This window comes from Micromonospora sp. IBSANI012, assembly GCF_052814045.1.
Map to the genome: position 1 here is coordinate 1753781 of NZ_CP199933.1, position 113476 is coordinate 1867256.

The 113476-nt window shown below is 74.3% G+C and carries 106 protein-coding genes (2 of these 106 cut by a window edge); 57 read left to right on the forward strand and 49 right to left on the reverse strand.

Going from position 1 to position 113476, the window contains the following annotated elements:
• Nucleotides 1-359 carry the 3' portion of a bifunctional acetate--CoA ligase family protein/GNAT family N-acetyltransferase gene (locus ACTWM8_RS08240; protein WP_446213281.1) on the forward strand. The gene continues 2197 nt to the left of window position 1, outside the view, so only the last 359 of its 2556 coding nucleotides appear in the window; its start codon lies off the left edge, out of view; it ends in the stop codon at nt 357-359.
• Nucleotides 360-367: 8 nt separating this feature from the next.
• Here ACTWM8_RS08240 and ACTWM8_RS08245 read toward each other — a convergent pair whose 3' ends face one another.
• Together ACTWM8_RS08245 and sigB are read right to left on the reverse strand one after the other, a co-directional pair.
• On the reverse strand, nt 368-775 hold the full coding sequence (locus ACTWM8_RS08245) for a VOC family protein (RefSeq protein ID WP_210779659.1): 408 nt from the start codon (nt 773-775) through the stop codon (nt 368-370).
• A 73-nt stretch (nt 776-848) separates the two neighbouring features.
• Entirely contained in the window at nt 849-1865 is a 1017-nt protein-coding gene (sigB, locus tag ACTWM8_RS08250; RefSeq protein WP_435820028.1) for an RNA polymerase sigma factor SigB, read from the reverse strand.
• A gap of 222 nt (nt 1866-2087) precedes the next feature.
• Here sigB and ACTWM8_RS08255 point away from each other — a divergent pair, with 222 nt between their 5' ends.
• The gene (locus tag ACTWM8_RS08255) at nt 2088-2876 is read left to right on the forward strand and encodes a sporulation protein (protein ID WP_446214499.1); all 789 of its coding nucleotides are present in this window, start codon (nt 2088-2090) and stop codon (nt 2874-2876) included.
• A 93-nt stretch (nt 2877-2969) separates the two neighbouring features.
• A complete protein-coding gene (locus ACTWM8_RS08260) occupies nt 2970-4073 on the forward strand; it encodes an IS30 family transposase (RefSeq protein ID WP_446210420.1) in 1104 nt (367 codons plus the stop codon).
• A 93-nt stretch (nt 4074-4166) separates the two neighbouring features.
• Here ACTWM8_RS08260 and dtd read toward each other — a convergent pair whose 3' ends face one another.
• Together dtd and ACTWM8_RS08270 are read right to left on the reverse strand one after the other, a co-directional pair.
• A complete protein-coding gene (gene dtd / locus ACTWM8_RS08265) occupies nt 4167-4589 on the reverse strand; it encodes a D-aminoacyl-tRNA deacylase (protein ID WP_238451226.1) in 423 nt (140 codons plus the stop codon).
• 49 nt (nt 4590-4638) lie between these two features.
• The gene (locus tag ACTWM8_RS08270) at nt 4639-6123 is read right to left on the reverse strand and encodes a DUF7782 domain-containing protein (protein ID WP_446213282.1); all 1485 of its coding nucleotides are present in this window, start codon (nt 6121-6123) and stop codon (nt 4639-4641) included.
• Between the two features lie 188 nt (nt 6124-6311).
• On the opposite strand from ACTWM8_RS08270, the gene ACTWM8_RS08275 reads away from it, so the two are divergent.
• Nucleotides 6312-7529: a S8 family peptidase gene (locus tag ACTWM8_RS08275; protein ID WP_446213283.1), complete on the forward strand. Its 1218-nt coding sequence runs from the start codon at nt 6312-6314 to the stop codon at nt 7527-7529.
• 32 nt (nt 7530-7561) lie between these two features.
• Here ACTWM8_RS08275 and ACTWM8_RS08280 read toward each other — a convergent pair whose 3' ends face one another.
• From ACTWM8_RS08280 to ACTWM8_RS08290, 3 genes are all read right to left on the reverse strand, one after another.
• Nucleotides 7562-8638: an ABC transporter ATP-binding protein gene (locus ACTWM8_RS08280; protein WP_446213284.1), complete on the reverse strand. Its 1077-nt coding sequence runs from the start codon at nt 8636-8638 to the stop codon at nt 7562-7564.
• Complete coding sequence (locus ACTWM8_RS08285) at nt 8635-10167, reverse strand: ABC transporter permease (RefSeq protein ID WP_446213285.1); 1533 nt, start codon at nt 10165-10167, stop codon at nt 8635-8637. The genes ACTWM8_RS08280 and ACTWM8_RS08285 overlap by 4 nt, the downstream gene beginning before the upstream one ends.
• Before the next feature lie 71 nt (nt 10168-10238).
• The gene (locus tag ACTWM8_RS08290) at nt 10239-11297 is read right to left on the reverse strand and encodes an iron ABC transporter substrate-binding protein (protein ID WP_446213286.1); all 1059 of its coding nucleotides are present in this window, start codon (nt 11295-11297) and stop codon (nt 10239-10241) included.
• 143 nt (nt 11298-11440) lie between these two features.
• Between ACTWM8_RS08290 and ACTWM8_RS08295 the strand changes: the two genes are divergently transcribed.
• Together ACTWM8_RS08295 and ACTWM8_RS08300 are read left to right on the forward strand one after the other, a co-directional pair.
• Nucleotides 11441-12016: an HhH-GPD-type base excision DNA repair protein gene (locus ACTWM8_RS08295; protein WP_446213287.1), complete on the forward strand. Its 576-nt coding sequence runs from the start codon at nt 11441-11443 to the stop codon at nt 12014-12016.
• A 58-nt stretch (nt 12017-12074) separates the two neighbouring features.
• Nucleotides 12075-13277, forward strand: coding sequence for a low temperature requirement protein A (locus ACTWM8_RS08300; protein ID WP_446213288.1), 1203 nt, complete (start codon nt 12075-12077; stop codon nt 13275-13277).
• Nucleotides 13278-13284: 7 nt separating this feature from the next.
• Here ACTWM8_RS08300 and ACTWM8_RS08305 read toward each other — a convergent pair whose 3' ends face one another.
• A complete protein-coding gene (locus ACTWM8_RS08305; RefSeq protein ID WP_154942855.1) occupies nt 13285-13596 on the reverse strand; it encodes a hypothetical protein in 312 nt (103 codons plus the stop codon).
• A complete protein-coding gene (locus ACTWM8_RS08310; RefSeq protein ID WP_246158594.1) occupies nt 13586-13897 on the reverse strand; it encodes a hypothetical protein in 312 nt (103 codons plus the stop codon). Before ACTWM8_RS08310 ends, ACTWM8_RS08305 begins: the two co-directional genes overlap by 11 nt.
• A gap of 106 nt (nt 13898-14003) precedes the next feature.
• Here ACTWM8_RS08310 and ACTWM8_RS08315 point away from each other — a divergent pair, with 106 nt between their 5' ends.
• Complete coding sequence (locus tag ACTWM8_RS08315; RefSeq protein ID WP_179803732.1) at nt 14004-14360, forward strand: DUF3099 domain-containing protein; 357 nt, start codon at nt 14004-14006, stop codon at nt 14358-14360.
• Between the two features lie 51 nt (nt 14361-14411).
• Here ACTWM8_RS08315 and ACTWM8_RS08320 read toward each other — a convergent pair whose 3' ends face one another.
• Both ACTWM8_RS08320 and ACTWM8_RS08325 read right to left on the reverse strand, forming a co-directional pair.
• The gene (locus tag ACTWM8_RS08320; protein WP_446213289.1) at nt 14412-15311 is read right to left on the reverse strand and encodes a carbohydrate kinase family protein; all 900 of its coding nucleotides are present in this window, start codon (nt 15309-15311) and stop codon (nt 14412-14414) included.
• The gene (locus tag ACTWM8_RS08325) at nt 15308-16243 is read right to left on the reverse strand and encodes a pseudouridine-5'-phosphate glycosidase (protein ID WP_446213290.1); all 936 of its coding nucleotides are present in this window, start codon (nt 16241-16243) and stop codon (nt 15308-15310) included. Before ACTWM8_RS08325 ends, ACTWM8_RS08320 begins: the two co-directional genes overlap by 4 nt.
• A gap of 89 nt (nt 16244-16332) precedes the next feature.
• Between ACTWM8_RS08325 and ACTWM8_RS08330 the strand changes: the two genes are divergently transcribed.
• The 3 genes from ACTWM8_RS08330 (at nt 16333) to ACTWM8_RS08340 (ending at nt 19519) form a co-directional block, all read left to right on the forward strand.
• Complete coding sequence (locus ACTWM8_RS08330; protein ID WP_088963331.1) at nt 16333-16551, forward strand: DUF3039 domain-containing protein; 219 nt, start codon at nt 16333-16335, stop codon at nt 16549-16551.
• A 42-nt stretch (nt 16552-16593) separates the two neighbouring features.
• Entirely contained in the window at nt 16594-17244 is a 651-nt protein-coding gene (locus ACTWM8_RS08335; protein ID WP_154942859.1) for a trimeric intracellular cation channel family protein, read from the forward strand.
• Between the two features lie 541 nt (nt 17245-17785).
• Complete coding sequence (locus ACTWM8_RS08340; protein WP_446213291.1) at nt 17786-19519, forward strand: DEAD/DEAH box helicase; 1734 nt, start codon at nt 17786-17788, stop codon at nt 19517-19519.
• Between the two features lie 230 nt (nt 19520-19749).
• Here the strand turns inward: ACTWM8_RS08340 and ACTWM8_RS08345 are convergent, their stop codons facing one another.
• Together ACTWM8_RS08345 and ACTWM8_RS08350 are read right to left on the reverse strand one after the other, a co-directional pair.
• A complete protein-coding gene (locus ACTWM8_RS08345) occupies nt 19750-19983 on the reverse strand; it encodes a DUF7455 domain-containing protein (protein WP_088646450.1) in 234 nt (77 codons plus the stop codon).
• 247 nt (nt 19984-20230) lie between these two features.
• The gene (locus tag ACTWM8_RS08350) at nt 20231-21844 is read right to left on the reverse strand and encodes an RNA polymerase sigma factor (RefSeq protein WP_446213292.1); all 1614 of its coding nucleotides are present in this window, start codon (nt 21842-21844) and stop codon (nt 20231-20233) included.
• A 286-nt stretch (nt 21845-22130) separates the two neighbouring features.
• Here ACTWM8_RS08350 and ACTWM8_RS08355 point away from each other — a divergent pair, with 286 nt between their 5' ends.
• Complete coding sequence (locus ACTWM8_RS08355) at nt 22131-22949, forward strand: inositol monophosphatase family protein (RefSeq protein WP_446213293.1); 819 nt, start codon at nt 22131-22133, stop codon at nt 22947-22949.
• 309 nt (nt 22950-23258) lie between these two features.
• Here the strand turns inward: ACTWM8_RS08355 and ACTWM8_RS08360 are convergent, their stop codons facing one another.
• Nucleotides 23259-23774 carry a LytR C-terminal domain-containing protein gene (locus tag ACTWM8_RS08360; protein ID WP_446214500.1) on the reverse strand — a complete coding sequence of 172 codons (516 nt, stop codon included), beginning with the start codon at nt 23772-23774 and terminating at the stop codon, nt 23259-23261.
• 434 nt (nt 23775-24208) lie between these two features.
• Between ACTWM8_RS08360 and ACTWM8_RS08365 the strand changes: the two genes are divergently transcribed.
• Both ACTWM8_RS08365 and ACTWM8_RS08370 read left to right on the forward strand, forming a co-directional pair.
• Nucleotides 24209-24505, forward strand: a complete 297-nt coding sequence (locus ACTWM8_RS08365; protein WP_046565779.1) for a DUF4193 domain-containing protein — start codon at nt 24209-24211, stop codon at nt 24503-24505.
• Between the two features lie 546 nt (nt 24506-25051).
• Nucleotides 25052-25993 carry a hypothetical protein gene (locus tag ACTWM8_RS08370; RefSeq protein WP_446214501.1) on the forward strand — a complete coding sequence of 314 codons (942 nt, stop codon included), beginning with the start codon at nt 25052-25054 and terminating at the stop codon, nt 25991-25993.
• A gap of 4 nt (nt 25994-25997) precedes the next feature.
• On the opposite strand, the gene ACTWM8_RS08375 is transcribed toward ACTWM8_RS08370, so the two are convergent.
• Nucleotides 25998-26492 (reverse strand): DUF3093 domain-containing protein, encoded by a 495-nt coding sequence (locus ACTWM8_RS08375; protein ID WP_446214502.1) that lies wholly within the window; start codon nt 26490-26492, stop codon nt 25998-26000.
• A gap of 92 nt (nt 26493-26584) precedes the next feature.
• Between ACTWM8_RS08375 and dut the strand changes: the two genes are divergently transcribed.
• From dut to ACTWM8_RS08395, 4 genes are all read left to right on the forward strand, one after another.
• Nucleotides 26585-27112: a dUTP diphosphatase gene (gene dut / locus ACTWM8_RS08380; RefSeq protein WP_154942865.1), complete on the forward strand. Its 528-nt coding sequence runs from the start codon at nt 26585-26587 to the stop codon at nt 27110-27112.
• Nucleotides 27113-27137: 25 nt separating this feature from the next.
• The gene (locus ACTWM8_RS08385; RefSeq protein WP_446213294.1) at nt 27138-27806 is read left to right on the forward strand and encodes a DUF3710 domain-containing protein; all 669 of its coding nucleotides are present in this window, start codon (nt 27138-27140) and stop codon (nt 27804-27806) included.
• Nucleotides 27807-28048: 242 nt separating this feature from the next.
• Nucleotides 28049-28429 carry an OB-fold nucleic acid binding domain-containing protein gene (locus ACTWM8_RS08390; RefSeq protein WP_446213295.1) on the forward strand — a complete coding sequence of 127 codons (381 nt, stop codon included), beginning with the start codon at nt 28049-28051 and terminating at the stop codon, nt 28427-28429.
• Nucleotides 28426-29109, forward strand: coding sequence for a DUF3159 domain-containing protein (locus ACTWM8_RS08395; protein ID WP_446213296.1), 684 nt, complete (start codon nt 28426-28428; stop codon nt 29107-29109). The genes ACTWM8_RS08390 and ACTWM8_RS08395 overlap by 4 nt, the downstream gene beginning before the upstream one ends.
• Nucleotides 29110-29283: 174 nt before the next feature.
• Here the strand turns inward: ACTWM8_RS08395 and ACTWM8_RS08400 are convergent, their stop codons facing one another.
• Together ACTWM8_RS08400 and ACTWM8_RS08405 are read right to left on the reverse strand one after the other, a co-directional pair.
• Nucleotides 29284-29973 carry a potassium channel family protein gene (locus tag ACTWM8_RS08400; protein WP_446213297.1) on the reverse strand — a complete coding sequence of 230 codons (690 nt, stop codon included), beginning with the start codon at nt 29971-29973 and terminating at the stop codon, nt 29284-29286.
• A 2-nt stretch (nt 29974-29975) separates the two neighbouring features.
• Nucleotides 29976-30641 (reverse strand): potassium channel family protein, encoded by a 666-nt coding sequence (locus ACTWM8_RS08405; RefSeq protein WP_238450518.1) that lies wholly within the window; start codon nt 30639-30641, stop codon nt 29976-29978.
• 165 nt (nt 30642-30806) lie between these two features.
• Here ACTWM8_RS08405 and ACTWM8_RS08410 point away from each other — a divergent pair, with 165 nt between their 5' ends.
• The 4 genes from ACTWM8_RS08410 to dxs all read left to right on the forward strand — a co-directional run bounded on the left by ACTWM8_RS08410 (nt 30807) and on the right by dxs (nt 37335).
• Nucleotides 30807-32879 (forward strand): APC family permease, encoded by a 2073-nt coding sequence (locus tag ACTWM8_RS08410; protein WP_446213298.1) that lies wholly within the window; start codon nt 30807-30809, stop codon nt 32877-32879.
• Nucleotides 32876-34141 carry a class I SAM-dependent RNA methyltransferase gene (locus tag ACTWM8_RS08415; RefSeq protein WP_446213299.1) on the forward strand — a complete coding sequence of 422 codons (1266 nt, stop codon included), beginning with the start codon at nt 32876-32878 and terminating at the stop codon, nt 34139-34141. Before ACTWM8_RS08410 ends, ACTWM8_RS08415 begins: the two co-directional genes overlap by 4 nt.
• A 13-nt stretch (nt 34142-34154) precedes the next feature.
• Nucleotides 34155-35315, forward strand: a complete 1161-nt coding sequence (locus tag ACTWM8_RS08420) for an anhydro-N-acetylmuramic acid kinase (protein ID WP_446213300.1) — start codon at nt 34155-34157, stop codon at nt 35313-35315.
• A gap of 70 nt (nt 35316-35385) precedes the next feature.
• On the forward strand, nt 35386-37335 hold the full coding sequence (gene dxs / locus ACTWM8_RS08425; protein ID WP_446213301.1) for a 1-deoxy-D-xylulose-5-phosphate synthase: 1950 nt from the start codon (nt 35386-35388) through the stop codon (nt 37333-37335).
• 254 nt (nt 37336-37589) lie between these two features.
• Here the strand turns inward: dxs and ACTWM8_RS08430 are convergent, their stop codons facing one another.
• Nucleotides 37590-38783, reverse strand: a complete 1194-nt coding sequence (locus ACTWM8_RS08430; protein WP_446213302.1) for a hypothetical protein — start codon at nt 38781-38783, stop codon at nt 37590-37592.
• 495 nt (nt 38784-39278) lie between these two features.
• Between ACTWM8_RS08430 and ACTWM8_RS08435 the strand changes: the two genes are divergently transcribed.
• Nucleotides 39279-41102 carry a hypothetical protein gene (locus tag ACTWM8_RS08435; protein ID WP_446214503.1) on the forward strand — a complete coding sequence of 608 codons (1824 nt, stop codon included), beginning with the start codon at nt 39279-39281 and terminating at the stop codon, nt 41100-41102.
• Between the two features lie 31 nt (nt 41103-41133).
• Here ACTWM8_RS08435 and ACTWM8_RS08440 read toward each other — a convergent pair whose 3' ends face one another.
• Complete coding sequence (locus ACTWM8_RS08440; RefSeq protein ID WP_446214504.1) at nt 41134-43005, reverse strand: hypothetical protein; 1872 nt, start codon at nt 43003-43005, stop codon at nt 41134-41136.
• Nucleotides 43006-43120: 115 nt separating this feature from the next.
• Here ACTWM8_RS08440 and ACTWM8_RS08445 point away from each other — a divergent pair, with 115 nt between their 5' ends.
• A complete protein-coding gene (locus ACTWM8_RS08445; protein ID WP_446213303.1) occupies nt 43121-44407 on the forward strand; it encodes an outer membrane protein assembly factor BamB family protein in 1287 nt (428 codons plus the stop codon).
• Nucleotides 44404-45675 (forward strand): outer membrane protein assembly factor BamB family protein, encoded by a 1272-nt coding sequence (locus ACTWM8_RS08450; RefSeq protein WP_446213304.1) that lies wholly within the window; start codon nt 44404-44406, stop codon nt 45673-45675. The genes ACTWM8_RS08445 and ACTWM8_RS08450 overlap by 4 nt, the downstream gene beginning before the upstream one ends.
• Here ACTWM8_RS08450 and ACTWM8_RS08455 read toward each other — a convergent pair whose 3' ends face one another.
• Nucleotides 45676-46947, reverse strand: a complete 1272-nt coding sequence (locus tag ACTWM8_RS08455) for a peptidase C39 family protein (RefSeq protein ID WP_446213305.1) — start codon at nt 46945-46947, stop codon at nt 45676-45678.
• A gap of 132 nt (nt 46948-47079) precedes the next feature.
• On the opposite strand from ACTWM8_RS08455, the gene ACTWM8_RS08460 reads away from it, so the two are divergent.
• The 4 genes from ACTWM8_RS08460 (at nt 47080) to ACTWM8_RS08475 (ending at nt 50794) form a co-directional block, all read left to right on the forward strand.
• Nucleotides 47080-47748, forward strand: a complete 669-nt coding sequence (locus tag ACTWM8_RS08460) for a response regulator transcription factor (protein ID WP_346535744.1) — start codon at nt 47080-47082, stop codon at nt 47746-47748.
• A gap of 144 nt (nt 47749-47892) precedes the next feature.
• Nucleotides 47893-49107 (forward strand): sensor histidine kinase, encoded by a 1215-nt coding sequence (locus ACTWM8_RS08465; protein WP_446214505.1) that lies wholly within the window; start codon nt 47893-47895, stop codon nt 49105-49107.
• A 34-nt stretch (nt 49108-49141) separates the two neighbouring features.
• Nucleotides 49142-50245 carry an AEC family transporter gene (locus ACTWM8_RS08470; RefSeq protein ID WP_446213306.1) on the forward strand — a complete coding sequence of 368 codons (1104 nt, stop codon included), beginning with the start codon at nt 49142-49144 and terminating at the stop codon, nt 50243-50245.
• A 162-nt stretch (nt 50246-50407) separates the two neighbouring features.
• Complete coding sequence (locus ACTWM8_RS08475) at nt 50408-50794, forward strand: VOC family protein (RefSeq protein ID WP_446213307.1); 387 nt, start codon at nt 50408-50410, stop codon at nt 50792-50794.
• Nucleotides 50795-50849: 55 nt separating this feature from the next.
• On the opposite strand, the gene ACTWM8_RS08480 is transcribed toward ACTWM8_RS08475, so the two are convergent.
• The 6 genes from ACTWM8_RS08480 to ACTWM8_RS08505 all read right to left on the reverse strand — a co-directional run bounded on the left by ACTWM8_RS08480 (nt 50850) and on the right by ACTWM8_RS08505 (nt 58971).
• The gene (locus ACTWM8_RS08480) at nt 50850-51662 is read right to left on the reverse strand and encodes a hypothetical protein (protein WP_446213308.1); all 813 of its coding nucleotides are present in this window, start codon (nt 51660-51662) and stop codon (nt 50850-50852) included.
• Between the two features lie 166 nt (nt 51663-51828).
• Entirely contained in the window at nt 51829-52803 is a 975-nt protein-coding gene (locus tag ACTWM8_RS08485) for a hypothetical protein (RefSeq protein WP_446213309.1), read from the reverse strand.
• Between the two features lie 198 nt (nt 52804-53001).
• On the reverse strand, nt 53002-55071 hold the full coding sequence (locus tag ACTWM8_RS08490) for a 3-hydroxyacyl-CoA dehydrogenase NAD-binding domain-containing protein (RefSeq protein WP_446213310.1): 2070 nt from the start codon (nt 55069-55071) through the stop codon (nt 53002-53004).
• The gene (locus tag ACTWM8_RS08495; RefSeq protein ID WP_377610082.1) at nt 55068-56261 is read right to left on the reverse strand and encodes a thiolase family protein; all 1194 of its coding nucleotides are present in this window, start codon (nt 56259-56261) and stop codon (nt 55068-55070) included. The genes ACTWM8_RS08490 and ACTWM8_RS08495 overlap by 4 nt, the downstream gene beginning before the upstream one ends.
• A 233-nt stretch (nt 56262-56494) precedes the next feature.
• Complete coding sequence (locus tag ACTWM8_RS08500) at nt 56495-57598, reverse strand: IS30 family transposase (protein WP_446210420.1); 1104 nt, start codon at nt 57596-57598, stop codon at nt 56495-56497.
• A 65-nt stretch (nt 57599-57663) separates the two neighbouring features.
• Nucleotides 57664-58971, reverse strand: a complete 1308-nt coding sequence (locus tag ACTWM8_RS08505; protein ID WP_446213311.1) for a ribonuclease D — start codon at nt 58969-58971, stop codon at nt 57664-57666.
• Nucleotides 58972-59172: 201 nt separating this feature from the next.
• Between ACTWM8_RS08505 and ACTWM8_RS08510 the strand changes: the two genes are divergently transcribed.
• Complete coding sequence (locus ACTWM8_RS08510; protein ID WP_446213312.1) at nt 59173-60402, forward strand: S1C family serine protease; 1230 nt, start codon at nt 59173-59175, stop codon at nt 60400-60402.
• 175 nt (nt 60403-60577) lie between these two features.
• Complete coding sequence (locus ACTWM8_RS08515) at nt 60578-61420, forward strand: hypothetical protein (RefSeq protein ID WP_446213313.1); 843 nt, start codon at nt 60578-60580, stop codon at nt 61418-61420.
• 16 nt (nt 61421-61436) lie between these two features.
• On the opposite strand, the gene ACTWM8_RS08520 is transcribed toward ACTWM8_RS08515, so the two are convergent.
• Nucleotides 61437-62009, reverse strand: a complete 573-nt coding sequence (locus tag ACTWM8_RS08520) for a DUF3000 domain-containing protein (RefSeq protein ID WP_446213314.1) — start codon at nt 62007-62009, stop codon at nt 61437-61439.
• 208 nt (nt 62010-62217) lie between these two features.
• On the opposite strand from ACTWM8_RS08520, the gene hemE reads away from it, so the two are divergent.
• The 6 genes from hemE (at nt 62218) to ACTWM8_RS08550 (ending at nt 69821) form a co-directional block, all read left to right on the forward strand.
• Nucleotides 62218-63315 carry a uroporphyrinogen decarboxylase gene (gene hemE, locus ACTWM8_RS08525; protein WP_446213315.1) on the forward strand — a complete coding sequence of 366 codons (1098 nt, stop codon included), beginning with the start codon at nt 62218-62220 and terminating at the stop codon, nt 63313-63315.
• Nucleotides 63316-63321: 6 nt separating this feature from the next.
• A complete protein-coding gene (gene hemG, locus ACTWM8_RS08530; protein ID WP_446213316.1) occupies nt 63322-64731 on the forward strand; it encodes a protoporphyrinogen oxidase in 1410 nt (469 codons plus the stop codon).
• Nucleotides 64728-65429 (forward strand): hydrogen peroxide-dependent heme synthase, encoded by a 702-nt coding sequence (hemQ, locus tag ACTWM8_RS08535; protein WP_446213317.1) that lies wholly within the window; start codon nt 64728-64730, stop codon nt 65427-65429. Before hemG ends, hemQ begins: the two co-directional genes overlap by 4 nt.
• An 87-nt stretch (nt 65430-65516) precedes the next feature.
• Nucleotides 65517-65843 carry a CU044_2847 family protein gene (locus ACTWM8_RS08540; RefSeq protein ID WP_446213318.1) on the forward strand — a complete coding sequence of 109 codons (327 nt, stop codon included), beginning with the start codon at nt 65517-65519 and terminating at the stop codon, nt 65841-65843.
• Nucleotides 65844-65868: 25 nt separating this feature from the next.
• Nucleotides 65869-68451, forward strand: coding sequence for a trypsin-like peptidase domain-containing protein (locus ACTWM8_RS08545; RefSeq protein WP_446213319.1), 2583 nt, complete (start codon nt 65869-65871; stop codon nt 68449-68451).
• Nucleotides 68448-69821, forward strand: coding sequence for an extracellular solute-binding protein (locus ACTWM8_RS08550; RefSeq protein WP_446213320.1), 1374 nt, complete (start codon nt 68448-68450; stop codon nt 69819-69821). The genes ACTWM8_RS08545 and ACTWM8_RS08550 overlap by 4 nt, the downstream gene beginning before the upstream one ends.
• A gap of 49 nt (nt 69822-69870) precedes the next feature.
• Here ACTWM8_RS08550 and ACTWM8_RS08555 read toward each other — a convergent pair whose 3' ends face one another.
• Both ACTWM8_RS08555 and ACTWM8_RS08560 read right to left on the reverse strand, forming a co-directional pair.
• A complete protein-coding gene (locus ACTWM8_RS08555) occupies nt 69871-70347 on the reverse strand; it encodes a GNAT family N-acetyltransferase (RefSeq protein WP_446213321.1) in 477 nt (158 codons plus the stop codon).
• A gap of 71 nt (nt 70348-70418) precedes the next feature.
• Nucleotides 70419-70676: a Prokaryotic metallothionein gene (locus tag ACTWM8_RS08560; RefSeq protein WP_446213322.1), complete on the reverse strand. Its 258-nt coding sequence runs from the start codon at nt 70674-70676 to the stop codon at nt 70419-70421.
• A gap of 156 nt (nt 70677-70832) precedes the next feature.
• On the opposite strand from ACTWM8_RS08560, the gene ACTWM8_RS08565 reads away from it, so the two are divergent.
• The 3 genes from ACTWM8_RS08565 to ACTWM8_RS08575 all read left to right on the forward strand — a co-directional run bounded on the left by ACTWM8_RS08565 (nt 70833) and on the right by ACTWM8_RS08575 (nt 72582).
• Nucleotides 70833-71108 carry an isoamylase early set domain-containing protein gene (locus tag ACTWM8_RS08565; RefSeq protein WP_446213323.1) on the forward strand — a complete coding sequence of 92 codons (276 nt, stop codon included), beginning with the start codon at nt 70833-70835 and terminating at the stop codon, nt 71106-71108.
• A 116-nt stretch (nt 71109-71224) separates the two neighbouring features.
• The gene (locus ACTWM8_RS08570; RefSeq protein WP_446213324.1) at nt 71225-71965 is read left to right on the forward strand and encodes a lytic polysaccharide monooxygenase; all 741 of its coding nucleotides are present in this window, start codon (nt 71225-71227) and stop codon (nt 71963-71965) included.
• Between the two features lie 23 nt (nt 71966-71988).
• Nucleotides 71989-72582 carry a DUF305 domain-containing protein gene (locus tag ACTWM8_RS08575; RefSeq protein WP_446213325.1) on the forward strand — a complete coding sequence of 198 codons (594 nt, stop codon included), beginning with the start codon at nt 71989-71991 and terminating at the stop codon, nt 72580-72582.
• Nucleotides 72583-72710: 128 nt separating this feature from the next.
• On the opposite strand, the gene msrB is transcribed toward ACTWM8_RS08575, so the two are convergent.
• Entirely contained in the window at nt 72711-73124 is a 414-nt protein-coding gene (gene msrB / locus ACTWM8_RS08580) for a peptide-methionine (R)-S-oxide reductase MsrB (protein ID WP_179803765.1), read from the reverse strand.
• 47 nt (nt 73125-73171) lie between these two features.
• On the opposite strand from msrB, the gene ligD reads away from it, so the two are divergent.
• On the forward strand, nt 73172-74200 hold the full coding sequence (gene ligD / locus ACTWM8_RS08585; RefSeq protein WP_446213326.1) for a non-homologous end-joining DNA ligase: 1029 nt from the start codon (nt 73172-73174) through the stop codon (nt 74198-74200).
• A gap of 19 nt (nt 74201-74219) precedes the next feature.
• On the opposite strand, the gene ACTWM8_RS08590 is transcribed toward ligD, so the two are convergent.
• From ACTWM8_RS08590 to ACTWM8_RS08600, 3 genes are read right to left on the reverse strand one after another with little or no spacing between them, the layout of a single operon-like run.
• Entirely contained in the window at nt 74220-75185 is a 966-nt protein-coding gene (locus ACTWM8_RS08590; protein ID WP_446213327.1) for a nucleotidyl transferase AbiEii/AbiGii toxin family protein, read from the reverse strand.
• Nucleotides 75182-75826, reverse strand: coding sequence for a hypothetical protein (locus ACTWM8_RS08595; protein ID WP_446213328.1), 645 nt, complete (start codon nt 75824-75826; stop codon nt 75182-75184). Before ACTWM8_RS08595 ends, ACTWM8_RS08590 begins: the two co-directional genes overlap by 4 nt.
• Nucleotides 75827-75836: 10 nt before the next feature.
• Nucleotides 75837-76190, reverse strand: a complete 354-nt coding sequence (locus tag ACTWM8_RS08600; protein WP_446213329.1) for a hypothetical protein — start codon at nt 76188-76190, stop codon at nt 75837-75839.
• A 67-nt stretch (nt 76191-76257) separates the two neighbouring features.
• Between ACTWM8_RS08600 and ACTWM8_RS08605 the strand changes: the two genes are divergently transcribed.
• Nucleotides 76258-76446 (forward strand): helix-turn-helix transcriptional regulator, encoded by a 189-nt coding sequence (locus ACTWM8_RS08605; protein ID WP_172894416.1) that lies wholly within the window; start codon nt 76258-76260, stop codon nt 76444-76446.
• 7 nt (nt 76447-76453) lie between these two features.
• On the opposite strand, the gene ACTWM8_RS08610 is transcribed toward ACTWM8_RS08605, so the two are convergent.
• Nucleotides 76454-76747, reverse strand: coding sequence for a hypothetical protein (locus ACTWM8_RS08610; RefSeq protein WP_446213330.1), 294 nt, complete (start codon nt 76745-76747; stop codon nt 76454-76456).
• On the opposite strand from ACTWM8_RS08610, the gene ACTWM8_RS08615 reads away from it, so the two are divergent.
• The 5 genes from ACTWM8_RS08615 to ACTWM8_RS08635 all read left to right on the forward strand — a co-directional run bounded on the left by ACTWM8_RS08615 (nt 76746) and on the right by ACTWM8_RS08635 (nt 84704).
• Nucleotides 76746-76949, forward strand: a complete 204-nt coding sequence (locus ACTWM8_RS08615; protein ID WP_446213331.1) for a hypothetical protein — start codon at nt 76746-76748, stop codon at nt 76947-76949. The two genes, ACTWM8_RS08610 and ACTWM8_RS08615, sit on opposite strands and share 2 nt — an antisense overlap.
• A gap of 88 nt (nt 76950-77037) precedes the next feature.
• Nucleotides 77038-80238 carry an FtsX-like permease family protein gene (locus ACTWM8_RS08620; RefSeq protein ID WP_446213332.1) on the forward strand — a complete coding sequence of 1067 codons (3201 nt, stop codon included), beginning with the start codon at nt 77038-77040 and terminating at the stop codon, nt 80236-80238.
• A complete protein-coding gene (locus ACTWM8_RS08625; protein WP_446213333.1) occupies nt 80235-82985 on the forward strand; it encodes an FtsX-like permease family protein in 2751 nt (916 codons plus the stop codon). Before ACTWM8_RS08620 ends, ACTWM8_RS08625 begins: the two co-directional genes overlap by 4 nt.
• A 1-nt stretch (nt 82986) precedes the next feature.
• Complete coding sequence (locus tag ACTWM8_RS08630) at nt 82987-83985, forward strand: ABC transporter ATP-binding protein (protein WP_446213334.1); 999 nt, start codon at nt 82987-82989, stop codon at nt 83983-83985.
• A complete protein-coding gene (locus ACTWM8_RS08635) occupies nt 83982-84704 on the forward strand; it encodes an ABC transporter ATP-binding protein (protein WP_238450015.1) in 723 nt (240 codons plus the stop codon). Before ACTWM8_RS08630 ends, ACTWM8_RS08635 begins: the two co-directional genes overlap by 4 nt.
• A gap of 326 nt (nt 84705-85030) precedes the next feature.
• Here the strand turns inward: ACTWM8_RS08635 and ACTWM8_RS08640 are convergent, their stop codons facing one another.
• Nucleotides 85031-85483 (reverse strand): GNAT family N-acetyltransferase, encoded by a 453-nt coding sequence (locus tag ACTWM8_RS08640; protein ID WP_377610034.1) that lies wholly within the window; start codon nt 85481-85483, stop codon nt 85031-85033.
• 73 nt (nt 85484-85556) lie between these two features.
• Between ACTWM8_RS08640 and ACTWM8_RS08645 the strand changes: the two genes are divergently transcribed.
• Nucleotides 85557-86069: a potassium channel family protein gene (locus ACTWM8_RS08645; RefSeq protein WP_446213335.1), complete on the forward strand. Its 513-nt coding sequence runs from the start codon at nt 85557-85559 to the stop codon at nt 86067-86069.
• Here the strand turns inward: ACTWM8_RS08645 and ACTWM8_RS08650 are convergent.
• Both ACTWM8_RS08650 and ACTWM8_RS08655 read right to left on the reverse strand, forming a co-directional pair.
• Nucleotides 85996-87579, reverse strand: a complete 1584-nt coding sequence (locus ACTWM8_RS08650; RefSeq protein WP_446213336.1) for an alpha/beta hydrolase — start codon at nt 87577-87579, stop codon at nt 85996-85998. The genes ACTWM8_RS08645 and ACTWM8_RS08650 overlap by 74 nt on opposite strands.
• Before the next feature lie 33 nt (nt 87580-87612).
• A complete protein-coding gene (locus tag ACTWM8_RS08655; RefSeq protein ID WP_446213337.1) occupies nt 87613-88728 on the reverse strand; it encodes an ATP-dependent DNA ligase in 1116 nt (371 codons plus the stop codon).
• A gap of 135 nt (nt 88729-88863) precedes the next feature.
• On the opposite strand from ACTWM8_RS08655, the gene ACTWM8_RS08660 reads away from it, so the two are divergent.
• The gene (locus ACTWM8_RS08660) at nt 88864-89073 is read left to right on the forward strand and encodes a hypothetical protein (RefSeq protein WP_088963283.1); all 210 of its coding nucleotides are present in this window, start codon (nt 88864-88866) and stop codon (nt 89071-89073) included.
• Between the two features lie 26 nt (nt 89074-89099).
• Complete coding sequence (locus ACTWM8_RS08665; RefSeq protein ID WP_446213338.1) at nt 89100-89603, forward strand: DUF1990 family protein; 504 nt, start codon at nt 89100-89102, stop codon at nt 89601-89603.
• Nucleotides 89604-89661: 58 nt separating this feature from the next.
• On the opposite strand, the gene ACTWM8_RS08670 is transcribed toward ACTWM8_RS08665, so the two are convergent.
• From ACTWM8_RS08670 to ACTWM8_RS08710, 9 genes are all read right to left on the reverse strand, one after another.
• On the reverse strand, nt 89662-90582 hold the full coding sequence (locus ACTWM8_RS08670; RefSeq protein ID WP_446213339.1) for a DNA-3-methyladenine glycosylase family protein: 921 nt from the start codon (nt 90580-90582) through the stop codon (nt 89662-89664).
• Nucleotides 90583-90932: 350 nt separating this feature from the next.
• The gene (locus ACTWM8_RS08675) at nt 90933-91589 is read right to left on the reverse strand and encodes a COG4315 family predicted lipoprotein (RefSeq protein WP_446213340.1); all 657 of its coding nucleotides are present in this window, start codon (nt 91587-91589) and stop codon (nt 90933-90935) included.
• Nucleotides 91590-91789: 200 nt separating this feature from the next.
• A complete protein-coding gene (locus ACTWM8_RS08680; protein ID WP_446213341.1) occupies nt 91790-92569 on the reverse strand; it encodes an anti-sigma factor family protein in 780 nt (259 codons plus the stop codon).
• Nucleotides 92566-93264, reverse strand: coding sequence for a sigma-70 family RNA polymerase sigma factor (locus ACTWM8_RS08685; RefSeq protein ID WP_088963279.1), 699 nt, complete (start codon nt 93262-93264; stop codon nt 92566-92568). The genes ACTWM8_RS08680 and ACTWM8_RS08685 overlap by 4 nt, the downstream gene beginning before the upstream one ends.
• An 80-nt stretch (nt 93265-93344) precedes the next feature.
• A complete protein-coding gene (locus ACTWM8_RS08690) occupies nt 93345-94202 on the reverse strand; it encodes a spermidine synthase (RefSeq protein WP_446213342.1) in 858 nt (285 codons plus the stop codon).
• Nucleotides 94202-95170, reverse strand: a complete 969-nt coding sequence (locus tag ACTWM8_RS08695; protein WP_446214506.1) for a hypothetical protein — start codon at nt 95168-95170, stop codon at nt 94202-94204. Before ACTWM8_RS08695 ends, ACTWM8_RS08690 begins: the two co-directional genes overlap by 1 nt.
• A gap of 2 nt (nt 95171-95172) precedes the next feature.
• The gene (locus tag ACTWM8_RS08700) at nt 95173-97647 is read right to left on the reverse strand and encodes an AAA family ATPase (protein ID WP_446213343.1); all 2475 of its coding nucleotides are present in this window, start codon (nt 97645-97647) and stop codon (nt 95173-95175) included.
• Nucleotides 97647-98795, reverse strand: a complete 1149-nt coding sequence (locus ACTWM8_RS08705; RefSeq protein WP_446213344.1) for an exonuclease SbcCD subunit D — start codon at nt 98793-98795, stop codon at nt 97647-97649. Before ACTWM8_RS08705 ends, ACTWM8_RS08700 begins: the two co-directional genes overlap by 1 nt.
• A 13-nt stretch (nt 98796-98808) precedes the next feature.
• Complete coding sequence (locus ACTWM8_RS08710) at nt 98809-100557, reverse strand: ATP-binding protein (RefSeq protein WP_377610011.1); 1749 nt, start codon at nt 100555-100557, stop codon at nt 98809-98811.
• 226 nt (nt 100558-100783) lie between these two features.
• Between ACTWM8_RS08710 and ACTWM8_RS08715 the strand changes: the two genes are divergently transcribed.
• The gene (locus tag ACTWM8_RS08715; protein WP_446213345.1) at nt 100784-102415 is read left to right on the forward strand and encodes an esterase/lipase family protein; all 1632 of its coding nucleotides are present in this window, start codon (nt 100784-100786) and stop codon (nt 102413-102415) included.
• On the opposite strand, the gene ACTWM8_RS08720 is transcribed toward ACTWM8_RS08715, so the two are convergent.
• Nucleotides 102345-102830: a DUF7144 family membrane protein gene (locus ACTWM8_RS08720; RefSeq protein WP_446213346.1), complete on the reverse strand. Its 486-nt coding sequence runs from the start codon at nt 102828-102830 to the stop codon at nt 102345-102347. The genes ACTWM8_RS08715 and ACTWM8_RS08720 overlap by 71 nt on opposite strands.
• 196 nt (nt 102831-103026) lie before the next feature.
• On the opposite strand from ACTWM8_RS08720, the gene ACTWM8_RS08725 reads away from it, so the two are divergent.
• Nucleotides 103027-104505, forward strand: coding sequence for a M4 family metallopeptidase (locus tag ACTWM8_RS08725; RefSeq protein ID WP_446213347.1), 1479 nt, complete (start codon nt 103027-103029; stop codon nt 104503-104505).
• A gap of 221 nt (nt 104506-104726) precedes the next feature.
• Here the strand turns inward: ACTWM8_RS08725 and ACTWM8_RS08730 are convergent, their stop codons facing one another.
• Nucleotides 104727-105512 (reverse strand): pyrimidine reductase family protein, encoded by a 786-nt coding sequence (locus ACTWM8_RS08730; protein WP_446213348.1) that lies wholly within the window; start codon nt 105510-105512, stop codon nt 104727-104729.
• Between the two features lie 150 nt (nt 105513-105662).
• Here ACTWM8_RS08730 and ACTWM8_RS08735 point away from each other — a divergent pair, with 150 nt between their 5' ends.
• The 6 genes from ACTWM8_RS08735 (at nt 105663) to ACTWM8_RS08760 (ending at nt 112237) form a co-directional block, all read left to right on the forward strand.
• Nucleotides 105663-106208: a plasmid pRiA4b ORF-3 family protein gene (locus tag ACTWM8_RS08735; RefSeq protein WP_446213349.1), complete on the forward strand. Its 546-nt coding sequence runs from the start codon at nt 105663-105665 to the stop codon at nt 106206-106208.
• 233 nt (nt 106209-106441) lie between these two features.
• The gene (locus ACTWM8_RS08740) at nt 106442-107737 is read left to right on the forward strand and encodes an ABC transporter substrate-binding protein (RefSeq protein WP_446213350.1); all 1296 of its coding nucleotides are present in this window, start codon (nt 106442-106444) and stop codon (nt 107735-107737) included.
• Between the two features lie 112 nt (nt 107738-107849).
• Complete coding sequence (locus ACTWM8_RS08745) at nt 107850-108818, forward strand: carbohydrate ABC transporter permease (protein WP_446213351.1); 969 nt, start codon at nt 107850-107852, stop codon at nt 108816-108818.
• 11 nt (nt 108819-108829) lie between these two features.
• Nucleotides 108830-109672: a carbohydrate ABC transporter permease gene (locus ACTWM8_RS08750; protein ID WP_446213352.1), complete on the forward strand. Its 843-nt coding sequence runs from the start codon at nt 108830-108832 to the stop codon at nt 109670-109672.
• A complete protein-coding gene (locus ACTWM8_RS08755; RefSeq protein WP_446213353.1) occupies nt 109669-111102 on the forward strand; it encodes a GH1 family beta-glucosidase in 1434 nt (477 codons plus the stop codon). The genes ACTWM8_RS08750 and ACTWM8_RS08755 overlap by 4 nt, the downstream gene beginning before the upstream one ends.
• 88 nt (nt 111103-111190) lie before the next feature.
• Nucleotides 111191-112237, forward strand: a complete 1047-nt coding sequence (locus ACTWM8_RS08760; protein WP_446213354.1) for a LacI family DNA-binding transcriptional regulator — start codon at nt 111191-111193, stop codon at nt 112235-112237.
• Nucleotides 112238-112510: 273 nt separating this feature from the next.
• Here the strand turns inward: ACTWM8_RS08760 and ACTWM8_RS08765 are convergent, their stop codons facing one another.
• Nucleotides 112511-113476, reverse strand: the 3' portion of a protein-coding gene (locus ACTWM8_RS08765; RefSeq protein ID WP_446213355.1) for a phosphotransferase family protein. 153 nt of this gene lie beyond the right edge of the window; only the last 966 of its 1119 coding nucleotides appear in the window; its start codon lies beyond the right edge, outside the window; the stop codon is at nt 112511-112513.

The window sequence follows — 113476 nt, forward strand, 5'->3', positions numbered from 1 at the left end:
TGGAGGACCCGGCCTTCGGGCCGGTGGTCGGCTTCGGTCTGGGCGGCGTCGCCACCGAACTGCTCGGCGACCGGGCCTGGCGGGCGGTGCCGCTGACCGACCGGGACGCCGCCGAGCTGGTCGACGAGCCACGGGCCGCGCCGCTGCTGCGCGGGCATCGGGGCGCGGCGCCGGTCGACCGGGCGGCCCTGGTCGACCTGCTGCTGCGGGTCGGCCGGCTCGCCGACGAGCAACCCCGGGTCCGGTCGCTGACGTTGAACCCGGTGCTGGCCCGGCCGGACGGCATGTCGGTGCTGCACGCCAGCGTCCGGATCGGCTCGGCGGGCGCCCGCCCGGACACCGGCCCCCGGCGCCTCTGAGTCGCGGCTCAGCCGCGGCTGGAGATCTGCTGCACGCCCCAGGCGTTGCCGTCCGGATCGGTGAAGAAGACGAAGCCCACATTGTCCAGCGGGTGCGGCACCGGCCGGGGATTCTCGCCCAACACCTGGATCTCGCTGACCTCCACGCCCCGCGCGACCAGCTCCGCGCGCGCCTTCTCCAGGTCGGGCACCACCAGTTGGAGACCCTTGAGCGAGCCCGGCGGCATGTCGGGCACCGCGCCGCGGCCGATCACGACCGAGCAGCCCGAACCTGGGGGAGTGAGCTGCACGATGCGCACGTCGTCGCCGATCCGGGTGTCGTGGTCGACGGCGAAGCCGAGCCGGTCGGCGTAGAACTCCTTGGCCCGGTCCACGTCGCTGACCGGTACCACCACCACTTCCAGTGTCCAGTTCATACGCCGACCCTGCCCCACCGGTACGACAACACCCAAGCGCCACACGCGCCGGGGCCTTCGGATCGTGGGTGGGTCAGCAGGCGTACGCCTCCAGCCGCTGCGCCCGCTCCGGCGCGCGCAGCTTGAGCAGCGTCACCTTCTCGATCTGCCGGATCCGCTCCCGGGACAGGCCGAACTCCTTGCCCACCTCGTCCAGGGTGCGCTGCCGGCCGTCGTCCAGGCCGAACCGCAGCCGGATCACCGCCTGCTCCCGCTGGGAGAGGGTGGCCAGCACGATGCTCACCTCGTTGCGCAGCTCACCGTTGGCGGCCGCGTCACCCGGCTCCTCGCGCGGGTCCACCGCGGCGACGAAGTCACCCAGCGCGCTCTCGCCGTCCTCGCCGACCGCCTGGTCCAGGCTGACCGGCTCCCGGTCGTAGGAGATCAGCTCGATCACCTGGTACTCCGGGATCTCCAGGGCGACGGCCACCTCGGCCACGGTGGGCTCCCGGCCCAGCGAGACCGACAGCTCGCGGCGGACCCGGACCATCCGGTTGACCTGCTCGACCATGTGCACCGGGATGCGGATGGTGCGGGCCTGGTCGGCCATCGCCCGGGTGATCGCCTGCCGGATCCACCAGGTGGCGTACGTGGAGAACTTGTAGCCCTTGGCGTAGTCGAACTTCTCCACCGCGCGGATCAGGCCGAGGTTGCCCTCCTGGATCAGGTCCAGGAACGCCATCCCGCGCCCCGTGTAGCGCTTGGCGATGCTCACCACCAGCCGGAGGTTGGCCTCCAGCAGGTGGTCCTTGGCGGCGCGGCCCTGCGCCACGATCAGCTCCAGGTCACTCTTCAGCTCGGCGGAGACCGGGGTGCAGGCGGAGAGCTTCTCCTCGGCGAACAGCCCCGCCTCGATCCGCTTCGCCAGCTCGACCTCCTGCGCGGCGGTCAGCAGCTTCGTCCGGCCGATCCCGTTGAGGTACGCCCGGACGAGGTCGGTGGAGATGCCGCGCTCGTCGGTCGCGTCCAGGTCGGTCAGGGTCTCCGTGCCGTGCTCGGCGTCGATGGTGGCGGCCGGGCGCGTCTGGTTCTCGATCATCTGCAGGGCCATCTCAGTCTCTCCCCGTGTCCGCTTCTGTGCCGCGTACCGGCCCCAGTGGTGCCGATGACAGACAGCTTTCCAACCGGGGCGTGAAACGGGAGTGAGGCGATCGGGGACCCGACAGCAATCCGGTCGGTTGCCGGGTGTCGTCGCCGGGTCCGCTTGCCGGCGACGGTTACCGTGCCAGCGGTCGGCCACCGGGGCCGGCCGGAACAGGCGACGGAGGACGTGGTGGTCTTCAAGCGGCTCATGCAGGCGATGGGTGTGGGTGGTCCCTCGGTGGAAACCGTGCTGGCCAACCCGAACTGCCGTCCGGGCGGTCAACTGGAGGGACGGATCCAGGTGGCCGGCGGGGACCACCAGGTGGACGTCTCCTATGTGGCCCTCGGCCTGGTCACCCGGGTCGAGGTGGAGAGCGCCGACTCCGAGTACGACACCACGCAGGAGTTCGGCCGGCGCCAGGTCACCGGCCCGTTCCGGCTGGAGCCCGGCCAGCGGTACGACATCCCGTTCCGCTTCGACGTGCCCTGGGAGACCCCGCTGACCGACCTGTACGGGCACCACCTGCACGGGATGACGATGGGTCTGCGTACCGAGCTGGAGGTGGCGCGGGCCGTCGACAAGGGCGACCTGGACCCGGTGGCGGTGCACCCGCTGCCGGCGCAGGAGCGGCTGCTGGAGGCGCTGCTGCGGCTGGGCTTCCGGTTCGCCCGGGCCGACGTCGAGCGGGGGCACATCTACGGCGTACGGCAGAGCCTGCCGTTCTACCAGGAGATCGAGTTCCACCCGGCGCCGCAGTACGCCCGCGCGATCAACCAGCTGGAGCTGACCTTCATCAGCGAACCGCAGCAGACCCAGGTGGTGCTGGAGATCGACAAGCGGGGCGGCATCCTCACCGAGGGGCGCGACGCGTTCGGCCGCTTCACCGTCGACCACGCCACCCTGGACCGCACCGACTGGGCCGCCCAGCTCGACGGCTGGCTCCGCCAGTCCATCCAACGCCGCGGCCTCTTCTTCTGACCCTCACCCCCCCACCCCACCCCCACCCCGGCCGCCTTTCGGCGGTGATCAAGAAGTTTGCGTCAGAAAACCAGGGGCGGTTTCTAGGCTTCAGTGCAACTGATCTTGGTTGGGCTGGAGGTGCTGGTGGCGAGGCCGGGTGTGTTGACGTTCGGGCATCGGCAGGTGTTGGAGCATTTGTGGGCCTCGGGTCGGACGATCTCGCAGATCGCTGGGCTTCTCGGGGTGCCGGTGTGCACGGTGTCGCGGGAGGTGGCGCGGAACAACAGTGCTCGGCATGGAACGAAGAATCCGCTCGGGCGGTCGTTGCCGCCCGGGCGGGCTCGTCGCCCGTATCGGTGGGGGTATCAGGCGCAGTGGGCGCAGCGGCGGACTGACGCGGCGCGACGCCGGGCGACAACGTCGAAGCTGGCGGTGGGTACGCGGCTGCGGCAGGTGGTGGCGGGGAAACTGGCTCGTAGGTGGTCTCCGAAGCAGATCGCCGCGTGGTTGCGGGCCACGTTCGCCGACCGGCCGGAGTTGCAGGTGTCCCACGAGACGATCTACCAGGCGATCTACGTGCAGTCACGGGGGAACCTTCGGGCCGAGTTGACCCGGCAGGTGGCCCTGCGGTCGGGGCGCACTGCGCGGCGCCCGCAGTCACGTACCGCGGGTGCCGCCCGTAGCCGGCGGCCCTGGATCGGCGACCTGCACATCAGCGCCCGCCCCGCCGAGGCCACCGACCGGGCGGTGCCCGGGCACTGGGAAGGTGATCTGGTCATCGGCAAGGCCGGCGCCTCAGCGATCGTGACCCTGGTGGAACGCAGCACCCGTTACGTGATGCTCGGCGCCCTACCCAACGGCCGCGACAGCGAAGCCGTCATCGGCGTACTCACCGACCTGACCACGAGGATGCCGACGCACCTGCGCCGCTCACTGGCCTGGGACCAGGGCGTGGAAATGGCCACCCACCCGCAGTTCACCGTCGTCACCGGCTGCCCGGTCTACTTCTGCGACCCCCACAGCCCCTGGCAACGCGGCACCAACGAGAACACCAACGGACTACTACGCCAGTACTTCCCCAAAAGCAGCTACGACTTCCGCACCATCGACCAGGCCGGCCTCGACGAGGTCGCCCACGAACTGAACACCCGCCCCCGCCAGACACTGAGCTGGGCAACCCCAACCCAGCGTCTCGCTCAACTCATCACGCCCTGACGATTGCACTCACCACTTGACATCGCCAGGCTCGGCTGACGCAAACTTCTTGATCAACGAGGCGGGGCGGGGGCCGGGGGCGGGGACGCGAGGTCAGAGGTCGAGGAGGAGGGTGCGGGGGCCGACGTTGACGCTCTCCACCAGCATGTGGGCGCGGAAGCGGCCGGTCTCGACCTTGGCGCCGCGGTCGCGGAGCGCCTCCACCACCGCCGTCACGAGGGGTTCGGCGACCTCCGCGGGGGCGGCGGCGGTCCAGCTCGGACGCCGGCCCTTGCGGGCGTCGCCGTAGAGGGTGAACTGACTGACCACCAGGATCGGGGCGCCGGTGTCGGCGGCGCTGCGGTCGTCGTCGAGGATGCGCAGCTCGTGGATCTTGCGGGCCATCGTCTGCGCCACCTGCGGGGTGTCGGCGTGCGTCACGCCGAGCAGCACCAGCAGCCCGTCGTCGATCTGGCCGACCACCGCGCCGTCGACCGTCACGCTCGCCCGGCCGACCGTCTGCACCACCGCCCGCATCAGCGGACCCCCCTTCGGCCGCCGTCCGGCTCCGCCGGCGCGACCCGCGTCACGCCATCACCGGCTCGATGACGCCGCGTTCGATCAGGTGCGCCACGATCGGGCCGGCCGCCTCGGCCAGCTCCTGCGGGGTCACGTCGTGCGCGGCGGCCAGCAGGGCGAGCTGGTCGCGCAGCGCCAGCCGGCCGTCGCAGCCGCCGACCAGCGCCAGCACGAGCGGGTCGACCTCCTCGCTCCAGCGCAGCCCGTGCGGCATCGTGAGGACCTGCCGGTCCACCGCCCACCCCTCGTCGCCCATGGTGGCCTCCTGCCGCAGCTGGAGCCCCTCGGCGGCCCGGTAGCGCTCGGCGAGCAGCGCATCGGTGTCGCGTACCCGGAGGAAGTCCTGGCGGTCGAACCAGGTGGCGACCCGGTCGCCCATCGGGGGTTCCACCCGCTGGCGCAGGTCCTCGATCCGGACGACCGGGTCGGCGTGCCCGGACCGGCGCAGCGAGACGATGCCGAAGCCGATCGCCTCCACCTTGTGCGCGTCGAACCAGTCCAGCCAGGCCGCCATCCGCTGCGGGTCGGTCGCCTCGCCGACGTCGGTGAGCCAGAGGTTGACGTACGCCATCGGGTCGGCCACCTCGCGCTGGATCACCCAGGCGTCCAGGCCGGTGCCCGCGAACCAGCCGGCCACCCGCTCGTGCCACTCCTCGCCGGCCACGTGCACCCAGTTCGCCAGGTACTGCATGGTGCCGCCCTCGGTGAGCAGGCCCGGCGCGGCGGCGGCCAGCTCGGCGCCGATCGCGTCGCCGACCCGCCCGGAGTCGCGGTAGACGTGGGTCGTGGTGCCCGGGCCCACCACGAACGGTGGATTGCTCACCACCAGATCGAAGCGGCGTCCGGCGACCGGGGCGACCAGGTCGCCGCGGAGCAGTTCCCAGTCCTGGCCGTTGAGCGCGGCGGTGGTGGCGGCGAAGCGCAGCGCCCGCTCGGAGACGTCGGTGGCGGTGACCCGGTCAGCGTGGGTGGCCAGGTGCAGCGCCTGGACGCCGGAGCCGGTGCCCAGGTCCAGCGCGGTCTGCACCGGCCGGCGGACGGTGGCGCCGATCAGCGTCTGGGTGGCGCCGCCGATGCCGAGCACGTGTTCGCTGTGCAGCGGCCGGCCGGGGCGGGCGCTGGCCGGCACGTCGGCGAGGACCCACCAGTCGTCCCCGTACGGTTCCAGGTCGACGCCGGCGCGCAGGCCGTCGCCGTGCCGTTCGACCAGCCCGCCGGCGAGCGCCTCGGCGAGGTCCAGCGGGGCGAGCGCGGCGGCGACCGCCGCCTCGGGCTCGGTCTGGTCGCAGATGAAGACCCGGATCAGCGTGGCGAGCGGGTCGCGGTCCTCGGTGGCGCGCAGGGCGGCGCGGAAGTCGTTGCGGGCCACCCCGCCGGTGGCCTGCGCGCCGAGCCGGCCGGCGATCCCGTTCGAGGTGAAGTCCGCCCGGCTCAGCGCGGTGCGCAGCGCCTCGACGCCGGCGGGGGAGAGCAGCATGTCGTGTCGTTCCACGTCGCCATCCTGCCCCCCGACGGCGGTCGATCGGCCGGCACCCGCGACATCCATACCGCGAGCTGTATTGATTGGCCGTTATCTCTTTTATGACCATCAATGTATGGCTAGCATCTGGCCCAACATCCGTCGATGGGCGTCCCGGCGGCCACCAGCCTGCCCGGGGCGTACCGGTAGGGAGTCAGACGATGTCCGCTCTGCCCGTGCCCCGGCGCCGCGCGATCCGCGCCCTCGCCGTCACGGCCGCCGCGGCGGCGCTCTCCGTCGCCGCGTCCACCCCCGCCCTCGCCGCCCCCACCGGAGAGGTCCGCGGCGCGTCCGCGCCCGGCGCGATCAGCGGCAGCTACCTGGTCGTGCTGCGGGCCGACGCGGTCGGCGCCGCGAACACCCTCGCCGCCCGCACCGCCGTGCCGGACCGCGCCGCCACCCTCGCCAAGCGGTACGGCGGCAGCGTCGCCGACGTCTACAGCGCCGCCCTCACCGGCTTCAGCGCGAAGCTGAGCGCCGGCCAGGCCCGCCGGCTCGCCGCCGACCCGGCCGTCGCCTACGTCGAGCAGGACCGGGTGGTCACCGTCCAGGGCACCCAGGCCAACCCGCCGTGGGGCCTGGACCGGATCGACCAGCGCAGCCTGCCGATCAACGCCAGCTACACGTACCCGAACACCGCCTCCAACGTCCGGGCGTACATCATCGACACCGGAATCCGGACCACCCACACCGACTTCGGTGGCCGGGCCAGCTGGGGCACCAACACCGTCGACAGCAACAACACCGACTGCAACGGCCACGGCACCCACGTCGCCGGCACCGTCGGCGGCAACCGGTACGGCGTGGCGAAGGCCGTCCGCCTGATCGCGGTGAAGGTGCTCAACTGCTCGGGCAGCGGCAGCACCACCGGCGTGGTGAGCGGCATCAACTGGGTGACCGCCAACGCGGTCAAGCCGGCGGTGGCCAACATGAGCCTCGGCGGCGGCGCCAGCTCGTCCATCGACAACGCGGTGACCAACTCGGTCAACTCGGGCGTCACGTACGCGGTGGCGGCCGGCAACTCCAGCGCCAACGCCTGCGGCTACTCGCCCGCCCGGGCCGCCGCCGCGATCACCGTCGCCACCACCAGCAGCGACGCCCGCGCGTCCTACTCCAACTACGGCTCCTGCGTGGACATCTTCGCGCCGGGGTCGAGCATCCTGTCCGCCTGGCGGACCAGCGACACCGCCTCCAACACGATCAGCGGCACGTCGATGGCCTCGCCGCACGTGGCCGGCGCCGCGGCGCTGGTGCTCTCAACCAACCCGTCGTACACCCCGGCGCAGGTGGCCAGCTACCTGACCACCAACGCCACCACCGGCAAGGTGACCAACCCGGGCACGGGCTCGCCGAACCGGCTGCTCTTCGTCGTCAACTGACGGCGCCGTCCGGCGCGACGGAGCCGGACGGGTCAGGCGACCGGCAGCGCCGACTCGTCGACCCGGGCGGGGCTGGGCTCCGCGGGCCAGGCCCGGGCGGGGCCTTCCACGTGGAGGGAGACCTCGGTGCCAACCGGGACGGGCTCGGAGTCGTCCCAGACCCGGGCGGTGACCCGGGTACCGTCGGCCAGCCGGAGGGCGACTAGCGCGTCGTGGCCGTGGAAGTCGTGCCGCAGCACGGTGGCGGTCACCGTGTCGGCGCCCGACGCGGGGGCCAGGCGCAGTTGCTCCGGACGGACCAGCACCGTGACCGGGCCGTCGGCCGTCGGGCCGGCGATCGGGAGGGTGCCCAGCGGCGTGCGGGCGGCCCCGGCGGAGGCGACCGCCGGCAGCAGCACCGCGTCGCCGACGAACCCGGCCACCCACGGGTCGGCCGGCTCCCGGTAGAGCGTGGTCGGCGTGGCGGACTGCACCACCCGCCCGGACCGCAGCACCACCACCCGGTCCGCCACCGACAGGGCCTCGCCCTGATCGTGGGTGACCAGCACGGCGGTCGCCCCGTCGACCCGCAGCGCCTCCCGGACGTCGTGCCGCAGCCCGGCTCGCAGCCCGGCGTCGAGCGCGCTGAACGGCTCGTCGAGCAGCACCAGCGACGGGCGCGGCGCCAGCGCCCGGGCCACCGCGACCCGCTGCTGCTGGCCGCCGGAGAGCTGGTGCGGCATCCGGTCGCCGTGCCCGGCGAGCCCGACCAGGGCCAGCACCTCGTCGACCCGGTCGCCCCGTCGGTCGGCGCGGTCCAGCCCGTAGGAGATGTTCGCCGCGACGGTGAGGTGCGGGAAGAGGGCGCCCTCCTGCGGCACCACGGCGATCCGGCGGCGGTGCGCCGGCAGGTGCCGACCGGGGCCGGCCACCTCGCGCCCGTCCACCCGGATCGCTCCGGCGTCGAGGCGTTCGAAGCCGGCCAGGCAGCGCAGCAGGGTGGTCTTGCCGCAGCCGGACGGGCCGAGGACGGCGGTCAGCGCGCCCGCCGGGACGGTCAGGTCCACGCCGTCCAGCGCGGTCACCGGGCCGTACCGCTTGACGACGCCGGTCAGCACCACCTCGCTCATCGGTCCTCCTTGTCGAGCAGGCCGCCCCGGGCGACCAGCCACCAGGTGGGCAGCGCCGAGATGACCACCAGCAGCGCCGCGTACGGAGCGGCGGCCGCGTACGCCCCGACGGAGGTCGCCGTCCACAGCTCGGTGGCCAGGGTGTCGGTGCCGGTGGGGCGCAGCAGCAGGGTGGCCGGAAGTTCCTTCATGCCGGTGAGGAAGACCAGCGCCGCCCCCGCCCCGATTCCGGGCAGGGTCAGCGGCAGGGTGACCGTGCGCAGCACGGCCAGCGGCCCGCGCCCCAGCGAGCGGGCCACCTCCTCCAGGCCGGGTGGGGCCTGGGCGGCGGCGCCGGCCACCGCGCCGACGGCCAGCGGCAGGAAGAGCGTCGCGTAGGCCAGCGCCAGCAGCCACGGGGTCTGGTACAGCGGATACGCGACGCTGATGCCGAAGAAGATCAGCGACAGCCCGATCACCACCCCGGGCAGGGCGTGGGCCAGATAGGCGAGCCGGTCCAGCGCGGTGGCCAGCGGGCCGGGGGCGCGTGCGGTGAGCAGCCCCAGCGGCAGGGCCAGCAGCATGGTCAGCGCGGCGCCGGCCAGCGACAGCCAGAGCGAGTTGCCGGCGGCCGTGGCGACCTCGCCGAGCGCGCCGGGCCGGGACACCCCGCTGACCAGCCGACGGGCCAGGCTGAGCGCCGGCACGCCGAGCGCCAGCGCGGCCACCGCGAGCAGCGCGGCGAGCGCGGGCCAGCGGGCCGGACCGAGGCGCAGCCGGGCGGCGGGGCGACGGGCGCCGCCGAGCCGGGCGTACCGGGCGCCGCGCCGGCGGGTGGCGGTCTCCCCGGCCAGCAGCAGCACGGTCAGCGCCACCAGCACGCTGGAGAGCACCAACGCGCCGGTGCGGTCGAAACCCAGGTCGAAGGCGACGAAAATGGCCCGGGTGAAGGTGTCGGCGCGCAGGATCGACACCGCGCCGAAGTCGGCCAGCACGTAGAGCGCGACGAGCAGCGCCCCGGCGGCGGTCGCCGGCCGGATCTGGCGCAGCGTGACGTCGGTGAAGGTGCGCCAGCCGCCCCGGCCCAGCGAGCGGGAGACCTCCTCCTGCGCCGGGTCCGCGCCGCGCAGCGCCGCCGCGACCGGCAGGAAGACGTACGGGTACGAGCAGAGGGTCAGCACCAGCGCGGCCGGCCAGAAGCCCTCCAGCCGGTCGAAGAGCGAGACCCAGGCGAAGGCGGCGATGTAGGTGGGCACGGCCAGCGGCAGCGCGGCGAGCACCGCGAAGGCGCGCCGACCGGGCAGGTCGGTCCGGGTCACCAGCCAGGCGGCGCCCACGCCGAGCAGCACGCAGGCGGTGGTGACCACGGCGGCCAGCGCGAGGCTGCGGACCGCCAGCAGCCCGACCCGCTCGGTCCACAACTCGGCGACGACCCGGTCGGCGCCCGCCTCGGCGGTGCGTACCGCGAGGTAGACCAGGGGGATCAGGGCCACGGCGACCGCGGCGGTCGAGGCCGCGAGCAGCGCCGGGCGCGGCGCCAGCCGGCGCACCGACCCCGGTACGCCGAAGCGGGCCGGCCCGGAACGGGCCGGCCCTGCCTTGGGCGCAGTGGTCGGGGCGGTCAGGGTACGAGCCCCGAGTCCTTGATCAGGCCGATCGTGGCGTCCAGCGTGTCCAGGTCGTTCAGGTCGATGTCCGGGGTGTCCAGCTCGGCCAGCGGCGGCACGCCGGCCGGGGTGCCGGCCCCGGTGACCACCGGGTACTCGAAGGTCTGCTCGGCGAAGTACTTCTGCGAGTCCGGGCCGAGCAGGAAGTCCACGAAGGCCTTGGTGTCCGGGTCCTCGGCGGAGCGCTTGAGCACGCCGACGCCGGCGACGTTGACCAGGGCGCCGGTGTCGCCGCCGGGGAAGAAGTGCAGCTTTGCCTTGAGCGCGTCCGGGGTGGTGCCCTTTTCCTTGGCCACCTCGCCCAGGTAGTAGTGGTTGACCAGGCCGACCTGGATGCTGCCCTTGTCGATATCCTCGACGATCTTGACGTTGTTGTCCCGGATCTGCGGCTCGTTGGCCTTGAGGCCGGCGAGGAAGTCCTTCGCCTTCTGGTCGCCGTGCTGCACCCGGATCGCGGTGACGAACGCCTGGAACGAGGCGTTGGTCGGGGCGACGCCGATCTTGCCCTTCCACTTCGGGTCGGTCAGCGCGAAGACCGACGTGGGCAGCTCGGCGGCGGGCACGCTGTCGGCGTTGTACGCGAGTACCCGGGCGCGGGCGCTGACGCCCACCCACTGGCCGGTGCGGGCCCGGTAGATCTGCGGCACCTTGTCGAGTGCGGCGGCGGGCAGCGGGGCGAACATGTCCCGCTTGGCGACCGCGCCGAGGGCGCCGGCGTCCTGGGCGAAGAAGGCGTCGGCCGGCGACTTGCCGCCCTCCTCCACCAGCTGGGCGGCGAGCTGGGCGGTGGTGGCGTAGCGGGTCTTGATGGTGATGCCGGTCTGCTGGCTGAACTTGTCGAGCAGCGGCTTGACCAGGGCCTCGTTGCGGCCGCTGTAGACGGTGATGGTCTTGTCGCCGGGCTTGCCGGGATCGGCGGCGTCGTCCTCGCCGGACCCGCACGCGACCAGGCCGAACGAGAGCAGGCCGGCGGCGACGGTGACCGCGAGGGACCTGCGGGCGGGAACGGGCACGGCGGCACTCCTTCGGTTCCGGCCGGCGGGCGCTCCACCGACGCGGAGAAGTTAGCACAGGCTAACCTTGGTGTTCCTGTGGGTCCGGGGCCCGCTCGGGGAGTCGGCAACGCGCCCGTTGCGCCGACCGGCAGGATGGGCGCATGACGCTCTCGCTGCCCATCGACCCCGAGGCCAACCGGCTGCTGGAGCGCAGCCCGCTGGCCCTGCTGACCGGCATGGTCCTCGACCAGCAGATCCCGCTCGAGAAGGCGTTCACCTCGCCGTACGTGCTGGCGCAGCGGCTGGGGCACGAGCCGGACGCCCGGGAGCTGGCCGGGTACGACCCCGAGGCGCTGGTCGAGATCTTCGCCCGGCCACCGGCGCTGCACCGCTTTCCGAAGGCGATGGCGGCCCGGGTCCAGCAGGTGTGTCAGGTGCTCGTCGACCGGTACGACGGCGACGCCGCCCGGCTCTGGTCGGACGCCGCGGACGGGCGGGAGCTGCTGCGCCGGATCGGCGAGCTGCCCGGCTTCGGCAAGCAGAAGGCGCAGATCTTCGTCGCACTGCTCGGCAAGCGGTACGACGTGCGCCCGGACGGCTGGCGGGAGGCCGCCGGCGGGTACGGCGAACCGGACGCGTACCGGTCGGTGGCCGACATCACCGACCCGGAGTCGCTGCGCCGGGTGCGCGAGTTCAAGCAGCAGATGAAGGCGGCGGCCAAGGCGACGAAAGCCTGACGCCACCGCTTCCCGTGCGCGATCGTGAGTTCGTCGGGCGACGACGGCGGGCGGGGGGATGGCGGAGCAACCGGGGGAGCGGTTCCTCCGCGGCGAGGAGACCTCGCCGCGGGCGACCTTCCTGGAACTTTTCTTCGACGTCGCCTTCGTCTTCGCGCTCACCCGGGTGTCGAACCGGCTGGTCAACGACTTCACGGTGGAGCGGCGGCTCGTCCTGCCCGAGGCGGGGCAGACGCTGCTGCTCCTGCTCGCCCTCTGGTTCGTCTGGTCGCTGACCACGTGGACGACGAGCCGCTACAACCCCGACCAGCCGGCGCTCCAGCTGGTCGTGGCCGGTTCGATGTTCGGCAGCATGGTGATGGCGGTGTCGCTGCCGGAGGCGTTCGAGTCCCGGGGTCTCTCCTTCGCGCTCGCCTACGTCGCCGTCCAGGTGGGCCGCCCGCTCGTCCTCACCGTGGTGATGCGGGGTCATCGGGAGCGGCACATCGCCGGCCGGATCCTCGCCTGGTCCGCGGTGGCGGGGGTGCCGTGGATCGCCGGAGGAATCCTGCAGGACGACGCCCGCGGGGTGCTCTGGACCCTTGCGGTGATCATCGACTACGGCGCGGGGCGGCTGGGCTGGCCGCTGCCGGGACGCGGCCGTACGCCCGCCTCCTCGTGGACGGTCACCGGTGAGCATCTGGCCGAGCGCTACCAGCAGTTCATCATCATCGCGTTGGGCGAGATGATCCTCATCAGCGGATTCACGCTGAGCGGGAGCGAGTTCACCCCAGCGCGGTGGGTCGCCTTCGCCATCACGTTCGCCACCACGGCCCTGCTCTGGCGCATCTACTTCTACCGGGCCGGTACAGTGCTGGCGGACGCGGTGGCCGGGTCGGCCCGGCCGGGGCGGCTCGCCGAGTCGGCGACGTACACCCACCTGGTCATGGTGGCCGGCATCGTCGCCTCCGCCGTCGGCTATGAGATCGTCATCGCCCACCCCGGCGGGCACACCGACCCGGCCTGGCTCACCGTGATCATCGGCGGCCCGGCGCTCTTCGTGCTCGGTCGGGCGCGCTTCGAGTACGAGGTGTTCGGACGGGTGTCCCGGACCCGGTTGCTGGGGCTGGTCGTGCTGGTGGTGATGGTGCCGCTGATGACGCGGCTGCCCCCGCTGGCGGTCGCCGCGGCCACCTCGACCGTGGTGGCCGGAATCGCGCTGGCAGACGCGCTGCGGGCGCACGGCCGTCCGCCCGAGCAGCCCTCGCCGCCACTGTTGTGACGGACGGTCAGGCGGCGGTCGGGCGGGACAGCGAGGCCAGTGCCCGCCGTACGTCGGCGAGGGAGACGGTGGCGGAGTCGTCCAGGTCGGCCAGCCCGGCCTCGATCCACTGCCGCATCAGCGTGGTGACCCCGATGCCCCGGGCCTCGGCGGCCGCCCGGACCCGCTCGTAGGTCTCCAGCGGCAGGCGTACCGAGCGGCTGACCATCGGCACGTCGCTGTCGGGGGTGGGCAGCTCCACCGGCTGGCTCTCGTCGATCAGCTCGGCGAACGCGTCGTCGCCACCGTGGAACCGCTTGGTCGCGTCGTCACGGTTCATCGTGACCGCCTCCTCGTCGGCGATCCCTCCGCACGGCCTCGTCGTAGCGCTTGGCCTCGACGTCGCTCAGGTCGCGGGCGGAGAGGATGTCCCAGTCGTTGTCGGTGCCGTCGGCCTCGGCGAGCAGCACGGCCAGCCGCCTGCCGCGGCGGTTCGCCGCGTAGACGACCATGACGTCGTCGCCCAGGTGCCGGATCACCCGGCGGGTGCTGTGCAGGGCTTCCCAGACTTCCCCGGGTGTGACGTCGTAGACCCGCAGGTTGGTCAACGCCTCGTCGGTGAAGCTGAAGCGGTTGCCCACGAGCGGAGCGTACCACGGGCGTAACACGCACTGGGATGGGTCAATTTTCGCTGATCACGGCCCGGGAGTGACAGGATGGGTCGTAATCCCCTCGAGGAGGTCCGTGGTGAAGCGTCAGGCGTACCAGCCGATTCTGATCACCGACGCCTCGCGCAGCCAGGACGACCAGCTCACCAGTCGGCAGAAGCGCTACGTGCTGATGATGGGCATCCGGGTGGCCTGCGTGATAGTCGGCGCGATCCTGGTCGGCGCGAAGGCCCCGCTGCTCTGGCTCTGGCTGCCGCTGTGCGCCGTCGGGATGGTGCTCATCCCGTGGCTGGCGGTGCTGCTGGCCAACGACCGCCCGCCGAAGGAGCAGCACCGGCTCGCGGGGAAGTTCCAGCCCAGGATGCGCGACGAGACGCCGCCGATGAGCCTGACCGCCGAGGAGCGGCCGCACAAGGTCATCGACGTCGAACCCTGACCGCCGGGCGCCGGACCCTGCAGATCCGGCGCCCCTGCCGGTGCGTTCGGGTCAGCCCGTCGGCCGGGCGCCCACCGTCGAGACGGCCAGGGCTCCGAGATCACCGGCCCGGCCCAGCGCCGCCCGCGGCTCCGCGCCGCCCAGCCAGGCGGTCAGCAGGCCCGCCGCGAAGGCGTCCCCGGCACCCGTGACGTCAACCACCGCGACCCGCCGGGCGGGCGCCACACTCACCGTCGCGCTCCGGTCGACCCAGACCGCCCCGGCCTCGCCCCGCTTCACCACCACCCGCCGGGCCGACACCGACAGCGCCCGCGCCTGCGCCCCCGGATCCAGCCCGCCGGCGAGCACCCCGGCCTCGTCCGCGTTGACCAGGAGCAGGTCGACGTCGCGTACCCAGGACAGGAAGGCCGCCGCGCCGACCCGCCGCAGCGGCGCCGCGGACGCCGCGTCGACGCTGGTGGTGAACCCGCGCGCGCGGGCGGCGGCCAACGCCGCCAGCCCGGCCGGCCGCGACGCGGCGTCCAGCAGGCAGTACCCGGACAGATGCAGGTGCGCGGCGTCCGGCGCCGCGGCCAGCGCCCGCTCGACGTGCTCGACGGTCAGCCGCAGGTTCGCGCCGCGTTCGGTGACCATCGTGCGTTCCCCTGCGGTGGCCAGCACGATCACGGTGCCGCTGGCGTGGCCCGGATGCACCTCGACGGCGCACTGGACGCCGACTCGCTCCAGTTCGGCCACCCGGTCCCGCCCGGCGCTGTCGTCGCCGACCGCGCCCACCAGCGTCACCGGCACGCCCTGCGCCGCGATCCACGCCGCGGTGTTGGCCGCCTGGCCACCCCCGCTGACCTGGATCGTCGCCGGGGTGTCCGAGCCGGTGGCCAGCGGCCCGGCCAGCACCGCCACCACATCGGTGATCAGGTCACCGACCACGACCACCCGGGACGGGCCGGTCATGCCGGCGTGTCGGTGCGCAGGGCGGCCGCGGCGACGGCGATCCGGGCGGCCAGGTCGGCGTTGCGCAGGATGATCCGCACGTTCACCGCCAGGCTGGCGCCCTCGGTGGCCGAGTGGAAGTGGGCCAGCAGGAACGGGGTCACCGCCTTGCCGGTCACCCCCTCGCGGCCCAGCCGGGCGAGGCCCTTGGCGAGGGTCCGGTCGTGCAGCGCCGGGTCGAGCTGCTCGTCGGTCGGGAGCGGGTTGGCCACGATCAGCCCGCCGCCGTGCACCCCCTGCTGCTCCCGGGCGGCCAGCACGTCCGCCACCTGCTCCGGGGAGTCCACCGACCAGTCCAGGTCGAAGCCGGCGTCGGTCAGGTAGAAGCCGGGGAACCGCCGGGTGCGGTAGCCGACCACGCCCACGCCGAGGGTCTCGAGCCGCTCCAGCGTCGCGCCCACGTCGAGGATCGACTTCACCCCGGCGCAGACCACCGCGATCGGCGTCCGGGCCAGGGTGACCAGGTCGGCGGACTCGTCGAAGGTCTGCGCCGCCTCCCGGTGCACGCCGCCCAACCCGCCGGTGGCGAAGACACCGATCCCGGCCGCTGCGGCGACCGCGCTGGTGGCGGCCACCGTGGTGGCGCCGTCCGCGCCGGTGGCGGCGGCCACCGCCAGATCGCGTACGGAGAGTTTGCTCACTCCGTCGACGGTGGCGAGGCGGGTGAGCTGGGCGTCGTCGAGGCCCACCACCAGCTCGCCGCCGACCATTCCGATGGTGGCCGGGACCGCGCCGGCCTCCCGTACGGCCCGCTCGATCTGGCGGGCCACTCGCAGGTTGTCCGGTCGGGGCAGACCGTGCGAGACGATGGTGCTCTCCAGGGCGACGATCGGTCGACCGTCACGCAGGGCGTCGGCGACCTCAGCGCCGAGACGGATGTGAAAGTTGGTCACCTCCGTTACCGTACGGGCCGCCGTCGGGGTGGGCTGCGGTGGACCGGCCCCCACCGACCTGCCAAACTGGAAAGTTGGAGGTGTCAACAGTGAGCACACAGATTCTCGAACGGCCGGAGCTGAAGGATGCGGACACCGGTCCGGAGATGTTCCACTACGTCCGCAAGGAGAAGATCGCCGAAAGCGCCGTCATGGGTACCTTCGTCGTGGCGCTCTGCGGCGAGACGTTCCCGGTGACCAAGGCGGCCAAGCCCGGCTCGCCGGTCTGCCCGAAGTGCAAGGAGATCTACGACTCGTACGGCGAGTGATCCCGGGCGGCCGGTCCGGCCGCCCCCGTACGCTTCGGCGGTGTGACCACCTCCACCGCCCTGCTCTTCGCCGACCTGACCGGGGTGGCCGTTTTCGCCGCCTCCGGGGCCTCCGCGGCGGTGGCCAAACGGCTCGACCTCTTCGGCGTCGTCTTCGTCGGCTTCGTGGCCGCCCTCGGCGGCGGCATCTTCCGTGACCTGGCCATCGACGAGGTGCCCCCGCTGGCCTTCGCCGACTGGCGGTACGCCACCACCGCCGCGGTGACCGCCGCCGCCGTCTTCTGGCTGCACCCGCAGCTGGCCCGGCTGCGCACCACGGTGCTGGTGCTGGACGCGGCGGGCCTGGCGCTGTTCACCGTCACCGGCACGCTCAAGGCGCTCGACGCCCACGTACCGCCGGTCGGCGCCTGCGTGATCGGCATGCTCACCGCCATCGGCGGCGGGCTGGGCCGGGATCTGCTCACCGCCGAGATCCCGGTGGTGCTGCGCCGGGAGATCTACGCGGTCGCCGCGCTGGCCGGCGCGGTCGCGGTGGCCCTGCTCGACGCCGCCGGACGCGCCGGCACGGCGCCGCTGACCGCCGCCGCCCTGCTGGTTTTCGCGCTGCGGCTGGTGGCGCTACGGCGGCGCTGGTCCGCCCCGGTGGCCACCCTGCGACCCCCGAAGACCGGGGTCCGCGGCCCCCAAACCTGACCACCCGCTCGCGTCCTTTCACCCCGCGCGCCGCGCCCGGCCGCGCGTTTTGCGGCGTGTCGCGGTATCGCCGGGGCCCGAACACCGCGGCACGCCGCAAAACGGGTCGGGCTGGCCCCGCTACCGGCGGCGGCTGGCGAGTTCGCATCCTGGCTGTGCGCCTTGCGGCGTGTCGCGGTGTCGCGGGGCCGGGATGCCGTAACACGCCGCAAGGCGGGTCGGGCCAGCCGTGCCGGCTGCCGGTCGGGCCGGCCTCGCCGCCGGTGCCGGCCGACGAGGTCGCACACACCGGCCGCTCGGTTTGCGGCGTGTTGGGGTGTCGCCTGTGCGGGACAGCCCGACACGCCGCAGAGCGGGTCGGGTGGGGCGCGGGCGGGGGTGGCGGATGTGACCAGCGTGGCGTCGAGTGGGGCGAGCGGCGTCTGCTGGTTATGCTGAGTCGGCCTTCGCGGCATCTTCTGCGCGGAGGCGTTTTCATGGGCGGCGGTACCCGTGGCCCTCGGCCGGGGTCCGCCATGGTGCGGTCGGAGAGGAGCCCCGCGTGGCAGCCCGGTTGCCGGCGCTAGAGACGTTCCCGCCCCTGCGTGCCTGGCAACGCAAGGCGATGGTGGAGTACCTGCGCCGCCGCACCGACGACTTCACCGCGGTCGCCACCCCCGGCGCCGGCAAGACCACCTTCGCCCTGCGGATCGCCGCCGAGCTGCTCGTGGACGGCACCGTCGAGGCGGTCACCGTGGTCGCCCCGACCGAGCACCTGAAGACCCAGTGGGCGAGCGCCGCCGCCCGGGTCGGCATCCAGCTCGACGCCGCGTTCCGCAACGCCGACGTGCACTCCTCCACCGACTTCCACGGCGCGGTCGTCACCTACGCGCAGGTCGGCATGGCCCCGCAGGTGCACCGACGGCGCACCATGACCCGGCGCACGCTGGTCATCCTCGACGAGATCCACCACGCCGGCGACTCCCGATCCTGGGGCGACGGGGTCAAGGCCGCCTTCGAGCCCGCCGTACGCCGGCTGATGCTCACCGGTACGCCATTCCGCTCCGACGACAACCCCATCCCGTTCGTCACCTATGAGCGCGGCGGCGACGGGCTGCTGCGCTCGCGCGCCGACTCGGTCTACGGCTACTCCGACGCGCTGCGCGAGGGCGTGGTCCGGCCGGTGCTCTTCCTGGCGTACTCGGGGGAGACCCGGTGGCGCACCAACGCCGGCGACGAGCTGGCGGCGCGGCTGGGCGAGCCGATGACGCAGGACCTGGTGGCGCAGGCCTGGCGTACCGCGCTGGACCCCGCCGGGGACTGGATGCCCCAGGTGCTCCGGGCCGCCGACGCCCGGCTGACCGTGCTGCGCAACGCCGGCATGCCGGACGCGGGTGGCCTCGTCATCGCCAGCGACCAGCAGAACGCCCGCTCGTACGCGAAGCTGATCGAGCAGGTGACCGGCGAGAAGGCCGCGGTGGTGCTCTCCGACGACGTGGGGGCGTCCGCGCGGATCGCGACGTTCGCGGCGTCCGAGCAGCGCTGGCTGGTGGCGGTCCGGATGGTGTCCGAGGGCGTCGACATTCCCCGGCTGGCGGTCGGCGTCTACGCCACCAGTGCCAGCACCCCGCTCTACTTCGCCCAGGCGATCGGGCGTTTCGTGCGGGCCAGGCGGCCGGGGGAGACCGCCTCGGTCTTCGTGCCCAGCGTGCCGCACCTGCTCGGGCTGGCCAGCGAGATGGAGGCCGAGCGGGACCACGTGCTCGGGAAGCCCAAGGAGTCCGACGGCTTCGACGACGACCTGCTGGAGCGCGCCCAACGCGACGACCAGGCCAGCGGTGAGCTGGAAAAGCGTTTCACCGCGCTCTCCGCGACCGCCGAGCTGGACCAGGTCATCTTCGACGGCGCGTCCTTCGGCACCGCGGCCCAGGCCGGCACCCCCGAGGAGGAGGAATACCTCGGCCTGCCCGGTCTGCTCACCGCCGACCAGGTCTCCATGCTGCTCACCAAGCGGCAGGCCGAACAGCTCGCCGCGCAGCGTCGGCGGGCGGCCACGCAGACCGCTGAGCCGGCCGCTGACGCCCCGGCGGCGCCCGCCGCACCGATGAGCGCCGCCCAGCGTCGGGTGGCCCTGCGCCGCCAGCTGAACGCCCTGGTGGCCGCCCGGCACCACCGCACCGGCCAGCCGCACGGCAAGATCCACGCCGAGCTGCGCCGCCTCTGCGGCGGCCCGCCCAGCGCCCAGGCGACGATCGAGCAGCTCGAAGAGCGCATCGCCACCGTCCAAACCCTCTGACCCCACCCGCCCCGGCCACCCCGGCCATCAAGATCCGCGCACTTTCACGGAAAGTGTGGCTATTCGGCGCGTCGAGGCCACTCATTCCGTGAAAGTGCGCGGATCTTGGGCGGGGCGCGGGGCGCGGGGCGCGGGGCGCGGGGCGCGGTGGGGGAGAGAGCGCAGACGAAGCCGGCCGGGAGCCCCTTGGGGCTCCCGGCCGGCTATGTCGTCGTTATGTGGTTGCGGATTCAGTTCGCCATCAGATCGGCGCCACGCCAGCTGAACTCCGGGTCCGTCGCGAACTTCACGGTGATCTTCACGAGATCCTCCGCGTACTTGTTCGCGTGGTGCCCACAGAACACCAACTCGCTCCCACCCGCCAGAGTGATCCGGAGCTTGCCGGCAGCATTGCAGCGGTCGCACCGTTCATCGGCGGCTGGGGGAGCCACCGTCTCGGGCGGCGGCGTGAGGGTCGGGGTCATCGCCTTCCTCCTCTGGTCGTCACCGATGAACACTCTCTTCGGTCGTTGCTCACCCATCGTGCAACACCCTCGTCGGGCCCTGCCTTCCCTGTGTGCCCGCGGGCGACCGAGGTCACACATGGCAGGGAGACAGTGTGCCGTGTGCCAAGGGTGCCACGTCAACGATCACAAACAGGCAACCGACCGATCACCTTTGAGTGTTCTACGGCTAGTGGTCAAACCGACACGGCTGGTTGACGTGAAGGGGTCAGTCCAGGTAGTCGCGGAGCACCTGGGAACGGGACGGGTGACGCAGCTTGGACATGGTCTTGGACTCGATCTGCCGGATCCGCTCCCGGGTCACCCCGTACACCTGGCCGATCTCGTCCAGGGTGCGCGGCTGACCGTCGGTCAGGCCGAAGCGCAGGCGTACCACGCCCGCCTCACGCTCGGAGAGCGTCTGCAGCACCTGCTGGAGCTGGTCCTGCAGCAGCGAGAAGGAGACGGCGTCGACCGCGACGACGGCCTCGGAGTCCTCGATGAAGTCACCGAGCTGGCTGTCGCCCTCGTCGCCGATGGTCTGGTCCAGCGAGATGGGCTCCCGGGCGTACTGCTGGATCTCCAGCACCTTCTCCGGTGTGATGTCCATCTCCTTGGCCAGCTCCTCCGGGGTGGGCTCGCGGCCCAGGTCCTGGAGCAGCTCGCGCTGGATCCGGCCGAGCTTGTTGATCACCTCGACCATGTGCACCGGGATGCGGATGGTGCGGGCCTGGTCGGCCATCGCCCGGGTGATCGCCTGCCGGATCCACCAGGTGGCGTACGTGGAGAACTTGTAGCCCTTGGTGTAGTCGAACTTCTCGACCGCGCGGATCAGACCGAGGTTGCCCTCCTGGATCAGGTCCAGGAAGGCCATGCCGCGGCCGGTGTAGCGCTTGGCCAGCGAGACGACCAGTCGGAGGTTGGCCTCCAGCAGGTGGTTCTTGGCGCGCTCGCCGTCGCGGGAGATCCAGCCCAGGTCCCGCTGCATGTCGCGGGTGAGCTTCTCCTCACCCTCGTCGGCCGCGCGCAGCCGCTCGGCGGCGTAGAGCCCGGCCTCGATCCGCTTGGCGAGCTCCACCTCCTGCTCCGCGTTGAGCAGCGGCACCTTGCCGATCTGCTTGAGGTACGCCCGGACGGAGTCGGCCGAGGCGGTGAGCTCGGCGTCGCGACGCGCCTGCTTGAGCGCCTCGGACTCCTCGTCGTCCCACTCGAAGTCGTTGTCCGTGGCGGAGCTGGCCGCGTCGGCCTCGGCGGCCTGGGTCAGCTCGGCCGGCTCCTCGACCACCACGTCCTCGATCACGGCCGCGAGCTCCTCGGGGTCGATCTCGCCCTCGGCGCCCTCGCCCTTGGCCTTGCCGGCGGTGGCCTTGGTGGCCTTGCCGGCCGCGGCCACCGTCGCCTTGGTGGCGCGGGTGGACTTCGTCGCCTTGGCGGCCGGCGCGGCGGCCTTGGCGGCCACGTCGGCGGTGGTGGCGGCGGCCTTGCGCGGCGCCGCCTTGCGCGGGGCGGGCGCCGGGGCCTCGTCGGCGGCGGGCGCCTGCTTGGGGGCGGGCGCCGCGGCCTTCTTGGTGGTCTTGGCGGTGGTGGCACGCGAGGCCGGGGTGGCGGACCGGGCCGCGGCGACCCGGCGACGGGTGCTGGCCGAGCCGTCCACGACCACGGTCACCCCCGCATCGGAGAGCGCCCGCAGAATCTTCTTGGCCTGGGCCGGGGTCACCTCAGCGGACTCGACGGTGCGCGCGAGCTGGGCCGACGTCAACTGGCCGCCGGCGCTCTGCGCGTGGGCGATCAGGGTGTCGGTGAGCGAGCGAACGTCGGCGCCGGTCTGGCGGGGTTCTGTCACGAATGACCTTCCGGAGGCGAAGAGCGAGCACGGCCGGGTCGTCCGGCGCAGCGTGGGGCACCGTGCCGGGCGATGTCGTTGAGGGACCCCCGTGTCCCGGGCCGGCCGTCCGGCGGCGGTCCGTGGCGCGTGGGCAGGGTGAATTGTAACGCCGTCTGCGGCGATCATCCTGCGGCGCACGGCGTACCGGCGGCGGGGACCGCCGATTCGGCGCAGATGTGGACTTTGTAAGGATGATACCTGCGCGCACGGCGGGGCGTCCCGATCGTGCGGGAAGGGACGAACCATGACTCGTTCGGCGCCGAAACCGGCCGAACTGCTCACGATCGCGATCGATGTCGCCCGGCAGGCCGCGGCCACCGCGCACCGGATGCGCGCCGAGGGGGTGTCGGTCGCCGCCACCAAGAGCACCGTCACGGACGTGGTCACCGCTGCGGACCGCGCCGTCGAGCGCCAGGTCCTCGACGCGCTGCACCGGGTACGCCCCGACGACGCCGTCCTCGGCGAGGAGTACGGCGCCGGGGCGGCCGACGGTGCGGCCAGCGGGGTGCGCTGGATCGTCGACCCGATCGACGGCACGGTGAACTACCTCTACGGACTGCCGTACTGCGCGGTGTCGCTGGCCGCCGAGGTCGACGGCGAGGTGGTCGCCGGGGTGGTGCGCAACGTGGCCACCGGCGAGGAGTGGACCGCCACCGCGGGCGGCGGGGCCTGGCGCGACGGGCAGCGGCTGCGCTGCTCGACCGAGGTCGACCTGGGCCAGGCGCTGGTCGCCACCGGATTCGGCTACGACCCGGCTCGCCGTTCGCATCAGGCCCGGGTGATCGCCGAGCTGATCCCGCACGTCCGCGACATCCGCCGGCTCGGCGCCGCCGCCCTGGACCTCTGCCTGGCCGCCGAGGGACGGGTGGACGCCTACTACGAGAAGGGGCTGGCCGCCTGGGACCAGGCGGCCGGTGGCCTGGTGGCCGCCGAGGCGGGACTGCGGGTCGCCGGGCTGGGTGGCCTGCCGGCCGGCCCGGACCTGGTGATCGCCGCGCCGCCGGCGCTCTTCGCGCCGCTCCACGACCGGCTCGCCGACCTCGACGCCTCCGGCGGCCCCTGACCGCCCCGGACAGGGCCGACCAGGCCGGGGGCTCCGGCGGCCCTTGACCGTCCGGGCCGGCCGACGCGGGCCGGCGCCTCCGGCGGCTCCTGCCCGCCCCGGACACGGCTGCCCCGGGCTGGGCCTCCCGCGGCCCTTGACCGTCCGGGCCGGCCGACGCGGGCAGAACCTGCTCCGCTGACCGGAGCCGGACGGCGGCGGCCGGCGCGACCGGCCGGATCTCCGACAGTGAAACGGCGGTGTCCCGGGGAACACCGCCGTTTCGGTCAGATCAGTCCGGTCGGTCCGCCGGCCCGGCCGGCGGAACGGTCACTTCTCGACGGGCATCGGGCAGGAGCCGGCCGGCGCCTCGGGCGCGCCCAGGTCGCCCAGGGACTGGTTCACCTCGGTGGTGGTGGCCAGCTGCTGAAAGCCGTTGCCCAGCACGACGTCGACGGTGTCGTCCTTGCGCTTGGCGTCGTACACGGGCTCGGCGTTGTTCAGGAAGTAGGCCCGCAGCAGGTGCGCGGAGCCGACGCCCTTGGGGCCGTAGCGCAGCACCGCCACCTCGTCGACGCCCTTCGGCGCGGTGGCCGTCTTCTTCACCTGGAACTTCCGGTTGCGGAAGTCGTCGGCGATGTTGCCGGCCAGACCGATCTGGTCGGTGGCGTTGAAGACGTTGATCTTCACGTCCTTCGGCTCGCGCAGGGTGATGTCGGCAAGCGGCCAGCCCTCGGGGCAGCCCCCGGCGGCGCCCGCCCTACCCTGGGTGTCCCGCACCATGGCGACGACGACGAAGACCAGGGCGACCACCGCCAGCAGACCGACGACAACGAGTGCTCGCACTCGCGCAAAACTCATCTGGGCGCTCCCCGGACAATGATGGGTGGCGGCGGCCAGCCGGTGGTCGGGCCGCCCCGCCGGCCGTCGAGTACGCCGCTGAGGTTAACGGTTGTCCGACCGTCGCGTGGAAACAGTCCGACATGCCGGCGCGCCATCCGGGAAGCGGGTACTACTACCCCTATCTTCGTGTCGCCTGAGTCACATTGGGAACAACTCGGGGTGCTGGGGCGTACATCTCAGCCACGAGGGCGGTATACATGCCTCGCCCGAGGGGGGTAAGGTTCCGCGCTCGCTGGGGGAGGCCCCTGTCGGCCCCCGGCCAGAGCGGCCGGCGGGTCGGGTGACCGACACAAAGGGTGGCCGGCCAGTGGGAACCGAAACAACGTCGTCCGGCGTTACAACCGGAAGCGACAATATCGATATGGGAGAGTGAACCGATGGCCACCGACTACGACGCCCCGCGTCGCGACGAGGTCGACCTCGGCGAGGACAGCCTGGAAGAGCTCAAGGCACGGCGGGTCGACTCACAGTCGGGCGCCGTGGACGTCGACGAGGCCGAGGTGGCCGAGAGCTTCGAGCTGCCCGGCGCCGACCTGGCCGACGAGGAGCTGACCGTCAAGGTCCTGCCGATGCAGCAGGACGAGTTCCGTTGCGGCCGCTGCTTCCTGGTCCACCACCGGAGCCAGCTGGCGGTCGAGCGCAACGGCGAGCTGATCTGCCGCGAGTGCGTCTGACCCCGAACCGCACATCGGCGGCGGCCGCCACGACGGGGCCGCCGCTGCCCGAGCTGCCGTGCGGGGGCGGCGGGGAGCTGCTTGACTCGTAACAGGCGGTGACCACGCCGACGGGAGCACGGGAGGTCGGGCGGCATGAGCGAACGCGACGAGCGGGCCGGTGGGCCGGCGGGGGGTACGCCGACCGGGCCGCGCCCCGGCGCCGGGGCGGACGCCTCGGCGCAACCCGGAGCCACGACGCGCCCGGAGACGGGTGCCACCCATCGCCCGGACGGCGCCGGCGGCCCGCGCACCGGGGCCACCGATGCCCGGGAGGCGGCACCGTCCGGCGCCGGCCCGACGTCCGGTGGCGCGGCCGGAGCGGCCGGCGGCACCCTCGACGCGCCGTCCGGCACGCCGGAATCGGCCGACCGCGCCGCTGAGGAGCTCGGTGCCACCGTCGCCGCGCTGACCGCCGACGACATCGAACCGGCCCGCCGCCGTCAACTGCTGGCGCGCGCCAGCGGGCTGGCCGACCGGTTCAAGCCGAAGGCCGCGCTGCGCTGGATGACCGACACGGTCTCCGACGTGGCGCCGCGCATCCCGGTCCGGGACCTGGCCACGCTGCGCCGGCACCTCCCGGGCGCCGGGGCCACCGGTGCCCGGGAGGCGGCACCGTCCGGCGCCGGCCCGACGTCCGGTGGCGCGGCCGGCGACACCCTCGGCGCGCCGTCCGGCAGGCCGGAATCGGCCGACCGGGCCGCTGAGGAACTCGGTGAGACCGTCGCCGCGCTGACCGCCGACGACATCGAGCCGGCCCGCCGCCGCCAACTGCTCACCCGGCTGGTCGGGCAGGCGCGCGCCCGCGGGCTGGCCGACCTGTTCAAGCCGAAGGCCGCCCTGCGCTGGATGACCGACACCGTCTCCGACGTGGCGCCGCACATCCCGGTCCGGGACCTGGCCACGCTTCGCCGGCACTTCCCCGGACTGGACGACGAGGCGCTCGCCGAGCGGCTGGTGCGCAACGCCGCCCGGGCCACCGCCGGGGTGGGCGCCGCCGGCGGCGGCGTCGCCGCCGTGGAGTGGGTGGCCACCCCGACCCTGCTCTCGGCGCCCGTGCTGCTGGCCGCCGAGACGGTCGCCGTGGTGTCGATCGAGCTGAAGCTCATCGGGGAGCTGCACGAGGTCTACCACGTGCCGCTGCCCACCGGGGGCAGCCAGCGGGCGATCGCCCTGATGCAGTCCTGGGCCAACCAACGCGGAATCAACCCGATGACGCCCGGGGTGGGCGTCGGCGCGGTGCTCGGCACCGCGGCCCGCAAGGAGCTGCGGGACACCCTGCTCAGGCGGTTCGGGCGCAACCTGACCACGCTGGCGCCGTTCCTCACCGGCGCGGCCGTGGCCAGCTACCTCAACCGGCGGGCCACCCTGACCCTCGCCGACGAGATCCGCCGGGACCTGCGCCGCAAGGGTGGGGCGCTGCCCGGCGGCCGGCGGGCCCTGCCCTGAGGAGTCAGGCCGCGTCGCGGGCGGCCATGACCGCGCGGGCCAGCTCGACCGGGTGACGGGTGCTGACCACCCAGAACGGGGTCGGGTCGGCGGGATCGTCCAGCACCACCTGCACCGCGCCGCCGATCCAGGGCCGCTGCACCACGAAGGCCAGCGGATCCGCGCCCACGCCGAGGACCTCGCGGCGCCCGGCGGCGTCCAACGGGACCACGTCCGCCACGTACCGCACCGGCAGGTGGGCGTCGTCCACGAACAGCTCGCCGTCGCGCACCGCCACCCGGACCCGGCCCAGCCACCACAGCGCGAGCGCCGTCGCCGGCGGGAGGACCACGAAGGGCAGCCAGGCCCGCACCCCGGGCGCGCCCATCCACAGCTCGGCGGCCAGCAGCCCGGACAGGGCCAGCCCGACCACCCAGAGCCACCAGGGCAGGCTCAGCCGTTCGGAGTGCTCCGCGGCCGCCGCGGTGCGCGGGGCCGGCGAGGACGGGGAAGGCGACACGCTCACACCTGCGAGGGTACGGCGCGCGGTGGCCGTCCGACCCGGCAGGATGGCAGGGCCACCCCCACGAACCCGACGGAAGAGGGAGCACCGTGACCCACGTCGTACCCGTGCCCGTGCGGCAGCTCGACCCGGAGCTGCCGCTGCCCGCGTACGCCCATCCCGGTGACGCCGGCGCCGACCTGGTGGCCGCCGCGGACGTCGAGCTGCCCCCCGGCGGCCGGGCCCTGGTCCCGACCGGGGTGGCGCTGGCGCTGCCGGAGGGGTACGTCGGCCTGGTGCATCCGCGCTCCGGCCTGGCCGCCAGGCTCGGCGTGACGGTGCTCAACGCGCCCGGTACGGTCGACGCCGGCTACCGGGGTGAGATCCTGGTCAACCTGATCAACCATGATCGGGACACGCCGGCGAAGATCTCCCGTGGCGATCGCATCGCGCAGCTCGTTGTGCAGCGGGTGGAGCGGGCGGATTTCCAGCCGGTGGCCGAGCTGCCCGGGTCGCGGCGCGGGGCCGGTGGACACGGCTCGACCGGCGGACACGCCGGTCTGGTGCCGCCGCCCGCGACCGGTCGACGGGAAGATCCCGACCGGGCGGGCGGACAGACGGAAGAGGTGGCAGGGTGAGTGCGAACAGCGGAGGGTGGGCGCAGTGATCTTCAGCCGGAAGCGGGCCGACGGCGGGCGGGGTGCCCGTGACGAGCGGGCCGCCGAGGTCCTCGACTCGTACGACGCCGAGCCGACGGGTCCGTCGCGTGGCCCGTACGACAGCTCGGAGGCGCCGGACGGCGTGGAGCGGCTCGACCTGGGCAGCCTGCACATCCCGGCGGTGCCCGGCGTCGAGGTGCGCGTGCAGGCCGACCCGCAGGGCGTGATTCAGCAGGTCGTGCTGGTGCACGGGGAGAACGCCCTCCAGCTCGGCGTCTTCGCCGCGCCCCGGTCCGAGGGCATCTGGGACGAGGTGCGCGAGGAGATCCGCCAGTCCCTCTTCGCCGACGGCGCCGCCGCCCAGGAGGTCGAGGGCGAGTACGGCACCGAGCTGCACGCCCGGGTACGCACCCCGGACGGCCTGACCGACCTGCGTTTCGTCGGCATCGACGGGCCGCGCTGGATGGTCCGCGGTGTCTACCAGGGCGCCGCCGCCACCGACCCGGCCGCGGCTGGGCCGCTGGCCGAGTGCCTGGACGGCCTGGTCGTCGACCGGGGGCACGAGGCGAAGCCGGTCCGCGAGCCGCTGCCGCTGCGGCTGCCCCGCGAGGTCGCCGAGCAGGCCGAGGGGGGCGAGGGCGGCGCTCCGGCGCCCGCCCCGCGCGAGGCCTGACCGGCACGGCAACGACCACTCACCGGGCCCGGCACCGTCCACCGACGGAGCCGGGCCCGGTGCCGTGTCCGGCCGGTCCCGGCCGCCTCCGCCCGCCCGGATGGGCCCGCCCGCCGTCGCGGGTACGCCGGACCGGCCCGGCGGGTGGGATCGGCGTACGCTGGCGGGACGGTTCCGGCATCGGCGGGGCCGGGCCAGTGCCGGCGCGGGCCGGTCAGCGTGGAGAGGGTGGCGCGGAGGTCATGACGACCGACGAGGGCCGGGTGTCGCTGCGGCGCATCCTGCAGCGGCTCACCGCGAGCGAGGCCGAGATCGAGGCCGAGGAGCTGCAACGGGAGAGCGCCGAGTGCGGCGGGGTGCCGGCCCGGCAGTGCATGCGCGGCCAGGTGGTCTCGGTCGCCGGCCGGCTCCGCACCGTGGTCTACACCCCGCGGACCAACCTGCCCACCCTGGAGGCGGACCTCTACGACGGCAGCGACGTGGTGACCCTGGTCTGGCTGGGCCGGCGGCACATCGCCGGCATCGAGCCGGGGCGGCACCTCACCGCCCGCGGCCGGGTGGCCGTCCGGGACGACCGCAAGGTCATCTACAACCCGTACTACGAGCTGGAGTCGCCGAAGTGACGACGGGACAGCAGCCGGCCACCGCGCCACAGATGCCCCCGGAGGACGACGGGCAGCTGCCCAGCCTCGCCGAGCAGATGGCCGACCAGCTCGGCGGCTGGCGGGGCCTGGTCGAGTCCAGCATCCCCGTGCTGGTCTTCGTGCTCGCCAACATCGTGGGCGACCTGCGGCCCGCCGTGATCGCCTCGGTCGGGGTGGCGGTGCTGATCGCCGTCGCGCGGCTGGCCCAGCGGCGTCCGGTCCGGCACGCGGTAAACGGGCTCGTCGGCATCGCCATCGGCGCGTTCATCGCCTGGCGCACCGGCGACGAGCGGGACTTCTACCTCCCCGGCATCCTCTACGGCATCGCCTACGGGGTGGCCCTGCTGATCTCGGCGGCGATCCGCCAGCCGCTGGTCGGCTGGATCTGGTCGGTGCTGGTCGCCAAGGGGCGCTCGGAGTGGCGCGACGATCCCCGGCTGGTGCGCACCTTCACCCAGCTCACCGTGCTCTGGGGCGTGGTCTGGCTGGCCAAGGTGGGCGTGCAGGCCGGGCTCTACCTGGCCCACCAGGACACCGCGCTGGGCGTGGCCCGGCTGGTGCTGGGCTACCCGCCGTACGCGCTGCTGCTGCTGATCACCGTCTGGACGGTCCGCCGGGTGACCCGGCAGGGCGCGCCGCGGCCGCTGCCCGGCGCCTGAGCCCGTCCGGCCACCCGCTGGGCGGCGCTCCCGGCCGTCTCTGCCACCGCTGGCCCCCGGCCGGACGCCTGAGCGGCCGTGCAGCCGGCCGAACACCGCCGGGCCGGCACCTGCCCCGCCGCGCAGTGGGCTGAACGCCCGCTGGGCCCGGCGCCGGGTGGTCCGCCGGCCGGCTCAGCCGCGGCCGCGGGTCCGCTCGACGCTGTCGGGGCCGAGGATCACCGCGCGGACCTCGTCCTCCACCTCGGCGGTGCAGACGAAGATCAGCTCGTCGCCGGCCTCGATCGGGTCGTCCGGACTGGGCACCAGCACCCGCTTGCCGCGCAGGATCGCCACCAGCGCGGCGTCCCGGGGGATCGGCACCGCGTGGATCGGCTGACCGACGTAGGGCGCGGTCGGCGGCAGGGTGATCTCGACCAGGTTCGCCTCGCCCTGCCGGAAGGTCATCAGCCGGACCAGGTCGCCGACGGTGACCGCCTCCTCGACCAGCGCGGCCATCACCCGCGGCTTGCTGACCGCCACGTCGACGCCCCACTGCTCGGTGAAGAGCCACTCGTTCTCGGCCCGGTTGACCCGGGCGACCACCCGGGGCACCGCGAACTCGGTCTTGGCCAGCAGCGACACCACCAGGTTGACCTTGTCGTCACCGGTCGCCGCGACCACCACGTCGCAGCCGGCGACGTTGGCCTCCTCCAGGCTGGTCAGCTCGCACGCGTCGGCCAGCACCCAGTCGGCGGCCGGCACCCGGTCCGGGCGCAGCATCCGGGGCTGGCGCTCGATCAGCATCACCTGGTGGCCGTTGTCGATCAGCTCCTGGGCGATCGACCGGCCGACGTTGCCGGCGCCGGCGATGGCGATCCGCATGCTCAGAGCCCTCCTTCGGGCGGCGTCGCGGCCACCGCGGTGACCGAGGCGGCGATGTCGTCGGTGACCAGCACGTAGAGCTGGTCACCCTCCTGCACGACGGTGGAGGCGGTGGGCAGCGTGCCGATGCCGAAGCGGATCAGGTACGCCACCCGCGCCCCGGCCGCCTCCTCCAGCTGGTGCAGCGGCCGCCCGACCCACTCCTTGTGCACCGGCACCTCGACGATCGAGACGGTGCTGGTGGGGTCGCGGAAGATCTCGATGTTGCCCTCGGGGACCAGGTGCCGCAGCATCCGGTCGGCCGTCCACCGGACGGTGGCCACGGTGGGGATGCCGAGCCGCTCGTAGACCTGCGCCCGGCGCTGGTCGTAGATGCGGGCGGCGACCCGGGAGACGCCGAACGTCTCGCGGGCCAGCCGGGCCGAGATGATGTTGGAGTTGTCGCCGCTGGAGACGGCGGCGAAGGCGTCCGCGCGCTCGATGCCGGCCTGGCGCAGCACCTCGCCGTCGAAGCCGGCGCCGGTGACGGTGATGCCGGCGAAGTCGGGCCCGAGGCGGCGGAACGCGTCGGCGTCCTGGTCGATCACCGCCACCGAGTGACCCCGGGACTCCAGGCTGTGGGCGAGGGTCGAGCCGACCCGGCCACAGCCCATGATCACGACATGCACTGGTGTCCCTCCCAAAGGTGCCGCCCGTTCGGCGGACGGCGGTGCTCTCTGCGAGCGTGCCACGTCCGCCGCGCCGACGGGGGACCGACCGTACCGCGCGGCTGCGCGCGGTGGTGATCAGGCACCCCCGACGGTCGGCGCGCGGTGGTCGTACCCTTAGCGCTTGTGGCCAGTCCCACCTCGCTGCTGAAGCGACTCCTCGTCGGTCGACCCTTCCGGTCCGACCGGCTCCAGCACACCCTTCTCCCCAAGCGCATCGCCCTGCCGGTCTTCGCCTCCGACGCGCTCTCCAGCGTCGCGTACGCGCCCGACGAGATCCTGCTGACGCTGTCGATCGCCGGGGCGTCGGCGTACTTCTTCTCACCGTGGATCGCCCTCGCGGTCGTCGTGGTGATGCTCACCGTGGTCGCCAGCTACCGGCAGAACGTGCACGCCTACCCGTCGGGCGGCGGCGACTACGAGGTGGCCACCGTCAACCTCGGGCCGCGGGCCGGCCTGGCCGTGGGCAGCGCGCTGATGGTCGACTACGTGCTCACCGTCGCGGTGTCGGTCTCCTCCGGGGTGGCGAACCTGGGCTCGGTGGTGCCCTTCGTGGCCACCCACAAGGTGCTCATCGCGGTCATCGCGGTGGCGCTGCTCACCGCGATGAACCTGCGCGGTCTTCGCGAGTCGGGCACCGCCTTCGCGATCCCCACCTACGGCTTCATCATCGTGATGGTCGGGATGATCCTCACCGGGCTGGTCCGGATCTTCGTGCTGGGCGACGACCTGCAGGCACCCAGCGCCGGGCTGGAGATCCAGGCCGAGCACAGCGTGTCCGGGTTCGCGCTGGTCTTCCTGCTGCTGCGGACCTTCTCCTCCGGCTGCGCCGCGCTCACCGGTGTGGAGGCGATCTCCAACGGGGTGCCGGCGTTCAAGGCGCCGAAGAGCCGCAACGCGGCGACCACCCTGCTGCTGCTCGGCACGATCGCGGTCAGCATGCTGGTCGGCATCATCTGGCTGTCCCGGCTGACCCGCCTGCAGTTCGTCGAGGACCCAACGACGCAGATCCTCTCCGGCCCCGAGGGGTACGTGCAGAAGACCGTCACCACCCAGCTCGGCGAGACGGTCTTCGGTTCCGGTTCGGCGCTGCTCTTCGTCGTGGCCGGGATGACCGCGCTGATCCTCTTCCTGGCCGCCAACACCGCGTTCAACGGCTTCCCGGTGCTCGGCTCGATCCTGGCCCAGGACCGCTACCTGCCCCGCCAGTTCCACACCCGGGGCGACCGGCTGGCCTTCTCCAACGGCATCGTCTTCCTGGCCGTCTTCGCGATCGTGCTGATCGTCGGCTTCCAGGCCGAGGTGACCCGCCTGATCCAGCTCTACATCGTCGGGGTGTTCGTCTCGTTCACGCTCTCCCAGGCCGGCATGATCCGGCACTGGAACCGGCACCTGCGCACCGAGCGTGACCCGGAGGCCCGGCATCGGATGGTCCGGTCCCGGGCGATCAACGCCTTCGGCATGGCGATGACCGGCACCGTGCTGATCATCGTGCTGCTCACCAAGTTCCTGCTCGGCGCCTGGATCGCGATCGCCGCGATGGCGGTGATCTACCTGGTGATGCTCGCCATCCGCCGGCACTACGACCGGGTCGCCGCCGAGCTGGAGCCGACCGAGGTCCGGGGCATGCTGCCCGCCCGCAACCACGCCATCGTGCTGGTCAGCAAGCTGCACCAGCCGACCCTGCGGGCCATCGCGTACGCCCGGGCCACCCGGCCGGACACGCTGACCGCCGTCACGGTGAACGTCGACGACAAGGACACCCGCCAGCTCCAGGCGGAGTGGGAGCAGCGCGAGGTGCCCGTCCCGCTCACCGTGGTCGACTCGCCGTACCGGGAGATCACCCGACCGATCCTGAACTTCGTCGCTTCCACCCGCCGGGCGTCGCCCCGCGACGTGGTCACCGTCTTCATCCCCGAGTACGTCGTCGGCCGCTGGTGGGAGAACCTGCTGCACAACCAGAGCGCGCTGCGGCTCAAGGGGCGGCTGCTCTTCGAGCCGGGCGTGATGGTGACCAGCGTGCCCTGGCAGCTCGCCTCGACCGCCAGCAAGAACCTGGACCGCCTCGACGCCACGCTGAGCCGGACCCCGGCCCGCGGGCCGCGGGTGGCCCCGCGCAGCACCCTGCCGCCGAACGTCCCGCCGGTCGTCTCCGCCCCGCCGGGCGAGAGCGGCCCGTCGAGCGGGGACCGGCCGTGACCGGCCCGACCAGCGGCGTGCCGGGCGCGGGGGAGCGGCGCGGGCTGGAGGAGGCCGAGCGGGTCGAGCTGACCGTCGGCGCGGTCGCCCCCGGCGGGCACTGCGTGGCCCGGGTCGACGGCCAGGTGGTCTTCGTCCGGCACGCGCTGCCCGGCGAGCGGGTGGTGGCCGAGATCACCGAGCTGCACAAGGGCTTCGCCCGCGCCGACGCGGTGGAGATCCTGACCGCCTCCCCGGACCGGGTCGAGCAGCCCTGCCCGTTCGCGAAGCCGGGCCGCTGCGGCGGCTGCGACCTGCAACACGTCACCCCCGCCGCCCAGCTCGACTGGAAGACCGCCGTGGTGCGCGAGCAGCTCACCCGCCTGGGCGGCCTCACCGAGGCCGAGGTGGACGCGCTCGGGGCGACCGTCGAGGCGCTGCCCGGCGGGCCGCTCGGTTGGCGCTCCCGGGTCCGGTACGCCGTCGACGCCGCCGGCCGGGCCGGGCTGCTCAAGCACCGCTCGCACGAGGTCGTGCCGATCGACCGCTGCCTGATCGCCCACCCGGCGATCCGGGAACTGCCGGTGCTCACCCCGTCCGGCGCGCGCTGGCCGGACGCCGAGGCGGTCGAGACCGTCGCCTCCACCGGCGGGGACGTCAGCGTCGCCGCCGTCACCGAGGGGGTGGCCACTCCAGTCAGCGGGCCGCAGACCGTCCGCGAGGTGGCCGCCGGCCGGGAGTGGACGCTGCCCGCCGCCGGTTTCTGGCAGGTGCACCCGGCCGCCGCCGACACCCTGGTCGGGGCGGTGCTCGACCTGCTCGACCCGCGCCCCGGCGAGTCCGCCTGGGACCTGTACGGCGGGGCCGGGCTCTTCGCCGCCGCCCTCGCCGGCCGGGTTGGCCCGCAGGCCCGGATCACCCTGGTCGAGTCCTCCGCGCAGGGGGTCGCCGCCGCCCGGGAGAACCTGGCCGACCTGCCCCGGGTGGAGGTGGTGGCCGCCCGGGTGGAGACCGCGCTGGCCCGCCGCCGGGTCACCGGCCCGGTCGACCTGGTGGTGCTCGACCCGCCGCGCTCCGGCGCGGGCGCGCCGGTGGTGCGGGACGTGGTCGCCGCCCGGCCGCGTGCCGTGGCGTACGTGGCCTGCGACCCGGCCGCCTTCGCCCGGGACGTGCGCACCTTCACCGGGCTCGGCTGGCGGCTCGCCGGGCTGCGCGGGTTCGACCTGTTCCCGATGACCCAGCACGTCGAGTGCGTGGGGTTGTTCCTGCCGCCCGGGCGGTGACTAGCCTGACCCGATGAAGATCGTCGGGTTGATGTCCGGCACCTCGTACGACGGGGTGGACGTGGTCGCCGCCGAGTTCACCGCCGACGGCGACACGCTGCGGATGCGTCCGCTGGGGCACCGGGGGCTGGACTACGACGACGCCCTGCGCGAGTCGATCGGCGCGCTGCTGCCCCCGGCGGCCACCACGATCGAGGCGGTCTGCCGGCTGGACAACGCCCTCGGCGAGGTCTTCGCCGCCGCCGCCGCGCTCGGCGTCGAGCTGGCCGGCGGGCGGGCCGACCTGGTGGTCTCGCCCGGCCAGACCGTCTTCCACTGGGTCGAGGACGGCACCACCCGGGGCACCCTCCAGCTCGGCGCGCCGGCGCGGGTGGCCGCCCGGGTCGGCGTACCCGTGCTGGCGGACCTGCGCTCGGCGGACGTCGCCGCCGGCGGTCAGGGCGCGCCGCTGGTCCCGGCCTTCGACGCGCTGCTGCTCGACGCGGCCGGCGGGCCCCGGGCCGCGCTCAACCTGGGCGGCATCGCCAACCTCACCGTCGTCGCCCCGGGCGCGCCCGTCCTCGGGTACGACGTGGGCCCGGCCAACGCCCTGCTGGACGCCGCGGCCCGGCGCTTCCTGGACCGCCCCTGCGACCTGGACGGGGCCCGGGCGGCCGCCGGCCGGGTGCACGCCGGCCTGCTGGACCTGCTGCTCACCGAGCCGTACTACGCCGCGCCGCCGCCCAAGTCCACCGGCAAGGAGCTCTTCCACGCCGGCTACCTGGACGATCGGTTGGCCGCGCTGGGCGAGCCGGTGGCCCCGGACGACGTGCTGGCCACCCTGACCGAGCTGACCGCCCGCACGGTGGCCGCCGCGTGTGACCGGCACCGGGTCACCGAGGTGGTCGCCGCCGGCGGGGGAGTGCGCAACCCCACACTGCTGGGCCGGCTGGCCGCCCTCGGCGCCGGACGCTGGCGGCTGCGCACCACCGACGAACTGGGCGTGCCGGCGCAGGCCAAGGAGGCGTACGCGTTCGCCCTGCTCGGCTGGCTCTCCTGGCACGGCCTGCCCGGGGCGATCCCCTCGGTCACCGGCGCCCGCCGGGCGGCCGTGCTGGGCGCCTGGACGCCGGCCGGGCCGCCGCACGGCGCCACCCCGCCCAACCCGCCCCGGCGGCTGGTCGTCGAGCCCTGAACCTGGGAACCAGCTGGGATGATCCACGGCCGAGCTGCGGTGCGGCGGGCGGCCGATAGACTCTTCGCTCATGAGTGTTGAAGAGGGCACGGCCAACCACGGTCGGCTGCTGGGCGCCGTCCGCGGTCCGCAGGACGTCAAGCGGATGACCGCCGAGCAGCTGGACATCCTCGCCGCCGAGATCCGTGACTTCCTGATCGCCAAGGTCTCCCGCACCGGCGGGCACGTCGGCCCCAACCTGGGCGTGGTGGAGCTCACCCTGGCGATGCACCGGGTCTTCGACTCTCCCCGCGACCGGCTCCTGTTCGACACCGGCCACCAGTCGTACGTGCACAAGATCCTCACCGGGCGGCAGGACGGCTTCGACAAGCTGCGCCAGCGCGGTGGGCTCTCCGGCTACCCCAGCCAGGCCGAGAGCGAGCACGACCTGATCGAGAACTCGCACGCCTCCACCGCCCTGTCGTACGCCGACGGGCTGGCCAAGGCGTACGCCCTGCGCGGCGAGCAGCGCAGCGTGGTCGCCGTGGTCGGCGACGGCGCGCTCACCGGCGGCATGTGCTGGGAGGCGCTGAACAACATCGCCACCGCCGGCAACCCGCTGGTGATCGTGGTCAACGACAACGGCCGGTCGTACTCGCCGACCATCGGCGGCCTCGCCGACCACCTCTCCTCGCTGCGGCTCAACCCCGGCTACGAGAAGGTCCTCGACACCGTCAAGGACGCCCTCGGCTCCACCCCGCTGGTCGGCAAGCCGATGTACGAGGTGCTGCACGCGGTCAAGAAGGGCATCAAGGACGCGGTCGCCCCGCAGGCGATGTTCGAGGACCTCGGCATCAAGTACGTCGGCCCGGTCGACGGCCACGACATCGCCGCCGTCGAGTCGTCGCTGCGCGCCGCCAAGAACTTCGGCGGCCCGGTGATCGTGCACGCGGTCACCCGCAAGGGCTACGGCTACCGCCCCGCCGAGGAGGACGAGGCGGACTGCCTGCACGGCCCGGGCGCCTTCGACGCCGAGACCGGCAAGCTGCTCGCCGCCCCGTCGGTGAAGTGGACCCAGGTCTTCGCCGACGAGCTGGTGGCCATCGCCGACGAGCGCCCAGACGTGGTCGGCATCACCGCCGCCATGGCCGAGCCCACCGGCATCGCCACCCTGGCCCGCAAGCACCCCGAGCGGGTGTACGACGTCGGCATCGCCGAGCAGCACGCCGCCACCTCGGCCGCCGGCCTGGCGATGGGCGGCCTGCACCCGGTGGTGGCGGTCTACGCGACCTTCCTCAACCGCGCCTTCGACCAGGTCCTGCTGGACGTGGCGATGCACAAGCTGCCGGTGACCTTCGTGCTCGACCGGGCCGGCATCACCGGGCCGGACGGGCCGAGCCACTACGGCATCTGGGACATGTCCGTCTTCGGCGTGGTGCCCGGCCTGCGCATCGCCGCGCCCCGCGACTCCGCCAGCCTCCGTGAGGAGCTGCGCGAGGCGGTCGCTGTCGACGACGGCCCGACCATCGTCCGCTTCCCGACCGGCACCGTCGCCGCCGACCTGCCGGCCGTACGCCGGATCGGCAGCGTCGACGTGCTGGCCGAGTCGGCGCGTACCGACGTGCTGCTGGTCGCGGTCGGCTCCTTCGGCCAGCTGGGCATGGAGGTCGCCGCCCGCCTGGCCGAGCAGGGCTACGGCGTGACCGTGGTCGACCCGCGCTGGGTCCGCCCGGTCCCGGACGAGCTGGTCGAGCTGGCCGCCGGGCACCGGCTCGTGGTCACCGTCGAGGACGGCGTCCGGGTCGGCGGCGTCGGCGACGCGCTCGCCCAGTCGATGCGGGACGCCGACGTCCGGGTGCCGCTGCGCGACCTCGGCGTGCCGGCCGGCTGGCACCCGCACGGCACCCGCGCGCAGATTCTCACCGACCTGGGGCTCACCGCGCAGGACGTGGCGCGCAACGTCATCGGCTGGATCTCCGGCCTGGACGCGGAGCCGGTGGAGCCGGTCCGGCTGCCGGCCAGCGAGGCCAGCCCCAACTGACCGGTCCGACCCGACGGGCGGCCCCGCACTCGCGGGGCCGCCCGCCGTCGTCTCCGGCCCGGTCTCCGGGTGCTGGTCGCCCGCGTGATCGACTCCGTGTCGGCGAGGTGGGGGTGTCCTGATCGCGTGATCGACTCCGTGTCGGCGACGTGGCGGTTTCCTGGTCGTGCTCATACCGCCGTTCCGGCGACACGGAGTCGATCGAGCCCACGCGGTGCGGAGCGGGACCGGCGGTGTGGGGCCTGCGCGGTGGGTCAGCGGCCGCCGACGGAGCGGTAGTAGGTCTTCTCCGCACCGGCCAGGCTGAAGGTCTGCCTCGCCGCCGGCATCGGCACCACCGCCAGGCCGGGGCGGTCCACCAGCCGGGGCGTGCCCGGTGGCACCGAGAGCGAGGTGTCCCGGGTGCCCCGCCAGGTCAGCACCACCAACGGCTGCCCGGGCACCGGCAGCACGTACGTCTGCAGGGGGTTGGACCGGTCCGCCGGGGAGACCACCGGGGTGCCGCCGCCGGCGGGCCGGTAGACCACCGCGGTCATCGTGCCGGCGTCCGTCTCCCAGGTGAGCTGCTCCAGGTCGCCCGGGTCGCCGCCGCCCAGCGCCATCTCGCCGATCGCCCGGACGCTCACCTTCTCCATCGGCCACGACTCGGGGGCCGAGCGGGGGGCGTCCCGGTCGCCGATGCGGCGCGGGACGCTGCCGAACGGACCCCGCTCGTCGGCGAGCACGCAGGTGTCCAGCCCGTCCAGGGCCCGGCGGCCGGAGCCGGTCTCGTCCCGGACCAGCGGGTAGCGCGGCTCGGCGGTGGCGGTGCCGAGGTCGAGCAGACGCTCGGCGGCGCGACCGCGCGGCAGCGACTCGGTGGCCCGCAGCGTCGCGGTGACCGGCACGGCCGCGCAGGCCGGCACGCGTACCGGGCGGCTCAGCCCGTCGGAGAGCACCAGCGCCCGGCCGTTCGGCCCGAGCAGGCGCTCCACCCGTCCGGAGGTGAGGTAGCGCCGGCCGTCGGCCAGGTGCACCGGCAGGACGTCGGCGTAGGCGAGGTAGCCGGGGTCGGAGTACTCGCTGGCCCGGGTCACCGTGTACCGGCCGCCGTCGCCGGTGAGCTGGAGCAGCCAGGACGCGCCCTCGCCGGGCACGTCGGCGGCGACCAGGGCCAGCCGGGTGCCGTTCACCTCGCCAGAGAAGAGGATGCCGGAGGAGGGCAGGTGGGCGCGGTCGTCGATCGGCGACCGCCAGGCGCGTACCGCCTCGGCGACCGCCCGCGTCGCGCCGGCGTCCCCGGCGAGCGAGCCGCGCGGCGGCCAGACCGGCAGCCTGCCGTCCAGGCTGTCGTAGCCGACCCGCAGCTCGCGGGCCCCCCGGTCGGCGACCGGGCCGCAGGCGGTCGCGGCCAGCACCATGGTGAGCAGTGCGGTGGCCGTCGTGCCGTGGCGGCGGACTGAAGCCACCTGTACGCCTCCCGATCGCTTCGCCGTCGTTGCCGGAAGCCCACATGGTACGCAACGGTCGGGGAGCGCCTCGCGGCCGTGTCCGACGGCCACAAGGGACAGCAGTGTGAATTCCGGGCTATTCTCCGGCTCCGGTAGACTCCGCCGACTGTGACGTCTGTCGAGCCCCGTGGCGCCTCCGCACCGGACCCCGACGCCTCTCCGGGCGCCGCCCGCGGCGCCACGGCGACCGCGACCGCGTTCCCGGCACGGGTCCTCGACACCCTGGCGGCGAAGGCACCCGCTGCCACCGCGCCGACCGTGGAAGCGCCGACCGGCCGAGCGCCGACCGTGGACACACCGGCCGGCCGAGCGCCGACCGTGAACACACCGGCCGGCCGAGCGCCGACCGTGGACGCGCCGACCGTGGACACCCCCGCCCCGACGGCGCCGGTCGTGGACGCGCCCGCCCCGACGGCACCGGTCGTGGACGCGCCCGCCCCGACGGCGCCGGCCGTGGACGCGCCGGCGCGGGGCGTACCCGGGAAGCGGCCGGCGACGGCGGACGGCGACGGTGCGACGGCGCCCGCGCGGCGCTGGCGCTGGACGGCCCGGCGCAAGGACCTCGCCGTCTACGGGATCTTCCTGCTCGTCGCGCTCTGGGTGACCAGCCAGCTCTGGGTCGACCCGGCCGGCCGGGTCGCCTCGCTCTACAGCAGCGACCCCGCTCAGGTGCAGTTCTTCCTCGCCCACTCGGTACGTGTGGCGCTGAACGGCGAGTTCCCGTTCTTCACCGACCAGTTCAACTACCCCGACGGCGTCAACCTGATGGCCAACACGGCCGTGCTGGCGCTGGGCATCCCGATGGTGCCGATCACCCTGCTCTTCGGACCGGCCGTGTCCTTCGTGGTGCTGGTCACCCTGGGCCTCGCCGGCACCGCCGCCGCCTGGTACCACGTGTTCTCCCGGCACCTGGTCCGCCGGCGGCTGGCCGCCGCGGTGGGCGCCTGGTTCTGCGGGTTCTCACCGGCGATGCTGTCGCACGCCAACTGGCACCCCAACATCATCTCCCAGTTCCTGCTGCCGTTCATCGTCTGGCGGGTGATGGTGCTGACCCGCTCCACCCGGCCGGTGCGCGACGGCGCGCTGCTGGCGCTGCTGGTCACCGCGCAGGCGTTCATCAACGAGGAGATCCTGCTCTTCACCGCGCTGGCCTGCGGCGTCTTCCTGACCGCGATGGTGGTGCAGCGCCCGGCGCTGTGGGCGGTGGCCTGGCGTCCGCTGGCCAAGGGGCTGCCGGTGTGCGCGGTGCTGGCCGGGGCGCTGCTGGCGTACCCGCTCCACATCCAGTTCGCCGGACCGATGGCGTACCACGGGCTCAGCGACGCGGTCCGCGACTACGGCAACGACATCGCCGCCTTCTTCGCCCCCGGCTCGCCGACCTTCGGCGGCAACGAGCGGGCGAACGTCAACCTGGCCCCGAACTACTCCGAGGAGAACGCCTTCTTCGGCTGGAGCCTGTCGCTGCTCGCCGTCGGCATCGTGGTCTGGCTGCGCCGCGAGGTGCTGGTCCGGGCGCTCGCCGCGACCGGGTTCTTCTTCGCCGTGCTCTCGCTCGGCGAGCGGGTGTCCTGGTGGGACCGGGACCTCATCACCGGACCGTGGGACCTGCTGGTCCGGCTGCCGCTGCTCGACGCGGTGGTGCCGACCCGGTTCGCCCTGATCACCAGCGTGGTGATCGGCATGCTGCTGGCGCTGGCCGTGCAGCGGGCGTGGACGCTGCGCGGCATCGAGTGGCGGCACGCGAAGACCGTCACCGTCGGCGCCCTGGTGCTCGCGCTGCTGCCGATCGTGCCGATGCCGTTGAAGGTGACCTCCCGCCCGCCGGTGCCGACCTTCATCACCGCCGACCGCTGGCGGCAGTACGTCGGCCCGGACCAGACGCTGGTGCCGGTGCCCGTGCCGAGCATGGGCAACACGAACGGGATGCGCTGGGCGGCCTCCACCAACCTCGACTTCAAGATCCCCGGCGGCTACTTCCTCGCCCCGCGCAACGGCAACACCGGCGACCCGGGTCGCTTCGGCGGCCGGCCCAGCGGCATCGGCGAGCTGCTCGACGAGGTCGCCACCACCGGGCGGACGCCCAAGCTCGACGACCGGCAGCGCCGCCGCTGCCTGGACGAGCTGCGCCACTGGAACGCGGCGGTCCTGGTGCTGCCGGTGGGCCAGCAGCACGCCGAGCCGCTGCGGCGCACCGTCGAGCAGCTGGTCGGCCCCGCGAAGCGGGAGCTGGACGTCTGGGTCTGGGACGTCCGGCCGCTGACCGCCCGCACCGCCTGACGCGCCCGCCCTCGGCGGGCCCGGTGGGCGGTCAGCCGACCAGCGGTCGCACGTCCCAGAGCCACACGTCGTCGACCCGCTGCGCCGGCCCGATCAGGCCGGTCATCAGCTCGCGCAGCACCGCCTCGCGCGGGTGTGCGCCGAGCACCACCACCGAGGCCTTCCAGTAGCGCAGGTCCTCGACCGCCTGGCGGCGGTTCTCCTCGGTCAGCGCCGGCACGGTGCCGGTGTCCATGCTGGAGTAGATCAGGGTGCTGGTGGGCCTGTTCGGCGCGCCGAAGACCCCCTCACCGTCGAGGTTGGGCCCGATGAAGTAGCCGCCCGGCACCGGGAACTCGTGCCCGGTCAGCGCGCTCCAGCGCAGCGTGGGCAGGCCGTGCACGTTGCTCGGGATCGGCACCGGCACCAGGGTCCGGCCCGCCGGGACGTACGGGCGCCAGCCGCCGGCGGTGATGAAGTGCGGCGGCGGGTCGACCGGCTGCGCCGGCAGCGGGCGCGGGAACAGCGGCAGCACGGCGAGCGTGATCGCCGCGTACCCGACCGGCCGGACCCAGCGCCGCCGGGCCGGCGTGGCTCTCGCCGCCGCCGTGCCGGCGTCGTCGGCCGCCGCGCGGGGCGCGGGGACCCGGGCGCGGCCGTAACCCGCCGCGGCGTCCCAGGCCAGCGCGAGCAGGACCCCGACCGCCGCGGCCACCACCAGGGCCAGCCGGGTCGGCATCATCATCTCCACCAGCGGCAGGTCGTCCGGGATGTACGCCCACGGGCCGTCGACCGTCGTCTCCACGCCGTCGAAGCGCACCTTCGGGCCGATCGCGGCGACGGTGAAGACCAGCACCAGCACGCCGGCGATCCGGGCCGGCAGCGAGCGACGCCAGAGCAGCACCAGGGCGACCAGCGCCACCAGCACCAGCGGCCAGCCGAACCAGGTGTTCTGCTCGGTCAGGCCGATGGTCGTCTCCACCGCCTCGTCACCGGCCACGGTGTCCCGGGCGAAGGTGACGAAGGCCATCAGGTCCTCGCCCCAGTTGTGGAAGATCCCACCCTGCAACCCGCGGTAGGACTGCGGGCCGTTGAACTGGTACCAGATCGGGTAGGCGGTCAGCAGCAGGGCCAGCCCGCCGCCGAGGCCGAGCGCGGCCACGAAACCGCCCGCCCTGGCCCGCGCCGCGCGGGGTCGCTGCACCACGTACGCCAGCACCGCCATCAGGCAGGCCAGCGCGGTGAGCAGCAGCATCTCCTCGTTGATGAAGATCTGGTACGCCACCAGCAGCCCCAGCACGACCCCGTCGCGCCGCCACCGGCCCGGCTCGCCCAGGCGCAGCACCCGGGCCACGATCACCGGCAGCAGGAAGTTGGAGACGAAGTTCGGCTGCCCGTTGGCGTGGTGCACGATGCCGGGCGCGAAGCCGAGGAAGGCGCCGCCGACGAAGGCCGCCGCCCGCGAGCGCACCAGGTGGCGCGAGAGCATCCAGTACGAGGTGCCCGCGGTCGCGGCCAGCGCGCCGCCCAGGTAGAGCGCGTACGTCACCTGCGGACCGAAGAGGAGGGTGACCGGCGCCAGCGGCAGGGTCATGCCCAGCAGCGAGGTGTTGGCCATCATGTTCACCCCGTCCGGGGCGTTCTGCCGGGCGCTGAACAGCGGGTTCTCCAGGTGGCGCACCGAGTACGCGCCGTGCGAGAAGAGCCACTCGAACCAGCTGTGGTCGGTCGGCAGGTGCGACGAGACCCGGTGCTGCACGTCCACCCAGTAGTTCAGGCACACGAAAACGCCGAGCAGCACATAGGCTCCGATGGCCAGCACGTCGGCCCGGCTCGGGCGCCGACGGGGCCGCCGTGCCGGATCGGCCGCGACGGGCTCGACCGCCTCGGGCGCGGACGTCTGGTTCAACGAGGGATCTACCACCGGCACAGCCACGACGGGCCATCGTACAGGCGGTGACGCGCCGCACCCGCCGGGCCGGTGGGGCGTCCCGCAGGGTGCGCTGCGGCCGGCAGCCGGCGGTCGGGGGAGGTCGGGCGTGGCGCTCATCGATCTGGGTGACGTCCGCGAGGAGTCGGCGCCGGAACCGCCTCGGCGTCCGCCGCTCACGGTCGGGCGGCCGGCGCGGGTGGCGGCGGCCCTCGTGCTCACCCTGGTCTCGCTGGCCGCAGCGGCCCCGGCGGCGGCACCCACCAGCTTCACCGTCCCGGCCCGGTCCACCACCACGGCCTTCCTCCAGGACGACCGGTTGTTCGTGGTGGAGCCGGCGGACCTGCCCGCCGGGCGGGGCGGGCAGTTGACCGCGTACGCCGTGCCGGCGGTGGGCGACGGTCCACTCGCGCCGCTGTGGCGTACGCCGCTGCCGGCCGCCGGCACCGAGGGTGCGGTCTTCGTCCACCGGGACGTGGTGCTGGTCACCGGCGGCTCGTTGGACGGGCCGCGCCGTGCCTTCGCGTTCGACCTGGGCACCGGGCGGCTCCGGTGGGAGCGGCCGGGCCACCTCGCTCCGGCCGGGGACGCGCTGCTGGCGCTGGAGACCGGGGGTGCGGAGCCGGGGCGGGTCAGCTCCGTCGACCCGGCCACGGGGCGGGTCGGCTGGTCGGTGGCGACGCCGGTGGAGGCCACCACCTACCGGGTCCGGCCCGACGGCGTCGACCGGATCGTGGCCAGCCCGTCGTCCGGGCAGGTCGAGGTCTGGGACGCCCGCACCGGGGCGCGGCTGCGCAGCGCCGACATCCGCCCCGGCGAACTCCCCGTCTACCAGCGGAGCCAGTCGGTCGACGAGCTGCTGCTGGTGGTCCGGGACACCGCCGCCCTGGTGACGGCGTACGGCCTGGACGAGCTGGACCGGCGCTGGCAGATCCGGTTGGGACTGGTCGCCTACTTCGCCGCCTGCGGGCCGCTGCTCTGCGCGTACGGGCAGACCGGCGGGATGTGGGCGCTGGACCGGGCCACCGGGGACGTCCGGTGGCGCGCCACCCGCTGGCACGAGACGCTTATCGAGCGGGAGGGCCGGATGCTGGTCCGGGGCCCGGGCAGCGGCGCGCAGGACTCCTTCGCGGTCCTCGACACGGCCACCGGGCGGGCCGTCGCCGACCTGGGCACCTGGGAGGTGTCCGGCCGGTATCCGGCCGAGGACCGGCCGATCGGGGTACGGCCCGCCGACGGCGACCGGCTGTTCGTCGCCGAACTGGACGTCGCCGGCGGCCGGACCCGTGTCCTCGACGTGCTCGCCGGGGTGACCGGCGACTGCCAGGCCGACGCGCGACTGCTGCTCTGTCGCCGCAGCGGCGGTGGCTTCGGGATCTGGCGGCTGAACCGATGACCGTCATCGACCTGGGCGAGGTGGGCCATGGCGTCGAACCGGTCCCGCCGCCCCGACCGCCTCGTCCGGTCGGCCGCCCGGTGCGGCTCGCGCTGGTCGCGCTCCTGGCCCTGCTGGGCCTGGCCGCAGCGGCACCCGGATCGCCGCCGCCTGTCGAGGTGGCGGTGCCGGCCGGGCCCGACCCCGGTCAGCTCGTCGGCCGCGACCTGCTCGTTCTCCCCGTGCCGACCGCCGCCCTGATGGGGCGGGAGCTCACCGCGGTGGGGCTCGCGGACGGGCGGATCCGATGGCGGTCGCCGGTGCCCGCCGGGCATCACCTGGTCGTGCTGACCGAGGTGGGCGGGGACGTGGCGGTCACCTCCGACCCGGGCGGTGAGCCGGTGTCGGCGGTGCTCGACCACACCGACGGCCGGGTGCGGTGGCGCCAGCCGGGCGTCGTGGTGCCGACCGGCGACGGCGGCCTGCTGCTGGAGGACGCGGAACCCGACCGGGTCGCCGTGCGGGGCGTGGACGTGGATTCCGGCTCGCCGCGCTGGTCGGCCGCCATCGGTGCGGGCGCGATCGGTTACCGCTACGACGACCGGCGGATCACCCAGATCGTCCTGGTCGCAAACAATGGCCGGGTCGAGGTGCGGGACCGGACCACGGGGCAGCTCCGCCGGGCCTTCCGGATCCTGCCGACCCGCGGCCCGATGCGGGAGACCGTTCAGGTCATGGGGGACGTGCTGTTCACCGACGCCGGCTCGGGGCAGGTGGCCGCCTACGACCTCGACACCGGGGGTCTCCGCTGGCGGGCGCCGCTCGGCCCGGCCGCCCCCTTCGCCCACGCCTGCGGCGACGCGGTCTGCCTGGGGCAGCGCAGCGGCGCCCGGGTGCTCGACCTCACCACCGGTCGGCTGCGGTGGGCCGACGACCGGTGGTCACCGGTCTGGCTGGTCGACGACCGCCTGCTGGCGGTCAGCTCCGCCGGGGGACCGGAGGCCTTCGCGCTGCTCGACCCCGCCACCGGTCGGGTGCGCAGCGAGCTGGGGCCGTGGCAGCTCGTCGGCGCGGACGTGTCGGGCGGCCGGCTGGTGGAGCGACCCCTGCTGGTGACCCGGGCGGTCTCCGGCGGTCGGCAGCTCCTCGGTGAGCTGGACGTCGGCACCGGCGAGGTGCGGCCGCGCGACGTGCTGCCCGGCGGCTGGGAGTTCTGCACGCACCGGGGTCGCGGCGTCGTCTGCTGGCGGGCGAACGGTGAACAGGGGGTATGGCGGCTCGGCGGCTGATCACCAGTTCGGCTGGGCGGGCGGCGGGGGCAGCGGCACCGACGCCGGGTGAACCACGTACGCCGCCCCGCCGCTGCCGTCCTGCCAGGCCGCCTCGAAGCGCGCCCGGTCCACGATCCGGCGCACCGACGCGTCGTCCGGCGCGTACGGGTCGTTGAGGACCGGGTCGCCGGCCTCGGTGAAGCCGACCAGCACCATCAGATGCCCACGGGTGTCGTAGTCCAGCCCGGGCACCTGGCCGGCGCGGAACGCCGCGGAGACCACCAGCGGTATCCCGGCGGCCACGAACGCCTCCGCCTCGGCCAGCGAACGCAGCCGGGTGACGAACGCCTCCACCCCGTGCAGGCCGGCGTACGCGGTGTTGAACGCCCAGTTGCCGGCCCCGGCGTACGCGTGGTCGTAGCAGTGCCGGGCGGCGTGCACCACCACCGGGCGGGGGCCGGGCGGCTCGACCCAGGCGTACCGCTCGGGCGGCGGCCCGGCGCCCCAGAAGGCCAGCACCATGGACAGGCAGGTGGGACTGCACCAGGAGTCCCCGCCGCCGCCCCAGCGGGACTCGCCCCCGATGGCGTGCCGGCGCTGGGAGTAGCGGGGCACGGCCAGCACCACGCCCCGCGCGCCGACCACACCCGCGCCCGCCGTCGGCCCGTGAGCCGCCGTGGCGCTCGACACGTCAGGTCCGTGCGTGGACTCGCCGGTCTGTCCGTTCGTCCCGTGCGGGGGCTGGTCGGCCGGGCCGGCGGCCGGGCGGGGCGCCGGTCCCGAGGCGACCGCGCCGACCGTGCGCAGCACCGGGCCGGTGGTCGCGCCCACCGGACGTAGCAGGGTCACCCGGACCTGCCAGCCGGTCACCGTGGCCTCGCCGACCACCAGCGTGTCGGTGTCCACCCGGGCGTCGGGGTCCCGCTGCCCCGGCACCGAGGTGCGGCGTACCGGGTCCTCGCCCTCCGCCCAGCGGGCCAGCGTGTGCCAGCCGGTGGTCGGCGCGTCCGCGTGCCAGCAGCGCAGCTCCACCTCGACCCAGCAGCCGGGCGGGGTCCGGGCCGTCCAGGAGGGCACCACCTCCGCGACGGCGAAGTTGGCCGGCACCGGGGGAGAGGTCCAGCTCCCCACCTCGTACGTCCCGCCGTCGTGCTTGCGCCGGTCGACCGGGTCGGTCAGCTCCAGCCCGCCGACGTGCGACCGGACGCCGACGCCGGTGCCGTGGCGCGCGTCGACGGCGAGGCGGAAGCCCCGGTAGGCGATGTCCCGCCCGGTCGGTGTCGCGGTCACGGCTCGTCCCCCTGTAGATCAGCGCCAGAAGCATCCCGTACCCCGGAGGTTTCTTGCAACGACCCGGGCGGGCGGTGACGCCGGTTTGGCGGCCGGCACTAGGTTGTCGGGCAGGTCGGCGAGGAGGTCGGGATGCGGGTGCTGGTGGTCGAGGACGAGCGGAATCTCGCCGACGCGATCGCGCGCGGGCTGCGCAAGCGCGGCATGGCGGTCGACGTGGCGTACGACGGCGACACCGGCCACGAGGCCGCCTTCGTCACCCGGTACGACGTGGTGGTCCTCGACCGGGACCTGCCCGGCGTGCACGGCGACCAGATCTGCGCCGACCTGGCCGCCTCCGGCACCCTGACCCGGGTGCTGATGCTGACCGCCAGCGACAGCGTCGCCGACCGGGTGGAGGGGCTCGGCCTGGGCGCCGACGACTACCTGCCCAAGCCGTTCGCCTTCGACGAACTGGTCGCCCGGGTGCAGGCGCTCGGCCGGCGGGCCACCCCGGCCGCCCCGCCGGTGCTGGAGGTCGGCGACGTGGTGATCGACCCGGCCCGCCGGGTGGTCACCCGGGGCGGGGCGCCGGTCGACCTGACCAACAAGGAGTTCGGCGTCCTCTGCGAGCTGGTCAAGGCGCGCGGCGCGGTGGTCTCCAGCGAGGAGCTGCTGGAACGGGTCTGGGACGCCAACACCGACCCGTTCACCACCATCGTCCGGGTCACCGTGATGACCCTGCGCAAGAAGCTCGGCGACCCACCACTGATCGAGACGGTCGTCGGCGCCGGCTACCGGACGGCCGAGGTGGCGGCGTGAGCGCGAGGCGTGAGCCGGGGTTGCGAGCCCCGCAGTCGCGAACTGAGGTGGCGGCGTGAGCGCGAGGAGTGAGCCGGGGTTGCGAGCCCCGCAGTCGCGAACTGAGGTGGCGGCGTGAGCGCGAGGAGTGAGCCGGGCACGCGGGTGAGCCGGCGGCTGCGTCCCACCCTGCGGCTGCGGTTGACCCTGCTCAACGGGGTGCTGCTGGTCGGCGCCGGGGCGGTCCTGGTGGTGCTGGCCTGGCTGCTGGTCCGCGACGCGCTGCGCCCGAGCGACGAGCTGCGGCCGGGCACCACCGTGCTGCTGGCCGACGGCCGGTCGCTGGACGCCGCCGACTGGCAGCGCCAGCTCGTCGATGCCGCCTCGCAGGAGTTGCTGCTGAAGGGGCTCGTCGCGCTGCTGGCGATCAGCGTGGTCGGGGTGGCCGGGGCGTACCTGGTGGCCGGCCGGGCGCTGCGCCCGTTGCACCAGGTCACCGCCACCGCGCAGCGGCTCGGTGAGGCCACCCTCGACCAGCGGATCGGCTGGTCCGGGGCGGACGACGAGGTGGCCGAGCTGGCGCGCACCTTCGACGCGATGCTCGACCGGATCGCCGCCGCGTTCGAGTCGCAGAAACGCTTCGTGGCCAACGCCTCGCACGAGCTGCGCACGCCACTGGCCGTGATGCGTACCGAGATCGACGTGACGCTCAGCGACGACGAGGCGGACACCGCCGAGTACCGCCGGATGGCCACCGTGGTGCGCGACGCCTCGGAGCGGGCCAACGGGCTGGTGGACGCGCTGCTGGTGCTGGCCCGCAGCGAGGCGCAGACCGGCCGCCGGCTGGCCCGGCGTACCGAGTGCGACCTCGCCACCGGCACCGCCAACGCGCTGTCCGCGATGGCCCGGGAGGTGGAGCGGATCGGGCTGCGCGTGCAGACCTCGCTGCGGCCCGCCCCGGTGGTCGGCGACCCGGGGCTGCTGGACCGGCTGGCCGGCAATTTGATCGAGAACGCGGTCCGCTACAACCACCTGCACGGGCGGCTCTGGGTGCGCACCGACACCGACGGGCGGATGTCCCGGCTGGTGGTGGGGAACACCGGGTTCGAGGTGGACCAGGCCGACGTGCCGGGGCTGTTCGAGCCGTTCCGGCGGGGTGGGCGGGAACGGACCGGGGCGCGCGGTTCCGGGCTGGGGCTCTCCATCGTCCGGGCGGTCTGCGACGCGCACGGCGGGACCGTGACGGTGCTCGCCCGCTCCGGTGGCGGTCTGGAGGTGACCGTCGCGCTGCCGGCCGCCGACGTCGAGTGCCCGGCGCCCCCGGCCCGCTCCGGCGGCGCCGCGCCGGCCGTCCGGTCGGAGCCGCACCGGAGGCGGTGACGCCGGCCCGTCCGGGCGTCCGTACGCTGCCCAGGTGCTCGCCGCCTTCGTACCCATCTGGGTGCTCACCGGGCTCGGCTGGGTGACCGGACGACGCCGGCTGCTGGGCGGTGAGGCCGAGCGGGTGCTCGGCGGCTTCGTCTTCCACCTGGCGATGCCCGCCGCGCTCTTCACCGCGCTGTCCCGCACCAGGCTGGACGTGCGCCTGCCCGCACTCGGCGCCTTCGCGGCGAGCACCGTCGCCACCATGGCGCTGGCGTTCGTCCTCTGCGCGGTGGTTCGTCGCCGTGGGCGGGGCGAGGCGACGATCGGGGCGATGGCGGCCGGCTACGTCAACTCGGCGAACCTGGGCATCCCGGTGGCGCTGCAGGTGCTGGGCGACGCCACCTTCCTCACCGGGGTGCTGCTCTTCCAGGTGCTGGTGGTCACCCCGGTGGTGCTGGTCCTGCTGGACCGGTCCGCCGGGCGGGCGTGGCGGCCCGGGCGGCTGCTGACCCTGCCGCTGCGCAATCCGGTGATCGCGGGGCCGGCCCTGGGCGCGCTCTGCGCGGCCCTGCACTGGCGGCTGCCGGACCTGATCGGCGCTCCGCTCGCCCTGCTCGGGGCCGCGGCCGTGCCGACCGCGCTGGTCACGCTCGGCCTCTCGCTCACCGCCGGCTCGCGCGCCGCCGAGCCGCCCACCGGCGACCGGCCGGTTCCCCCCGCCGGACCGCCCGTCGGCACCGGACCGCACCCGGCCGGTCCCCCGGCCTCCGGCGGTGTCGCCGCCACCAGCGCCGTCGTGGCAGTCCGTGCGGCGCCGGCGGTCGACGGCGCGGCAGGCGTCACTGACGGCGAGGGCGTCCCGGTGACCGGCGGTAGGTCGCGCGGGGGCGGTGGGAAGGTGGAGGTGGCCCTGCTGTCCGGCCTGAAGCTGCTGGTCCAACCGGTGATCGCCTGGTCGGTCGGGCGGCTGGTCGGGGTCACCGGCACGGACCTGCTGGCCCTGGTGGTCTGCGCCGCGCTGCCGACCGCCCAGAACACCTACATCTTCGCCCGCGAGTACGGGCGGGCCGAGGTGGTGGCCCGGGAGACGGTGGTGGTGACCACCGCGTGCGCGATGGGGACGCTGGCGCTGATCGGCGCGCTGCTCGGCTGACCGGGGTTGTCAGCCCCGGGCCGGGATGACAAGATCGTCGCGTCGGCCCGACGGGCGGAAGGGGGCGCGCAGATGTCCATCACGATCAATGTCGCGCCCCACCCCGTTCACCGCTGACATCCCACGCACCCGGGGCGCGTCCATCCAACGCGGAGGAACACCGTGAGTGCACGGATCCACAACATCGGCATCGACTGCCGCGACACCTACGCCCTGGCCGGATTCTGGGCCCAGGTCTTCGAATGCCCCCGCCAGCCGGACGACTTCCCCGGCGACCCGGAGGCGATGCTGCTGCCCCCGGGCGGGCCGGAGGTGCTCTTCCTGGCCGTCCCGAACGAGAAGGTGGTGAAGAACCGCCTGCACCTCGACATCGAGCCCACCGACCGGACCCGGGACGAGGAGGTGCAGCGTCTGCTCGGCATCGGCGCGGTCCAGGTCGCCGACCAGCGCCGGCCGGACGGCTCCGGCTGGGTGGTGCTGGCCGACCCGGAAGGTAACGAGTTCTGCGTGCTGCGCAGCGCCGCCGAGCGGGCCGCCACGGCCGGCTGAGCCGACGAAGGCCCCGTCCACCTCGGTGGACGGGGCCTTTCTCAGGTCGTACGGGTCAGGACTTCTGCTCGATCTGCCCGCGCATGGTGGGCAGTTCGGCGGCAGCCTTCTCACCCGACGTGAAGTAGACGATGATCATGCCCAGGCTGCCCTTGTCGCTCCACACGCAGACACCGAGCGGCACGTTGGAGGCCTCGGCGTCGCCGCACTTGGCCTCCCCGCCCAGCGGCCCGGCGTCGACCTTCTTCATCTCGCCGAGCTGCACGTCGCTCTGGCCCGCGCCCTTGATGGTGTCGTCCATCGTCTTGGTCGGGTTGGTGTTCAGGCCGGAGGCGGCGGCGATCATCACCAGGTTCTTCTTGGCCGCCGTGCCGTAGAACGCGCCGACCGTGCTGGTGGCGTCCGGAAGGGAGCTCTTCAGCTCCGTCTCGAGCTGCTTGGCGCCGTTGAGCAGGGCCGGGTCGGTCGACTTGGCCCGACCGGCGAGCGTCGCCGGGGCGACCACCCGGGTCTTGGTGGCGTCGACGGTCTCCTTGACCTCGTCCTTGACCGCGAAGAACGTGATCGCGGCGCCGCCCAGGCAGAGCACCAGCACCACGGCGAGCGAGATCAGCACGATCTTGCCGACGTTGGACTTCTTCTTGGCCGGCGGCAGGCTCGGGTCGCCGTACGGCTGGCCGCCCTGCGCCGGGTAGGCACCCGGCTGCTGCGGCGGCGGGTAGCCCCCGGACTGCTGCTGCGGCGGGGAATAGCCGCCCGGCTGCTGCGGCACCGGGTAACCGCCCGACTGCTGCGGCGGCGGGTACGAGCCGTAGGGCGCGCCGCTTCCCGGCTGCGAGGAATAGGGATCGGACGGCGGCTGCGACATGAGGTCAGCTCCAGATCGTCAGGTGAGGACGCGTGATATTAGCCAGCTCACCCGGCACCCGCTGCCCCGTCCGCACCGGGCACGACCGGTCGGTCCGGGGTAGACGGTCACGGTGGCCGGTACCGCCCGAACGGGCATCCGACCACCGTGACCTGAGCTTTTAACCTCAGGAGCGCTTCTCGACCTGACCCCGGATGGTGGCGAACTCGGCCTTGGCCTTGGCCGCCGAAGAGAAGAACATCACGATCAGGCCGACGCTGCCCTCGTCGGCCCAGGTGCACACCCCGAGCGCGATGCCGGAGCTCTTGCCGGCGCCGCACTTGGCCACGCCCCCGAGCGGGCCGGGGTTGATTGTCGACATCTTCTTGACCGCCAGCGACGAGGACAGCCCGGCGACGGCATCGTCCAGCTCCTTCTCGGGGAAGAGCACCGGGCCGGAGGCGCCGGCCACCATCACCAGGTTGCGCTTGCCGGCGCTGCCGTAGAAGGCGCCGACCGCGCCGGTCTCGTTGCGTACCCCGGACTTCATGTCCCGGACCATCTCATCGGCGATCCGGCGCAGCTGCGGCTCGGTGTTCTTCGGCCGGCCGGCCAGCGTCTTCGGCGTGACCAGCCGGATGTCCGGGGCCGGCTCGGCCTCCTCCTCCGACGGGCTCGGCTCGGGGGCCGCCGTGGTCGGGGCGGCGGAGACGCCGGGGCTGGAGCTCGCCTTCGGGTCCGGGTCGTCGTCGGAGAGCGCGACGTAGGCCAGGCCGCCGCCGCCCGCGCAGAGCACCAGCAACCCGGCGAGGACCAGCGACAGGATCAGGCCGAGCCGGGACTTCTTCGCCGGCGGCGGCGCCGGCGGCAGGCCGTACGCCGGGGCGCCGGCGAAGCCGTCCGGCTGCACGCCCGGGTACCCGCCCGGCTGCGCCGGCGGGTGGACCCCCGCCTGCCCCGACTGGTACGCCGGGTACTGCTGGGTGGGCTGCGGGTCGGCCGGCCGGTACGGCTGGGTGGCGTCGGGGTGGCCGCCCTGCTGCGGCACGTGCGGCCAGGCCTGGGTCGGCCCGGTGCCCGGGGGCGGCGGTGGCTGGTGCGGAGGCGGGTACGAGCCGGGCTCCGGCTGCGTGGACCAGGGGTCGACCGGCGGTGTGGACATGCATCAGCTCCAGGCGAGGGTGAGAACGCGTGATGTTAGCGAGCCGTGGGCCGGCCGCGCTGCCCCGTCCGAGTCTGACCGGGCCGGGCAAGTGGCGCGCGGGGCAGGCCCGCGCCGGTGCCCCAGACGCGATCGCGGTGGCCGGCGACGCCCCTGATGAGCGTGCCGACCACCGCGATCGCGGTGCAGCGGAAGGGATCAGCCGCGCAGGCTGGCGACCCCGCGCGGCAGGAACCGCTTGCCGGTGACCTTCTCGGAGGTGCCGGTCCGGTCCAGGTACGGCGTGACGCCGCCCAGGTGGAACGGCCAGCCGGCGCCGAGGATCATGCACAGGTCGATGTCCTGCGCCTCGGCGACGACGCCCTCGTCGAGCATCAGCCGGATCTCCTGCGCCAGCGCGTCCAGCGCGTTCTGGCGTACCTGCTCGGCGGTCAGCGGCTGGTCGCCGACCACGAGCAGCTTGGCGACCTCGTCGTTGATCTGGTCGTCGACCACGATCGGCTGGCCGGAGTCGGCGATCCGCTTGAGGTTCTCGCTGACGCCGAACCGGTCCGGGAAGGCGGCGTGCAGGGTGCCGCCCACGTGGTACGCCACGGCCGGCCCGACCAGCTGGAGCAGGGCGAGCGGGCGCATCGGCAGACCCAGCGGGTCCAGCGCGCTGTTCGCCACGTCCAGCGGGGTGCCCGCGTCGACGGCGGCGAAGACCGTGCCGAGGAAGCGGGTGAGCAGCCGGTTGACCACGAACGCCGGGGCGTCGGAGACCAGCACGGAGGACTTCCGGAGCTGCTTGCCGACGGCGAACGCGGTGGCCAGCGTGGCGTCGTCGGTCCGCTCGCCGCGGACGATCTCCAGCAGCGGCAGCACCGCGACCGGGTTGAAGAAGTGGAAGCCGACGACCCGCTCGGGGTGCTCCAGCTCCTCGGCCATCGCGGTGATCGACAGCGACGAGGTGTTGGTGGCGAGCACCGCCTCCGGCTTGACGATCTTCTCCAGCTCGGCCCAGACCTGCTTCTTGACATTCAGGTCCTCGAAGACCGCCTCGATGACGAAGTCGGCGTCGGCGAAGACGCCCTTGTCGACCGAGCCGCTGACCAGGCCGTACAGCTTGGCGGCGGTGCCCTTGTCCATCCGGCCCTTGCTGACGGCCTTCTCGATCTGGGTGTGCACGTAGCCGACGCCCTTGTCCACCCGGGCCTGGTCCAGGTCGGTCATCACGACCGGCACCTGGAGGCGGCGGGCGAAGAGCAGGGCGAGCTGGCTGGCCATCAGGCCGGCGCCGACGATGCCCACCTTGGTGACCGGCCGGGCCAGGCCCTTGTCCGGCGCGCCGGCCGGCCGCTTGGCCCGCCGCTGCACCAGGTCGAAGGCGTACAGGCCGCTGCGCAGCTCCTCGGAGAAGACCAGGTCCGCCAGCGCCTCGTCCTCGGCGGCGGTGCCGGCGGCGAAGTCCGCGTCCTTCGCCGTCTCCAGCAGGTCCAGCGCCTTGTACGCGGCCGGGACCGCGCCGTGCAGCCGCTGGTCCAGGGTCTGCCGGGCGAAGTAGAGCACGCCCGCCCACATGTCCTTGTCGACCTCGGGCCGGGTCACGGTGACCTCGCCCCGCACGACGCCGGCGGCCCACTCCAGGGACCGCTCCAGGAAGTCGGCCGGCTCCAGCAGCACGTCCGCGATGCCCATCTCGGCAGCCTGCTTCGGCTTGAGCATCTTGTTCTGCATCAGCGGGTTCTGGATGATCACCTGGGTCGCCGCCGGGATGCCGATCAGGTTCGGCAGCAGCTGGGTGCCGCCCCAGCCGGGCACCAGGCCGAGCGAGACCTCGGGCAGCGCCAGCGCCGCCGCACCGCCGGAGAGGGTCCGGTAGTGGCAGTGCAGCGCCAGCTCCAGGCCGCCGCCCATCGCCGCGCCGTTGACGAAGGCGAAGGTCGGGATCGAGCTGTCCTTGAGCCGGGCGAAGACCCGGTGGCCGAGCCGGCCGATCTCCAGCGCCTGCTCACGGTCGGCCAGCGCCGGCAGGCCGACGATGTCGGCGCCGACGCAGAAGATGTACGGCTTGCCGGTGACCGCGATGAACGCCGGGTCGGCGGCCAGCGCGGCGGTGATCGCCTCGTCCAGGCTGGTCAGACCGGCCGGGCCGAAGGTGTTCGGCTTGGTGTGGTCGAAGCCGTTGTCGAGGGTGATCAGGGCGGCCGGCTTGTCCAGCCCCGGCACCCGCACCGCGCGCAGCAGCGCCCTGGTGACGACCTCGTTCGGTGCGGCGAGCGCGCTCACTTGTTGCCCTCCCAGTGCGGGTTCTCCCAGATCACGGTGCCGCCCATGCCGATGCCGATGCACATGGCGGTGAGGCCGTAGCGGACCTCGGGGTGCTCGGCGAACTGGCGGGCCAGCTGGGTCATCAGCCGTACGCCCGAGGACGCGAGCGGGTGGCCGATGGCGATCGCCCCGCCCCACGGGTTGACCCGCGGGTCGTCGTCGGCGATGCCGAAGTGGTCGAGGAAGGCGAGCACCTGCACGGCGAACGCCTCGTTCAGCTCGAACAGGCCGATGTCGTCGATGGTGAGGCCGGCGATGCGCAGCGCCTTCTCCGTCGAGGGGATCGGGCCGACGCCCATCACCTCCGGCTCGACGCCCACGAAGCCGTACGACACCAGCCGCATGGCGATCGGCAGGCCCAGCTCGCGGGCGGTGGCCTCGTCGGCGAGCAGGCTGGCGGTGGCGCCGTCGTTCAGGCCGGCCGCGTTGCCCGCGGTGACCTTGCCGTGCGGGCGGAACGGGGTCTTCAGGGTGGCGAGCTTCTCCAGCGAGGTCTCCCGGGGAGCCTCGTCGGTGGTGGCCAGGCCCCAGCCGCCGTCGGCGTCGCGGATCGCGACCGGCACCAGGTCGTCCTGGAGCTTGCCGTTGGCGTACGCCTTGGCGGTCTTCTGCTGCGAGGCGAGCGCGAACGCGTCGGTGCGCTCCTTGGTGACCTGCGGGACCCGGTCGTGCAGGTTCTCCGCGGTGGCGCCCATGACCAGCGCGGACGGGTCGACCAACTTCTCCGCGATGATCCGCGGGTTGGGGTCGACGCCCTCGCCCATCGGGTGCCGGCCCATGTGCTCGACGCCGCCGGCGATGGCGATGTCGTACGCGCCCATGGCGATGCCGCCGGCGACGGCGGTGACGGCGGTCATCGCGCCGGCGCACATCCGGTCGATGGCGAAGCCGGGCACGGTCTTGGGCAGCCCGGCCAGCAGGGCGGCGGTGCGGCCGATGGTCAGACCCTGGTCGCCGATCTGGGTCGTGGCGGCGATGGCGACTTCCTCGACCCGCTCCGGCGGCAGCTGCGGGTTCCGGCGCAGCAGCTCACGGATGCAGCGGATCACCAGGTCGTCGGCGCGGGTGTTGGCGTACATGCCACCCGCCTTGCCGAACGGGGTACGGACGCCGTCGACGAAGACGACATCCCGGACTTCACGGGGCACTTGGAGCCTCCTCTTCGACCATAATTCGGCCTCCGCGCCGCTAGGCGGCGCTACGGACCGAATGAGGGTCGGCCGGCACGGGCGTGTTCCCCCGGATGCTACTCGCCAGTAACCAACCCCGACACCACCCCCCGTGTGGCCCACCCCACACCCGCGCGCCTCCCCGCGAGTGCCGTCGATCATGAAGTTGTCGCCCCGACCCGCCGGGCGATGTCAAGTGGTGAGTGCAATCGTCAGGGCGTGATGAGTTGAGCGAGACGCTGGGTTGGGGTTGCCCAGCTCAGTGTCTGGCGGGGGCGGGTGTTCAGTTCGTGGGCGACCTCGTCGAGGCCGGCCTGGTCGATGGTGCGGAAGTCGTAGCTGCTTTTGGGGAAGTACTGGCGTAGTAGTCCGTTGGTGTTCTCGTTGGTGCCGCGTTGCCAGGGGCTGTGGGGGTCGCAGAAGTAGACCGGGCAGCCGGTGACGACGGTGAACTGCGGGTGGGTGGCCATTTCCACGCCCTGGTCCCAGGCCAGTGAGCGGCGCAGGTGCGTCGGCATCCTCGTGGTCAGGTCGGTGAGTACGCCGATGACGGCTTCGCTGTCGCGGCCGTTGGGTAGGGCGCCGAGCATCACGTAACGGGTGCTGCGTTCCACCAGGGTCACGATCGCTGAGGCGCCGGCCTTGCCGATGACCAGATCACCTTCCCAGTGCCCGGGCACCGCCCGGTCGGTGGCCTCGGCGGGGCGGGCGCTGATGTGCAGGTCGCCGATCCAGGGCCGCCGGCTACGGGCGGCACCCGCGGTACGTGACTGCGGGCGCCGCGCAGTGCGCCCCGACCGCAGGGCCACCTGCCGGGTCAACTCGGCCCGAAGGTTCCCCCGTGACTGCACGTAGATCGCCTGGTAGATCGTCTCGTGGGACACCTGCAACTCCGGCCGGTCGGCGAACGTGGCCCGCAACCACGCGGCGATCTGCTTCGGAGACCACCTACGAGCCAGTTTCCCCGCCACCACCTGCCGCAGCCGCGTACCCACCGCCAGCTTCGACGTTGTCGCCCGGCGTCGCGCCGCGTCAGTCCGCCGCTGCGCCCACTGCGCCTGATACCCCCACCGATACGGGCGACGAGCCCGCCCGGGCGGCAACGACCGCCCGAGCGGATTCTTCGTTCCATGCCGAGCACTGTTGTTCCGCGCCACCTCCCGCGACACCGTGCACACCGGCACCCCGAGAAGCCCAGCGATCTGCGAGATCGTCCGACCCGAGGCCCACAAATGCTCCAACACCTGCCGATGCCCGAACGTCAACACACCCGGCCTCGCCACCAGCACCTCCAGCCCAACCAAGATCAGTTGCACTGAAGCCTAGAAACCGCCCCGAGTGGAGGGGCGACAACTTCATGATCAACGAGAGGCGGGGCGGGTCAGGAGGTGGGGAGGGCCTCGGTGAGGGCGGGGACCAGGAGGGTGAGCTGCCACTCGCGGGCGCCGTAGCCGCGCAGGGTCTCGGCGACGGTGGCCTCGGTGATCTCGTCCGGCGGCAGCCAGGCCAGGCGGCGTACGGAGTCGGGGGCGATCAGGTTCTCCGCGGGCAGGTTGTGCTCCGCGGCCACCCGGACCACCACCTCCCGGCAGCGGGCCAGCCGGCCGGCGGCCACCGGGTCCCGCTCCGCCCAGCGGTGCGGCGGCGGCGGACCCTCGACCGTCGGGGTGACCGGCAGCGCGTCGTCCGGCAGCTGCCGGGCGTCGTCCAGCGCCGCCAGCCAGGTGCGGGCCAGCCGGCGCACCGAACGGCCACCGAACCCGGGCAGGGTCAGCAGCGTCCGCTCGTCCTTCGGATCCAGCTCGGCGGCGGCGACGATCGCCGAGTCCGGCAGCACCCGACCCGGGGCGGCGTCCCGCCGGGCGGCGATCTGATCCCGGGCGTACCACAGGGAGCGGACCCGGGCCTGGGCGCGCGCTCCCCGTACCCGGTGGATGCCGGAGGTGCGCCGCCACGGCTCGGCGCGGACCCGGGGCGGGCGGGCGCCGTTGCGGATCAGCGCGGCGAACTCCTCCGCCGCCCACTCCGACTTGCCCTGCCGAGCCAGCTCCTCGTCCAAGGCGTCGCGGAGGTCGACCAGCATCTCGACGTCCAGGGCGGCGTAGGTCAGCCAGGACTCGGGCAGCGGCCGGCTGGACCAGTCGGCCGCCGAGTGGTGCTTCTCCAGCGTGTAGCCCAGCACCTGCTCGGTGAGGGCGGCCAGGCCGACCCGCTCGAAGTTGGCCAGCCGGGCGGCCAGCTCGGTGTCGAAGAGCCGGCGCGGGCGCAGCCCCACCTCGGCCAGGCAGGCCAGGTCCTGGCTGGCGGCGTGCAGCACCCACTCCGCCCCGCCGATCGCCTCGTCGAGCGCGGTCAGATCGGGCAGCGGCAGCGGGTCGATCAACGCCGTCCCGGCGCCCTCCCGGCGCAGCTGCACCAGGTAGGCGCGCTGGCTGTAGCGGTAGCCGGAGGCCCGTTCGGCGTCCAGGGCCACCGGGCCGTCGCCCGCGGCGAAGCGGGCCACGACCTCGTCGAGTTCGCTCGGGGTGGCCACCGGCTGGGGCGTGCCGTCGCGGGGAGCGGTCAGCGGAACGGGGCCGCCGTCGGGCTGGTCGGTCCCCACGTCCTCCGGCTCCGGCGCGGCCGAGGGCTGGTCGTCTCCCGTACGGCTTTCGGCGGCCCGACGGCGCAGGGGTGGTTCGTCGGTCACCTGACAACCCTAGTGCGCCGCGCGATCCGGTGTGTGCAGCCGGTCCGGCGTGTGTCGGCGAAGCGGCCGGAAGGTGTCGCGAAAGGCCGGACAACGGGGGAGACAAAGCGCGTACGCGTAGGTACGGTCCATCGAGCGTCGCGCCGGTGGAGGTGCCCGAGGTGGCGCCACACGGGGGCGACGGGGAGGGCGGGGGCCATCATGACGGCTGGGTACGGGCCGGGCGGCGGGACACCGACGCAGGGCACGGAAGAGCGCGGGCCGCAGGCGGCCGGCGACGACCGCCCCGGACCGCTGGCACCCCGGATCGAGCGGCCCTGGCCGTCGGCGTACCCGCCGCCGAGCGTACCTGGTCAGCCGGCCCCGCCGTCGGCGTACCCGCCGCCGAGCGCACCCGGCCAGCCGACCCCGCCGTCGGCGCCCGGCGCCGAGCAGCCCGGCCTCGCGGGGCAGCCGACCATCGACATCGCGCCGGCCGGGGCCTACCCGCCGCCCAGCGGCACCTGGTCCCCGCCACCGCAGCCCGGCCAGTGGAGCGCTGCGGCGCCCGCCGCGCCGGCCTACCCGGGCGCCCCCGGGCCGTTCCCCGGTACGCCGGCTCTCGGCCCCTTCCCGCCCGGGGCGATGCCGCCGCCCGGCCCGTCGGCGCCGCACCGGGGGCGTGGGCTCACCGTGGCCGCCCTCGTGCTCGCGGGCGTGCTGGCGGTGGTCACCGGGGTCCAGGCGTACCAGATCGACCGGCTCTCCGACCGTGTCGCCGCCACCGACGGTCGGCTCGCGGCGGCCCGGGAGGGTGCCGAGGTCCGGCTCGACGGCCTCGAGCAGCGGGCCGGGGCGCTGGAGAAGCAGGCGGGCGCCGCCTTCAACCCGGAGGCCATCGCCAGCGCCGTGCTGCCCAGCGTCTTCCGCGTCCGGGCGGGCCAGTTCACCGGCACCGCCTTCGTCGTCGGTAAGCCCGCCGCCGGAGGCGCGGCGAACCTCTTCACCAACTTCCACGTGGTGGAGTCGGTCTGGGAGGGCGGCGGTCGGCAGGTCTTCCTGGAGCGGACCGACCAGCGCTTCCCGGCCACCATCGTCAAGGTCGACAAGGACAACGACGTCGCCCATCTGCGGGCCACCGGCAGGTTCAGCGGCCTGACCACCGCGCCCAGCCCGGTGAAGTCCGGGCAGCAGATCGTCGTGGTCGGCGCCCCGCTCGGGCTGGCGGACACCGTCACCACCGGCGTGGTGAGCGCCTTCCGCAAGGACGAGGACGGCTCCGGACAGGTGATCCAGTTCGACGCCCCGATCAATCCCGGCAACTCGGGCGGGCCGGTGATCAACGGCGCGAAACAGGTCGTCGGCATCGCCACGGCCAAGGCCCGCGACGCCGAGGGCATCGGGCTCGCCGTGCCGATCAAGACCGCCTGCGACGGCTTCCGGATCTGCTGATCCCCGCCCCCGGGTCGGCTCTGCGCCCGGCTCCGGCCGGTGTCCACCGACCGCCTCTCCTTCCGACCGGCCGTTTCCGGCCGGCCCCGCCGACACCCTGTCGGCCATCGACCCAGCTCATCCCCGGTCCGTCGCGAGCGCATCGCGGCGGGCCAGTCACCTGGAGGAAGAACAGATGTCCCAGCCACCGACCGGGCCGGAGGGCTTCCGGCCGGCGTACCCGCCGCAGCCGCCGGCCGCCCCCGGTCAGCAGCCGCCGGCGGCCCCCCATGCCGCCGCCGCGCCGAGCGCGCCGCACCCGGGCGGACCGGTCTCCGCGCCCCCGGTCCCCGGCCAGTACGCGCCCGCCCCGCCGGTCTCCGGGCCCGCGTACGGCCAGCCGATGTCGGCTCCGCCGGTGTCGGGGCCGGTGTACGGGCAGCCGATGTCCGCTCCGCCGGTCTCGGGGCCCGCATACGGGCAGCCGATGTCCGCTCCGCCGGTCTCCGGGCCCGCGTACGGCCAGCCGATGTCCGCCCCGCCGGTGTCGGGGCCCGCCTACGGGCAGCCGATGTCGGCGCCGCCCGGGTCGGCGCCCCCGTTCGGCGTGCCCGCCCCGGGTGCCGGCAAGGGCCGGACGGTGCTGATCCTGGCCGTCGTGGCCGGGCTGCTCTTCGTGCTGAGCGGCGTGATGACCGGCCTGTTCGTCGTCAAGAGCAGCGAGCTGGCCAGCACCGAGCGGCGGCTGTCGGGTCAGGTGAGCGAGCGGGACGGCACCATCGCCGCCAACACCAAGGAGATGGAGAAGCTCCGGGTCGACCTGCAGAGCGCCCAGGACAAGCTGGCGGACACCGAGCAGGACCTCACCGGCACCCGCAACGACCGGGACGAGCAGGCCCGGCAGAAGAAGGTCATCGCCACCTGCCTGGACAAGCTGACCACGGCGCTCGGCGCGGCGGCGGCCGGCAACCGCAGCGCCTTCGACAAGGCCAGCAAGGGCATGAACAAGGTCTGCGACGAGGCCGAGAACTACCTCTGAGCGTCGTCGCCCGGGGTCAGGCCGCGCCGGCCGAGCGGCGCTCGGAGAGCGCGGTCACCCCGGGCGGCGGCAGCCCCGCCGTCGAGGCGAGCAGCGCGCACCACGCCTGAAGGTGCGGGGCCAGGTCGTCGCCGAGCGGCGTCCAGGAGGCGCGGATCTCGACGTCCCCGGCGGCGGGCGGCCCGGCCAGCTCGCCGAACCGGGTCGACATGGTCTGGGTGACCGTGCCGCCGGCCGCCCGGTAGGGCGCGTCGTGCGCCTCCAGGGCGTCGACCAGCCAGGTCCAGCCCACCCCGGGCAGCAGCGGGTCGGCGGCCAGGTCGACCTCCAGCTCCGCGGTGACGTAGGTGACCAGCCGCAGGGTGCCCTGCCACGCCTCGTGACCGGCCGGGTCGTGCAGCAGGATCAGCCGCCCGGTGGCCACCTCGTCCTCGTCGCGCAGCACGGCGGCGGAGAGCGCGAAGGCGTACGGGGCGAGCCGCTGGGGGGCGCCGACCTCCTCCAGCGCGATCTCCGCCCGGGGGGTCACCGACCGCAGCCCGGCGACCGCGCGGGCGAAGGTCTCCGGGAGCGCGATCGGGGGGGCCATGACCGGCAGCCTATGCCGCGCTCCGCCCGCCCGCGCGGACGGCGCGCCGAACGCCGGGACTGCGAAGGGGGGCCGCAGCCGTGCGGGCGGGCGGAGCGGCGGCACGGTTCCGCCCGTCCGCACCAGGGCCGGACGGCCCGGTGGGCGCGGGTCACAAAAGCCGGCGCTGCCCACTGGGGTCCGCCCCGCGCGTGGCACGATTGCCGCGATGACCACCGACACCACGGGCACTGTCGCCCGAGACGGAGTACCCCGCCCCGGCGGACCGGCCGACTCGCCCTTCGTCCGGGCCTGCCGCCGCGAGCCCGTCCCGCACACCCCGGTCTGGTTCATGCGCCAGGCCGGCCGGTCGCTGCCGGAGTACCGGGAGATCCGGGCCAACGTGGGGATGCTGGAGTCCTGCCGCCGCCCGGACCTGGTGGCCGAGATCACCCTCCAGCCGGTGCGCCGGCACGGCGTCGACGCGGCGATCCTGTTCAGCGACATCGTGGTGCCGGTCGCCGCGGCCGGGGTCGACCTGGACATCGTCGCAGGCACCGGGCCGGTGGTGGCCGAGCCGGTGCGCACCGCCGAGGACGTCGAGCGGATCCGCCCGATCGGCCGCGACGACGTGTCCTACGTGGACGAGGCGGTCCGGCTTCTCGTGGCCGAGCTGGGCGAGACCCCGCTGATCGGGTTCGCCGGCGCGCCGTTCACCCTCGCCAGCTACCTGGTCGAGGGCGGCCCGTCGCGGACCCACGCGAAGACCAAGGCCCTGATGTACGGCCAGCCGGAGCTGTGGCACGCGCTCTGCGCCCGCCTGGCCGACGTGACCCTGTCCTTCCTGCGGGTGCAGATCGAGGCCGGGGTCTCGGCGGTGCAGCTCTTCGACTCCTGGGCCGGCGCGCTCTCCGAGGCCGACTACCGCCGCTACGTGCTGCCGCACTCGGCGACCGTGCTCTCCGGGTTGGCCGACGCCGGTGTGCCCCGGATCCACTTCGGGGTGGGCACCGCCGAGCTGCTCGGCGCGATGGGCGAGGCCGGCGCCGACGTGGTCGGCGTGGACTGGCGTACCCCGCTGGACGTGGCCACCCGCCGGATCGGCCCGGACCGGGCGGTGCAGGGCAACCTCGACCCCACCGTGCTGCTCGCCCCCTGGTCGGTGGTGGAGACCGAGGTCCGGCGGATTCTGGAGCAGGGCCGCGCGGCCCCCGGCCACGTGTTCAACCTCGGCCACGGCGTCCTGCCGGAGACCGACCCCGAGGTGCTGACCCGGGTGGTCGCGCTGGTGCACGAGGTGTCCGCGCGCCGGGCCGAGCAGGGCTGAGGCGTCGTGTCGCGGCCGTGGCGGGTGGCGGTGGTCGGCGGTGGGATCGCCGGGCTGGCCGCCGCCGTCCGGTTGCGCGACCGCGCCCCCGCCGGCACCGAGATCACCGTGTACGAGCAGTCCGGCGCGCTCGGCGGCAAGCTGCGGACCGGTGAACTCGCCGGGCAGCCCGTCGAGTTCGGCGCCGAGTCGTTCCTGATGCGTGACCCGGCCGGCGGGGAGTCCGCCGCCGTCACGCTGATCCGCCGGCTCGGCCTGGCCGAGAAGATCGTCCACCCGACCGTCGGGCAGGCCGCGCTCGCCGTCGACGGCGGGCTGCGCCCGGTGCCGGGCGGCACGCTGGTGGGCGTACCCGGGGATCTGGAGCGGGTGGCGACGGTCGCGCGGCCGGCGGTGGACGCCGACCGGGACGGCGGCCGGCCGCTGCTCGGGCCGGACGAGGACGTCGCGGTCGGGACGCTGGTCCGGGCCCGCCTCGGGGACCAGGTGGTGGACCGGCTGGTCGACCCGATGCTCGGCGGCGTCTACGCCGGCCGGGCCGACGACCTGTCGCTGGTCACCACGATGCCGGCGCTGGCCCGCGCGGCCCGCGTCGAGCACACCCTCACCGGGGCGGTCCGCGCCGCCCAGGCCGCCGCGCCGCGCGCCCCGGGCGCGCCGGTCTTCGGGACCCTGGCCGGCGGGCTCTCCACGCTGGTCGAGGCCGCGGCGACGGCCAGTGGCGCGACCATCCGACTCAACGCCGCGGTCCGCGAGCTGACGCCGACCGCGGCAGGCTGGCGGCTGACCGTCGGCCCGACCCGCGACCCGGAGCTGGTCGAGGCGGACGCGGTGGTGCTCGCCCTGCCGGCCCGGCCGGCCGCCCGGCTGCTCGCCCCGGTCACCGCCGAGGTGGCCACGACGATCGGCGGGCTCGACTACGCCAGCGTCGCGCTGGTCACCCTGGCCCTGCCCAACCCGGAGCTGCCGGTGCTCTCCGGCTTCCTGGTGCCGGCCACCGAGGGCCTGCTGATCAAGGCGTCCACGTTCTTCACCACGAAGTGGGGGCACCTGGCCCGGCCGGACGGGATCGCCCTGGTCCGCGCCTCCGTCGGCCGGTACGGCGACGAGACGTCCCTGCACCTGGCGGACGCCGACCTGGTGGCCACCGTGCACCGGGAGCTGTCCGGCGTGCTCGGGGTGGCGCTGCCCGCGCCGCTCGCCAGCCACGTGCAGCGCTGGGGCGGGGCACTGCCGCAGTACGCCCCGGGGCACGGCGACCGGGTCGCCGCCGCCCGGACGGCGCTGCGCGCCGCCCACCCGACGCTGGTCCTGGCCGGCGCCGGCCTCGACGGGGTAGGCATTCCGGTCTGCGTCCGCTCCGGCGAGACGGCGGCCGGAGAGATCATCGAAGCACTGGGAGGATCGGGTTCATGACCGAGCAGACCAACGCGGCCCGGCTCAAGGAGCTCAACGCGAGCATTCGCTACACCATGTGGTCGGTGTTCCGGGCCACCAGCCCGCTGCCGGCGCTGCGGGAGAACGTCACCGGCGAGGTGGAGGTGCTCCTCGAGGAGCTGGCCGGCAAGGACGTCGTGGTCCGCGGCCTGTACGACGTGGCCGGCCTGCGCGCCGACGCCGACCTGCTGATCTGGTGGCACTCCTCCTCCAGCGACGCCCTCCAGGACGCCTACCTGCGCTTCCGCCGGACCACCCTGGGTCGGGCGCTAACCCCGGTCTGGTCGCAGATGGCTCTGCACCGGCCGGCGGAGTTCAACAAGAGCCACATCCCGGCGTTCCTCGCCGACGAGGAGCCCCGGCCCTACCTCTGCGTCTACCCGTTCGTCCGCTCGTACGAGTGGTACCTGCTGCCCGACGCCGAGCGGCGCGAGCTGCTGGCCGAGCACGGCAAGATGGCGCGCGGCTACCCGGATGTCCGGGCCAACACGGTCGCCTCGTTCGCCCTCGGCGACTACGAGTGGATGCTCGCCTTCGAGGCCGACGAGCTGCACCGGATCGTCGACCTGATGCGCGACCTGCGCGGCTCCGGCGCCCGCCGGCACGTCCGCGAGGAGGTCCCGTTCTACACCGGTCGGCGCCGCTCCGTCGCCGACATCGTCAACTGCCTGGTGTGACGGGCTTACCGGGATTGCGTACCCCCGGTAACGTGTCAGATCCATCACGGTAACTGTCGCTGCCGTGCGGATCCGTCTGGAGGCCCGGTGTCGCAGCTCGTCGAGTTCCCGCTGGACGGCGGTGGCGCGATCCGGGTCGAGATCAGCGACGAGGAGGGCGTGGTCCCGGTCGGCCGGGCCGGCGAGGTGGTGGCGCGGGCGCACCAGACGCTGGAGTCCGCGCTGGCCCAGCTGCGGCCGGTGACCGACGCCGTGCTGCGCAACCTGCGCGACGCCGCCGAGCCGCCGGATCGGGTCTGCGTGGAGTTCGGCGTGAAGCTGGCGGCCAAGGGCGGGCTCGTCGTGGCCAGCGGCACCTCGGAAGCCAACCTCAAGGTGCAGCTCGAATGGAACCGCGCCGACCCCGCCGCCTGAGCCGGCGGCGGCGGACCACCGCGTGATGCCCGGCGCGACGGGGCGTCCACCGCAGCGGCCCTCAAGCCCGGTGCCCGGCGAGGCGACGCTCGCGGTGGCGGCCGTGCACGACCGGGCCGGGAACGTCGTCGGCGCGGCCTTCCTGATCGACTCCACCCGCCTGCTGACCTGCGCCCACGTCGTGCAGGCGGCACTGGGCCCGGAGCCGGTGGCGCCCGGGCCGGCCGACGCCGTCGTGGTGTCGGTGAGCTTCCCCCTCGTGGCGCCGGGCCGCCGCCTCGCCGCGCTGGTCCTGCCGCAGCACTGGCAGCCGGGGCGCCCGGACGGCTCGGGGGACTACGCCGTCCTCCAGCTCGTCGCGCCGGCGCCGATCGGGGCCCGGCCGGTCCGGCTGGCCCGCCCCGGCCAGGCCGGCACCCGGGACCGGGTCTGCCGGGTCTTCGGCTTCCCCCGCGCGCTGCCCGGGGGCCGCTGGTTCGAGGGGTGGGTGGTCGGGCCGATCGGCGGCGGCTGGATCCAGCTCGCCAACCGCAGCGACTCCGGCTACCAGATCGAGCCGGGTTTCTCCGGCGCGCCGGTGTGGGACAGCCGGCTGCGCTGCGTCATCGGCATGATCGTCGCGGTCGACCAGGTGGTCCGGCCGCAGCCGGCCCGCCCGGCCGCCTTCATGATTCCGATCCGCCGGCTGCCGGTGGCCGACCAGTACGGCCGGCCCCGGGTGCTGCCCCGCTGGCGGCAGCCGTTCAGCCGGTGGCGCACCGGTCCCGCCCCGGCCGCCGCCCGCTGGTCGCCGCGAATCCGGGCCCGGGTGGCGGCGCTGTTGGTGGCGCTGCTGGCGGTGGGTCTCGCCGCCGTGCCCGAGCCGCTGGGCGGCTGCGCCGGGCCGGTCGAGCTGCGGGTCGCCGCCGCCCCGGACGACCTGGTGACCTACCAGGCGGTGGCCGCCGCGTACGAGTCGTGGACCGCGGCCCGCGCCGGCGGCTGCCGGACGACCAACGTCTTCGTCTATCCCGCCGCGCCGCGCGAGGTGGCCCAGGGTCTCCAGCTCGGCTGGTCGGAGTCCGCCGGCCGGCCGGCGACCGAGGGGGACCCGGGGACGCCGGGCTGGTACCCGGCCGACGTCGGGCCGCGCCCGGACGCCTGGTTCCCGGCCGCCGAGATGCCGTCGCAGCAGGTGCTGAACCTGACCACCGTCCGGGACTACCTGACGGTGGCCCGCTCGCCGCTGGTGCTCGCGGTGCCGCGCGCCCTCGTCGACCCCGGGCGCGACGACGCCGACCGGCAGCGTTCGCTGTCCTGGCCGGAGCTGTTCGCCAAGGCCAGCCGGGGCCCGGGGGAGGAGCCGACGGTCACCGCCTCGGGCCGGCGGGTGACCGGCACCGGGTGGCAGGTCGTCCGCCCCGATCCGGCGGTGTCCCCCGAGGCCCGGATGGTCGACGTGGCGCTGTACGACGGCGCACCCGACACGGCGTGGATCCGCCAGCAGGTCGAGCAGCGCCTGGAGGCCGCCCAGGACGAGCGCGGCTTCCCGCTGGGCAGCCTCGCCGCCGTGCTGTGCCGGCAGCGGCAGCTCGCCGCCGACCCGGCCGCCCCGGCGCCGCCCGCGGTGGTCACCACCGAGCAGGCGCTGGTCCGGTTCAACCTCGGAGAGCGGCTCGGCGACGGCTGCGTCGAGCACGGCCGCCCGGCGCCCGGCCGCGCACTGGTGGCCTTCTATCCGGAGCTGACTCCGGGGGTGGACCACCGCCTGGTCCTGCTGCGCTGGCCGGACTCCGTGCAGAGCCCCGCCGCCCGGGCCGCCGCGGACGACCTGCGCCGCTGGTTGACCGGGCCGGGGCGGGACGAGCTGCTGGCCCGGGGCTTCCGGGTGCCCGGCCGGGACGGGACCGGCCCGGCGCTGACCGAGGAGAACGGCGTGCTGCCGGGCTGGCTGCTGGACAACCCGCAGTGGGAACTCGTCGACGGCTCCGACGCGCTCGCCCTGAACACCGCCGACCAGCGCTACCGGGAGGCCCGGCGGCCGGCCCGGGTGCTGCTGGCGCTGGACACGTCCGGCTCGATGCTGGCGGAGGCGGGCCGGGGCACCCGGTTCGACGTGGCGGTGGACGGCATCGCCGCCTCGCTGCGCCGCCTCGGCGGCCGGGACGAGGTCGGGGTGTGGGCGTTCTCCACCGCCTACCGGGGGGAGGCCGGGCGGCTGCGGGAGGTCGGGCGGGCCGACCGGGCGCGGGACGAGGCGCTGGTCGCCCGCCTGCGGCGGACCGTGCCGGCGGGGGACACGCCGCTGTACCGGACCATCGACGCCGCGATCGGCGAGGTGCGCCGGCTGGGCGGCGGGGACGACCACCTGCGGGCCGTCGTGGTCCTCACCGACGGGCGGGACACCGCCAGCGGCGGCCTGGTGCCCCGGGTCGACGGCGACCCCCCGGTACGCCTCTACGTGATCGCGGTCGGCGAGGCGAGCTGCGACGACCGGGTGCGGACCCGCACCCTGCGGCAGACCGCCCGGGCCAGCGGCGGGCAGTGCCTGCAGGCCGAGGCGAGCACCGTGGACCGGGCGCTGACCGGGCTGTTCCGTCAACTCTGGGAGAAGGGGGCCGGCCAGTGACCGACCGGAAGCCGCGCGGTGCGTCCGGGACTCCTCGTCGCCGGCGCCGGGTGCCGGCGTCGTTCCTGTTCGGGGTGGCCGTCGGCACGGTGGTCGGTGTCGTCGCCACGCTGGGCTGGTACGTCGCCACCCGGGAGGAGCCGCTGGAGCGCGGCGAGCTGGTGATCCTCAGCGGCAGGGACACCAGCTCCGGCGGGCCGCGGGAGGAACTGGTCAAGCTCTGGAACGTGCTGCACCCGCAGAGCCCGGCCCGGATCCGCGAGGCCCCGGTCACCACCGACCAGCAGCACAGCGAGATGGTGGGGATCGCCCAGGCGCAGGCGGCGGGCGGCGGCGACGACCCGGACGACGCCGTGGACATCTACAACCTCGACGTCACCTTCACCGCGGAGTTCGCCGCCGCCGGCCACCTGCGCCCGATCGACGAGGCGCGACTGGCCCCCGGGCACCTCGACGCGTTCGTGCCGGAGGTGCTGGACAGCTGCCGCTACCGGGGCTCGCTCTGGGCGCTGCCCTTCAACACCGACGCGGGCCTGCTCTTCTACCGGTCGGATCTGGTAACCGGGGCGCCGGCCGCGCCGGGCGAGGCGCCCCGCTTCGACTGGGACGCCATCATCGACCGGAGCGCGGCGCTGCCCGGCGCGGGCGGCGCGACACAACGGCCCGCCGCCGGGTACGTCGGGCAGTTCGGCCCGTACGAGGGGCTGACCGTCAACGGGATGGAACTGCTCTGGGCCGGCGGCGTCGACCGGCTCGTCGACGAGACCGAGAACCGGGTGGTCTTCCAGCGCGAGCGGTGGGAGCGCCGGCTGCGTGACGTCGCCGCGGCCCGGCGTGACGGCCTGCTGGTGGGCGACGCCTTCACCGTCCCCGGCGACGAGGCGCGCAGCCTGCGGGACTTCCAGGAGGGCCGGGCGCTGTTCATGCGCAACTGGCCGGTCAACTACCGGTCGCTGGCCGCCACCGACGCGCCGGGCCCCCGGGTGCCGTTCGAGGTGACCCGCCTGCCCGGCCCGTCGGCGCTGGGCGGCCAGAACCTCGCCATCGCCAAGCAGAGCCGGCAGCCGCGCGCCGCCCAGGCGCTGATCGAGTTCCTGACCCGGGAGGAGGCCCAGCGCACGCTGTTCACGGTGGGCGGCTTCGCCCCGACCCGGACGGACGTCTACGCCGACCCGGCGCTGCGGCAGCGGTTCCCGTACCTCGCGCTGCTCGGCGAGGCGGTCCGGGAGGCCCGGGTACGGCCCCGGGTGCCGCACTACTTCCAGTTCAGCCGGGTGTTCCGGGAGGGCGTCCGGACCGCCCTGGAGGGGGACGGCACGCTGCCGGAGGACTTCGAGGCCCGGCTGAACCGGGCGCTGCGGGGTGGCTGACGGCGGCCGGAGCCGAGGAAGCCGACGGACCTCTTCGCCGCGGCGGTCGCTATCCGTCAAGGTCTCCCGAGTGGCCGGGTCGGCTCTGCCGGCGCATCGGGACGTGCGGGATGCCGTCCTCGACGTACTCCGGGCCGGTCACCGCGAAGCCGTGCCGGGCGTAGAAGTCGACCAGGTAGGACTGTGCCTCCAGCACGCACGGCCGGTCGCCGACCAGCCGTAGCGCCTCGGTCATCAGCCGGCCGGCGTGCCCGCCGCCGCGCGCCGCCGGCGCCACCACCACCCGGCCGATCCGCGCCGAGCCGTCCGGGTCGGCCAGGATCCGCAGGTACGCCAGCACGGCGCCGTCGCGCTCCAGCCAGAGGTGCCGGGTGCCGGGCTCGACGTCCCGCCCGTCCAGCTCCGGGTACGGGCAGTGCTGCTCGACCACGAACACGTCGATGCGCAGCCGGAGCAGGTCGTGGAAGGTGCGGGCGTCCAGGTCGGCGAAGGCGGCGACCCGGACCTGGGCGGTCTGCGGCGGCATCCCGCGATGGTAGGCCGCGCGGTGGGGCGTACCCCGGAGAGCCCCGGCCCGGTGCGGGCCGGGGCACGCGGTCAGGCCGGGCGGGCGCCGACCGCGTCGCGGATCTCGGCGCCCTGGCTCTCCTCGGCGCGGGCGCAGTGCGCGCAGCAGAAGAACCGGCCGCCGACCTCCACACCGTGGCCGAGGATTTTGACGTCACAGTGCTCGCAGATCGGCGCCAGCTTCTGCGCCGCGCACTCGAAGCAGTCGAAGGTGTGCGTGTCACCGCTGACCGTGCGCACCTCGAACGCCATCCAGTACTCGTTGCCGCAGACCTCACAGGTAGCCACGATCAAAACCCCCCGAATCAGGACATGTGACCTCAGGGTGCGCCAGGGCGAGGCCGTTGGGGGCGAAATGCCGCGACTGGGTCCGGCCGGACGGCGTTTCGCCCCCGGCGTGTCGCGCGTTGGGCCTGGTGAACCGCCTCGACCCCGGAGGACCACGTGATCAAGCGCAACAAGCTCTTCGGCAACCAGACCCGGGTCACCTTCTGCCTGCCCCGGGACGCCCCGCCCGGCCCGGTCAGCGTCGTCGGCTGCTTCAACGGCTGGGAGCCCGGCCGGCACGAGCTGGTCGCCCGCCGCGACGGCACCCGGACGGTGACCGTCAAGCTCGGCCCCGGCGAGTACCGCTTCCGGTACCTGGCCAGCGGGGGTGTCTGGCTGGACGACGACTCCGCCGACCGGGTCGACGAGAGGGGCAGCCTGCTGCTGCTCTGAGGGAGGCAGGAGGCTCATGAACGTCGATGGTTTTATCGACAGGAGTCTTTACTGTTAACAAGGTTTAATTTATGTTGGTGGCACCTTCAGCAGGCCGAAGCCGAGGAGTTGCCATCATGCGTCGAAGAGTCACCGTCCCGGTCCTGGCGGCGGGCGCCGTCGTGTCCTCGCTCGCCGTCGCCGCCCCCGCCCAGGCGCACGGCTACGTCTCCGGACCGCCCAGCCGCCAGGCGCTCTGCGCGCAGAACCGGGTGCCCGACTGCGGGCAGATCAAGTACGAGCCGCAGAGCGTCGAGGGCCCGAAGGGGCTGCGCAACTGCCATGCCAACATCGCCCAGTTCGCCGTCCTGAACGATGACAGCCGGGGGTGGCCGGCCACCTCGGTCGGCAGTTCGGTGACGTTCACCTGGACCAACACCGCCCGGCACGCCACCAGCAACTGGGAGTACTTCATCGGCGGCACCCGGGTGGGCGTCTTCAACGGAGGTGGCCAGCAGCCCGGCGCCACCGTGTCGCACACCGTGAACCTCGGCGGCTTCTCCGGCCGGCAGAAGATCCTCGCGGTATGGAACATCGCGGACACCGCCAACGCGTTCTATTCCTGCGTGGACGTGCAGATCGGTGGCGGCGGCGGTCCGGCCCCCAGCCCGACGCCGACCCCCACCAGCTCGCCCACCCCGACGCCGCCGGCTCCCACCACGCCGCCCGCCCCGAGCGGCAGCTGGACCGCCGGTCGCGCCTACCAGGTGGGTGACCAGGTCACCTACAACGGGCTGACCTACCGCTGCCGGCAGGCGCACACCGCGCTCCCGGGCTGGGAACCGCCGAACGTGCCGGCGCTGTGGTCGCAGGTCTGACCGGACGGGTACGGCCCGTGCCGGTGCGGGCCGCATCCGGTCCCCGACGCGACCCGCCCGGCCGCGCCGTGGCGGTGCTGCTCGCCGCCCTGCTGCTGGCCCCCGGCTGCGCGGACGCCCCGTCGACACCGCAGATCTCCCGCCCCGCGACCACGGGCTCGCCGGACGCGGCGCTGGGCACCCTCGACGTGCTGTACCTGACCATGATGGTGGCCCACACCGAGCAGACGATGGAGATCGTCCGGCTCGGACGCGACCGGGTGACCGACCCCGAGCTGCGCACCCTGGTCGCCGCCATCGAGGTGACCGAGGCCGACGAACTGGCCACCATGCGGGCCTGGCTCCGCGACGCCGGCCCGGCCGCCACCGCCGGGCGGCACGACCACAGCGGTCATCTCGCCGCCCCGGCGGACCTCGCCCGCCTGCGCGAGGCCCCGGCCGGCCAGGTCGACCCCGTGCTGCGCGAGCTGCTCGGCCGCCATCAGCAGGAGGCCGCCGACCTGTCCCGGGCGCACCTGGCGACCGCGACCGACCCACGGGTACGCGAGCTGGCCCGGCGGGTCGAGCAGTCCCGCACCGCCGAGGTGCGGCTGCTGACGGCGCCGGCCGGCCGGTAGCCACCTCGCGGACGTAGATCGACTCCATCTCGCCGGAACGGCGGCATGAGCGCGACCAGGAGACCGCCACCTCGCCGACACGGAGTCGATCATCCGGCCGGCGATCGAGTCCGCCGGTGCCCGGTGGGTCAGGCGTCGGTGCGCGGCTCCAGCCGGATCGACAGCGAGTTGACGCAGTGCCGGGTGTCCTTCGGGGTGAAGTGCTCGCCGTGGAAGACGTGCCCGAGGTGGCTGTCGCAGCGCGCGCAGCGGATCTCGGTGCGGCTCATGCCCAGGGTGCGGTCCTCGATCTCCTTGACCCGGCCGGGGATGGCGTCGTCGAAGCTCGGCCAGCCGCAGTGCGAGTCGAACTTGGTGTCGCTGGAGAAGAGTTCCAGGCCACAGGCCCGGCAGTGGTAGACGCCGGGGGTCTTGGTGTCGACGTACTCGCCCGTCCACGGTGGCTCGGTGCCGGCCTCGCGCAGCACCCGGAACTCCTGCGGGCTCAACCGGACCCGCCACTCTTCCTCGGTGCGGGGCAGCTCGTTCTCGTCAAGACTCACCCGCCAACGGTACGTCGGATGTCGGGGGCGTCGCATATGGTCGCGGAATGGGCGGCTCCTCGAAGGCGACGGTGACCGAGATCGAGGTCGCCGGGCACACCGTCCGGCTGAGCAGTCCCGACCGGGTCATCTTCCCCGGCCGCGGCTTCACCAAGGCGGACGTCTTCCACTACTACCTGGCGGTCGGCGACGGGATCATGCGCGCCCTGCGGGACCGCCCCACCACGCTCCAGCGCTTCCCCGAGGGCATCGAGGGGGAGATGTTCTTTCAGAAGCGGGTGCCGACGCGGGGCGTCCCGCCGTGGGTGCGCACGGCGAAGATCAGCTTCCCCAGTGGGCGCAGCGCCGACGAGCTCTGCCCGGCCGACCTCGCCCACGTGGCCTGGGCCGCCCAGATGGGCACCATCGTCTTCCACCCCTGGCCGGTGCGGGCCGCCGACGTCGACCGCCCCGACGAGCTGCGCGTCGACCTCGACCCGCAGCCCGGCACCGACTTCGCCGACGCGGCGACCGCGGCCGGCGAGGTGCGCGCGCTCCTGGCCGAGCTGGGTGCGACCGGCTGGCCGAAGACCTCGGGTGGCCGGGGCGTGCACGTCTACCTGCGCATCGAGCCCCGCTGGACGTTCACCGAGGTGCGCCGGGCCACCATCGCGCTCGCCCGCGAGCTGGAGCGCCGCCGCCCCGACCTGGTCACCACGGCCTGGTGGAAGGAGGAGCGGGGCCGGCGGGTGTTCGTCGACTACAACCAGATGGCCCGCGACCGCACCATCGCCTGCGCCTACTCGCTGCGCGCCAACGCCCGGGCCACCGTCTCCACCCCGGTCACCTGGGACGAGCTGCCCGACGTCGAACCGGACGACTTCGACCTGCGCAGCGTGCCCACCCGGCTCGCCGAGCGGGGTGACCCGCACGCCGGCATCGACGACGCCCCGTACGACATCACCCCGCTGCTTCAGTGGGCCGAGCGGGACGCGGCCGCCGGCCAGGGTGACATGCCGTACCCGCCGGACCACCCGAAGATGCCGGGGGAGCCGAAGCGGGTGCAACCCTCGAAGGACCGCGACCGCCCCCGCTGACCGGCCGCGGCCCGGGCCCTCAGCCGGGGTACGACCTCCGCAGCGCCGCCTCCAGCCGCGCCAGCCACTCCTTCCCGCTGCCCGGCACGTTCGGCACGAGGTCGTGCAGGTTGTCCCAGTCGACGTCCCACTCCCGCACCTTCGCCGGGGTGAATTCGGCCGCCTCGGCGCCGAGTTCCTTCGTCAGCACCGAGGTGACCAGGCCCCACGGCACGGTGGTGTGTTCGGCGAGCAGGGTCGCGTCGTAGAGGTCCTTGCCCTGCGGCCACATGTCGGTCTCCAGCCAGAGCAGCTTCCAGGCCAGGGAGAGCTGCGGGCTGACCGCCCGGACGTGTACGGCCTGGTCCCCGAGGCGCACCTCGGTCAGGTGCGCCGGCTCGGGCAGCTCCTCGTTGAGGACCAGGTCGAGCTGCACGGTGCCGGGCGGCAGGTCCGGGGCCCGCCAGGGGAGGACCAGCCGGCGTCCGGGTGCCCTCTCGTAGGTCCAGATGTCCTCCGCGGCCACGCCGTCCGCGTTCACGACCACCCCGTCCGGATCCTGCGGTGCCCGCCGGACCGCGGCCACGATGCCGTCGAACAGCCCGCCGGCGTCGGGCAGGGTCAGCGTCGAGGGGGTGACCACGAAGTCCAGGTCGCCCGGTTCACGGGCCGCGTCCCCCAGCCAGGTGCGCAGCAGCACGCTGCCGCGCAGCACCAGGTGATTTCCGCAGGGCGACCCGGCCAGAGCGTCGAGCACGGTGTGCATCGCAGTGTGTCGGGCGCTCCGCCACCGCGCACCGGTCACCTCGTCGTCGAAGACCGGCTCGCCCGCGGCGTACGCGTGCCGGAACTGCTTGAGCGCCGGCTCGAAGACTCCGCTCTGCCGTACGCCCGGCCCCCGGCTCACCGGCTGGTAGGTGCTCGGGAAACCGTCCTCGCCGGCGGGCTTGGCTCGCATCGTCTCCTCGAACGCGTTGACTCGTTCGCGGAACAGGTCGCGGGTCATGCCGCCCCTCCGATCCAGCCGGCGTCGATCGCCGCGTTGTCGTCGGCCACCACGTACTCCTCCTCCACGCTGACGATCTCGTGACCCCGGGCGCGTACCGCCTCGACCAGGGCGGCCAACCGGCGCCGCGCGTTCTGCTGCCCCACCCTTTGACAGCGCTGGGTGACGAACCTTTCGTGCCGCCCGTCCGGGCGATCGCGCCGGGCGTTGCGGGACAGGTGCGCCCCGTACGGCTCGACCGCGGCGGCCAGGCCCTCCAGTTCGGCCGAGTCCAGCAGCAGCTTGAGATGGTGCTCGAAGTACCGGCCGGCCGGCTCGCGCCGGGCCTCGTCGTCCCCGGCCGGGACGCCGGTGTTCCACGGCGCCGCCTCGATCTTCGTGCGGACCACCTCGAACCCCTCGTCCCGCAGGGCGCCCGCCCAGCCGACGGCCCGGGTGCGCTGGTCGGCCAGCGTGCCCGAGCCCGTCCCGGTGACCATCGGCTGGACCGGCACCGCGCCGCGGGCCAGCCGGATGTCGGTGAACTTCAGCCCGTACCGGGACGCGAACTCCGCCAGCCGCTCGCCGGCCGCCGGGCCTGGGCGGACGGTGAGATGGATGTCGAAGTCGCCACTCAACTCCGTGGTCGGGTCCGTGATCACGCCGGCGATGCTAGTGGCCGGGTCGGGCACCGCGCAGTTCCGTCTCAGCAGCCGCCGGGCCGTCCAGCTGACGGGATGAGCGGGCCGTCCAGGCCAGGAACCTCTCGAACAGGTCCGCCGGGGACGGGGCGGGGTTCGGGTTGAGGCGGATCAGGTCGGCGGTGGCGTCGAAGAGGCAGCCCGCCATGTAGATGGAGAGCGCCACCGGGTCCCGGCGGTACTCCATGCCCAGCAGCAGCCGCGCCGGCGGGCACGGCCAGGCGGCGGCGCACACCCGACACAGCCAGAGCGGTCGCATCGGCACGTGCGGACGGACCGCCCGCCGCTGACGGTCGGGTACGGGTGAGACGTTCGGTGCAGGCATGCCCCTAACGGTGACCGGGGAGTTGACCCGAGTCAAGTAGCCGGGTCAACTGTCTAGCGTCCGCCGTATGGAGCTGGTGGGAGCGCACGAGATCCGCGTGATGCTGGGCAACATCAGTAAGCAGCGCGTTTACGTGATCACCAGTCACCGCAACTTTCCGGAGCCGGTCGCTGACCTCATGCAGGGCAAGGTCTGGCGGAAGTCCGACGTGGAGCAGTGGATCAAGCAGCACCGGCCGGATCTGGCCACCGACTGACTGCTCGTCAGCGGTGCCCGGCCATCGCCTCCACCGCCTCCTTGGCGGTCTTCAGGTCCGCGCCGGTCGCCGCCCGGTACGCCTTGATGGCCTTGATCTTCTCGCCCCGGGCCAGGTGCTCGCGGACCCCGGGCAGCGCCGGTCCGTCGTCCACGACGCCGAGGTGGTCCATCACCAGCTGGAGCCGGCGTTCGATCTCGGTCAGCCGCGCCGCCGTGCCGTCCCGGCGGGCCGGGACGGACAGTTGCGCGCCGAGCAGCGCCACGACGAACAGCAGCAGGACGATGAGGGTGGCTTCCATGTCGGTGATCCAAGCAGATCGACGTCCGGCACACTGGCCGCCACGACCTCCACCTCGGGCGTGGTCCGGCGACTGCCTCGACGTCCACCACGCCGACGGCGGACTGCGGCTGGCCGCCCTCGACGGCAGCGTGGCCCGTTTCGCCGAGGCGCTGCGCGCGGCCGCCACATGGGCCGACCTGCGCTGGGACGGCGTCGGATAACGATCATGTAAAGGGCGCGAACCTTTTCCGGCCCGTACCCGCTCTACCTGGTCACCGGCCCAGCGAGGGCCCCGGGGGAGGCGTACGGATGAAGCTGGTGTGGAGGCGGGCCCGCGAGGCGCGGGGCCTGCTGCTGGCGGCGGCGGTCGCCGCGTTGGTCGCCGTCGCGCTGGTCACCGGGTTGTCCGACTACAACCAGCGGGCGGTCGACGCCGGGCAGCGGGCGATGCTGGAGGCGGCGCCCGCCGCCGAGCGCAGCCTGCTGATCAGCGGCTCCGGCGGCCGGGACGCCACCGAGGCCGCCGGCCGGGACCGGACGGTCCGCGACCGGTTCGCCGGCGGGCTGGGTGGGGCCACGGTCACCGTGTCCGGCGCCCGCCACGGCACCGGCCGGGAGCTGACCGGCGACCTCGGCGCCGCCCGCACCGACGACGACCCGGTCTTCGCCGACCTGGCCACCCTCGACGACCTGGCCGCGCACGCCGAGCTGGTCGGCGGCGACTGGCCCACCGCCGGGGCGAACCCGACCCAGGTCACCGTGCCCGAGCGGGTCGCCGGCGCGCTGCGGCTCACGCCCGGGGCCCGGGTGCCGATGACCGACCGCAGCTCCGGACGGGCCGCCGACGTGGTGGTCGCCGGGATCTTCCGCCCCCGCGACCCGGCCGCCGCGTACTGGCAGCTCGCGCCGGGGGTGAGCGGCACCGGCGGCGGCGACAGCGGCTCGTACGGCCCGTTCGCCCTCGACCCGGCCGACTTCGCCCGCACCTTCCCCGGCTCCACCTCGATCTCCTGGGTGGTCGAGCCGGACCTGCGCAGCGTCGCGCCGAGCCGGTTGCCCGAGGTGAAGGAGGCGGTCGCGGCCGCCGCCGTCGAGGTGCCGGAAGAGGCCGGTCTCGGCTCCTCCGCGCAGAGCTTCACCGGCCTGGACCGGCTGATCGACCGGCTCGGCCGGGCCGACCTGGTGGGCCGCTCGGCGCTGCTCACCCCGCTGCTGCTGATCGTGGTGCTCGGCGGCTACGCGCTGGTGCTGGTCGCCGCGCTGCTCAACGAGGACCGGCGGGCGCAGACCGCGCTGCTGCGCGCCCGCGGAGCCGCCCGGGGCCAGCTCGCCAGTCTCGCCGTACGGGAGGCGACGCTGGTGGTGCTGCCGGCCGCGCTGCTCGCGCCGCCGCTGGCCGGCGCGGCGCTGCGCGGGATCAGCGGGGGCGAGGGCCCGGCCGGCCTCCGGCTGGACAGCGGCGGTGCCGGGGCGGTCTGGGCGGTCGCTCTCGCCGCGGCGGTGGGCTGCCTGCTCGCCATGGTGCTGCCGGCCCTGCGCCGCGCCGGCAGCTACGTCGCCGACATGGCCGCCCGGTCCCGCCCCACCCGGGCCGCCACCGTGCAGCGGGCCGGGGTGGACCTGGCCCTGGTGCTGCTCGCCCTGCTCGCCTGGACGCAGCTACGGCAGTACTCCTCGCCGCTGGCCGGCGCGGGCGGTCGGCTCGGCATCGACCCGCTGCTCGCCGTCGCGCCCACCCTCGGCGTGCTGGCCGGGGCGGTGCTCGCCCTGCGGCTGCTGCCCCCGGCCACCCGGGTCGCGGAACGGTTCGTCGACCGGCGACCGTGGACGGCGACCATGTTCGGCATGTGGCAGGCGGGCCGCCGACCGCACGCCGGGCCGGTGCTGCTGCTTGCGCTCGCCGTCGGCGGCAGCACCCTGGCCTGGTCGCTGGTCAGCACGTGGGAGCGGTCGCACACCGACCAGGCCGACCACACCGTCGGGGCCGACCTGCGGGTCGTCGAGCGCGGCGGCGCCGCGCCGATGGACCGGTCCGCCGGGCTGGCCGCCGTGCCGGGGGCCGAGGAGGTGCTGCCGGCCTGGCGGGACGAGGTGCGCCTGGGCCGCGGCGACCTGCCGACCACCGTGCTCGCCCTGGACGCGGCCGCCGCCCCGGACGTGGCCCTGATCGCCGACCGGCTCGCCGATGAGCCCCCGAACGAGCTGCTCGGCCGGCTGGCCCGGGACCGCGGCGCGCCGGCCGGTGTGCCGCTGCCCGCCGGCGCCCGGCAGCTCACCGGCACCCTCCGCACCCCGGTACGCGAGCCGGTGACCAGCCAGCGGATCCAGGCGTCGGTGCTGCTCACCCGGGCCGACGGGCTGGCCCTGCAGCTGCCGCTGGCCACCACCGACTCCCTGGTCGACCGCCCGGTGCCCTTCGCGGTCGATCTGCCCGCCGGCGCCGCCTGGCGGGTGGCCGGCTTCCAGGCCGAGGCCGGCGACGCGGCGGCCCGCGGTTACGGCCTGCGGATCGACGGGCTGCGGGTGACCGACGCGGCGGGCACCGCCCAGCCGGTCGCGCTGACCGGCGAGTGGTCGATGGTCGACGCGGTCGGCGAGGCGCCGGTGCCGACGAGCGCCGTCACCCCCGGCGGGGTGGACGCCGACTACGACATCGCGCTGACCGAGGGCGGCCGCTTCGCCCGACAGCCGACGGTCCGCTTCGCCGTCGTACCGGCGGGGCCGAACACGCCGGTGCCGGCGCTGGTCACCCCGCAGGTGCTGACCGCGCTGAACGTCCGGCCCGGCGACGTCGTCCCGCTCGCCCTCTCCGGGGCGTCGGTGCCGGTGCGGGTGGTCGGCGAACTGGACGCGGTACCGGGCGCCGTCGAGGCCGGCGGCGCGATGCTGATCGACCTGCCCGCCGCCACGGACTGGCTGGTCCGGCAGCGGGCCACGGTCCGGCCGGTGCCGGAGTGGTGGCTGCGTACCGACGCCGGTCAGCACGCCGCGGCGGCGGCGGCGATCCGGGAGCTGCCCGGCGTGACCGTCCTCGACCGGCGGGCCGCCGCCGCGGAGGCCGCCCGGGACCCGTACTGGCGGGGCGCGCGGACCGGACTGCTCGCCGCGGCACTCGGGTCGGTGCTGCTCGCCCTGGTCGGCCTCGCCGTGGACGTGTGGGCCACCGCCCGGCACCGGCTCGGCGAGTTCGCGGTCCTGCACACCCTCGGCGCCGGGCCACCCCTGCTGGCCCGCGCGCTGCTGGCCGAGCAGACCTTCCTGGCCGGCATCGGGGTCGCCGTCGGCCTGCTGGTCGGGGCGGGCGTGGGCGCCACCATGGCCCCGCTGGTGATCCTCACCCCGAGCGCCGGCCGGCCGGTGCCGGAGGCGGCCTTCACCCTGCCCTGGACGCCGATCGGCCTGACCGCGCTCGGGCTGCTGCTGGCCGCGCTGGCGTTCAGCGCCGTCCTGACCACCGGCATCCGGCAACGCGTCGCGGCCGCCCGGCTGCGGATCGGGGGAGAACGATGAGCGTCCTGGCCGTGCTGCGCCGGGTGCGCGCGTACGGGGGGCACTTCCTGCTCCTCGCGGTGCTGGCGCTGGTCACCGCGCTGCTGGTCACCGGGATGCCGCGGATCGCGGACCGGCTCTCCGGCCAGGGGTTGCGCGAGCAGTTGGCCGACGTACCGGGACCCCGGCGCGACCTGCTCTACACCCGGCCCGCGCAGCCTCAGCCTGCGCCGGGGGTCGCGGCCACCCAGCGGGCCACCCTGGACTCGCTGGCGGGGCAGCTGCCCGCGCCGGTGCGCGAGGTGGTCGGCGAGCGCTGGTACGTCGCCGACACCGAGTTCGGCCGGCTGACCGGGCCGGAGCTCACGTCCGACAAGGGGCTGATCGACCTCAGCCTGCGCACCATGACCAGGCTGCGGGAGTCGGCCACCCTGGTCGACGGCCGCTGGCCGGGCGAGGGGGCGGACCGGGCCGCGCCGGTGGAGACCGTGCTCGCCGAACCGGTCGCCCGGCAGCTCGGCCTGCGCGCCGGCAGCCGGCTGCACCTGGCGTTGCTCGCCCCGGACCGCCGGGAGTACGCCGCCACGACCGTCGCGGTGGTCGGCCTGTTCCGGCCCGTCGACGCCGAGGGCGGCGCCTGGGACGCGCTCCCCTCGGCGCTGCGGCTCACCCCGCCGGTCGGCGACGGCAAGCCCTTCCAGATGGTGGGGCTGACCGACGACGCCGGCTTCGACGACCGGGCGGCGGCCGGCTGGGCGGTCGGCTTCAGCTGGCGCTACCGGATGGACCCCGAGCGGCTCACCCCGGGTCGCCTCGACGCGGTGGTCGACGGCATCGCCCAACTGGACCGTGAGCGCCCCGCCGGGCTGCTGCTCGCCCAGGGTGCCGACATCCCGCTGCGGCAGTACGCGCACTCGCTCGCCGCCGCCCGTACGCTGCTGACCGTCATCGCCGCCGGGGTGCTCGCCACCCTCGCCGGCCTCACCGTGCTCGCCGCCCGGCTGGCGGTGCGCCGCCGCCGCGACGAGTACCTGCTGCTGCGCGCCCGGGGCGGCTCGACCACCACGGTGGTCCGGCGCGGCCTGGCCGAGTCGCTGCTGGTGGTGCCGGCCGCCGCGGTAGCGGGGTGGCTGCTCGGCGGCCTGCTTCCCGCCGACCCGCTGGGCGCCGGCACACCCGACGCGGCGAGCCGGCTGACCGTGGCGGCGGCGGTGCTGGCCACCCTGGCGCTGCCGGTGGCGGTGCTGACCGGCCAGCGGGGCGGCGGTGGCCGGCGGGACCTGCTGCGCGCCCAAGGTGGCGCGGGCCGGCTCACCGTCGAGGTCACCGTGGTCGGCCTGGCCGCGCTCGCCGCGTTCCTGCTGCGCCGCCGGGGACTCGCCCTCGGCGACGAGGTGGACCCGCTGCTGGTGTCGGTGCCGGTGCTGCTCGCGATCGCCGCCGCGCTGCTGGCGCTGCGCGCGTACCCGTGGCCGTTGCGGCTGTTCAGCCGGCTGGCCGCGCGGGCGCGCGGCGCGGTCGCCTTCCTCGGCACCGCCCGCGCCGGTCGGGCCGGGGTGGCCGGGCCGCTGGTGGTGGTCGTGCTGGCGGTCGCCACGGCGGCCTTCTGCGGGGTGGTCGCCGTCGGCATCGAGGACGGGCGGGACCGGGCGGTCGCCCAGACGGTGCCGGCCGACGCGCTGGTCAGCGGCGACCGGTTCGCCCCGGACACGGCGACCGAGCTGGCCGGGCTGCCCGGGATCCGGGCGGTCACCCCCGTGCTGGCCACCCCCGGCCAGCGGCTCTACGCCGACTCCGACGGCAGCCCCGGCGGGGCCGGCGAGGCGTACGTGCTGCTGGTGGAGCCCGCCGGTTTCGCGGACGTGGCCCGGCGCTCCGGGCTCGACCTGGCGGTGCCCGCCGCGCTGCGGGCCGGCGGGGACGTCGCGACGGCGCTGCCCGCGCTGGTGTCGCCGGACTTCGCCGCCGCCCTCGCCGACGCGCAGCTCGCCGACGGCGCGGGCCACCGGCCCGGCTGGGTGGACGTGCAGGGCAACCGGCTGCCGTTCCGGGTCGCCGGCACGGCGGAGGAGTTCCCGCTGATCCCGGGCGGGACGGGGCGGTTCCTGGTGCTGCCCTGGCCGGGGCAGCCCGCCAACGCCCCGCACCCGCTCGCGCCGACCGGGTTCCTGCTCGCCGCCGGGGACGCCACGGTCGACCCGGCGGCGCTGGGGCGGGTCGCCGAGGAGGGACAGGCCCGTTACCAGACCAGCGGCGCGGTGACCGGCGGGAAGCGACCGCTGCCCCCGCAGGTGACGACCTGGGCGGCCGAGCGGGAGCGGCTGGGCGGCAGCGGGGTCAACGGGCTGCTCGTCTTCGGCTTCGCCACCGGCGCGGCCGGCGGCGGTGTGCTGGGCCTGCTCGCGCTGGCGTTCGCGGTGCTCGCGGGCGCCCGCGGCCGGGCGCAGGTGCTGTCCCGACTGCGCACGATGGGGCTGTCCCGCCGGCAGTGGCGGGCCCTGCTGCTGGTGGAACTCGCCCCGCTGGTGGTGGTCTCGGTGCTGACCGGCGCCGTGGTGGGCGCCCTGCTGCCGGTGCTGCTGAACCCGGTGCTGGGGCTGTCCGCGTTCACCGGCGGGGCGCCGGTGACGGTGCGTTTCGAACCCGGCCTGGTGGCCGGGGTGCTCGGGCTGGCCCTGCTGGCGCTGGCCTTCGCCGTCGCGGTCGAGGCCGTGAACAACCGTCGGATGCGCCTCGGCGAGGTGCTCCGGCTCGGAGAGGAGAGCTGAGATGACCGCTACCGCCGAGACGTCCGTCGTACCGGATCTCGCCGCGTTGCAGCGGCGGGCCGCGCAGCGCGCGGCCGAGCGGGCCGGCGGGCAGGACCGCCTGCGCGGGCACATCGTCTGCGACGGCCTGGTCCGCATCTTCAAGACCGAGGGGGTGGAGGTGGTCGCCCTGCAGGGGCTCGACCTGGTCATCGACCGGGGCGAGCTGGTGGCGATCGTCGGCGCGTCCGGCTCCGGGAAGTCGACGCTGCTCAACATCCTGTCCGGGCTGGACACCCCGACCGCCGGCATCGCCCGGGTCGCCGACTACGACCTGCTCGCCCTCTCCAACCGGCGACGGTTGAGCTACCGGCGGGACGTGGTCGGCTTCGTCTGGCAGCAGACCGGCCGGAACCTGCTGCCGTACCTGACCGCGCGGGAGAACGTCGAGCTGCCGATGAAGCTGGCCGGCCGGGCCGGCGGCGGGCGGGCCCGGCGGCGGCGGGCCGAGGAGCTGCTGGACCTGGTCGGGGTGGGCTACTGCGCCGACCGGCGTCCCGGCCAGCTCAGCGGCGGTGAACAGCAGCGCTGCGCGGTGGCGGTGGCGGTGGCGAACGACCCGGAGGTGCTCTTCGCCGACGAGCCGACCGGTGAACTGGACGAGGCCACCGGTGCGGAGGTCTTCGCCGCGCTGCGCACCATCAACGCCGAGCTGGGCGTGACGATCGTGGTGGTCACCCACGACCAGGCCGTGGCCACCCAGGTCCGCCGGACCGTCGCGATCCGCGACGGCCGGACCTCCTCCGAGGTACGCCGGACGGCGCGGATCGGCGCCGACGGCAGCACCGAGCTGGTCAGCGAGGAGTACGCCGTGCTCGACCGGGCCGGCCGGATGCAGCTGCCGGCGTCCTTCGTCGACGCGTTGGCGCTGCGCGACCGGGTCCGCCTCAACCTCGAACCGGACCACGTCGAGGTCCGCCCCGGCGACCGCACGCCGGAACCGAACGGGAGTGACGCATGAGCGAGCAGGTTTCCGCCGGCCGGGCCGGTGCCGCGGCCCTCGTCGACGAGGTGGTCCGGGTGGAGGGGGTGAGCCGGACCTTCGGCCGGGGTGAGCACGCCGTGCACGCGGTGCGCGACGTCTCCTTCGTGGCCGGCCGGGGTGAGCTGGTGGCCGTCCGGGGCCGCTCGGGCGCCGGCAAGACCACCCTGCTGAACCTGGTCGGCGGGCTGGACCGGCCGGACAGTGGCCGGGTACGGGTGGCCGGGCACGACGTGACCGCCGCCGGTGAGGCCGAGCTGCTGCGGCTGCGCCGGGGCACGGTGGGCTTCGTGTTCCAGACCTTCGGGCTGGTGCCGATCCTCTCCGCCGCGGAGAACGTCGGCGTGCCGCTGCGGCTGGCCCGGGTGCCCGCGGCGGAACGGGAGGAGCGGGTGGCCGTCCTGCTGGAGCTGGTCGGGCTGGGCGGGCACGCCGCGCAGCGGCCGTACGAGCTCTCCGGCGGGCAGCAGCAGCGGGTGGCGGTGGCCCGGGCCCTGGCCAACGAGCCGGCCCTGCTGATCGCCGACGAGCCGACCGGCCAGCTCGACTCGGAGACCGGGCGCTCCATCATGGACCTGCTGCGCGCGGTGGTGCACGCCCGGGGCATGACGGCCCTGGTCGCCACGCACGACCCGGCCCTGATCGAGCTGGCCGACCGCACCCTCACCCTGCGCGACGGCCACCTGGTCGACGCCTGACCCCCGCCGCCCCTCCGCGCCCCACCGCCCGGCCGTGCTCCGGCTCGGTGCGCGCCGGCCGCTGTGGGACGACCAGCACCCCGTCGGCGGACGCTATCGACCTGATGACGTAAACGAATCACCCGCCGCCGGCGCCCCCTCACCAACCCACACCCGTGCCCCCGCAGGCCCTCACCGGCCCGCACTCACCCCGGTGATCAAGAAGTTTGCGTCGCCGTGAGGGCGGATTCTGACGCAAACCTCTTGATCACCGGGGTGGGGGAGCGAGGGTGATTCGTTTGGGTCATCAGGTTGGTAGCGGGTGAGGTGGGGGAGTGGCGGGGCGGTCAGAGGGGGAGTTTCATGCCCTCGTGGCTGGCGACGAAGCCCAGGCTGCGGTAGAAGCGGTGGGCGTCGGCGCGGGTCTTGTCGGTGGTGAGCTGGACCAGCGCGCAGCCCCGCTGCCGGGCCTGGTCGACGGCCCACTCCATCATCCGCCGGCCCAGCCCCCGCCCGCGCAGGTCGGACCGGACCCGCACCGACTCGATCAGGGAGCGCTCGGCGCCGTGCCGGCCCAGCCCCGGGATGTACGTGATCTGCATGCAGCCGACCAGCTCGCCCGCCTCGTCGGCGACGATCAGGTGGTTGCGCGGGTCCGCGCTGATGTCGGCGAAGGCCCGCTCGTACGCCTCGTCGACCTCGGTGAAGTCCCGCGCCTTGCCGAGCACGTCGTCGGCGAGCAGGGCGATGACGGCGGGCAGGTCCGCCCGGACCGCCTCCCGGAAGATCACATCGGTCATGGCCGCAGCCTGCCACAGCGACACTCGACGATGTGCGGGCGTGGGTTGCCCGGAGCGGGCAGCATGGTGCGGCATGGAGCCCCTGCTGCTGCCCTTCCGGTGGATCTACCGGGGACTGGTCTGGTTCGCGAACTCGCCGCGAACGCTGATCATCTCGTACCTGCTGATGATCGTGGTGGCCGGCGTCATCTACGGCGAGGTGGAGAACGCCAGCCCGGCCGACGCGGTCTGGTGGGCGGTGGTCACCGCCTCCACCGTCGGGTACGGCGACATCTCGCCGACCACCTGGGCGGGACGCTTCCTCGCCGCCCTGCTCATCTCGACGATGGTGCTGCTGGTCATCCCGCTGATCACCGCGCACTTCGCCAGCCGACTCATCGTCGATGACGACGCCTTCGAGCACGACGAGCAGGAGGAGCTGAAGCACGACGTCCGCCGGATGCGGGCGCTGCTGGAGGAGTTGGCCACGCGGTACGACATCGACCTGCCCGAGCCGGAGCGGCGTCGGCCGCTCAACGCGCCGGACAGCGCAGCCCCTCTCTGGGAACGGTCAAGGAGAGCAGGTAAGCGTCCACCGCGTTCGTGACGCAGGTCGTCTGCGGGTAGGCGGTGTGCCCCTCGCCCTCCCAGGTCAGCACCCGCCCCACGCCCAGCATCGAGGCCAGCCGCGGAGTCTGCTCGTACGGGGTGGCCGGGTCGCCGGTGGTGCCGACCACCAGGATCGGCGGCGCGCCGACGGCCTTGCCGGTCGGGTACGGGTCCCGCTGCCCCGGCCACTCCACGCAGCCGAGCATCCCGACCGCCAGGGCCGGCCCGAACAGCGGGTACTTCTGCCGCCACTGCGACTGCACCTGCCGGATCCGCTCCCGGCTCGGCTTCTCCGTCTCGTCCGCGCAGTTGATGGTCAGGTTGGCGTCGAAGAGGTTCGAGTAATGCCCGTCCTCCTCCCGGCCGGCGTACGCGTCGGCGAGCCGGAACACGTCGGCCGGGTCGCCGCCCTCCAGCTTGTCGATCGCCCGGCCCAGCTCCTCCCAGCCCGACTCCGTGTAGAGCGAGGAGATGACCGCGTAGAAGACCCAGCCGGAGGTGGCCTCCCGGCCGCCGGCGCCGCGCACCGGCGAGACCTTCGCCTTCTCGATCGCGGCGGTCACCGCCGCCCGGGCGTCCGGCGCGATCGGGCAGCGGCCGGCGTTGGCCGCGCACCAGCGGGTGAAGTTGCCGAACGCCCGCTCGAACCCCTTGGCCTGGCTCTCCGAGCCGGCCAACAGCTTCTGCTGCGGGTCGACCGCGCCGTCGAGCACCAGCGCGCGCACCCGCTGCGGGTAGAGCTGGGCGTACGTGGCGCCGAGCAGGGTGCCGTACGAGTAGCCCAGGTAGGTCAGCTTCTCGTCGCCGACCGCCGCGCGTACCGCGTCCATGTCCCGGGCGGCCTGCTCGGTGCCGTAGAGCGGCAACTGGTCGCCGTACTTGTCGCCGCAGCCGGTGCCGATCTTCCGGTTCAGCGCGACGTAGTCGTCGAACAGTTCCTGGCTGGCCGGGTCGGGGTCGAAGCCGAAGCTGGTGTCGAGGTCGGCGTCGGAGATGCACTTGACCGGGCTGGACCGGGCCACCCCGCGCGGGTCGAACCCGACGATGTCGAACCGGTCGGTGATCGAGGCGGGCAGCCCGCCGAACGCCTGCCCGAAGGAGAGGTAGACGGCGGTGTCCACGCCGGACCCGCCCGGACCGCCCGGGTTGATCACGAGGGAACCGATCCGGTTGCGCTGCTTCGACGAGCGGGCCCGCAGCAGCGAGATCTCGAAGGTCTGCCCGCCGCCCGGGCCGGCGGTCGCGCCGCCGCCGGTGCCCCAGTCGCGCGGTACGGCGATCTTCGCGCACTCGTACCGCATCCCCGGCGCGCCGCGCCCCACCAGGTCCTCCGCGACCTCCGGGCAGTCCCGCCAGGTCGGGGTGGTGCCCGGCGCCGCGGCCCCGCCCTGCGTCTCGGTGCGCGGCGCGAGGGCCGGCAGCGTGCACCCGGCGGCGAGCAGCGCCGCCGCGGCGAGCCCGGCGACGGTGAGCCGGACCCGGCGGACGAGGTGGGCAGTGGGGGTCACCAGCGAGCCTCCATGATCGTGTCGACGGCCAGGCTACGCGGGGCCGGCGGCGGCCGGCTCCACGGTGGCCGTCGGGTCGCCGCGCAGGACCTGGTCCACGTCGAAGCGGATCGGCCGGTCGAGCTGGTCGTAGCGGCAGGACCGGGGGTCGCGGTCGGGTCGCCAGCGGACGAACCGGGCGGTGTGCCGGAACCGGTCGCCCTCCATCGCGTCGTAGCCCACCTCGACCACCAGCTCGGGGCGCAGCGGCTCCCATTCGAGGTTCTTGGTGCCGGTCCAGCGGCTCACCCCGCCCGGGATGCGCTGGCCCCGCTCGTGGTCGCCGTGCACCCACGGGTGCTCGTCGCCGATGTCCCGGTAGGGGGCCAGCTCCTCCAGCAGCTCCGCGCGCCGGGCCATGGTGAACGAGGCGCTCACCCCGACATGGTGCAGCACCCCGGCGTCGTCGTAGAGGCCGAGCAGGAGCGAGCCGACCACCGGGCCGGACTTGTGCCAGCGGAAGCCGGCCACCACCACGTCGGCCGTCCGGGCGTGCTTGACCTTGAACATCGACCGCTTGCCCGGCTCGTACGGCAGCTCGGCCGGCTTGACGATCAACCCGTCCAGCCCGGCGCCCTCGAACACGTCGAACCAGCGGCGGGCCGTCTCCGGGTCGGTGGTCACCTGGGTGACGTGCACCGGCGGGCGGACGCCGGCCAGCGCCTGCTCCAGCCGGGCCCGGCGGCGCGGGTACGGCTCGTCGAGCAGCAGCTCGTCGCCGAGGGCGAGCAGGTCGAAGGCGACGAAGTCGGCCGGGGTCGTCTCGGCCAGCAGCTTCACCCGGGAGGCGGCCGGGTGGATGCGCTGGGCGAGCAGCTCGAAGTCGAGCCGGGGCTGGCCGCCCGGACCGTCCCGGCGGATCACGATCAGCTCACCGTCGACGGCGCACCGCTCGGGCAGCTGCCGGCGGGCCTGCTCGACCACCTCGGGGAAGTATCGCGTCATCAGCTTGCCGCCCCGGCTGGCCAGCTCGACCTCGTCGCCGTCGCGGAACACGATGCACCGGAAACCGTCCCACTTCGGCTCGTACGTCAGACCGGGCTCGGTGGGCAGTTTCGCCACGCTCTTGGCCAGCATCGGTTCCACGGGCGGATTGATCGGCAGGTCCACGGCGACCAGTCAATCAGACGGTGCCGACAGTCGTGAGGCAGATCACCGGCGGTGGCGGTGCGGCGTGTCCCCGTCCGTCCCGCCCGTCCTTCCCGTACGAATCACGTTTGCGCAGCTCAGAGCTACCGTCGCCGGGTGGAGTGGGTGTGCTGCTGCTGCGGGCGGTGGCGGGTCAGCGTGGAGCTGATCCGGGGCCGGCAGCGCTATCGGCTGGTCCGCCGCTACCCGGCCGAGTTCGGTGGCGGCAAGGACGTGCTCGGCGAGGTCGGTACCGTGACCGAGCTGGAGGAGCTGCTGCGCCGACGTACCCCGCTCGACCTGGCCGACCTCCGCGAAGCCGCCTGACCCCCGCCCCACCCTAGGCTGGACGGGTGTCCGAGCTGACGTACCAGGAGGTCGGGGCGACCCGGCACGGGCGGCTGCCGGCCGGCTGGCACCACGTGCGCCACCGGTACCGGCTGCCCGAGGGGTGCTACGCCCTCGCCGCCGAGGCGGTGCTGACCTGGCGGCTGCACCGGACGGCCGGCTTCCGGATGCGCACCGACGCGCCGCGCGCCACCCCGGGCGTCCGGGTCACCACGGGCCTGGGGGTGGGGCCGCTGCGGGTCTGGGGCCCGTGTGAGGTGGTCTGGGTCTCCGACGACGAGCGCAGCGCCGGCTTCGGCTACGGCACCCTGCCCGGGCACCCCGCGCGCGGCGAGGAGGCCTTCCTGGTCACCCGCGACGACGCCGGCACGGTCTGGTTCGAGGTGACCGCGTTCAGCCGGCCGGCCCGCTGGTTCATGCGCGCCGCCGGGCCCGCCGGCCGCGTCGTGCAGCACGGGTACGCGCACTGGCTGGCCCGCACCCTGCGCGGCCTCTGCGCCCGGCGCTGACCCGCGCCCACCACGGCCGGGTGGCGCCCGCCCGAGGGTCGGAGACGGCCCGGCGGGATCAGAAGCGGGCGAAGGAGCGGATCGGCGCGCGCGGCCCGAACTTCGGCGCCTGGATCCCGGCGGCCTCCAGCAGCCCGCAGACCCGCCCCCGGTGCCCCCGGAACGGCTCCAGCAGGGCCAGCATCCGAGCGTCGTCGCCGCGCGCCTCACCGGCCAGCGCCCAGGCGACCGTGTTCGGCACGTGGTAGTCGCCGACGCTGACCGCGTCCGGGTCGCCGTACGCGATCCGGACCACCTCGGCGGCGGTCCACGGGCCGATGCCCGCGATCGCGGTCAGCCGCCGGGTCGCCTCGGTGCTGTCCGCGCAGCGTTCCAGCCGGTCGGCGACGGCGGCGGCCCGGCGCAGCGTGTCGGCCCGGCGCTGTTCCACCCCGAACGGGTGGAAGACCCAGTACGGCGCGGCGGCCACCACCTCCGGCCCGGGCGGCAGCAGCAGCGGCTGCATCGGCCCCGGCGCCGGCTCGCCGAAGTGCCGGACGGTCGCCGCGTACGCCCGGTACGCCTCCTTGCCGGTGACCTTCTGCTCGAAGATCGCCCGCAGCAGCCGGGGGAAGACCTGGCCGGTGGCCGGCATCCGCCGCCCCCGGTGCTGGGCGGCCAGCCGGGCCACCAGCGGGTGCGCGGCGGCCAGCTCGGCGAACCCGGTGAGGTCGTCGCGCAGCCCGGCGATCGCGTCGGCGCGCTCGACCACCCAGTCGGCCCCGGGCCCGTACCCCTCGGCCAGCAGCTCCCCGCCGCCGGAGCGCAGCGCGAGGGTGGCCGGCCCGGCCGGGGTGCGGGTGGCGTACCAGAAGGTGTCGGCGGCGATCCGCGCGCACGGGTCGTACGGGCTGAAGGTGAGCGACCGGACGGAGGCGGCCAGCCGGTAGTCGGCGGGCGGGCGCAGCGCCCGGCGCGCGGCGGGCTCGGTCCAGGTCACCCGGACACTCTGCCACGTGCCGCCCCGGTGACGGACGACACCGCCGACGCCCTGCACGTCGACGGTGTCTCCGTCCCGGGGCGGACCGGCCGCGTACGGCCATGGGTACGGGTTGGGGTGACCTCGGCGGCGCGTCTGCTGGCGTCGGGCGCGCCACCGCCCTCGTCCGTCCCGGGGATCCGTGGGGGAGGGGTCCGGCGAACGGCGCGTGGCGCCGGCCCCGGCGGACCGGCGCCACGACCTCCGGACGCGCGACGCTGCCGGTGCGCCGGCGTCCCGTACCTGTGACGATGGCCGGCCGCGCCCTCCCCGGCTGCGACCGGCCACCGTGTCCGAGTGGCGGCGGGAGATCAGTACGAGTAGCCGGAGCCGCCCGCGTCCGAGCCGCCCGAGTCACCGGCCGCAGGCGGGGCGACCGCCTTCGGGGTGCCGGTCGGCAGGCAGGTCAGGTTCTTCTTGCCGTTCGGGTCCACCACGAACCAGGTGCCGCCGACGCCCTGGCCCTTCCACTGCCCCGGCTTCTTGTCACCGATGTAGCGGTAGACCGGCCAGCCCCCGATGGTGATCTGCCGGGTGCCGTCCTGGCGGGTGACGGTGCCGACCTTGTCGTCGGAGACGCCCTCGAGCTGCGGGTTGCCGTCGGTCAGCGCGGGCGGCCACACCTGGGCGCACTTGTCCACGCAGTTCGACGACGGCGGATCGTCGGAGTCCTTGTCGAAGCGGTAGAGGATCCAGCCGTCCTGGTCGGTGACCACGTTGCCCATCCGGGCGACCTTCTTGCCGACCAGCTCGTCGGTCAGGCGCACGTCGGCGGGGGGCGGCGCCTGGTCGGCGGGCGCTTCGGCGGAGGCGGAGGCCTCCGGTTCGACCGCCGCGGTGGGCTCGGCCGCGGCGACGGCGACCGGCTCGGCAGCGCTGGAGTTCGCCCCGTCGTAACCCGCGGGAGCGCAGGCCGTAAGTGCGACCATCGCGCTCGCGACGATGACGGTTCGCTTCATCTGTGCCACGTGCCCTCCTCATTCTTGGCAGTTCACCGAGTAGTACGGAGGGTTCACTGTCAAGGTTGAACGATTGACAGTGGGCAATTTCACTCAAGCCCGTTGAACCGTTCCGGGTCCGCGTACGTGTGCAGGCACGTCGGCGTCGCCGCGGCAAAGCCGAAACGGCGCCGGCCCACGCGGGCCGGCGCCGATCGGGAGTTCGCCGGTCAGGGAACGACGGTCACCAGCGGGCTGGCCACCCCGTTCGCGTCGACCGACTGCACCTGGACCTTGGCGATGTCGCCGGGCGACGCCGAGGTGGACGCCTCCAGCTGCAGGTCCTGCGGGTTGGTGTTGGTGCCGTAGCCGGTGCCCGGCACCGACCAGGTGGAGACCACCTCGGTGGTGGAGTTCTTGCGGACCACCACCAGCCGGCAGGTGCGCGGACCGGGCAGCCGGGTCAGGTTGAACCCGATCCAGGTGCCGTACTCCTTGCGGGCCAGCCACATGGTGGCCTTCACCCCGGTGCTGCCGTCGGTGGCGTCGTGCTGCTCGCCCTCGATCTCGTTACCGCCGACGGCCGGCCCGGAGCGGGTCGGCTCCGGGCTCGCCGGCCCGTCCACCGTCGCGGTCACCGTCGGCTCGGCGATCACCTGGTCGCGGCCGCCGTTGCCGTCGAGGACGGCCACCCCCAGGCCGCTCAGCGCGCCGACCGCCACCACCGCGGCGGCGGTGGCGAAGACCCGCCGGAACTGGGCGCGCCGCCGGTGGGTGCGGACCGCGACGAGGGTACGGTCCAGCAGGGCCGGGTCAGTGGCGGTGTGCTCCATCGCCATCATCGTCTCGCCGTCGATGTCGGAGAGCAGCCCCACCACCGGGACCATCGTCTCCAGCTCCGCGGCGCAGGCCCAGCACGTGGCGAGGTGCTCCTCGAACCGTTCGGTGTCCTGCTCGTCCAGCACGCCGAGCGCGTACGCGGCAACGTCCATGTGGTCCGCCCGGCTCATTCCGTCACCCCCCTCTCCTGCAGAGCCGTGCGCAGCGCGCGCAGCGCGTAGTAGACCCGCGACTTGGCGGTGCCGAGCGGAAGGCCCAGCTCCTCGGCCGCCTCCGGCACCGTGCGGCCCCGGAAGTACGTGGCCACCAGGATCTCCCGGTGCGACTGACTCAGCGTACGCAGCGCGTCGGCCACGGTCATGGTGCGCAGCACCCGGTCGGTGCTGTCCGCCTCGGCGAACGCGGTCAGGTCCCGGTCGTACGTCTCCGCCGGCCGGGCCTGCTCACTGCGGTGCTCGTCGATGGCGATCCTCCGGGCCACGGTCACCAGCCAGGGTCGCAGCGAACCCTGGCCCTGCACGCCGAGGCGGTGCGCGTTGCGCCACGCCCGCAGCAGCGTCTCCTGCACGATGTCCTCGGCGCGCTGCCGGTCACCGCCGGTCAGCCGCATCACGAACATCAGCAGCGGCCCGGCGTGCTCGGCGTAGAGCAGGCGGACGAGCTGGTCGGAATGGCTGGCCTCGGGGGACGCCGCCTGGTGGCGTCCGGGCGCCGGTCGCGGCGTCACCGGGCCATTCTGGCGATCGGTGGGGCCCGCGTCGACCCCCCGGCCCGACCTCGAGGCACGGGACTGGGGCTGGGCCCGGGCGAACATCCACCCTGGCCTGGCCATCTCACCGTGCAAGCCGGCCGCGACCGCGTGCATGCAGACCTCCTGGTGTCCAACGACATCAGCCGGCCCACGGAGAGGGCCGCCCCGTGATACGTGCGGGTCGGCCCAGCGGATCAACGACGTACCGAAAAGATTCCGGGCGGCGGCGGGGTGGAGTCGGTCGCGTCGGCGTCGCACACCACCGGCGCGCCCCCGGCGAACCGGTCGAGTTCCGCGCCGGCCACCACCCGCCCGGGGAACCAGTCCCCGGCGGCGCGCCGGGTCAGCTCCGGCACCGGCGGCTCGACCCGGCCCGCGACCAGCACCAGGTTGCCGTAGCGGCGCCCGCGCAGCACCGCCGCGTCGCCGACCAGGCAGGCCCGGGGCAGCACCGTACGGACCGTGGCCACCTGGGCCCGGGCGTGCCGCAGGGGTGGACCGTCGGCGAGATTCGCCAGGTACCAGCCGGACGGGGCCAGCACCCGGGCCACCTCGGCGGCGTACTCGACCGAGGTGAGGTGCGCCGGGGTACGCGCGCCGGCGAAGACGTCGGCGACCACCACGTCGTACGCGGCGTCCCGGGTGGACGCGAGGGTCGCGCGGGCGTCGGCGACCCGCACCTTCAGCCGGGGGTCGGTGGGCCAGGGCAGCGCCCGCCGCACCAGCTCGACGAGCGCGCCGTCCACCTCGGACACCCGCTGGGTGGAGCCGGGGCGGGTGGCCTGGAGGTAGCGGGGCAGGGTCAGCGCGCCGCCGCCCAGGTGCAGCACCCGCAGCGGCGCGCCGGCCGGGGCGAGCAGGTCGAGCGCCGCGCCGATCCGGCGGACGTACTCGAACTCCAGGTGGGTCGGGTCGGCCAGGTCCACGTGCGACTGCGGGGCGCCGTCGAGCAGCAGGGTCCACGAGCGGGGCCGGTCCGGGTCCGGCACCAGCTCGACCTCACCGGTGTCGACCGGCGCGACGACCCGGTCGTCGCCACGGCGGCGACCCATCAGCGACCCGCCGCGCCGGCCCGGGTGGCCATGGTCAGCGCCCGGTGCAGCAGCCGGGCGTCGCCGAGCAGCCCGCGCAGCCGCCGCTCCAGCCCGGCGATCGGCACCAGGTTCTGTGGGGCGCGCGGGTCCTTGTACGGCGAGGAGGCGAACCGGGGCAGCGTCACCAGCGACAGGTCGGCCAGCGCGATCGCCTCCTCCGGCGGCAGCTCCGCCGAGCACTCCATCCGCACGATGCCGGCCCAGGGCGCGCCGAGCGCCACCGGCAGCCGCAGGTACCAGGACCAGCCGCCCCAGGCGGTGCCGAGGCGGAACACCGGGGACCGCTCACCCGGCGCGAGCCCGGTGACCACCGCGGTGAGCCGGGCGTCGAGGTACTGGCTGTGCTGCGTCTTGATGTAGCCCAGGGTGCGCGGCAGCTGCCGCCGGCTGCGCAGCGGCCCGTCCACCACCAGCAGGTCGCCGTCCACCCGCGCGGCGTCGGAGACCGCCACCTCCAGCGCGGTCAGCGGCGCCTGCACCGCCGCGGGCAGCTTGCTCAGCTCGCCCGTGCCGCCCACCCGGTGCACCGGGTAGCGGACCCGCCCGCAGACCACCTCCTGCGCCGACGGGCTGGCGGTGAATAGCCCGCGCCCGACCTGCGCGCCGGCCAGCTCCGCCGCGCCCCGCTCCAGGTCGCAGCGGACCACCCCGGCCGCGTACGAGGCGGCGATGCCGGGGAACGAGGCGCCGTCGTCCTCGGCCGTCCAGACGCTGGCGTCGATCCGGCGTACCCCGTCGACGAGCAGCACCACGTCCGGCGCGCGCAGTCCCGGGCGGGCGCCGATCGCCCGCCAGTCCACCGCCGGCAGCTCGACGTCCGCCTCGACCTGGGCGCTGCTCGGCGCCGCCGGCCCACCCACCGAGGCCTCGAAGGAGGCCCCGTACGACGGGTCCCAGGCGTCGACGAAGAGCCGCGGCCCGGTCACGCTCACAGGCCGGTCCGTTCGACGCGGGCCGTGCGGGCGTCCTTGCGGACCTCGTAGCGCACCGGGATCCGCTCGGCCAGCGCCGGCACGTGGGTGACCACGCCGACCATCCGGTCGCCCCGGGCGGCCAGGCTCTCCAGGGTGGCGGCCACCGTGTCCAGGGTCGCCGCGTCGAGGGTGCCGAAGCCCTCGTCCAGCACGATCGACTCCAGGCTGGCCGCGGTGGTGGACATCCCGGCGAGCTGCTCGGACAGCGCCAGCGCCAGGGCCAGCGACGCCTGGAACGTCTCCCCGCCGGAGAGCGTGCGTACGCCCCGGCGCAGCCCCGCGTCGTGGTGGTCGACCACGGAGAACTCGCCCTTGTCGTGGACCAGGTCGTACTGGCCGTTGGAGAGATCGCGCAGGATCCGGGAGGCGCCGTCGACCAGCAGGTCGAGCGCCTCGGCGAGCAGCCACCGCTCGAAGTTGTTGGCCCGCAGGTGACCGGCGAGCGCCCGCGCGACGCGGGCCTGCCGCTCGTGCTCGTCCCGCTGCCGGCGCAGCTCACCAGCCTGCTCGCGGCGTTCCTCGATCCGGCGCCGGTCCGCCTCGGCCCGCTCGGCGGCGACCGCCACCGCGTGGACCGGGTCGTCGGCGGGCGGCAGCCCGGCCGCCGACAGCAGCGCGGCCAGCCGTTCCTCCACGGCCTCGGCCGCCGCCTGCGCCTCGGTCACCGCCTCGGCCAGCCCGACCCGTTCCGCCCGCCGCCGCTGCGCCTGCCCGGCCGTCCAGTCGACCAGGGTGGCCCAGGCGGCAGCGACGTCCTCCCGGTCGGTGGCCGGCGGCCCGAAGCGGGCCAGCCCGTCCCGGGCGGCGTCGAAGCCGCGCCAGGCGGCGCGCAGCCGCTCCTGCGCCGCGTCCAGCGCGCCACGGGCCCGCCGGGCGGCGTCCCGGCCGGCGCGTACCGCCCCCGCCGCCTCGTCGAGGGCCCGGCGCAGCCGGGCGTGCTCGTCCAGCGCCGCGCGCAGCGCTGTCGGCGTCGCCGCGTCGGCGAGCTGGGCGTCCAGCTCGGACAGTCGGGCCGCGAGCTGGTCGTGTCGGGCGCGGGCGTGCACCAGCACCCGCTCCAGGTCGCGGGCCGCCGCGTCGCGCTCCTGCACCAGCGCCTGGGCCGCCTTGCTGGCCGCCCGTGCCGCCTTTCCGGCGGCGGTGGCCGCGGCCACCGCCGAGCCGGCCGGCACCGCCGGCACCCGGGCCACGCTCTGCTCGCACACCGGGCAGGTGCCGCCGTCGGCCAGGTGCGCCCGCAGGGCGACCGCCTGGTCGGTGGCCTTGGCCTCCTCGTGGGCGCGGAACGCCGCCTCCAGCTCGGCCTCGGCCCGGGCCGACGCGTCCCGCGCCGCCGTCAGGGCCGCCACCGCCGCGTCGTGCTCCCGCTGCGCCTCGGCGACCGCCGCGCGGACCGTCTCGGCCTCGCCGGTCAGCCGCTCCCGATCGGTGTACGCCCGCAGCAGCAGCCGCAGCGTGCTCTCGTCGCCGGCCCCGGCCAGCTCGCCGCGCAGCTTCTCCTCGCGCTCCTCGGCCAGCGTCACCGCGGCCGCCGCCTCGTCGGCCGCCGCCCGGGCGGTGGTCACGGCCCGGGCCACCTCGGCCACCCCGTCCGGCGCCCGCACCCCGGTCAGCCCGGCCAGATCCGCGTCGAGGTCGGCCAGCGCCGCCGTCGCCGCCCGGGCCGCCGCCCGCGCGCTCTCCCGCTCGGGTACGGCCGACCCGACCGCCTCGGACAGCTCGCGCATCCGGTCGACCTGCGCGGTCGCGGCGGCCAGCGCCGCGTCGTCGACGTCGGTCAGCCCGGCGAGCACCTTGTCCACCGCGGTCAACCCCGCCTCGGCCTGGCCGGCCCGTTCGGTGGCGCGCTTCTGCACCTCCTCGTAGACGCCGAGGCCGAGCAGGTTGACCAGGATCTGCTGCCGGGTGGCCGGCTTGGCGTGCAGGAAGTCGGCGAACTGCCCCTGCGGCAGCAGCACGCAGGAGGTGAACTGCTCGTACGGCAGCCCAACCGCCTCCAGCACCGCCTGCTCCATCTCGGCCGGCGTCCCGGCGACCACCTCGCCCAGGTCCTCCGGGCTCAGCCCGGTGTCCAGCTTGGTGATGTCGAAGCCGGCCGGCATGAGCTGCAACCCGGCGTTGGCCGTCTTGACGTTGCCCCGGCCGTCGCGGCGGACCACCCGGGTGGCCACGTAGCGGGAACCGGCGGACTCGAAGACCAGCCGGACCCGCGCCTCGGTGGCCGACGGGGCGAGCGCGTTCGCCAGGCCCCGCGTGCCGCCCCAGCGGGGCACCGTGCCGTAGAGGGCGAAGCAGATCGCGTCCAGCACCGTCGACTTGCCCGACCCGGTCGGGCCGACCAGCGCGAAGAAGTCGGCGTCGGTGAAGTCGACCGTGGTCTCGTCCCGGAAGACGGTGAAGCCCGCCATGTCCAGCCGCATCGGACGCATCAGCGATCGACCTCCTCGAAGAGCTCGTCGAAGAGCTCCCGCACGCCGTCGTCGTCGTGGCCCCGGCTGTCCAGGTAGTCGGCGAACAGCTCCCGGGGGGAGCGGCCGGCCCGCTGGGCGACCCGGGTGCCGCTGCCCGGGGCCGGGACCAGCTCCGGGTCGATCCGGATCTCCAGCGCCCGGGGGAGCAGCTCCTGCACCTCCTCGCGCAGGCCGGCCCGCGGCTGCTCGCGGACGAACACCCGCAGCCAGCCCTCGGGCGGGGTCAGCTCGGCCAGTTGGGCGAGGGTGCCCCGCACCGTGCGCAGCGACACCGCCGCCGCCACCGGCACCTCGCGGACCTGCGCGGCGGTCTGCGCGGTGACCTCCACCAGCGTCACCGAGGCGACGTTCTCCTGCTCGCCGAAGTCGACCGCCAGCGGACTGCCGCTGTAGCGGATCGGGCAGGGCCCGATCACCCGCTGCGAGCGGTGCAGGTGGCCCAGCGCCACGTAGTGGGCGTTGCCCGGGAAGACCGTCGCCGGCACGGCGTAGCCGAGCACGGTGTGCGCGTCCCGCTCGCCGCCGCCGGTGGTCGCGCCGACCACGGTGACGTGGGCGGTGACCAGGTGCACCCGGTCTGGCTCGGTGAACCCCTCGGTGAGCCGGGCGAGGACCCGGCCCAGGTGGTCGGCGTACGTCTGGGTGGCCTCGGCGGCGGTCAGCTCGTACATCTCCACGGCGCGGACGGCGTACCGCTGGGAGAGGAAGGGCAGCGCGGCGAGCTGCCAGCGCTCGCCGTCGCGGGTGGTGCCCTCGATGACGTGCTCGGCCGGGTTCTCCCGGACGCCGCCGCGCAGCGTGATGCCGGCCGCCTCGGCCCAGGGCCGCAGCGCGTCCAGGGCCTGGCCGTTGTCGTGGTTGCCGCCGATCGCCACCACGTCGGCGCCGGTGCGCCGCAGCGCGGTCAGCGCCCGGGTGACCAGCCGGGTCGCCTCCGGGCTGGGAGCGGCGGTGTCGTAGAGGTCGCCGGCGACGATCACCAGGTCGGGGCGCTCGTCGCGGGCGATCTCGATGACCCCGGCCAGCACCTGCTTGTGCTCGTCGGCGCGGGACTGCCCCTTGAGCACCTTGCCGACGTGCCAGTCCGAGGTGTGCAGGATCTTCATGGGTGCGCGCTCCCTAGAACGGGATGTCGTCGTCGCCGGCGCCCGAGCCGACCACCGCGAACGGGTCGGCCGACTGGGTGATCGAGCGCAGCGTCTGCGAGGGCGGCCGGCCCGCCTCGGAAACCCGGGTCGCCCAGGCCGGGAAGGGGAACTCCAGGCAGAGCGGGACCGGGATGTCGGGCTGGTTGACGAACATGGTGCCCGGCTTGGCCAGCAGCGCCCGCTGGCGCTGGGCCGGCGGGAGGAAGCCGTACTCGGGGCGGGACGCCTCGGCCGGGTCGAGCCGGCCGACCACCCGGATCGCCGAGTTGGTGACGATCCGCCGCTCCACCTCGCTCGCCGTCTGCTGCGCGCCGATCAGGATCACCCCGAGCGAGCGGCCCCGCTCGGCGATGTCGAGCAGCACCTCCTTGATCGGGGAGGAGCCCTCGCGCGGGGCGTACTTGTTGAGCTCGTCGAGGACGACGAAGAGCAGGGGCTTGGCGGTGCCGGACTTCTCCTTGCGCTCGAACTCGCTCTTGAGCGTCACACCGACCACGAAGCGCTGCGCGCGGTCCGGCAGGTTGTGCAGGTCGACCACGGTGACCTGGGCGCTCTCGGCGGTGTTGATGCTGTGCGGGCGGCGGGTCGCCAGGTCGCCCCGGATCAGCCGGCCCAGGTCCTTCTTGCTGCCGATCAGCCGGCGGGCGAAGGCGTTGACCGTGCCGAGGCCGACCGCGCTGCCCGCCCAGTCGCTGCGGGTCTCGTCGTCGTTGAGCTGCTCGACGATGTGGTCGACCAGGTCGGCGTACGAGCCCAGCCGGACCCCGTCGAGGCTCACCCCGCCGTCGGCGGGCTGGGCGTACCGGGCCAGGTGGGCGGCGACCGAGTGGACCACCATCGTGTACTGCTGGCGCTCGTCGTCGGCGTCGGCGAAGACGTACGGCAGGAGCCGGTCGGCGCAGAACTCGCTCAGCGTCCAGTAGAAGCTGTCCACGCCGGTGAGCCGGCTGCTCACGTCCGGCGTGCCGGAGGAGTCGCCGACCCGGGGCGGGGCGTAGACCCGCACGTCGGGGAAGGCGCCGGCGTCCAGCCCGAGCTTCGCGTACGCGGCCCGGGTCGGGTCGTCGAGCCGGGCGTTGGGGTGGTCGAGGAAGAGCAGGTCCTCGCCCTTGACGTTGAAGATCAGCGCCTTGGCGTTGACCGCGTCGCCGCCGAGCACCCCGGAGCGGAAGACCGAGTAGAGCAGGAAGGTGGCGAAGCTGGTCTTGGTGGCCACGCCGGAGATGCCGGAGATGGAGACGTGCGCGCCCCGGCTGCCGTCGAGGAAGTCGGCGTTGAGGTAGACCGGAACGCCGTCGCGGCCCATGCCCATCGGGATGCGCCGCTCCATCCGGTCGAAGTGCAGCGCCCGCGCCCGGGCGTCGCCCTCGGCCCGGTAGACCGCCGCGCCCGGCGCGGGCGGCACGTAGAACTCCGGGTCGACCCGGGTCGTGGTGATCTCGGCGGCCTCCTGCACCTGGGCGGGGAGGGTGCCGTCGGCGATGGCGAACACGTCCGAGTCGAACTGGGCGCCCTCGTGCCGGGCCCGGACCTGGGTGACCACCCCGGCGATGGTGACCGGCTCCCGGTCGGGCAGCTCACGCCGGGTGACGACCACGTCGTCGAGCTGGAGGTAGCTGTCGGGGGAGACGGCGGTCCAGAACTGCAGCGGGGTGGCGTCGGCGGTGCCGAGCACCCGGCCGACCGGCCGGCCCGGGCCGTCGAGCAGGTCGTCGGTCATCGGGGGACTCCGGTCAGCTGCTCGTCTGGGTCAGGGCGCACGCCCTGCATCCTGCCCGAGGAGTACGACACGTTGCCACGCGACGCGGCGGACGCCACGCGCCGTCGTCGCGGGCCGTCGCGCTGCGGGACGACGCGACCACGGTGCGTCCCCTCGTCAGTGCGATTCCGCCACCGAGGGGCGTGATCCGCGAGAGCATCGGAGGGCCGCGAGAACGAGGAGTGCCGTGGGGACGAGACGAGGCCGACTGGTCGGGCTGCTCGGCCTCGCCGCGCTGCCCCCGGTGCTGGAGGAGGCGCTGCTGGTCGGCGTCGGCCTGCACGCCGCCCGGGGCCTGGCCCCGCAGGCCACCGCCGTGTGGCCGTACGACTCGTACCACGACCTGCGCTGGCTGCTGGTCTACCACAACTCCTGGGAGATGTTCCTGCTCGGCGTGCTCCTGCTGACCGTGCTCCGGGGTGCGCTCTCCGCCGGGCTGACCGCGCTGGCCTGGCCGGCCGGGGTGCCGCGGCCCTCCTGGCGCTGGCTGGTCCGGCGCAACCTGGAGGTCACGGTGCTCGCCGCGGTGGTCATCTCGCCGTGGGCCGCGCTCTCCGTCGCCTTCTCGGCGGTGGCGCTGTCGTGGTACCTGTTCGCCTCCCTCGGTCCGATGCTGATGCTCGCCCCCTTCCTGGTCCGGGCCGGGGTGGTGAGCCGGTGGTGGAAGGGGCTGCCGACGATCGAGCTGTTCGGCTGGGCGTCGCTGAACTTCGTGGTGCTGACCCTGGCCGGCGCGGTGATCTCCAGCACCCCCGGGTGGTGGACGGTGCTGGTGGCCGGTCTGGCCGGCGTGGCGAACGGGCTGCTCTGGCAGCGCACCGTGGCCGCCGCGACGGCGCCGGTCCGGCGCTGGGCGCGGGTGCCGGTCGGCCCGATCGCGATCGCGCTCGCCCTGGCCGGCGCCATCTGGGCCCAGGCGTTCATCGGGTTCGCGGCCGGTGGGGGGCAGGGGCAGTGGCGGCCACCGGTGCTCAGCGAGCGGATGCCCGACCGGGTGCCGCACGCGGTGATCGTCCTGGGCGGGCACAACTCGAGCTGGGACGGGACTCCTGCCGCCGACCCGCGGGTCGAACGCTTCTCCTACCGTGGCCTGGACGCGCAGGGCCGGCCCCTGCCGTACCCACCCGAGGCGACCCACCGGTCACTGGATTCCAGCAGCGCCCTGCTCGCCGACCAGGTCGAGTCGCTGCACCGGCGTACCGGACGCCCGGTGGCCCTGGTGGGGCAGAGCGAAGGTTCCATGGTGGCCCGCACCTACCTGGAGCGGCTGCCCCGCGGCCCGGTGACCACGGTGGTGATGTTCAGTCCGCTGGTCCAGGCCGGCCGGACCTACTACCCGCCGCCCGGACACGCCGGCTGGGGGGTGGCGGCCGGTTGGGAGCTGCGGGCCATTTTCTGGCTGTCGAACCTGCCCCTGGCGGTGAAGGACGAGCCGGACAGTGCGTTCGTGCGGTCGGTGCTGAGCAACGCGCCGTTCTACCGCAACCGCACCCTCTGCCCGGTACCCGGGGTCCGGATGATCGCCTTCCTGCCGACGATCAGCGCCGCGGAGGCGCCGCCGGGGGAGTACAGCCGCGTCCCGGTCTACCAGCAGCCCGCGCTGCACGGCGGCCTGGTGGGCGAGCGGGCGGTGGAGGACCGGGTGGTCGCCTTCCTGGCGGGGGAGCCGGTGGAGATGCCCCGGCGGGAGTACGGCCTGCTGCAACGGCTGGGCGCCGCCTGGCAGGCCCCGCCGCTGGCCCTCATGCTCAATCCGATCTGGTCGGCGACCAGGGAAGGGGATCCGGCGATGACGGGCCGGGTCTGCGAGCCCCGCTGAACCCACCCGCGGCCCGGCCCGTGCGACGGTGTCGCAGCAGCAGTCGCATGACCGCGGCGTCGAGCCCCACCACCAGCAGCGCGGGGACCGGCGCGTACGGGAACAGCAGCAGGTCGACGGCGGCGCTCAGGGTGGCGCAGCCGAGGGCGACCGACGTCGTGCCCCGGCGTCCGGTGGCCGCCGCCAGGCCGGCGAGCGTGACCGCCGCGCCGATCGCGACGTGCAGCCAGGCCCAGCCGGTGATGTCGACGAGGTACATGCCACGGCTGGTCTGTACGACGAACGGGTCGACGGTCGTGGTGGCCCACGCGGACAGCAGGTCCACCAGGCCGCTGATGGCGAGCAGGGTGCCGGCCAGCAGCGGTGGGCCGGGTCGCTGCGCCCCGGTGGCGTCGACCGGCTGAGGAAACCCCATCTGCCCAGGTTAGGGCCTGCGCGTGCGGCGCGGACCGGAGTCGACGTCGCCGGGAGCGACGGGCGGAACGCGAAAAGTTCCGGAAAAACCTCGGCCGTAAGTCGTGACAGAGAAGGGCCGCCTGGGTTCAGAATAGCCACAGCATTCATCGAGGAGCGGCCTCGCCACGGCCGCTCTCCTCGCCACCGCTGCCACGGTGCCGACCGCCGCCGCGGCGGCGCCCGGCGTCTCCGGTGACTCGTTCACCCGGGCGGTCGCCCAGCTCAAGGCGCACTCCGGCGCCGGGCTCGCGGCGGACGGCCAGAGCTTCACCCTGCGTCAGGTCGCCACCGACGCGGACGGCACCGAGCACGTCCGGCTCAACCGCTACTCCGACGGCCTGCCGGTGCTCGGCGGTGACGTCGTGGTGCACCTCGGCAAGGGCAACGCGTGGCGGGGCGCCAGCCAGAGCCTGACCGCCGCCCCGCGGCGCGCCCCGAAGGCGAAGCTGAGCACGGCCGCCGCCGGCCGGGTCGCGCTCGCCGCGTCCACCGCCACCGGTCGCACCGTCTCCGGCACCCAGCTGGTGCACGACGCCGACCAGGCCGGCACCGCCCTGGCGTACGAGGTGGTGGTCGGCGGCACCTACGCCGACGGCACCCCGAGCGAGCTGCACGTGCTGGTCGACGCCACCACCGGCGCGGTCCGCGACTCCTGGGAGGGCGTGCAGCGCGACGGCACCGGCAACACCTTCCACTCCGGTTCGGTGACCGTGGGCAGCACGGCCGCCGGCGGCACCTACCAGCTCGCCGACGCCACCCGCGGCAACCACCGCACGTACGACCTCAACGGGGGCACCAGCGGCACCGGCACCCTGGTCACCAACGCCGGCAACGTCTTCGGTGACGGCACCCTGGCCAACCGGCAGACGGCCGCCGCGGACGCGGCGTACGGCGCGCAGAAGACCTGGGACTACTACCAGAGCACCCACGGCCGCAGCGGCATCCGCAACGACGGGGTCGGCGCGTACAGCCGGGTGCACTACAGCAGCAACTACGCCAACGCGTTCTGGAGCGACTCCTGCTTCTGCATGACGTACGGGGACGGCGGCTCCGGTTGGTACCCGCTGACCTCGCTGGACGTGGCCGGGCACGAGATGACCCACGGCATCACCAGCAACACGGCCGGCCTGCGCTACAGCGGTGAGTCCGGCGGCCTGAACGAGGCCACCAGCGACATCTTCGGCACGCTGGTGGAGTTCTCCGCCGCGAACAGCAGGGACCCGGGCGACTACCTGATCGGCGAGAAGCTGCGCAGCAGCGGCGTCCCGCTGCGCTACATGGACAAGCCCTCGAAGGACGGCTCGTCCGCCGACTGCTGGTCCAGCGGCGTCGGCCGGCTGGACGTGCACCACTCCTCCGGCGTGGCGAACCACTTCTTCTACCTGCTCGCGGTCGGCAGCGGCTCCTCGTCGTACGGCACCAGCCCGACCTGCAACGGCAGCACCGTGGCCGGCATCGGCAACGCCAAGGCCGGCGCCATCTGGTACCGCGCGCTGACCACCTACATGACCTCGCGGACCAACTACGCCGGGGCGCGCACCGCCACCCTGTCGGCCGCCCGGGACCTGTACGGCGCGGGCAGCGTCGAGTACAACACGGTCGCCGCCGCCTGGTCGGCCGTGAGCGTCAACTGACCGGCTGAGCCGCCGGCGGGCGGATTCCTCCGCCACCCGCCGGGGGAGCACGGCTCGTGCCACGGGCGCGGGTACGCCGACCGGCGTGCCCGCGCCCGTCGTCGTGGCCGGGGCGGACTGTCCGCGTACCCCCTCCGGTGGCGGCCGGGGGACGGCCCGGCGCGGCCGGGGCACGCCCGGCGGCCGGCGGACCCGGTGGACCGCTGCGGTCCCGGCGACCGCTAGGCGGGCGGGGCGGCTCCGGCGGGTGGCGGCCCGGCGGCGTCGCGGGCGTGGCGCAGCATCAGCACGCCGTCGTCGGCGGCGAGCACGTGCCGCAGCGGCAGCTCCCGGGGCCCGCCCGGGGCACCGGCGGTGATCCGGCCGGGGCCCGCCCCGGCGAGCAGCGGGGCGACGGTCAGGCAGAGCTCGTCGACCAGGTCGGCGGCGGTCAGCGCGCCGAACAGGTGCGGGCCGCCCTCGCAGAGCACCTGGCCCAGCCCCCGCCGGCGCAGCTCGGCCAGGCCGACGGCCAGGTCCACCCGCTCGTCGCCGCAGCGGACCAGCTCGGCGACGTCGGTCAGCCCCGGGGGCGGCGCGGCGGCGGCGTGGGTCAGCACCACGGGTCGCACCGGCGCGTCGGCGAACGCGGCCTGCGCCGGATCGAGGTCCAGCGACCCGGAGACGACCACCAGGGTGGGGTACTCGGGCAGACCCCGCTCGCGCCGCCAGGCCCGGCGCGGCTCGCTCAGCCGCACCGCGCGGTAGCCCTCGTGCCGCAGCGTGCCGGCGGCCACCAGCAGCCCGTCGCAGAGCATCCGGAGCAGCCCGAATACCCGCTTGTCCGGCTCACCGGAGAGCCCGGCGGAGTAGCCGTCCAGGGTGACCGCGCCGTCGAGGCTGGCCACGAAGTTGACCCGCAGGTGCGGGTGGTCGGCGCGACCGTAGAGCGCGGTCAGCTCGGCGTCGTCCAGGGGCGGGGTGGCCGGCGTCGGCCAGATCCGGCGGATCGGGGTTCCGACGGTCATTCGCCGGCCGGACCGGTGACCGGAGGGGTGGGTCCGGGGGTACGGTGCTGGCAGTCGCACCACTTCCGGCCGGGACAGTCGTCGTGCCGCCGCTCCCGGCAGGCTCGGCAGATCATGTCGGCAGCCTATGCGGTGGGAGGAGGGGGCAGCATGCCACGTCAGATCTTCCAGCTGAAGATGTCCCTGGCCGGGGTCCGCCCGCCGGTCTGGCGGCGGGTGCTGGTACCCGGCGGCTACACCCTCGACCGGCTGCACCGGGTCGTGCAGCACGCGATGGGCTGGCGCGACTGCCACCTGCACTCGTTCGAGATCGACGGGGTGCAGTACGGCGAGCCGGACCCGGACGGCGAGCTGTCGCTCCGCGACGAGCTGGACGTCCGGCTCGACGCGGTTCTCGGCAAGGGCAGCAGGCTCCGCTACACCTACGACTTCGGCGACTGGTGGGAGCACGACCTGGTGGTGGAGGACGCCTTCACCGCCGACCCGGAGGAGCGGTACCCGTCCTGCCTGGACGGCGAGCGCGCCGGCCCGCCGGAGGACGTCGGCGGCCCGTCCGGCTACCTGCTCCTGCTCGCCGCGCTCGCCGACCCGCGGCACCGGGAGCACGCGGCGATGCGGGATTGGGCGGGCGGCGGCTTCGATCCCGCCCGGTTCGACCCGGGGCGGGCCAGCACCCTGCTGCGTCACCTCTGCTGATCCCCTCCGTCCGCTGAGGACCGGTCGAGGGCATCGGCCGTAACGATCTGGGAACGCTCCCATCGGTCTATTGACACCCCTGACACCTCGCGGCAATCTCATGGGAGCGTTCCCAAGACGTGGCGCGGATCACCACGCACACCGCCCGGGCCGACCCGGTCCGCCGGCGGCGGGAGCGCGCAGATCACCCCCCACCACACAAACCCAGCCTCACCACTGAAAGAGGGGTCAGGATGAGCGTCACCACGCGGCGTACCCGCCTCGCGGCCGCCGCCCTGGCCGCGGTCACCGCACTCGGCGGTCTCGCGGCCTGCGGCAAGGACGACGACGCCACGGCGTCCGGCGGGAAGCCCGCCAAGCTGGTCGTGGACACCTTCGGCGAATTCGGCTACGACGAGATCGTCAAGCAGTACGAGAAGGACACCGGCATCAAGGTCGAGCTGCGCAAGACCGCGCAGCTCAACGAGTACCGGCCGAAGATCGTCCGGGCGCTGGCCACCGGCAAGGGCGCGGCCGACGTGGTCGCCCTGGAGGAGGGCATCCTCAACGAGTTCAAGTCGAACCCGGCGAACTGGGCCGACCTCGGCAAGCTGGTCGCCAAGGACCACAGCAGCGAGTACCTGCCCTGGAAGTGGGAGCTGGGCAAGGCGCCGGACGGCCGGCTGATCGGCCTGCCCACCGACGTCGGCAGCCTCGCCGTCTGCTACCGGCGTGACCTCTTCCAGGCCGCCAAGCTGCCCGTCGAGCGCGACCAGGTCGCGGCCCTCTGGCCGGACTGGAACGGCTTCATCGAGACCGGCAAGAAGTACCGGGCCGCCACCGGCAAGGGCATGCTCGACTCGGTGACCACCGCCTCCAGCGCCGTGATGTTCCAGCAGGGCGGCGACCTGTTCTACGACTCCAACGACAACGTCGTCGCCGACAGCAGCGCCTCGGTGAAGAGCGCCTGGGACACCGCGATCGCGATGGCCGACGCCAACATCACCGCCGAGACGGCCACCTGGTCGCCCGAGTGGTCGGCCGGCTTCAAGCAGGGCACCTTCGCCGCGACCTTCTGCCCGTCCTGGATGCTCGGCATCGTCGCGGACAACTCCGGCCCGGAGAACAAGGGCAAGTGGGACGTGGCGCCGGTCCCCGGCGGCGCGGGCAACTGGGGCGGCTCCTGGCTCGCCGTGCCGACCCAGAGCAAGTACCCCAAGGAGGCGGCGAAGCTCGCCGAGTACCTGACCAACGCGCAGAGCCAGGTGGCGGCGTTCAAGCTCAAGGGCCCGCTGCCGACCAACCTCGAGGCGCTGAAGAACCCGGAGTTCCTCGCCTACACCAACGAGTACTTCAACAACGCCCCGACCGGCAAGATCTTCGGTGACAGCGTCTCCAAGATCCAGCCGCTGCACCTCGGTCCGAAGCACCAGGCCGTGAAGGAGAACGCCTTCGAGCCGGCGCTGCGGTCGTACGAGAACGGGCAGTCGACCAAGGACAAGGCCTGGGAGCAGTACGTCAAGGACGCCAAGACCCAGGGCGCCTTCTGATCACTGACCCACCACGGCGGGTGGCGTCCGGGTCTCCCGGGCGCCACCGGCCGCGTCCCGTTGCACGTACCGCCCGCCTCACCGGCCCCGCCGGCGCCGGAAAGGATCCCGCATGAGCCTGTCGGCCACGACCGCGCCGCCGTCACCCACGGCGTCGCCGCCCCCACCCACCCGGCGCCGCCGCCGGGCGCTGTCGCTCAACCGCCTCGACCTCAAGCTCTCCCCGTACCTCTACGTCGCCCCGTTCTTCGTCATCTTCGGCATCTTCGGGTTCTACCCGATGCTGCGCACCGCGTGGATGTCGCTGCACGACTGGAACCTGATCGGCGAGCACAGCTTCATCGGGGTGGACAACTACACCCGGCTGTTCACCGACGAGTACTTCTGGAACGCGACGGTCAACACCTTCGGCATCTTCCTGCTCTCGACGATCCCGCAGCTGCTGCTCGCGCTCTTCCTGGCGACCCTGCTCAACCGCACGTTCCTGCGCGCCCGGACGCTCTTCCGGATGGCCATCTTCATGCCGAACGTGGTGTCGGTCGCCGCCGTGGCGATCGTCTTCGGCATGCTCTTCCAGCGCGACTTCGGCCTGATCAACTGGCTGCTCGGCCTGGTCGGGATCGACGCGGTGGACTGGGACGCGCAGCGGTGGAGCTCCTGGACCGCCATCGCCTCCATGGTCAACTGGCGGTGGACCGGCTACAACACGCTCATCCTGCTGGCCGGGATGCAGGCCATCCCCAAGGACCTCTACGAGGCGGCGGCCATCGACGGCGCCAACCAGTGGAAGCAGTTCTGGCGGATCACCCTGCCGATGCTCACGCCGACCTTCGTCTTCGTGGTCACCCTCTCCACCATCGGCGGGCTCCAGCTCTTCACCGAGCCGCTCGTCTTCGCCAACGGCAACATCATCGGCGGCGACCAGCGCGAGTTCCAGACCCTGGCCATGTACATGTACGAACTGGGTATCGAGAACCTCAACACCGCCGGGTACGGCGCCGCCGTGGCCTGGGCGATGTTCGTGATGATCGCCCTGGTCTCGCTGGTCAACTTCCTGCTCGTCCGCCGTACGGTCAAGTGAGGAGCGACCGAGTGAACTCCGCGTCCCAGCGCCTCTGGCGCACCAGCCCGCTGATGTACGTCGCCCTCGTGCTGGCGGTGCTCTTCTCGATCTACCCCTTCTACTACATGGTCGTCATCGCCACCCGCAGCCTGGACTCGATCAACGACGTGCCGCCGCCGGTCACCCCGGGCGGCGCGTTCGGCGACAACGTCGACCGGGTGCTCGACAACGACGCCGCGAACTTCCTCACCGGCCTGCTCAACTCGCTGATCGTGGCCGGCGTGGTGACCGTCTCGGTGGTGATCACCGGGTCGCTGGCCGGCTTCGCCTTCGCCAAGCTGCGCTTCCGGGGCCGCAACATCCTGCTGCTGTCGATCATCGTGACCATGATGATCCCGACCCAGCTGGGCCTCATCCCGCTCTGGGGCATGATCCAGGACCTCGGCTGGTACGACACCCTCTACGCGGTGACCGTGCCCTTCCTGGTCAGCGCCTTCGGCGTCTTCATGATGCGGCAGTACGCCACCCAGGCCATCTCCGACGAGCTGATCGAGGCCGGCCGGGTCGACGGGGCCAGCACCTTCCGGATCTTCTGGAACATCGTGCTGCCCGCGCTGCGCCCGGCCGCGGCCGTGCTCGGCCTGCTCACCTTCATGGAGACCTGGAACTCCTACCTGTGGCCGTACGCCGTGCTCACCCCGGAGAATCCGACCCTGCAGGTGTCCCTGGCGTTCCTCTCGTACGCCTACTACACCGACTACTCGCAGGTGTTCGCCGCGACCGCCATCGGTACCGTGCCGTTGGTGCTCGTGTTCGCCCTGTTCGGCCGCCAGATCATTGGCGGGATCATGGAAGGTGCCGTCAAGTCGTGAGCAACCCAGACCACCCGCCCGCAGTCGGCGTACTCGACCAGGGGCCGGAACTGATCTTCCCGCCCGGCTTCCTGTGGGGCGCGGCGACCGCCGCGTACCAGATCGAGGGGGCGGCCACCGAGGGTGGCCGGACCCCGTCGATCTGGGACACGTTCAGCCACACCGAGGGGCGGGTGGTCGCCGGGCACACCGGTGACGTGGCCTGCGACCACTACCACCGGATGCCGTCGGACGTCCGGCTGATGGCCGAGCTGGGCCTGAAGTCGTACCGGTTCTCGGTGTCCTGGCCGCGGGTGCAGCCGGGCGGCTCGGGCCCGGCCAACACCGAGGGCCTGGACTTCTACCGGCGGCTCGTCGACGAGCTGCTGGGGCACGGGATCGAGCCCTGGCTGACCCTCTACCACTGGGACCTGCCCCAGCCGCTGGAGGACGCCGGCGGCTGGCCGGCCCGGGACACCGCCGGCCGGTTCGCCGACTACGCCGAACTCGTCGCGGACGCCCTCGGCGACCGGGTGACGTACTGGACGACGCTGAACGAGCCCTGGTGCTCGGCGTTCCTCGGCTACGGCTCGGGCGTGCACGCGCCCGGCCGCTCGGACGGGGCGGACGCCGTCCGCGCCGGGCACCACCTGATGCTCGGCCACGGGCTGGCGGTGCAGGCGCTGCGGGCGTCCCGGCCGCAGGCCCAGCTCGGCATCACCGTCAACCTCTACCCGGTCACCCCGGCCAGCGACGCGCCCGCCGATGTCGACGCGGCCCGGCGGATCGACGCGCTGGCCAACCGGTTCTTCCTCGACCCGGTGCTGCGCGGGTCGTACCCGACCGACCTCGCCGCCGACCTGCGCGAGGTCACCGACTTCGGGCACGTGCGCGACGGCGACCTCGCGGTCATCTCCACCCCGCTGGACCTGGTCGGCGTCAACTACTACAGCCGGCACGTGGTCGCCGCCCCGGTCGAGGGCGCCGAGCCGGAGCCGTACTGGCGGGCGCCGTCGTGCTGGCCGGGCAGCGAGGACGTCCGGTTCGTCACCCGGGGCGTGCCGGTCACCGACATGAACTGGGAGATCGACGCCCCCGGCCTGACCGAGACGCTGCGCCGGGTCCACGAGGAGTACACCGACCTGCCGCTCTACGTCACCGAGAACGGCTCCGCCTTCGTCGACGCGGTCATCGACGGGCAGGTCGACGACGTCGACCGGCTGGCGTACTTCGACGCCCACCTGCGGGCGGCGCACGAGGCGATCAGCGCGGGGGTGCCCCTGCGCGGCTACTTCGCCTGGTCGCTGATGGATAATTTCGAATGGGCCTGGGGCTACACCAAGCGGTTCGGCATGGTCTGGGTCGACTACGACAGTCAGGCCCGTATCCCCAAGTCCAGCGCCAGGTGGTACGCCGAGGTGATCCGACGTAACGGTCTGGCCGCACAATAGGCGAAGGCCAGCCAGTTCTCCGGGCGGCTCCGCGCCCACCCGCTCCCCACGGGTGGCGCGGATCCGCCCGACGTCGGAGGAGCAGACGATGACAACGCAGCGCACCCGGTCGCTCGGGCGCCCGACCCTCGACGCGGTCGCCGCCCGCGCGGGCGTCGGGCGCGGCACGGTCTCCCGGGTCGTCAACGGCTCGCCGCAGGTCAGTCCGGAGGCTCGGGCCGCCGTCCAGCAGGCCATCGCGGAGCTGGGGTACGTGCCGAACCGGGCCGCCCGGGCGCTGGTCACCCAGCGGACCGACTCGGTGGCCCTGGTGGTCTCCGAGTCCGGCGACCGGGTCTTCACCGAGCCGTTCTTCGCCGGCATCGTCCGGGGCGTCAGCTCCGGGCTGCTGGAGACGCCGTTGCAGCTCTGGCTGGCCATGGTGCAGTCCCCGATCGAGCGGGAACGGGTCGAGCACCACCTGACCAACCAGCACGTGGACGGGGTGCTGCTGCTGTCGCTGCACGACTCCGACCCGCTGCCCACCCTGCTGGAGGAGCGCGACCTGCCCACCGTGCTCGGCGGCCGGCCCGCGCGGATGCTCCAGCCCGGGGCGCGGCCGTCCTGGTTCGTCGACGTGGACAACGTCGGCGGCGCGCGGCAGGCGGTGGAGCACCTGGCCCAGCTGGGCCGGCGCCGCATCGCCACCATCGCCGGCCCGCAGGACATGGGCGCCGGCCTGGCCCGTCTCACCGGCTACCGGGACGCCGTCCGGGCCGCCGGGGCCGAGGTCGACCCCCGCATGATCGCGTACGGGGACTTCAGCGAGGGCAGCGGCGCGGCCGGGATGCGCCGGCTGCTGGAGGTCTGCCCCGACCTGGACGCGGTCTTCGTCGCCTCCGACCTGATGGCGTTCGGCGCGCTGCGTACCCTGCGCGAGGCGGGGCGTCGGGTGCCCGAGGACGTCGCCGTCATCGGCTTCGACGACGCCCCGATCGCCCGGCAGGCCGATCCGCCGCTGACCACCGTCTTCCAGCCGGTCGAGGAGATGGGCCGCCAGATGGCGCGGCTGCTGGTCGCCCGCATCCGCGGCGACGAGATCCCCGCCCCCCACATCCTCCTCGACACCCAACTCATCCACCGCGCCTCCGCCTGACCCCCCACCGCCGGCCGCCGCCACCCCCCAAGATCCGCGCACTTTCCGAGAAAGCGTGGCTATTCACGGCCGAATAGCCACGCTTTCTCAGAAAGTGCGGGCGGAGGGCGTGGGCCAGGGGCGCGTGGGAGTGGGGCGCGGTGCAGTGCGCGGGGTACGGGGGCGCGCGGGGTGGGGGAGTGCGGGGTCAGGCGGGGGCGGTCCGGGGGCGGAGTTCGCGCTTGGTGCGGGATCCCGTGGGCCTCGGCGGGGCGGGCGTCGAGCCCGCCGTCGTCACCCCTCCCGGGCTGCGCGCAGGCCGTGCTCGACCAGTGGGGCCACCATGTCGCCGATGCGGTCGAAGCCGGGGCCGAGCGTCTGCCCGAGGGTGTGCCGGTAGTGGATGCCCTCGCAGATCACCGCGAGCTTGAAGCAGCCGAGCGCGACGTGCCAGTGCAGCGGCCCGACGTCGACGTCGCTGCGGCCGGCGTACCGCTCGATCAGTTCGGCGCCGGTGGGGAAGCCGGCGCGCGGGCCGAGGCCGTCGGCGACCGGGTTGCCGGCGGCGAGGTCGCTGTCGCCCAGCACGTCCCAGTAGGTCAGCAGCAGGCCGAGGTCGGCCAGCGGGTCGCCGAGGGTGGCCATCTCCCAGTCGAGCACGGCGCGCACCGACACCGGGTCGACGGTGGCGAGGAGGTTGTCCAGCCGGTAGTCGCCGTGCACGATCCGCCCGGCGTTGGCGCCCTCCGGAACGGTGCCGCCGAGCAGGTCGCGCAGCTCGTCGATGCCGGGCAGCGGACGGCTGCGGGACCGGTCGAGCTGGCCGGCCCAGCGACGTACCTGCCGGCCGAGGTAGCCCTCGGGGCGGCCGAAGTCGGCGAGCCCGACCGCGGCCGGGTCGACGGTGTGCAGCGCGGCGAGGGTGTCCATCATCGCCAGGGCCAGGTCGCGCCGCTGCTCGGGGCGGAGCGGGTCGGTCTGGGCGCGGCTGCGGAACACCTCGCCGCGGACCCGCTCCATCAGGTAGAACGGCGCGCCGAGCACGTCGGTGTCGGCGCAGTGCAGCAGCGCCGCCGGGACCGGTACGTCGGTGGGCGCGAGGGCGGAGATCACCCGGAACTCGCGGGCCATGTCGTGCGCGGTGGCCAGCACGTGCCCCAGCGGGGGTCTCCGCAGCACCAGCTCCCGCTCGCCGACGCGCAGCAGGTACGTCAGGTTCGACTTGCCCCCGGCGATCAGGGTGGCCGACAGCGGCGCGTC

Bases quoted from the DNA above. Each gene is read 5' to 3' on its own strand.
- ACTWM8_RS08355 (WP_446213293.1), top strand. From the start codon at position 22,131: ATGACTCGTTCGGCGCCGAAACCGGCCGAACTGCTCACGATCGCGATC.
- hemQ (WP_446213317.1), top strand. From the start codon at position 64,728: ATGACCGAGCAGACCAACGCGGCCCGGCTCAAGGAGCTCAACGCGAGC.
- ACTWM8_RS08635 (WP_238450015.1), top strand. From the start codon at position 83,982: ATGAGCGAGCAGGTTTCCGCCGGCCGGGCCGGTGCCGCGGCCCTCGTC.
- ACTWM8_RS08620 (WP_446213332.1), top strand. From the start codon at position 77,038: ATGAAGCTGGTGTGGAGGCGGGCCCGCGAGGCGCGGGGCCTGCTGCTG.
- ACTWM8_RS08720 (WP_446213346.1), bottom strand. From the start codon at position 102,830: ATGGGGTTTCCTCAGCCGGTCGACGCCACCGGGGCGCAGCGACCCGGC.
- ACTWM8_RS08605 (WP_172894416.1), top strand. From the start codon at position 76,258: ATGGAGCTGGTGGGAGCGCACGAGATCCGCGTGATGCTGGGCAACATC.
- ACTWM8_RS08370 (WP_446214501.1), top strand. From the start codon at position 25,052: ATGACCGACACGGTCTCCGACGTGGCGCCGCGCATCCCGGTCCGGGAC.
- ACTWM8_RS08690 (WP_446213342.1), bottom strand. From the start codon at position 94,202: ATGGGTCGCCGCCGTGGCGACGACCGGGTCGTCGCGCCGGTCGACACC.
- ACTWM8_RS08520 (WP_446213314.1), bottom strand. From the start codon at position 62,009: ATGGCCCCCCCGATCGCGCTCCCGGAGACCTTCGCCCGCGCGGTCGCC.
- ACTWM8_RS08305 (WP_154942855.1), bottom strand. From the start codon at position 13,596: ATGAACCGTGACGACGCGACCAAGCGGTTCCACGGTGGCGACGACGCG.
- ACTWM8_RS08320 (WP_446213289.1), bottom strand. From the start codon at position 15,311: ATGACCGGCCCGTCCCGGGTGGTCGTGGTCGGTGACCTGATCACCGAT.
- ACTWM8_RS08625 (WP_446213333.1), top strand. From the start codon at position 80,235: ATGAGCGTCCTGGCCGTGCTGCGCCGGGTGCGCGCGTACGGGGGGCAC.
- ACTWM8_RS08760 (WP_446213354.1), top strand. From the start codon at position 111,191: ATGACAACGCAGCGCACCCGGTCGCTCGGGCGCCCGACCCTCGACGCG.
- ACTWM8_RS08610 (WP_446213330.1), bottom strand. From the start codon at position 76,747: ATGGAAGCCACCCTCATCGTCCTGCTGCTGTTCGTCGTGGCGCTGCTC.
- ACTWM8_RS08745 (WP_446213351.1), top strand. From the start codon at position 107,850: ATGAGCCTGTCGGCCACGACCGCGCCGCCGTCACCCACGGCGTCGCCG.
- ACTWM8_RS08710 (WP_377610011.1), bottom strand. From the start codon at position 100,557: ATGACCGACGACCTGCTCGACGGCCCGGGCCGGCCGGTCGGCCGGGTG.
- ACTWM8_RS08615 (WP_446213331.1), top strand. From the start codon at position 76,746: ATGTCGGTGATCCAAGCAGATCGACGTCCGGCACACTGGCCGCCACGA.
- ACTWM8_RS08630 (WP_446213334.1), top strand. From the start codon at position 82,987: ATGACCGCTACCGCCGAGACGTCCGTCGTACCGGATCTCGCCGCGTTG.
- hemE (WP_446213315.1), top strand. From the start codon at position 62,218: ATGACCACCGACACCACGGGCACTGTCGCCCGAGACGGAGTACCCCGC.
- ACTWM8_RS08275 (WP_446213283.1), top strand. From the start codon at position 6,312: ATGTCCGCTCTGCCCGTGCCCCGGCGCCGCGCGATCCGCGCCCTCGCC.
- ACTWM8_RS08740 (WP_446213350.1), top strand. From the start codon at position 106,442: ATGAGCGTCACCACGCGGCGTACCCGCCTCGCGGCCGCCGCCCTGGCC.
- ACTWM8_RS08480 (WP_446213308.1), bottom strand. From the start codon at position 51,662: ATGTCGCAGCCGCCGTCCGATCCCTATTCCTCGCAGCCGGGAAGCGGC.
- ACTWM8_RS08640 (WP_377610034.1), bottom strand. From the start codon at position 85,483: ATGACCGATGTGATCTTCCGGGAGGCGGTCCGGGCGGACCTGCCCGCC.
- ACTWM8_RS08700 (WP_446213343.1), bottom strand. From the start codon at position 97,647: ATGCGTCCGATGCGGCTGGACATGGCGGGCTTCACCGTCTTCCGGGAC.
- ACTWM8_RS08485 (WP_446213309.1), bottom strand. From the start codon at position 52,803: ATGTCCACACCGCCGGTCGACCCCTGGTCCACGCAGCCGGAGCCCGGC.
- sigB (WP_435820028.1), bottom strand. From the start codon at position 1,865: ATGGCCCTGCAGATGATCGAGAACCAGACGCGCCCGGCCGCCACCATC.
- ACTWM8_RS08460 (WP_346535744.1), top strand. From the start codon at position 47,080: ATGCGGGTGCTGGTGGTCGAGGACGAGCGGAATCTCGCCGACGCGATC.
- ACTWM8_RS08680 (WP_446213341.1), bottom strand. From the start codon at position 92,569: ATGAGCCGGGCGGACCACATGGACGTTGCCGCGTACGCGCTCGGCGTG.
- ACTWM8_RS08420 (WP_446213300.1), top strand. From the start codon at position 34,155: ATGAAGATCGTCGGGTTGATGTCCGGCACCTCGTACGACGGGGTGGAC.
- ACTWM8_RS08600 (WP_446213329.1), bottom strand. From the start codon at position 76,190: ATGCCTGCACCGAACGTCTCACCCGTACCCGACCGTCAGCGGCGGGCG.
- ACTWM8_RS08730 (WP_446213348.1), bottom strand. From the start codon at position 105,512: ATGACCGTCGGAACCCCGATCCGCCGGATCTGGCCGACGCCGGCCACC.
- ACTWM8_RS08735 (WP_446213349.1), top strand. From the start codon at position 105,663: ATGCCACGTCAGATCTTCCAGCTGAAGATGTCCCTGGCCGGGGTCCGC.
- ACTWM8_RS08555 (WP_446213321.1), bottom strand. From the start codon at position 70,347: ATGCCGCCGCAGACCGCCCAGGTCCGGGTCGCCGCCTTCGCCGACCTG.
- ACTWM8_RS08280 (WP_446213284.1), bottom strand. From the start codon at position 8,638: ATGAGCGAGGTGGTGCTGACCGGCGTCGTCAAGCGGTACGGCCCGGTG.
- ACTWM8_RS08545 (WP_446213319.1), top strand. From the start codon at position 65,869: ATGCCCGGCGCGACGGGGCGTCCACCGCAGCGGCCCTCAAGCCCGGTG.
- ACTWM8_RS08570 (WP_446213324.1), top strand. From the start codon at position 71,225: ATGCGTCGAAGAGTCACCGTCCCGGTCCTGGCGGCGGGCGCCGTCGTG.
- ACTWM8_RS08705 (WP_446213344.1), bottom strand. From the start codon at position 98,795: ATGAAGATCCTGCACACCTCGGACTGGCACGTCGGCAAGGTGCTCAAG.
- ACTWM8_RS08345 (WP_088646450.1), bottom strand. From the start codon at position 19,983: ATGACCCCGACCCTCACGCCGCCGCCCGAGACGGTGGCTCCCCCAGCC.
- ACTWM8_RS08510 (WP_446213312.1), top strand. From the start codon at position 59,173: ATGACGGCTGGGTACGGGCCGGGCGGCGGGACACCGACGCAGGGCACG.
- ACTWM8_RS08450 (WP_446213304.1), top strand. From the start codon at position 44,404: ATGACCGTCATCGACCTGGGCGAGGTGGGCCATGGCGTCGAACCGGTC.
- ACTWM8_RS08645 (WP_446213335.1), top strand. From the start codon at position 85,557: ATGGAGCCCCTGCTGCTGCCCTTCCGGTGGATCTACCGGGGACTGGTC.
- ACTWM8_RS08515 (WP_446213313.1), top strand. From the start codon at position 60,578: ATGTCCCAGCCACCGACCGGGCCGGAGGGCTTCCGGCCGGCGTACCCG.
- dxs (WP_446213301.1), top strand. From the start codon at position 35,386: ATGAGTGTTGAAGAGGGCACGGCCAACCACGGTCGGCTGCTGGGCGCC.
- ACTWM8_RS08390 (WP_446213295.1), top strand. From the start codon at position 28,049: ATGACGACCGACGAGGGCCGGGTGTCGCTGCGGCGCATCCTGCAGCGG.
- ACTWM8_RS08300 (WP_446213288.1), top strand. From the start codon at position 12,075: ATGGCGGAGCAACCGGGGGAGCGGTTCCTCCGCGGCGAGGAGACCTCG.
- ACTWM8_RS08685 (WP_088963279.1), bottom strand. From the start codon at position 93,264: ATGCACGCGGTCGCGGCCGGCTTGCACGGTGAGATGGCCAGGCCAGGG.
- ACTWM8_RS08590 (WP_446213327.1), bottom strand. From the start codon at position 75,185: ATGACCCGCGACCTGTTCCGCGAACGAGTCAACGCGTTCGAGGAGACG.
- ACTWM8_RS08365 (WP_046565779.1), top strand. From the start codon at position 24,209: ATGGCCACCGACTACGACGCCCCGCGTCGCGACGAGGTCGACCTCGGC.
- ACTWM8_RS08295 (WP_446213287.1), top strand. From the start codon at position 11,441: ATGACGCTCTCGCTGCCCATCGACCCCGAGGCCAACCGGCTGCTGGAG.
- ACTWM8_RS08245 (WP_210779659.1), bottom strand. From the start codon at position 775: ATGAACTGGACACTGGAAGTGGTGGTGGTACCGGTCAGCGACGTGGAC.
- ACTWM8_RS08400 (WP_446213297.1), bottom strand. From the start codon at position 29,973: ATGCGGATCGCCATCGCCGGCGCCGGCAACGTCGGCCGGTCGATCGCC.
- ligD (WP_446213326.1), top strand. From the start codon at position 73,172: ATGGGCGGCTCCTCGAAGGCGACGGTGACCGAGATCGAGGTCGCCGGG.
- dtd (WP_238451226.1), bottom strand. From the start codon at position 4,589: ATGCGGGCGGTGGTGCAGACGGTCGGCCGGGCGAGCGTGACGGTCGAC.